This window comes from Olivibacter sp. SDN3 (assembly GCF_014334135.1).
Classification (GTDB): Bacteria; Bacteroidota; Bacteroidia; order Sphingobacteriales; family Sphingobacteriaceae; genus Olivibacter.
The window spans coordinates 2479877-2595219 of record NZ_CP060497.1 but is presented as its reverse complement, the minus strand read 5'-3'; the positions used below and the strand labels follow the sequence as shown (position 1 = coordinate 2595219).

The following is a 115343-nucleotide window of genomic DNA, read 5'->3' as shown; positions in this document are numbered from 1 at the left end:
AGGGCCATATCGAGTTTCAAGGTCAATTTATCGTTCACATCCACGTCCATGTTATTCCGTAAGATGTAGCGTTTAAAGCCAGTATTTTTAATAATTCCACCCTGATCGGCATAACTGAGTGAAGGCATAACCCGTATTTTCCCGGAATTAGCCGCTAAGGAAACGAAATGATTGTTTGTAAAACCCGAACCGTTGAGAATCGCTTTTTGCCAATCAAAGTTTTCCGGATCAGCGGCATATCTTTGCCTAAATTCCTCAATAGCTTCGTCGCTATACAATACATAGCCATTGTCGTTCATATTCGCCTCATTAAACACCCTCATAAAAGTCAGGCCATCAGTAACCTCCGGTATTCTGGTGGCCTCCTGCCATCCGCCGTACCCCCGGTAGTTGATCATGAACCGATCTTCGGTTGCCCGCTTTGTCGTAATCATAATCACGCCGTTTGCTGCTCTCGACCCATATATGGCCGCTGAGGCCGCATCTTTCAGCACAGAGACCGATTCAATGAGATTAATATCTACCAAGTCTATATTTCCCGGAATACCATCTATCAATACCAGTGGCGAGCTATCGGAGCCTCCAAAGGAATTTACGCCCCGAATACGTATCTGCCCACCATCAGCGCCCGGTGATCCCGACTGCGTCGTTACCGTCACTCCGGGCGCTATACCCTGCAAAGCCGCAGATGTGGATACAATCGGCCGGCGCTCCAACATTTCTTTGTCTATAGCAGAGACTGACCCCGTCAAATTGGCTAACTTCTGTTTGCCGTACCCTACTACTACCACTTCATTCAAAGCGTCTATATTATCTTTCAACGTGAAATCCAACACCACATTTGCGCCGGAAGCGACAGTCACATCCTTTTGCTGTTGTGCTTGATAAGCGATATAGCTAACATCAAAAGTATAACTCCCCGGAGGCAGAGTCAGTGAAAAGTACCCTTCACCGTCACTGCTAACGCTCCTGCCGAGTTCCTGTATACGGATGCTTGCGCCAGCTAGAGGCTCCCCCTGTTCGTCAAGTATCCTACCACTCACCTTACCTGACGGCTGTTTACGTTGCAGTACGATGGTTCCCCGTCCTGTTTCCCGGTAACCGATATCCGTACCAAGTAGTAACTTATCCAATATCTGAGCAAGCGGTTCCGACTGAAAGTGCTGCCGGCCGACGGGAATCTCCTCCAGTTTAAGTGTACTTTCGTCAAAAGCAAACTCCGCATCACTTTGTTCCTGCAATTGCTGGATAACGGTATATAAAGTACTCTCGGTGAACGAAATATTCAAAGGTTTACCGAGTATCTGTCCTTTGCTGGTTTCGGCGAGCAACAATTGCGAAAATGCCAGTAAAGTCGTATATATCAGTATGGTTGTGCGCATAAATTGTCTTATGAACAATGCGTTTTTATTCATATTTTTGCAGTCTTAGTTATTTAAAAAATGCTAAGCGGCCATGCGTTAGGGTCTCAAGCTATAGCATAGCCGACATCATTCAAACAGGTATCACTTTGATACCTGTTTCTTTGTTTTTATCTAAGGGTATATGGTTATTTCATTTCCTGTCCTCCTATATCTTGTGTTATGTATATCACAGATGATGTCCATCGTTTCTGCCAATGAACGGTCTGCATGTAAATGCACATTGTAGTGATAAGTTTCTGTTTGTGGATGGGTACTTTTCAGGCGTATGCCGTATAAGTTGTATAGCGCTACGGCCAGTTCCTGGAAGCTCGCTTTCTCCAAATTTACCGAGCCACGTATCCACGCATCGATAGCAGTTCCCTTCCGGTTATTTTTCGTTGCTTTCCCGTCGGCTGTCCGATAGGTCAGGCCTTCATCGGCCACTAGCTCACCCAATACGTGCGTCGTATCACTTACCCGCACTTTCCCTTGCTTTACGGCCACCCTAACATCTTCCAACGATTGGTATGACCGCACATTAAAGGCCGTTCCCAGCACTTCCACACTCAGTTTCTGCATCTGCACCACAAAAGGCCGGTGACTATCCTGCGCCACTTCGAAGTAGGCTTCCCCCTCATCCAAAAACACTTCCCGTATGTTCCGGCTTACATTTACCGGAATCCGGACAACCGAGTGCGCGTTCAGGTACAGTTTACTGCCATCGGGCAAGCTGACCTTCTTTATCTCCCGAAGACCTGTTTTCACTTCCCGAAAAACCACCTGCTCGGTAAGAGTGTCCAAGGCTTTCGGTTTGTATACCCGATATAGCGACAGCCATACCACACCGCTTACCAACCCTACCCAGAAAGCCGCAACCGCAAGCCATTTCCAAGACACCGTTACCCGTTTTTTATAAACGGTATTTTCAGACATAATTTCCTGTCGTATACGGCTATCCAGTTCATCCTTTATCGCCTGCGTTGCCTGATCGTCATCCATACCCGGTACGCCAATTGCCGATTCACCAAAGGAAGCATACCATCGCTCCAGTAGTGCCAATTCATCTGCAGACAGATCACCCCTGATATACCCGTCCATCAACTGCTTAAACTTATTTTTATCCATGCCTTCCATAGCTAGTCGCATGGTTTAGCCATGCGCTTTCATAAGTAGAGTAGCGTTGAAGGGCAGCTCATCCCCGAAAATTTGATTAAGAAATATTTAAGTTTAGGTTAACAAAAAGTAAAGCACCAAACAGATGGCTGAAAAGTCCTCTGGAAAGTCTTTGGATAAGGCCTTACGCAGCCTATGCATTCCTTTGGAAATATTGTTCCTGACTGTTTTTTCGGCGAGGTTCAGGTCACTCGCTATTTCGTCAACCGTATAATCCCGTATACGGAGCTTAAAAATTTCGCGCATGGTTTCCGGCATCCTTTCCAATTCGTCATCTAGCATTTTGCTCAAATCCTGTTCGGTCAGCACGTCCTTTATATGCGCCTCCACATCAACCATCCGTTGATAGAGATAAGCAAAGGCACGGTCTTTCACATCAAGCTTACGGAAATAGGCAATGAGTTGGTATTGTAGGGCAGCACGCAGATAGCCTTCAATGGATGTGTTAATCTGTATAGATGAGCGCTGTTGCCAACAATATACAAATACGTCCTGCACCATATCTTTAGCCAATTCCGAATCACGGAGGCGCCGATAAGCAATAACATATAGCTTTTTCCAATACGTATTGAAAATCGACGTATAATTAGCTGCTGAGAACTCCAACAGTTTTGCTTCTTGAATCGGTGGATTGACCATGTTTGCTAAATGCTATCCGTGCATTTGGAGAGCAAAACTATAAAATTAAAGGCCAACGTTTAGGAAGGTGGTATTAAGTTTATATTAAATTGGTGACCGAGCAGTCACCTTTTGAAATTTACCAACAGGAGGAAAGGACGTTTTATGACGAAAATCATATTATGTTATGTATCATATCACCTGCCGAACGAGATATCATCACTAACTTTACATAAACTAATAAAATCACATTATGGAAAGCATTTTAATAGCAACAGATTTCTCTAAATCGGCAAACAATGCCGCCGAGTATGCGGCACGATTAGGTGAGCAGTTAAGTGTAAAAAATTTAATACTGTATCATTCATACGAACCGGTTCCTCAATCGGTGAGAGTGCCCGAGAGTAATGTCTTATTAGAAGAGAGCATAAGGGAACGAAACCTGAAATCACTCGATGAACTGAAGCAGGAGCTGGCAGTTTTAACGAATGGTGAAACAAACATCATAACCGTGACCGACCACTTTGTGTTAAGCCACGGCATCAATAACCTTACAAAAAAGTATGATATAGGCCTTGTGGTCATCGGGTTATCAGACAAGAGCCTCTGGGAAAAGATATTGCTGGGAAGCAGTACAAAGGAGATCGTTAGCACCTGTCGACTGCCCTTACTTGTCGTACCCTCCAGTAGTAGGTATACGCCTATTGATAAAATTGTTATGGGCTGTGATCTAAAAAAAGTATCTACCACTGTTCCTGCAGAAAAAATAAGGGAGCTTGTGGCGCTTTTAAACGCGCATCTGTTAGCGGTACATGTCGACCACGATGAGGAGCAGTATTTTGATTCAGATATTATCAGACAGCAATACGCTTTTTACGACTTATTCGAAGATATTGAACCCTCCATCGCATACGTCGACGATCAAGACGTCAACAGAGGTATACTCACTTATGCCGAAGAGCAACAGGCACAAATGATTTTGGTAGTGGCTAAAACACGTTCTTTTTTTGAGCGGCTAACCAAAGAGAGCATATCGAAGAAGCTGGCCACGACGTCAAAGTTTCCTCTGCTTATTATCCATTAGCCAGTGATGAATTATCAGGCATATAACATAAACCAAAAATTTAACATTATGATCCGTACACCACAACTCTGGGCAAAGTTTTATGAAAATCTTGCATTCCTTTTTTATAGTATTTGTTATTGCGATGGCAAAATAGAAGAAAAAGAAAGCGTTGAAGTTCGCAGTCTATTACAAAAAGTGTGGCTGGAATTTGACCCTCCCATAGGAGCGTATGACCATGAGACTGCATACCGGGTTGGGGAAATTTTCGATTGGTTGTCGGAGATAAAACCAACCGCAGCATCAACTTTTAAGAGATTCAACGATTTCGTCAGGAATTATCCACGATTTATCGATCAGCGGCTGGCAGAAAACATTTTTCGTTCTGCCAATCAGATAGCCACGGCACATGCTGGCCGAAACAAAATGGAGCTCGGATACCTGTATTTACTACAGGAATTATTGGACAAGGCCAAGAAAATGAACCCTTGCCCGCCAAACTGATCAATTCCCACCGCCGTTATCCATTGCTATTACCAGAACAATAGCTGCATCAGAAAGGCATTCCATATCCAGATGAGGCATCTCCGTCAACGCTAAACCATCTCCTGCATATAACAAACGTTCTTCCACTTCACAAGCTCCCTCCAAAGCAAATACAAAACGTTATGCCATTGATCAGAAAGCTCCAAACAATCTTCACCTCATATTTACAGGGTAAAATAAAGCCGAAGGTACAATAGGAGGCACCTCCGGCTTCATTTCCGTTATTTACCCCAACTCATTAATAACCCGGATTTTGTTGCAGGTTATTGTTTCCAGAAATCGCTTGTGTAGGCACCGGGAAACGTTTTAAGTGATCCGATCCCGACGCTTGGTGATCCCACCACGCATCTGTTGTAAACTTATTCCAACGGATGAGGTCTGTACGCCTCCTGCCCTCTCCCAGAAACTCGGTGCTCCATTCATCCAGGAAGCGGTATTCATCCAAATTTCCTGCGGTTACCGGGTCAGCATCATTTCCTCCCTCAAAATTCCTTGCACGCACCGCATTGATCAGAGTTGCCGCTGTAGCTAAATCACCATCGCGCCATTTACATTCGGCCAACATGTAGTAAATTTCTGCCAACCGTATAGCTGGGTTATCTGCGCCCCAACGCAGCGTGTTTTCTGCCATGTTTGGAATAGGCACTTTCACCAAACGTACACCTGTATTTTCTTCGCCATCGGCCATGCGCGAAGGCAGTTGCTCAACCGAACTGTAGCGTTTGTCCGGTCCAACTTCCGAAAAACGCCCTACTTGGTCGCGAAATATCAGAGCTTGCCCATTATACTCTTCACCACCGTTGATCACAGCACCTTCCGGCGTACGGTGAGGGCCATTAATAAACATCCCTTCGTAGTTACCTGTTCCCAGGTATTGGTATGGATGCTTCCTTAGGTCCAGATCATGGAACTTCTCATAAGGTGATCCTAGGTGAAAATCATTGGCGTATAAGGTACTATCAGGTTTGCGGGAAGGCGTAAGGTGGGCACCATTATTTGCACCCATATCCACATCAAAATATTGCCGACTATTATAGTGGTAAAAATTAGCGTAAAACCAGTCGTATTGCAATTTATTAAATTCCGAAGGGATAGACCAGATGATCTCTGGCGAGCTGTCGTTATTAAAGTCATGCGGCCCAAACCAAGTGGCGTCCAGATCATAAGCACCGTATACCCCATCGATGATATCCTGCGAGAGCTGCATGCACTCATTATACATTGGCCTGCCAATATACGCTTCCGCGTTGAAATACAAACGGGCGAGCATGGCGGCGGCGGCGGCCTGCTTCAACTCGCCCTGTTCGCGCTCACCACCTTCTTTTTTAGGTAAAGCCGTTAAGGCATCCTGCAGTAAACGTTCAATATGATCAAACAGTTCCTGGTCTGTATTCCTTGGCAAAGATTCCTCTTCCAGTGAATCAAAAATCGGCATACCACCAAAGAAATCCAGCCCCCGTAAATAAAAGAAAGCAATCAGCGTATTTAACTGGCTCACATGAGCGGCCTGATCCTCTGGTGTCAGTGCAAAGGTTGTATAATCCAATTTTTCAAGGTCGCTTCGCGCGTCCAGAGCTAATGCAACCCCCATCAAAGTCCCTCGCCAAGAACCCCATATCCAGTTATCATCAGAGGTCCAACGGTGGTAATGAAAACGTTCATTCTCACCGCCGTTATACCAATGTCGCCCTTTGGTGGTAATTGCGAAGTTATCCGCCGTATATTCCTGCAAATTCCAGCGGTCTTCCCCTAAATACCATCGGGCATGGGTAAAAGGTCTATTCAAGGCCGCCAGCACATCCTTTTCACTCTGAAAGAAATTATCTGGCGTAACCTGACTATAAAATTCCTGTTCCAACTTTGTACAGCTAGCCATTGCTGTCAATGCTGCTGTCAATATGATAATACTATATCGTTTCATTGTTGTTTTCCCTTCGTTAACATTTATTTTTCAAAATCCTCCGTCATTAAAAGCTCGCCTGTACACCAAAGTTGAACATGCGTGTTCTCGGGTAAGCATCCCGCTGCTCAAAACCGGGATCCAAGCCATTGATATTCACCTCTGGATCGAGTCCACTGTACTTGGTAAAGACAAATAAGTCGCGGCCAGCAGCGTAAACGCGTAGGTTCTGTAACGGTTTGATCAGGTTTTTATTGAAGGTATAACCTATGCTGATCACGTCCACTTTCAGGAAATTACCTTTTTCCAGCCAATAATTACTCAGCTCCTTCTCTCCCCTAATGTTCTGATGCTCTTCATAAGCCCTACGCAACACATTCTGCCCTTGCACATTCGGTAGGCTATAATACATATTGATCATATTGAAAACATCATAACCGAGCCAACTACGCATATATATGCTAGCATCCCAATTTTTGTAAGACACTGTATGGTTCCAGGAAAGCTGAAGGCGCGGGATACCGTTACCCATAAAGCGCTTATCGGCAATGGTTTTATTTCTTTCGGTAACATCAAAAGCTTCTCCGTTTTGATCCCTCAACATCCATTGTCCATCTTCTGTAAATCCTGCAAACTCCCAAAGGAAAAAGCGACCGATATCCTGTCCCGGGAAGAGACGAACGGCATTACCCGGAGAACCCGGCGCTGGAAAATTCATTCTGTCAGAGAAAGTTTGGCTACCCCATAATGAACGCAAAGTACTTCTGTTATGCGAAGCCACCAGCGTAGTAGTATAGGTCCAATCGGAATTATTTACTACGTTATAGTTCAATTCCACTTCATATCCCTGATTCTCCATACTACCGATATTCATGGTTGTCCTATCGTGAATTGCCGGAGGTTGGGAGACACTAATGTCATAAATGAGGTCGTCAATCACGCGTTTATAATAATCCACCCGACCGCTCAACTTATTGTTCAGTATAGTGAAATCCATACCTAGGTTATATTCTTTTTTTACTTCCCAGCGAATGTTCTGGTTCTGGTTATGCATCACCCCAAAGGTACGGTTCCAATTACCACCAAAGAGCCACCATGTGTCGGCGCTATACATACGGGTGGATACATTCGCATTAAAACCTTCATTTCCGGTTTCACCGTAACCTGCACGGATTTTAATATCATCAATAAAATCAATATTCTGCATAAAAGCTTCTTCCGATAGGCGCCATCCGGCAGAAAGCCCAGGGAAGGTTCCCCATTTATTGCCAGGTGCAAATTTAGACGAGCCTTCGTGACGCAAGGTAGCTGTTAAGATGTAACGGTCTTTGAACGAATAGTTCACCCGTCCGAAAAAGGCGGCCAATTTCACCCATGGGTTTTTCCAGGAACCCATTCCGGCGCGGCCATCTACCAGCCAAGTACCCGAACCCAAGTCGTGTTCCTCGATACCATCCACGGGAAAATCTGAGTTATTGGCACTAAAACCTTGCCCATTAAAATCCTGGTAGCTGTATCCGGCTACCGCATTGATCTGGTGATCATCAAATTTCTTGCTGTAATTCAAGGTCCACTCAAATATACGATCGTCCCAGCGTTTATATTGTTGCTGTGCATAACCATCTATACCATCCAATCGCGATACCCGATGCTGTGCCGAACGGTAAAAGGTAGGATGTTCTGTATTGCTTTTAATACCCACCATCGCTGTAGTGAAAAAATCCTGGCTGAGATTCACCTTCAAAGTAGAGTTTGCCAATAGGTAACGGTACTGATTCTGTTTTTTACGTAGCATCACCTCCGCCAAGGGGTTCCAATAATCGTAGCCCCCGGTGGGTATATTGTAACCCGTTAAATCATCGGCATCATAAGGCGACATGGTCGGGTTCAATATTAACGCCATATTGAAAATACCGTTATTCTCATCCCTAAAGTCGTCAGGCGTACTATTCCCCGGGAAATCCGCGTTCACCTGATTGTAGCTCACATTCGTATTTAATTCCGCAACCCCATCAAAAAACTTAAAGTTGCTATTGACCCTACCTCCTACTTCGCCGCGTTCGGAACCGATAGCAATACCTTTGGCATCGCGCTTAAAGGCCGTCACATATACATTGGCATTTTCCGATCCACCGCTGATATTCAACACCTGACGATGACTGAAAGGGTTTTTGTTGGTTACTACGTCATACCAATCGGTACGTGCACCCAGATCTTCGCCTAAACCAAACTCTACAAACTCATCTCCGGATAACACTTCAGGCCTGCGGCGGACTGTTTCCAAAAAATATTCAGAAGTGAAGTTCACGGTAGCTTTACCAATCTGTGGGCGTTTAGTGGTAATCAAAATTACCCCGCCCGAGGCACGTGTACCATAAATTGCTGCTCCCGAAGCATCACGCAATACGTTGATGGACTCGATATCCTCGCGAGCCACCGAGTTAATATCTCCACCGGGCACGCCATCAATGACTACCAAAGGGCCTTGAGAAGCATTTACCGAGTTTACCCCCCTTAGTTGAAGCGACACATTGGCATTGGGATCTGTGCCGTTATTGGAAGAGATATTCAGTCCCGGCACTTTCCCCTGGATGGCAATCAATGGCGACACCGCGCCGGCAATCAAATCTTTTTGTTTTAAATTAGACACTGCGCTGGTCAGTTCCCTCCGGTCGAGCGAGCCGTAACCCACTACAACCACTTCTTCCAGGTTGTTGGCGTCTTCCTGCAAACGGATGTCCAATACCGATTCGTTTGCTACGGCAACGTCTTTGGTAATGTATCCGAGGTAAGAGATTTCCAACACCGCGTTTCCATCCGGAACGGTCAGTTCGAAGTTCCCATCAACATTTGTTGATGTTCCTCCGGGCCCATCTTTCACCTTAATACTCACCCCAATTAAGGGTTCCGTGCCATTGCTATTGGTAACCCTTCCTTTTACGACATGTTGCTGCCGCTCCGCTACATAGCTAGGTACTTCAGGCAGCGCCATTTTTTCGGGAAAAGGCGCTGCGTACAATTTGCCACCCAATAGGGCACACATCATCATGGACAGACCGGGCTTGGCCATCCACTTTCTCGCATGTTTCATAAATCAGCTTGTTAGTTTATATAGTTTGTTGTTCTTGAATTGGCGTGTATTAATTTTTATACATATAGTTTCGATTTTTTACAGTTAGTTTCGATTTCGGCTGCAATATTAGTCATTTTATTACTTTTACACTCAAAATTCAACGAAAATTAAAACAAGCTTAATAATGCGAGTTGGAAGAGTTGATAAAAAAAGGCCTACGGTATTATGTATACCGTAGGCCTTTTTTGAATGACTAATTATTAAATTTTACCTACCGTCCTAAACTTGTCATCAGCGCGAAAGAAATCTCGTTTAACAAACTCATGGCAGCTCAATTAATTTGATATTCCGGAAATGTATTTCTGCTCCTTCAGATTCTAAACAGAGGAAACCTTTTCTGGCGGTAGACTGGCTAATGCCGTTCACAAATTTACCATTCACTGAGAGTTTGATGGTACCGTCAACACATACCACCTCATAGGTATTCCATTCTCCTTTTCCTTTACACCTATTTTCAATCGATTTACTACGTTCTCCTCTAGGATTATCCGGAACGGTTGTTACGCCCCCAACACCAAAAAGTTCACCATGCACGTAAGCGATGGGTGGCTTTACGCCATTCTGTAGGTTCTGATTCACCCAATCCAACTCCAACATCTGCACTTCCACACCGCCGGGCAAACGGCTGTTTTCATCCGGCTCAGCGTCACTCCATACAAACACACCTGAATTTCCACCAGCTTCCATATGCCGCCACTCAACATGTAAAATAAAATTCTCATACCTTTTCTCCGATCGCATCACGCCGATGGGTTGCCCTGAGCAGATCAATAGCTCGTCTTCTACTTTCCATGTATCTGGATCGGTATTTACATTGACCCATTGAATGGCTTTCTCCTCACTACCTGTACGATTCGTAAGCTGACTGAGCGGCACTTCTTTTCCAAAGACTATCGGCTGTGATTGTGCGCTAAGAGCAATACTTTTAAACCCTAGTAATAATAACAGGGCAAGTTTTTTTATTGGTAACTTCATCTCAGCTTGCTTTGATTACACCATTTTAGTTTGCCCCGGGACGGCAATAGGCGGCCCTTCCCATTCATAATCCCAATCATAATCCTCCATTTTAGGTCCTAAGGTCTCTTCGGAGTTGAAGGCCTGCTCCCAGGTAATTGCCTGGCCGGTGTAACCCACCATACGTGCCCATACGGCAAGCATGGTGCTATTGGCCATCCATTCGCCATCATTAATCGGTTCTCCTTTACGGATGGCGGCAAACAGCTCATCATGTTGTGTTTGGTACATATTGTTCTTTTTACTCTTTTGAGCCGTATACCTCCATTCATTTTTACCGGTTATCCTTGGTGGAGTCCCTATATTTATGATGGCATTTCCATCCACGCCCAGTACATCTACGGTATTTCTGCTGGAAGTAGCTGCCTGCTGCCGGGTAAAATGAAACCCTTTCGCCCCGTCTTCATACTCAAATTCGACAGCAAAATGGTCGTAAATATTTCCATACTTCGGGTCAACACGAGCCTGACGCCCACCTGTCCCGGTAGCTTTTATAGGTAATCTGTCGCCCATGGCCCATGACATCATATCGATACTATGAACAGATTGTTCCACGATAAAATCACCCGATAACCAATTATAGTAATACCAGTTACGCATTTGCTCGGTCATTTTTGTCCAATCAGGTTGTGGTTCATGGTACCAGGCTTCACCACCATTTCTAAAAGTAGATACCGTCCTTATCTCGCCCAGATCACCATTTACTATTTTCTCAAAAACAGCCCTATTGGAGAAATCGTAACGGAAGCAGAAACCCGAAACCAGGGAGAGCTTCTTTTCCTTTGCCTGTTTTACGGCTTCCAGCACTTTCCGCACTCCCGGAGCATCTACAGCTACAGGTTTTTCACAAAAGACATGTACACCTGCATGAACTGCAGACATCAGATGTTCGGGCCGAAAAGCTGGCGGCGTAGCAAGCAACACCACATCTACCTTGGTATCCAGCACTTTCTGGTAAGCGTCAAAACCTATATACTTATCACTATCAGCCACTTTCACACGTTCTCCGTCAATCTCTACGAGTGCTTGATAAGCTTCTTCCAGGCGATCTTCAAAAACATCACCCAGGGCAGTAATCTCCACATCCGGATCAGCTTGCAGTGCTTGCGCGGCAGCACCCGTTCCCCTACCACCGCAGCCTATCAGGCCTACCCGCAGCGTCTGATTTTTTTTGGTCACTAAAAAAGGTGCAGCGAAGCTCGTATTATGAACGAAAGTACTCCCAATAACAGCAAGGCCCGATTGTTTTAAGAATGACCTTCTGCTACTTGTTTTTAGCTTGTTTTTCATTTCTGACATCATTTGCTTTATTGTTAATCAATTGGCTATAAACCTGGATTCCGCATTAGCTCATGAACTACGATGAAAGGCTCCTTCATATCCCTATCGTTTGAACCCCTAACACGGAAACCGGTTTAAACGCTATGATAACAATTTTTTTTCACAAACATAGCCAACATGGGGCATAGAATAGTATTTGTTTGATTTTTGTAGCAAAATGGCAGAATAAACTTAAAATGGGCTTTACAACATCATGCCGCCAGAAACCTCTATACGTTGCCCGTTGATCCAGCGAGCCTCTTCGGTACAGAGAAAGGCCACAACGCCACCAATATCATCCGGCAATCCCGCCCTCCCCAAAGCGGTCACACCGGCAACATGGTCATTGACGTCCTTGTTGTCGCGAACCTGGCCACCGCCAAAATCGGTTTCAATGGCTCCCGGCGCCACTACATTGGCTGCAATGCCGCGCGGCCCCAGCTCTTTAGCGAGGTACCGGGTAAGTACTTCAACGGCCCCTTTCATCGCACCATAACCCGCCGATCCTACAAAAGCAAATCGGGCCAGCCCCGAGGAAATATTGATGATACGGCCCCCATCATTTATAAAAGGCAAGGCCTTCTGGGTAAGGAAAAAGACCCCTTTGTAATGAATGTTGAACATCGCATCCACCTGTTCTTCGGTGGTATCGGCGAAGGGAGCATAAAGTGCCGTGCCGGCATTGTTGATGAGGAAGTCAATGTTCGGGCTGCCCGTTTTTTCTCTTAAATGTTCGCCTACCTGCTGAATAAACCCATCAAAAGATTTCACGTTACCCGTATCTAACTGAAAAGCAATTGCTTTCTGTCCAAGTGACTCGATTTCAGCCACTACCTTTTCGGCTTCCTGCCGGTTGGTATTATAGGTCAATACGATATCGATTCCTTTTTTGGCAAGGTTGACAACCATATTTCTACCCAAGCCCCGGCTTCCGCCTGTTACTAACGCAATTTTTTGTGTATCCATCTTTTTTATTTTTTTGATAAACAAAATTGGTGCGTTTTACGGTCCATCTGTTTGCATGCAGCAATCTGATGTTTGCAAAATTCAAATAATCGACCTAAGAGCGGAACAAAACAGGCGTAACTGAGCTCTGTCGCTTGAAGAAATTTGAAAAATGCGCCACTTCTTCGAATCCCAGGGCATAAGCAATTTCAGAAATGCTCCAATCGGTTTGTTTCAGCAGAATTTTTGCTTCCCGTGCAATGCGGGCACCGATGATATCGGTGGTGGTTTTCCCGGTGTTTTCCTTCAGTACTTTATTGAGGTGGTTTACGTGGATAGCCAGCCTATCGGCATAATCTTTTGCTTTCCGTAATAGGAGTTTCTGGCCGGTAGATTCAATCGGGAATTGCCGTTCCAGCAGTTCGATAAACAAGGCTGTAACACGCGTAGAAGCATTATGTGCCGTAGACAACGCCGTCACGGGCTGCAGCTTTTGCCCATAGTGGATGAGCTCCAAGGCATAATTGCGGAGCAGGTCGTATTTAAATGCATAATCTGAGCTGATTTCTTTTTTCATTTTCAGGAAGACCCCTGTCAGTTCCTGCGCTTGTTCATCGCTTATTTCAAAAACAGGATAACCGCCGGGTCTGAAAATCGGCAGTTCGTCCAGCACCAACCCACTTTTGTTTTTGACCAGAAACTCGTCGGTAAAGACACAGAAGTGGCCCGACTGATGTTGATCTTCCGGAATCCAGTGGTAAGGCACTTTAGGTGTAGCAAATAACAGTGCGTTTTTCTTTATTTCAATTACTTTATCAGCATATTCCGCTCTGTTTTTTCCACGTATCAAACTGATTTTATAATAAGCTCTCCGGTTATAGGGCATCACTTTCGTACGTTTGGCCTCTGCTATCGTACTGGCAATATCAAAAATATTGAAATGCCCGATTTCCTTTTGGATACCTGCCGGTAAGAGTTCGTTCATACGTTTGCCCGTAAATTCGATAGCTTCTTTATAAAACTCGTCTAAGGAGGTGGATTTGATGGTTTTCATAGGGCGGTACATGTTTGTAATATTCAAACTTAGCTAAAACGCCCTTTACATGCAAACGAACAAAATTATTGTAATTTTTATATATACAGTGCAAACTAAAGCAATTGATCATTGTTCAACTACTAATACAAATTAAAAACTAGTAATTAAAAAACACCTATGATAACAACAAAAAACACGATTTCAGTTTTGAATGACCTCATTGAAATCAACAACGATCGCGTGGCCGGTTTTGAAAAAGCAATTGCCGACATTAACGAAGAAAATATTGATCTGAAAACACTCTTTCAGGAGTATACGGCCCAAAGCCGAAAATTCAGTCAAGAACTTACGGCAATCGTTGGCAGCCATGCAGGCCAAGGCGAAGTAGAAACAGGTACTAGTGTAGCCGGAAACCTGCACCGCGCCTGGATCGATGTAAAAGCATTGTTTGGTGGTCGTGATCGAAAAAGTATCCTTGAAGAAGCTGAGCGAGGCGAAGATGCCATAAAGAAAGCTTACAGCGACGCAATAGGATCAGGTTCGCTGGTTGACGAGGCCTTACAATTAGTTACTGAACAATCACAGGAAATTAAAAGCGCACATGATAAGATCAGGGCATTGAGAGACAGCGTTTAACATTCCACCTAGCGGATTGGCTTTAAGCCCCGCTACTTACATAAGGCACCCTGAGTTAGGAACTCAGGGTGCCTTATGCTGTAATACGTTCCTTTTAAAAATTGGCTTACCGCTTATTTTAGCGTATCTAAATCTTTTCCCAACCATGTTTAGGCTCAGAAAAATACATTAATCAAGTAGCTTAAAAAGATTATTTTATTAAATACAGTAACAATGAATGTCAGTAAAACCAAGCTTTCGTTGCTTAAGGAATGGACATACCTTATCAGGCAGTGGCTAGCTGATCAATTAAAAAAAGCCAAGGCACTCACAGATGGATCGCTGCATGATTTTCGCACCAGCAGATACTGCTGGAACTATCGCCACAATACCTTGCGGTTCGACAGGCATTTACCCGATATCTTAGGTTTTTCGAAGCGCGATGCTCACGTCCTTTCCGAGCAGAAAAACGTATTAGGGATGATCAGTCGTGAAGATCTTCCCGTAATCATTAGAAAAGTACGCAAATGCGCGCAGGGTAAGACCCCTTTCTTCCATTGCAGAATTAACGCATTCGATAAAAATAAGCATACGCTTTGCATTACCGTGTATGGAAAAGCCAACTATAAAAACCACACCATCTGTGGGAGCATTCTTGTGTTAGATCCCGATTTTGTATATTAACGTTTTTCTATCAATTCCATCACAAAAAAAGCCTTCAACCGGGGAGATTGAAGGCTTTTAACTAACCAATTATAAACCTAAATTATGATGATACAAAGATAGTGTACAAAATACACAATTCAAAATATTTTTTCAAAGGATGATATTAACCTGACATTATATAGGCAATTCGATAAATGCTACAGAAAATGGGCAGATGGGCAGGATAAAATCCAATTGGGTGAAAAATATTATGGCATAACGGAAACCCTTTCCCCAAAACCTGCTATTACAAAAAAAGCCTTCAACCGGGGAGATTGAAGGCTTTACTAACCAATTATAAACCTAAATTATGATGATACAAAGATAGTGTACAAAATACACAATTCAAAATATTTTGTTCAAGGATGATATTTCTATGACAAAATAGAAAAAAATACAGCCTATTTAGCCTTTATCGTCCATTTATGTTAATCACCATTACGCCTAAAACCAATCGGCTCGCTATATTTCTTGTTTTTACTTTTAATGTAATTCGCAAAGCCCGTTTGCATTTCCTGTGCGTATTGAGGCGCACCTTCGCGCTGCCAGGGGAGGTCCCTTTCCGCCCAATTACACTTTTGCTGATACAGTTCCCACATTTGTTGGCGCAGGCGTGTAGTTTCCAAATCATTCGACCAATACGCGTTACCCAGACGGAAATTATCGAAAAAATCTTCAAAGCTATCGAATAGATGGTAAACCAAATCGGAAGCCTTCAAAATATTTGTCCAGGCCTCCTCTTCTTTGATATATCCGGCCATAAAAGCATCTCTGGACATCGGTATCACACGCCATAAATCGAAACCCCAGATCAGGGCCTTGGGTTTATCTCCCTGCTCATTAAAGCAGTCTGTCACGTAAGTCACCGGTTTATTGATTAAACCTGCGAGCCTACTGATAAAACTATCGTTCTGCTGCTTGATATCGTCCCTATCTGCTTCTGGCAATGAACGCGACAGGTAGTCGTCGATATTAACGCAATAATCCATATCTACCGCAAAAAGCTTGCTGTGCATCCCTTCAAAAAGTTGGCGCACGAGCTGACGGTACTGTTCGGTACTCACGATGCCCCAGTCGCGATCGAGTGATTTACGGTACGTTTCCCTGCCCTCTATCGCAAAACATTTCGGCTTAAATGTTTTACCTTTCATTCTTACCTCACAGGGATAATATTCAAGTGTTCTGATCCAGAAACCAAAATAATACATATCTACCAGTACCAAACGTAAAGCCCGCTGCTGCACCGCAGTGAGTGCCTTAACCTCGCCAATTACATAATAGCGCTCCTGTTCGCGCATGCCGCGCGAGCTCTCCCTCACCAGATTCACCAGGATAATACCCAGGCATAGCAAAATCCCCAGCAGCAAGCCGCCAGCCAACGATATGTCTACCCTTGCTTGACCTTTAAACATAAAGAAAAGCATAAAACCCATAAATAGCGCTGCAATACCTAAAAAGTACAGTGCGCTAGATCTACCGGAATCCATCCGATCGAGAATCTGCGCTATATTTTCTTTTTTAGCGGGGTTTTGCCGTCTATTTGGTAAATTCTGGAGTGATGGCCTATCTGTCATTGATCTGGAATTTTTATCGTTATTAAGCTTCTTATCTCGTACTGAACATGGAACAGTAAAGTATCCTCTAGCAATTCAAAGATAAATTTTATTCTCCTATTTTTACAAGTCGTCAAGGTACCGCATCAATATCATGGTTTTCAGGGGTTTTAACTTTCGCTACGCCGCTGTATCTTTGCTTATCATCATTTAAGCAACATATATGCGTTACTTATACCCAAGCCTATTCCTGTTATTGTCCGTTCTATTTTACGCCTGTGAAACCAAACCCGAGGCAAGCAGCCGTCTGATCCTGGAAACCGAACAGGCAACTATCGATACGCCAGCACTTATTGCCGAAGTACAGGGTATACTCTCCCTCACTTCCGATGCTTCTCTCCCGAACAGACGTTTTACCATAAGCAGCAGCAGAGATGAACAGCACATGGTGCTCAACATCCGACCCAAACTCAGCACTTCCCATGAGCAGGCCTTTGCCAGTATGCTGGATACGCTATTAAAACATCCGTCGAAGCTATCTTCCAATGATAGTCGGCTATATTTCAACGAAAGCTCGCCCGAGGTGATCGATTTACTACAACTGGACACCACCAAAAGTTACACGTTCAAAATCGACCATGCCTCGGCACAGTGGGCTTACGAAGAGGTAGAAAATTTTATGACCGGCCCCTTGGCGGGTTCAAGCATGGTTGCATACCTCGAATACCGCTTAAAGGCGCCTATACCCAGTGCCGCCTATAAGTTAGGTCTGGAAAACCAAGACGATATCGACCCTGAAAATAAAGCGGCAACACTCGTCTCTTCCATTTTTGATAACATGGGATCTTTTTCTCCTTCGTTTGTCATCCGCGGTAGTGATGAGCACCTGGAACAGGAATGGGATAGTCTCCGCAGTAACTACCGTGTACTTATAGCGCAAACCGATCTCCGTATACACTGGGCGCATATTGATATTCCCTATCGAAAATTTATCAAGAGCACCGATCAGGATACCATTATCCATACCAGTCTCGAAAAACTACATCAGGCCGATCCGCGCGTTTATCACCTGCTCCTTGCCCCACAGCTTTCGCAGGTACTCGTGTCACATCAATTTGAGGAATAAAAGCTTTACTTACTCAATAGGTAATTTATCGGGTATCCTAACCGGCTTTCCACTTATTTTATCTATAGGCATAGGGGCATCCCATTTCCGAAGCTTAGCACCCAAGAGCCCCACTAACTCCTTCCCCTTATGTGGATAATGCGCGAGGACGTTATGCTGCTCACCGATATCTTTCTGTAGGTCATAGAGTTCGAAACTTCCATTTCGCATGTCATAAATCAATTTCCATTGGCCTTTCCTGATGGCACTTTTATAGTTAATTCCCGGACCGTCGTCTGGAATCCATTTGTTCGGGGCATGCCAGACTAAACTGCGTGTCGTATCGATTACATCGTTATCCTGAAGCAAAGGAACAAAACTCTGCCCGTCCAGCTGCTGCACCAAGCGCTTCGGCACAACCTCAGCCATCTCCAATATGCTTGGAAAAAAATCTTCAATAACCACATATTGATCGCATGTTTGGCCCGCTTTGGCCACCCCATCCCACTTCACCAGCATTGGCTCACGGATACCTCCTTCATAGAGGGAGCCCTTTCCCGCTTTTAGGGGAAGATTTTGCGTATGCATCTGGCCGCCTCTGGGCGGTGTTAAGCTGAGCCCACCATTATCGCTCATAAAAATAATAACGGTCTCCTCAGCTACCTTTTGCTCCTGCAAATAATCCATCAGATCGCCCAGGCTTTTATCCATACCCTCCAGCAGCGAAGCATACATCGCCTCCCTGGTGTCTAAACCAGCATCCACGTATTTTTGAAAAAAACGTTTATCTGCCTGTAGGGGAACATGCACGGCATAATGAGCCATATTCAGGAAAAAAGGTTGTCCGGTCTTAATGGGCTGTTCCAGGGCCTTGATAGCTTCCAAGGTTAAGGCTTCCGTAAGAAAAGTATCCCTACCGTGATACTCTGCCAGATCAGGCACCGCCTGCAAAGTCGATCTGCCCGGTATATTGCCATAATTCTCCTGCCCCAGATAGCTCTGCGGATGTCCCGCCGAATGGCCGGAGATATTAACCATAAAACCCAGGTTATAAGGATTAGCTCCGGGCGTACCGGCCGAGCCCCAATGTGCCTTTCCCACATGAATGGTCAAATAGCCAGCCTCTTTAAGGAGCTGTGGAAAAGGTGTGGCATATACCGTTTGGGGGATATCCGGAACAGGGCTCAGGCCATTGTAATTCCAGTTTGCAGGTCCGAACTGCTCATCTGCATTATCCGTATTATGATCACCTTTGGGCGAAGTCCAATTGGTCACGCCATGGTGTGCGGCATTCATTCCGGTCAACATACTCACCCGGGTTGGCGTACAAACAGCATTGGCATAGGCATTGGTAAATTTAACACCCTCACGGGCCAGACGCTCCATGTTCGGCGTATGATACCGCTCATTTAAAGGAGTCTTTGTTGTCCAGAAGGGCTCTGAAGTATCCTGCCAGCCCATATCATCTACCAAAAACACGATGATATTAGGCCGTTTAGCTGGTGCTGCTGCCATCAGCTTGGTGCTACCTAAAAGCAAAAACAAAAGCGTTACGCATTTAAACATCTTCATCATTTGAGTTGATTACATTCCACCGAAAACAAAAGAGGTTACACCGCTTACATCGACAGCTTCCCTCCATAAAAACCGTTCTAAGGGTACTATTTTATTTCTTTGCCCGTTCTTCTGCCAGAATATCCGTAAGTTCCTTTACAATTTCCGGATGTTCTTCCGCTATATTATGTTTTTCACCCAAATCTTCAGATAACTTATACAGTTGAGCCTTCGGAGCATTACCGAGTTCAATATCCGTTAATTTGGCATATGCAGGCCCCTCACTTGGTTCAATGTACTTCCATTCGCCCTTGATCACCCCCAGAGACCCCGCATGCTCCACAAGGTATTCACGGCCATTAGATGCCTTTCCGAGAAAAGCGTCCCACATAGGTTGGCTGTCCATTGCCTCTCCCGGTTTTATCTCACCACCCAGTAGCTCATTTACAGAAGCCAGTACATCCATCTGACAGACCAGCGCTTCTGACACTGCGCCGCTATTCACGCCCGCCCCGGCCACGATAAAAGGAACCCGGGTTCCGGCTTCAAAAATGCTGTATTTACCTCCCCGGAGCGGGCCGGCCGGCGTATGCCCATTCAATTGCGTAACCGCTCCGTCTTCGTAACCATCATCTAAAACCGGCCCGTTATCACTGGTAAAGATGATGATGGTATTATCTGCAAGGCCCAGGCTTTCCACCTGATCCATTAGCTCGCCAACTGTCCAATCGAGTTGTAAGATCGCATCACCACGGTAACCAAGTCCGCTCTTACCTTTAAACCTGGTTGCCGGCATGCGCGGCACATGCGGCTCTGTAAGCGCAAAGTACAGGAAAAAAGGATTGTCCTTATTCTCCTTAATATATTGTTGGGCAACCGTCAGAAAAGTGGTAGACACCTCTTCATCCACCCAGCGCGTCTGGTATCCGCCACTCATATAACCTATACGGCCAATGCCGTTCACAATCGTTTGGTTATGCCCATGGTCTGGAGACGAGCGCATCTTCAATAATTCGGGATGATCCTTACCGGTAGGATCATTCCCCACCGGCTTTTGGTAATCCACCTCGATCGGGTCGTCTTTATCCAGCGCTACCACATCATGGTTTTCGAGAAACACCGTCGGCACGCGGTCGGCCGTTGCGGGAAAGATAAAAGCATAATCTAAGCCAACCTCATTTGGCCCCGGTTTTACCGCATTGTTCCAGTCCTTCTCTACCTGCGTGCCTAAACCCAGGTGCCACTTACCCACTATTGCCGTTTGATACCCTGCCTGCTTAAACACCTGCGGCAAGGTTATCTTATCGGTGGGCACAATCAAAGCAGCATCGCCCGGCAGCACTCCTGTTCCCTGTTTTCGCCAAGGGTAAGTACCCGTCATCAGGGCAAAACGCGAAGGCGTGCAGGTTGCTGAGCTCGTGTGCGCATTGGTAAAACGCGTACCGCGGGCCGCCAAGCGGTCTAAATTAGGTGTATGGATCCTGGTCGCACCGTAAGCACTTACATCGCCAAAACCCAGATCATCGGCATAGATAAAGATAATATTAGGTTGTTGTGAAGATTGTGCGCACAACGATCGGGGGAAAAAGAATAGCAGCGCAATACACGCCAGAGAAACACCTTCCTTTAATTTATTCCACATAGTCCTTTTATTTTTAAAAATATGAATTTTCATTCGAATACATTGTTCTTTCATGGCAATCAAGCTTACATGAGCTATCTTGTTAACGTAAATTCGGATTAATGTTCACTTAAGAACCCTTTATACTTCAAAAAATTTCGTCGGGTTTGGTAAGAACGGAGACATATACTATACAACCGGCTTATTTACGTCGATCTGTATTTCCATACCCAAAACATCCAATATCTTTTCCAAGATATTCAACGATGCCTTCCCCTGTCCTCTTTCCAGTTTATATAATGTATTAACACTTATTCCTGCGAGTTCGGCCAAATACGGCTGTGTCATACGGAGATACTTCCTTCTCTTCTTAATAGTTTTACCTAAAGCGTAAACTAACGTTATAATGTGATTTATGCTTTAGGTAAAACCTCGCAGAAAAATAATAAAAATCACATTATAGTATGATTTTTAGTTAAGCCTCGATTGTTCTAAAACATCAGGAAGGTACCCCACTAAACTGCTCCTTTTGCGTAAATAGGACTAAGGCCGTATTTCTTTTTAAAAGCGTTACTGAAATGCGCCAGAGACGAGTAGCCGGTTTCGTAAGCGATTTCAGTTAATGATTTGTTATGCTGCAACAGGTTCTTTTTGGCTATAGCCAAACGGAGATCATTTAAATAACCGAATACCGAGTTGGAAAACTCCGCTTTAAAACCTGCCTTCAGCTTAAAATCATTTATGCCCACCAAGCGCGCCAATTGCGTCAGTGAAGGCGGGTCCTGCATATTTTCCACCAAAATATCACGGGCAGCATATATCTTAGCGATATCATCAGGAGACAATTTAATTTGCTTCCCCTTTAAAAACCGCTTTTCATCCATCTGGGTGCACTGCAGCACGAGCAATTCCATGGCTTTTGCCTGCAGGTAAATATTCCTTAGTTCGCCGTGAAACGGGCAGTCGCTGATTTCCGCAAGTATCCGGTACATATCCATGGTTATCCTGCAATGCGCATTGTAGGCAATATTCCCAATATTTTTGGTCAGGATATTATCCATCATGTTATCCATAATAGGGCAACTATCATTGGCAATCTTTAAAAAATATGCCGGGTGAAAGATAACCATCGAAATATCCAGTCCTTTTTGTTTTTTAAAGACCGTCCTTTCGGTAGCGAAGGGATTAAACAATATCGCGTGGCGGTTTGATGAAAAAGTATGATTGGCGCTATCCGCATGAAACCTGCTTGAAACCTGACCGCTATGAATGAAAACCAAACCCGGCAAAGGTGCGGGTTCCGAAGTTTTCACATAGATATCTTCTTTTACATCAATATGATATCTACCAAAGCGAACCCCCGGTAGATCTATACTCCAGGAGTCTACCTCCCAAAAGTCATGAACAGCATGATCATAGATCTTGGTATTATCCATGGCAGCTTTTGCTTGATATTGATCTGTATTTTGCTCGGTGTAAACCGTATCACTGCTTCGGTTTTCTATTGTTAACTGCATAAGAAAGCTTGTCTTTATTGATAAGACAAGCAGTTCTCATTTTACCCCTACCAGATCACGACGTTAACTTGGCTCTACCCTGATTATTTTAGTTCACTACAGGCATACCCCATACCTTGCAACAGATCAATGATCTGTTGATGTTTGATATCATAAGATACAATCCTCAACACACGATCTACATCGTACAGATCGACATTCCACTGCACAATCTCCCTCTGGGAGCCCAAAGTTGCTCCTACTTTTTTTACATCATCCTTAGTATTAATGTTCGTTTTAAACACTAGAATATGATCAAAGTTGCTATCATCCATCTTGCATTCAAATTAATTGTTTTGCGCCCTAAAAATTCCATGCCATACCCAGATTAACGAAGTAATTTGAGGCTAAGCGATGACCGGGACTGTTCGTAAACATTTTTGACAACTTCTTTTCGCCGAAGCGATACTCGCGCAGCATCATCACACCGGCACCTGCAATAAGATCGACCTTATTTATCCGCCAGCGATTCTCGATCCCCAAGGGAAATTCCCAGGTTGTTAACATCCTTTTCATATCCCCCTGCACTTCTGTATCGTGCAATGCCAGTCTCGGTCTAAATAATAACGAAATTTCGTTTTGTTTATTCCAGGTATAAGCATAAGCTATTCGATAAGCTACCGCTGCTCCCGGATCTTTATCTGTAGGCATATCTACATTCAGCCTGAATTTGTTGCCGGTTTGCCATTGAACGATGATGGCCGGCCATAACATTGGAGTTCCGAAACTCGTATTGACAAAACCTCCGAAACCCAGGGAAAACTGCCGACTATACGTTTTGATGAAGGCTGCGCCACCGTTCAGGAATACGTCTTTGCTATTAACTTTTTCCATATCGGAATAGATCCCTGCCGATAATAAGGCCAACATACTCCAGCCATTATTTAAGCTGCGTACATGTTGCAGTGCAAAATCCAGGTTAACCAGTCGATCCGGCAATATGGGTTGACTATAGTGTTTGTGATCTAAATTTCTATAGTTGCCATTGAATGAGGCCGACCAGCTTCTGAAGGTTCTTGTTAGACTATCCGTCTTATTAGACAGGGAAAATGTAAGGCCCAGGCCAGACCTGCTTTCTGTCGTTTTTGCCAATGGACTCTCATTACCCGCCGGCCTGATATAACGCGATCCCGGGATATAGGTTGTGCTAACATTTACACCTGTTAATTTAACCTGTGCCAGCAAACTGCTGCATTGGCCACAAACGATGATCATTACAGCAAATAGTGCCTCTAGGTAATTTGTCTTTTTCCAATTCTTTTCCATCTTTTTTTTATGCAAAAATGCCGCATATCTTAAGGGGCGTATTGCATCAAAGGGATTATTTTTTGCTAAATCGGGATTATCTATGGCTTGGCAGCCTTCACTTAAAATGTCGTACCTTAACATAACATCAGTTCGGAAACACCCCCTACAATTGCCGGTTCCACACCGTAAGACTTGTTGAAATGGTCTGTAAATTTGTATTAGCAATTAAAATATTAACACAAAAAAACATCATGTCGTTCCAAGCTTATTTAGATAACATCGAAAAAAACACCGGAAAATCACCCGCAGATTTTGTAAAACTTGCGGAAGAGAAAGGTTTTGCCGAAAAAGGAAAGATTAAACCTACGGTAAAAGCTACCGAAATTACCAATTGGCTGAAAGAAACTTTTGCTTTAGGCCACGGCCATGCCATGGCGATGTACGCCTACATCAAGGGAAAGCGGGAGTAAAAAAGGACGTATAATAACCGAGAGAAAAATTTCATTCTTAAAAATATTTTATCATGAAGCGCATATTACTTGCATTTGTCTTACTCGCACAGCTGGCGCGCGTAACATCTTACGCACAGCAAGCCGGGGTTAAAACCGGTTACGCACCGGTAAACGGATTAAAATTATATTATGAAGTACATGGCGAGGGAGAGCCCTTGGTACTGGTACATGGCTCTTTCATGACCATTCCGTCAAACTGGGAACGGATTATTCCACTTTTCAAAAACAGAAAGCTCATCGTAGCCGAGATGCAGGGACATGGGCGCACGGCAGATATTTCGCGGGAACTGAGTTATGAAGGCATGGCAGATGATATCAGCGGATTATTGAAGGTATTGGAGATTGACAGTGCCGACGTGCTCGGTTACAGCATGGGTGGAGGCGTCGCCTTTCAAATGGGCATCCGTCATCCGCAACAAGTGAAGAAGTTGATCATTTTATCGGGCGTATATAAACACGATGGCTGGTGGCCCGAGGTGGAAGAATCGTTCGATACGATAAACGCCGAAATGTTTAAAGGCTCTCCAATAGAACAGGCGTACGATTCACTTTCACCCCATCCCGAAAAATTTGAGGAGTTTGTCAGCAAAACCATGAGCATTGATTTAAAACCATACGACTGGACGGAAGAGGTGCGTCAAATGAACATCCCCATCTTTATGTTACTGGGTGATTCCGACGGTATTCGCTACGACCATGCCGCTGAATTGATGCGCATGAAAGGCGGAGCCAAAATGGGCGATTTTGGGGAAATGTCTACTTCCCGAATGGCTATACTTCCGGCCACCACCCACATCGGCATCATGGATCGTGTGACCATATGGGTACCGCTGGTGGAAGAATTTCTGGAGGGAAAACCAGATCACGCACCTATGGAATGGTAAATTGCAATCCAATGTAAAATCACGCAACCATTCAGGTTGGCAGGCCATACAGGCAGCGGTGGCCAATCCGGTGGATACTGAGGGATGAGTGATAATATCCGGCAATTCAAGCAGCTTTCGTAAGACTGCCCCTGTTCATTTTAGCATAAGTTGCATAAGACACAATCAATACCGTTAAAACAACTATGGGCGCTACCGTATGAAATGTTGTGTCGCTCAAAACGATATGCGAAATAATCGCGGAAACGAAACTGATTGCCAAGCCGATATAAGCAGCTTCTTTCAACAAGCGAACAGGCAACCAAAGGGCAATAGCGGCAATACATTTCGCGATTGCCAATTCTATCCTGAAATAATCAGGAAACCCCAAATGCTGAAACGCTTCTTTCAATTCAGGCTTTGTCAAATAAGCATAGGTCGAAAATAACATCGCAAAAGAGATAAGTCCTGTTGTCAGGTAGTAAGTCATTTTTATTGCTTTCATTTTTATATTTTTTTGATCTAGCAAATTTACGTATATTAGCTAATAAAATATTAGTAGTAAACAAAAGGTTAGTACTAATATCCAGGTTACTACAAGCAAGTTATGGAGCATAAAAAAGTATATTCAGACGTGGAGTGCGCGCAACATTTATCGGCTGTAGAAGACGCGTTGTATGTAATTGGTGGTAAATGGAAATTACGGATTGTGATTGCGCTGGTGAGTGGGCACACCCGTTTTAATGAAATACAGCGTACTATTAAAGGCATTTCGGCACGGGTACTTTCAAACGAATTGAAACAGCTGGAAATAAACGATTTGGTAAAACGAGTTGTACACACAGATAAAACGCCCGTAGTGGTAGAATACATTCCTACGGCATATGCCGAAACACTTAAACATATTGTATCGACATTAGCCGATTGGGGACAAAAACATAGGAAGAAGATTACGGATCACGCATAATAAAAGGGGTTGTCCTTAATCTCCAACATTTCGCTTTACGGGCTAAGGATAGCGACGATTGGGAGAACGATAAGATATCGGAGAACGAGTTTAGGCGCCTGTCGGCTAAAAGGATCGATTCCGTAAATATGCAATATGTCAGGGATGATATTAAGCGATTTATAAAAGATCAAGGCGTTCTCGAAATCTGGAGTCCAAAATATTTCCATGAGCTTGTAGATCATTTGAAAGTCAAAGAAGCTTAGAAACTGAACTTTCATACTTATTTATATTGTATTTTTATCATAAGATAATCGACATGTAACCGATTATCCTATGATTATTACACATCTTTAAAAGTTGGTTTTTTACCTCTCGGTTGCGGGTTAACTTCCCTCATATTTTTTACCCATGATCTATTCCAGTATAAAAATGGTGGTTATCCATTTACCGATAATACCAAGGCAAGTTGATGATGTCTTACCTTGGTAAAAAACTATTTTTTGTCTTCCCGTGCCGCCGTGGATACGGCCGATGCCACCAGTCCCACCGCTACCATATAACCTGCGGCAGTTACCAACACCGCCGGAAGACTTACAGGCGCGCTTAACAAAGCTGTACCTACAGCTCCCACCGTTAAACCTATGCTACGCACCTTCTTAAAGAAGCCGGGCGTGGGTGCTTTCACCCTTTCTATAATTTCATTTTTCATCATTCTTTTTTTGTTAACCATTATTTCTGTTCGTCCACCCGCTTTTCGAGCAGGTCTATGCGTTGTCGCAGGAGATCATGATGCCCCTGCATGCGCGCCTTGATCCAAAGCAGCGAGCTTTTCAGCTCTTTCACCGTATGTTCCAAAGCCAACACATTGCGGTGCGCCTGCTTCAGGAAATAAGCAATTACCGACAATAATAAGGTGATGAGCATCCCCATCAGTGCAATTACCTCTACCATTTAGCCTACCCTCCTTTCTTCCATCCGGTTCAGGATTTCCAACTTTGCGTCGCCGCTCGCAATCGCTTCGGCCAATAACGGATATACCCTTTTATAGGCCGCGGCGCTGTGGAGCACCCGGTAATCGTGATCAATCAACTGGTAATAACTGCCCGTAAGCAGGCAACCGCGGGTATCGGTATGGTAATTCCCGATATGGAAAAATACCAAGCTAAAATCCGGGATAGCCCGTACCTCTATCATCCCCTGATGCCACTGTGGGTATCTGTTAGCATAGTTTGCGTTCATCCCCGCCGTAGCGTTGAAACCCAGCTCATACTTCCCTTCGGGGATAGCGGTTGCTCCCAGGATTTTCGTATCCCGTACTGTGTTTTCCAAGATGTAACATTGGAAACGCTCATTGATGTATAGCTCTCCGAGCGTAGTGTTTAGGCCGGAGGCTGTTCTTAATAATTTCATCTAATTGTTTTTTTTGTTTTAATTTTTTGTTGTTCTTTCCCTTGACGGAAAGAACCAAAGGTCAAGGCTGCATGGCCTTCGCTAAAGATTCAAGCCTCTCCCACAATCCTACACATTCTTGAATTTTTTTAACGCTCATACCATGAGGCCGGTTTAAAATGCTCCGAGGAAAAGGCTGTTCGAGAAGCGTTTTCTCTGCCTGTCGTGCGCGTAACAGTACACATGAACCGGCGCTTTCATCAACTGTGCGGGGAGTTGCATGCTAAGACTGCCATCCTGCCGCGAACATTCCTCATCATTGATACCGGCAATCCCCAATTCAGGGTTATAGGCACAGAGCACGATCGAATCATCACCAGAACTATAGAAAGCAGCAACATTGGTTTCAAAATGCAGCTGCAACTGATCATCTAAACGTGTAAGCTGTAGCCCTATCGGATTTTGCAGAATCCCTTTGGTAAGGCGTACCCGCGCCGGATCAACAGATAGGTCGGGATACTCCCCCTGAATGGCCGAGCGGATCAAGTCAGCCACCGCACGGTTAAAAGCGCTTCGCTTACTGTGCAGGCCATAACCCTGCGCAATAATTTTACGCAATGGCGAAAGATACCTCACCGCTAAGATCAAACGCATTCTTGTGGCTTCCCGCCCGTTCTGGCCTTTTTCCCGTGGCGGAAACCGTTCCGATATAATTAACATATTCTCCTGTTCTTTAAAGCAAGCGGCACCATGCATGGCGCCGCTTTGCCCGATTAATCAAAAGACACGTTCCCCAAATAAATACTCTTAGATACTTCCGTAGCTTTTCGCTCTGCCAGGAAAATCCACACATGAGCCTCACCGCTGCTCATATGATCTGGTATCTCGATACGTGCTTCCCCATCCCCACGTACAGGCAATTCATCTGTGGTCAAGAACTGTTCTGATGTCGGGTGGTAAAGCAGGATGTACACGACATCATCTGCATGCCCACTGATCTGGTTCACCTTGGTATTCCAGGTAACCAGCAGCTCACCGTCTTCGACGCTCATCGTTTCATTCCCGGCATTGAAGAGGCCACCGGTGCTCAATCGTACCTTCGCATAGTCGAGCGCAAAATCCGGGTACGTTCCTGTTACCGCATCCCTGATATTAGCCTGCAAAGCCATATTCATGGCCGTGTGGGTACTCGCTTTTTTCAGGCCATAGCCAATGCGCAGCAAAGCCTTGATCGGAAAAAGGAACTGGGTGATCAGCAAGAACTTAGCCTGTTGCATCAATTGCTCTTCCGTAGCCGGCTTGGTACGTTTTTTATAGAGCCCCTTGATGTAATCGATACTTTTCCAGCTGCTGCCGATCACACTTCCCGCTTTACCTTTGAAGCCTCCGTTGGCTCCGTTTCTGATTCTTCCCATTGTTGTTTTAATTTAAAATTTAACCATACAATCCGCAATCGTTTATACCGGTATCTCTTGCTTCATGAGGCAAACATAAGTGGCTGATTCATAGAAAACCAGCCTCAAAACCCAGTTGACGGGAAGATGAAGCGGGTCATCTGGAAAACTGACGTGTCGGTGAAGGACGAGGTAATATAGGTATATGGGTTTCTCTTAAATTCCGTAGTATCTTCCTACGGTTTTCGTTCGTTGGCCAGGTATTGACCAGATCCCAGCAGGTTTTTTACAGGTAAACCAAGTAAAAACCTGAACAAAACCTGTCGGAAATGTGGAGAACAGTCGAAGTTTGTCCGAATACATTATGAAGTTGATTGGTCTGTGTCTTAAATTTCAGCTATAAAACAAAGGAAAGCCCCGCAATGACTTTACTGCGAGGCTCCAATTTCTTCATTCAACTGTCCAATTATGTATTTACCAGTTACCTGGCCTTTATGGCAGGGCAAAGGCTACGTAGCTGTCGCCTTTGGACGTCCCCAATTTTGTGCCGCCACAGGCTATGACCACGTACTGTTTTCCGTTGACCTGATAGGTAGCCGGAGTGGCGAAGCCCGATGCCGGAAGTTCATGTTCCCATAACAGTTTGCCAGTGTCTTTTGAAAAGGCTCTGATCATTTTATCCTTTGTCGCGGCTATAAAAAGTAAGCCTCCGGCGGTTACCACCGGCCCGCCATAGTTTTCTGTTCCGGTAAGGGGAATACCCTTTGCCGTCAATTCCTTAAATTCTCCCAACGGTACCTGCCAGATATGTTTTCCGGTGTTTAGGTTGATGGCTGTGAGGGTTCCCCACGGAGGAGTGATCGCGGGGTATTGCTGTTCGTCCAAAAATTTATTATAGCCATTAAACGTGTATGGTTCATCCGCTACCAGTCCAACCTGCTCCGTCATCACTTCTTCTTTCTCCTCTCCGAACAGATAGTTCACAATCGACTGTCTCTCTCGCTCACTGATGTGGGTCAGTCCGGGCATCATCCCTCTTCCCAAAGCGATAACATCGCTGATGGAGTCTCTTGACATCCTTTCTTTCAGGTCGGTCAATGCCGGATAACCACTTTCCGGACTTCCCGACAAATCGGGTTTGTGGCAGGCTACACAATGGCTGCTGTACAGGTTCCTGCCCGATGAAATGACCTTATTGCTCTGGTCTTTATTATTGGTGGCACTGAGACTGAAAAGCCAGGCCATCTCATTTGAATTTACATACAGTATACCTTGTTTATCTACCGCTGCACCACCCCATTCCGCGCCTCCGTCCGCACCGGGAAATAGCAGGGTTGGTGTCAATCCGAGCGGTTGAAAAAGACCTTTGTTGGCCTGCCGGAAGATGTCGATGAGCGAATCTCTCTTATTGGAAAAAGTTGTAATATCTGCTTCGCTGAGGCTTTGCCGGGAAAAAGGAACGGGCAGTTGCGGAATAGGCTGTGTGGGCCAAAGCTCCTCGCCCGGCACACCTGTTACCGGAACAGGCACTTCATCAATCGGAAAGATCGCCTCACCGGTTTCCCTGTCAAAGACAAAGGTATGTCCACTTTTGGTTATTTGGGCCACCACATCCACCGTTCTGCCCTTTCGTTGTACCGTGGTCAGGTTTGGCGGAGCGGGAAAATCCCTATCCCATACATCATGGTGTACCGCCTGAAAATGCCAAATGTACTCCCCCGTTTTCGCATTCAATGCGAGCAATGAGTTGGCGAAAAGGTTCTCTCCTTTACGGTTACCCCCATAGAAATCAAAAGCTGCCGAACCCGTCGGAATAAAAACTATTCCCCGTTTTTGGTCGACAGCCATACCGGCCCAATTATTGGCTCCCCCAATCGCAGGGTCTTTATAGGCCTGTTCGGGCCAGGTTTCGTAGCCAAGTTCACCCGGATGGGGAATGGTTCTGAAGACCCATGCCAGCTTTCCCGTTACCACATTGAAGGCCTGAATATATCCCGGTGCTGCCGAGACACCCTCACCAACACGTATGGGCATCATGATAAGGTCTTGGTAGATTGTTCCTGGTGTGGTGGAGACCACGAATTTGTCTGCCGCGGATTCACTTAATCCGGTTCGTAAACTTATACGTCCGGATTCACCGAATGAAGTGATGCTTTTTCCGGTTTCGGCATCAATGGCATAAAGGTAAGATTGAGACGTAAAAAGCAATCGCTTGTCGTTCCCTTTCGCCCAATAGGCCATACCCCGATTGACATGAGACTGCCCCTCCGAAACTTCCCGAAAACGCCACAGCTCCTCTCCTGTGGCCGCATCAAGTGCAAACAGCTGATTGGATGCCGTCAGTGCATACAGTTTCCCATCAATGATGAGTGGATTGCATTGCATTTCCCCCGAGTCTCCGGTATGGTATACCCAAGCTTCGCGTAGCAAGTTGACATTGGCGGTATCAATCTGTTGGAGCGGCGAATAGTGGTTCCGGTCGTCACCCCCTAAATAAGAAGGCCACGCTCCCCCGTGGCGCTCTTCAGGTGTACATTGTTGCAGCCCGATCGAGAAGATCGGCAATAGGGCAAGACCATAAAAGAGGTATCGTATTATTTTGGTTTTCATTAGCTAAATTAAGCGATTTTCCCTGTTATTCCGTATTATTTTTTAGATAAAAGAAACTGCTGGAAAGCGAACAGGGAAAAGGGAGTACGTTTACCATACGCCTTAAAGCTAACAACTAGCCCTCACCTAGATTCCTACCAAAACCAACGCCGGCACCGATGTTCGGGCGAACTTGGTCAGGAGATGCCTGGTTCCCATCCCGGCTCATAACTCCGCTTCCATAACTCTTGAGCGGCTTCATTCTGCAGGATATGGCCGTTTGACGGATCAATGCTTAATTGCTGCCCGGTACGGAGCGCGATGTTCCCCAGCTGCACCAGGAGCGTACTCACATGGCCATCTTCCACATTAGCAGCCGGCGCGGTGCCCTTCGTTATCGCATCGAAGAAATTCTGCAGATGAATGGCATCCAAGGTTTGCGAGGGGCTTGTGCGGTTCAGGGTATCCAGCGCTACGTCGTTCTTCACCTCCTTCACCAGTTTGTTCTTCAGATCATATATCTTATACGCATTTCCTCCCTCAATCTGCAGGGTTCCCTCCTCACCGTAAAAGAGCACACCAACCGAGGCACCATCTACAAAGCGGCTATTACAGCTTCGGCCTTCCCAGGTAATCAAACCTTTATCGCCGTAATCCAGCTGAATGGACTGCGTATCCGGCGTTTCCCAGTCGTCCCGATACCGATACCTTCCACCTACCGATGATACCGTATTGGGGTAATCCAGCTTCATGCCCCATCGCGCCAGATCAACCGTATGTACGCCGTTGCCCATCGCCTCTCCGGTGCCCCAGTGCCAGAACCAGTGCCAATTGTAGTGCACCAGGTTATCCTGAAAGTCCCGACGGGGCGCGGGCCCTTGCCAGAGATCAAAATCAAGGCCTTTCGGCACCGCCGTTTTCTTACCGATACCGATGGAAGGCCGGTTATTGGCGTACCATGTCTTGGCAAAGTACACCCTGCCGATCACACCCTGATGCAGGGCATTGATCGCTTCCACCACATTGGGCCAGGTTCGGCGTTGGTTGCCCATTTGAATAACATTTCCATGCTTTTTAGCGGCCGCTACCACCAACTCCCCTTCCTGCGGGCTATGGCTCAGGGGTTTCTCCACGTAGACGTGCTTCCCGGCATTAGAGGCCAAGATCGTTGCCGGTGCATGCCAATGATCGGGCGCAGCAGTTACCAGCGCATCCACACCGTTATATTGCAGCACCTTGCGGAGGTCAGGTTCGGCTTTCGGGCGCCGCCCCTGCACCTCTTCCACTTTGCCGATGCAGCGTGCCGCCGCCTGCTCATCCACGTCGCAGATATAGGTAACCTCAAAATTATCCTGCGCAGCGAAATTACCCGCCAGCGCCAATCCCCGTGAATTTACGCCCATCACCACCACGTTCACCCGTTTATTCGCACCGGCAATACGCCTGTAGCTGGCCGCACTGAATCCCGGTAGCACGCCGCCCAAATATAGGGCCGCACCCGTCATCCCGGTCTTTTTTATAAAATTCCGTCTGTTTTCCGATTTATTCATCATCATCTCCATTTTTTTATCCTTCATCATTAGCTTCAGTCAGCGGATCGGGAATGCGGATCAGATCGGCGATTTCCGCGCCATCGTGCTGCATTCTGCCCAGGGTATACACCGCGCCATCGTCTCCAACGGCAATGGCATTCACATAGGAAGGCCAATCGCCATCCGCGTAGAAAACCGGCCCGTGATCCCGATAACTTCTCGAAGGGATATGATAAGTGATCAGGTGCAGGTATTCCTGTCCCTTCGAACCTCCCTTAGCAATTTCCGATAGTCCTTCCACCCGGTTGCCATTTTCAAAAACAGGGCTGCCGGTGAGGTAATAGATCGTCTCCCCGTCCGGCCCCAGCTGAAAGCCCAGATAGCCATAGCTAAACTGATCGAACATGCCACATTTCTGCGAAGCTTCGGAGCTGATCCGTTGCACCAGTTCAATGGCCGGGCGTTTTGGATCCAGGCGGAAGAGATATCCCGAGTTGCCGTGCACAGCATAGGCCACCTGCTCCGGTGCGTACCAAAAAATCTTGCGCCAATTGTACCCCATAGATCCCGGCCTGGTATAGTCATATTTACCGAAATAATCCAAGCGAAGATCGAGCGGCATCATCCGAAGCGATTTCGTCTGTGGGTCATAGCAAAAAACATCACCCTCAGCGGTACTGTAATAGGCCTTCCCCCCATCATCCACGAGAATGGAGCGGCATAAGACCCGAAAATCTTCCCCCGGTATACCCGCTTCCCCGCGTGCGGAGGTCGGCCCCATATTATGCATTTCGTTCCGGGCCAGGTCATAGTGCAGAAACAGACCGGTAGGCCAGGTGATCCCGAAGATCTGCCCGCGCTCTACGTCCATATGCATGGCCACGAAGCCCTCCCCATCGGGGGCTATCGCCAGCTCTTCAAAGGCGCCGCTTTTCAGGTCATAGCACAGGATGTGCCCGCCCGGATAAAGCGCAAAGCCATCCGGTGCCTGCGCCGGCAGCCGTTCCATGCCCTCCACCATCTCATAGTAGCCCACATGGGTAGAAAAGTACAGTTTCCCCTCATATTCATAAAAGCGGGTATGTGATTTACCCTGCGCAATGGCCTTTTGCTTCGCTTCGCCGCAGATTTCCGTCAGGTCTGCCAGTAAGGTCGTTTCATCGCTTGCGGGATCATAGACATAGAGTTTACCCCCCTCATCGATCAGTTCGGACGACAGGATATAATAGATCTTGCCGTCGCTGGCCTTCGATATCGCGTTATAGGTATCATGCGCATGCGGAAATCCGGAATAGTATTTTTTTGCTGTTAACATCTGTTATGAGGTGTTATTGTTCGTATTTAGTTTTTTTCGTTATTCTATCGTTTCTAAGGGTGGCTCGTTCCTTTCTGATCCCACATAACCTTTATTCTGGTTGATCCGCCCGAGCGTATTGGCCGTGATGATATTATCATCTATCGGCCATTGGAAATGAAAAGGTTCAATTCTGGGGCTTTGGCCCAGCACCGTTAAATCGTCAAAATGCGCATAGAAATTATTCAGGTTGCGCACCCGGTCGTAAAACCAGTTCTTTTCATGAATATTGCCCAAGCTATATCCCCGCTCGTTACGTGCCGCCAGGATGTAAGATACCCGGTTCAGCTCATTCTGCCGGGGTTCTTCCGCAAACAGCTCCCGTGCACGCTCATCGAACAGGAAATCAATCGTCACCTCCGCAGCCGTTATGGGATCCGCATTTGCCCTTGTCCGTACGGCATTGATATCATCCGCGGCAAGGTCGAGCTGCCCCAGCCAAAAATACGCTTCCGCACGGAGCAGGTAAGTTTCTGCCAAACGAAAAAGGTACCAATCGCCATTGCTGCCCAGGGGCTGCCCCATCTGATCCGGTTTATTCGGCACGAAGGTTTTGTAAAAGGGCATGGCAAAGATACGGGCCCAATATTCGGCGGGCTGGTCCAGGTTCTGCGGATCAAAGGGCTCACCATACTGGCTGGAGGCCGGGTTATTGTAGAACAGCTCATCGCGGTCCCACCAATTGATATCCGCCCGGCGGAGGTCGGGTGTATTTTTACTGTTGTAACCATGCTCCTCCCAAACGGTATAGTTGTGGTAGTCGCTCAGGGCCACATCGGGGTTCCCCCGTCCCAGCGAATCGTACATGGGGCCGGAATCGATCATGCCCAGATTGCCATCCTTATCTTTTGCCACCACATTGTTGAAATAGCCACAATGGTACACCCGCATGGTATATAAGCCATCCGAGCGTGCTTCGGGAGGCGCCTCCCAGCGATCTACGAAGGCCAGGATCGTTTCCGTATTCTGAGAGATATTTTTGTTCTCCGGCCGGTGCAGGTCCCACAGCACATTCTTGGCCGGATCATCCGCATCGATCCCGAAACGATTTTGCATCAGGGCATAACGCCCGTCGATCACTTCCGTAGCCTTAGCCACCGCTTTATCAAACGCCATATTCGCCAGATACACTTTCGTCAATAAATGATCTGCCGCACCTTTGGTAGGGACACCCGCTGCGGCAGAGACCGGCATCCATTGTGCGGCGAACTCCAGATCCGCCTGGATTTTGTTCAGTATTGCCCAGCGGCTATGCGTTTTGAAATCCACACGGGCGCCGCTTATCTCCTCATTAACGAAAGGTAGATCACCATAGTTTCCGATCAGCCGGTAGTACCAGTAGGCCCGATGCCAGAGTGCTTCCGCCAATATGGGGTTCCGATCGCTTTCGCTCTCCCATTCGATTTCATCGATACGACTGATGATGGTGTTCGCGTTGCGCACCATCTCAAAGATATCATTGATCTGGCTGACGAATTCCTGATAAGCATCACTGTTGGGCGTAAGCCGGGTAAAGTCCATCTGCAGCCAGGGCACACCCGCTTCAGACGACGCCCACTGATGGGCGAGGAAGTTCTTCTGCCCCGTTTGCTCACGGGAAAGATCCTTGCGCATGGTAATCAGCAGCGCCTGGTATCCCGAGGGATCGACAAATACATTTTCAGGGGTAAAAAAAGATAAAGGTTCCGGCTCCAGAAAGCGCTTTGAGCAAGCGCCGATCAGCACAAGCAATGTGCAGCAGAGCATGATATATGTTGTTTTATTGAAATTAGCCATAATACCTATTTTTTTGATTGTAAGATCATCAAAGCATAAAATTCAAACCCAGTGTATAAATTTTCGGCATGGGGTCACTTCCCGATTCCGGGTCCCATCCGGGCCATTCAGAAAAGGTCAACAGATTTCTCGCAGAGAAAAAAGCCCGTGCACTCTTGGTCTGCAATTTCTCCGTCAGCTCCGTCGGTAAGGTATAAGACAGCGTCACATCCTGTACCCTTAGGAAAGCCGTATTCCAGAAAGGCATCAGCCCCCCGCCAAAAACCGTCATGTTCTTGCTCAACCTCGGGTATTCGTTAGACCTGTTTTCCGGTGTCCAATAGTCAAAATTGGGCGTACTCCGTCTGTCGTAGGTCGAGAAATCAGCCACCAGCTGCGGGAACTCCCTTTTATGCCCCAGATCGGCGCGCAAGAAAATACTTGCACTGAAATCCTTGAGGAAAGAAAACTCATTCCGCAGGCCGATGAGGTATCTGGGCTGTTCGTAGCCGATAAACTGTTTATCCTGCAAAGCCTCATAGACCATGTTTCCGTCGAGGTCGACCGCTTTAAAGTCTCCCGGCCTCAGGCCATACCGGGCCGCCTCCTCGGCTTCCTCCATCTGCCATATCCCTTCCACCTGATAATCCCAGATAACATCCAGCGGCTGACCGATGAACCATTTGTTCGTATAATCCGGAATCTCACCGGTTAAGGTCTCCCCGGCTAAAGTGTACGTACCCGTTTCGCCAAACAAACTGGTAATTCTATTGCGGTTAAGCGAGAAGTTCACCGTTGAGCGCCAGGTAAAGTTGGGCCGCTGCATGTTCAGGCTGCTGAGCGTTACCTCAAAGCCTTTGTTGGCCAAAGCGCCGATGTTTGTGGTTACATTCTCAAAACCCGTTATGGTCGGCAGCGAGCGCTCCACCAGAAGCTTATTTGTTTTGGCATCGTAATATTCCAAGGTCATGTTCAGGCGGTTATTGAACAAGGTAATATCCGCACCAAAGTTCAATGACTCCGTTTCTTCCCAGGACAAGGCCGGATTGGCCAGGCTAGAGGTAAAAATACCCACAACCGGATTGGTACCATCATAATACTGTACCGATTCCATTTGCGCAAAGGAAGCATAAGGGCCTATCTCGCGGTTACCATTTCTACCCCAGGATACTCGGAGCTTCAATTGATCAACCGCCGGTACGTTAAAGAATTTCTCTTTGTGCAACTGCCAGGCCAGCGCCGCCGCCGGAAAGGTAGCATAGGGATTCTCCTGACCAAAGCCACTGAAACCATCACGGCGTACCGATGCCGTAAGCAGGTATTTATCCATTAGGGCATAGTTCACACGTGCCATCAGGCCATCCCCGGTATATTTGGTATCATTGGTATTCAGGAAAGGGTTATTGCCAAACTGGAGGCCGCCATAACCCAGGGTCGGGCTGGGCTGGAAAGACTGGTTGCCCATTTCCGAGCTCCACGACCGGAACTTTTCTGCATTATAGAGTAAGGTTACATCAAAATTATGGACACCGAAGGTCTGGTTCCACTTCAGGAGATTATCCACCATCCATTCAAAGGAGCTGACATCGTCACGTGTGGCATAACCATTGCTGTAGGTTTCCCGTCCGGTAATCGTTTCTGTAGACCAAAAATTATAGTCTTTCTGCGCTCTGGTGCGCGGCTGGAAAGAAAGGCGATAGGTAATCCCGAAGGGAAGTTTCAGCTCCCCGTAAATCGAGGCAAACAAACTCTGTATATTATTTCGCCGATCCTGGCCCAGGGCATTGATCAGCGGGTTCTGCGTGATGTAACCGTGCGGATAGAAATTGATGGTGCCATCATCCTCGTATACCGAAGCAAAAGGGCTAACCATGCCCATATTGCCCAAGTTAGCCGGAACGCCCCCCTGATCACGATAGGAATACTGCAGGTTCAGGCCCACGTTCAGCCATTCTGCCACTTTGTTGTCCAGATTAATGCGCGAGCGCACCGTATTGAATTTATCGCCAACGATGATGCCCTCATTGTCCAGGTAACCGACCGACCAGAAGTACTTCATATTTTCCGACCCACCGCTAATGCTCAGGTCGTATTCCTGCCGCCTGCCCTTTTGCATTACCTCATCCAGCCAGTCCACCGTATTCCCGGTGTTAAAGCTTTCCACCTCCGCCGGAAAGAAATTCAGGCGGCTCAGCCATTCCCGGGTATCATCCGGGTTAGGGTTGGCGCTGGCATTACGCCATTGATCGAGGCTAACGTTCGGGCTTAAGGCACTCGGATTATCGTAGTAAAAATCCGGCATGGCATTACCCAGAGTGCGGAGGTGATCCCTTCGGTAATTGATATAATTCTGCGGATCACGTGCACCGAACTCGGTGGATGTAGCCTCTGCCAATCCCTGTTTAGTGGCAAAGTTAATGGTAGGTTTACCCGTAATACCTTTCTTGGTGGTTACCAACATCACACCATTGGCCGCTCTTGCGCCATATACGGCTGCGGAGCTGGCATCTTTCAGGATATCCACCGATTCGATGTCATTCGGGTTGATATCCGAAATATCGCCATTATAAATCACGCCATCCAGCACGATCATCGGCGATGTCGACGCATTGATGGAGTTTACCCCCCGGATTTCCATAGAGGTGCCGCCACTGGCCGAGGTAGCCTGATTCGCCTGAAAGCCGGCCACCGTACCCGCCAGCATATCGGTCAATTGCGTTGAGCTCTGATCCTGAAAATCAGCAGCATTCACCCGGCTCACCGCGCCGGTAAGGTCACTTTTTTTTGCCGTACCATAACCCACCACAATCACCTCATCCAGCCCGGCCACATCATCTTCCATCACAATACGCCAATCCGTTCTTGCCGAAGCGGCAACTTCCTGTTGCTTATAACCCACGCTTTTAAACACCAGCAAGGCATCTTCAGGAACCTTTTCGATCACAAAGAAACCTTCCAGATCGGTAGCTACCACTGTTTTGGTTCCCCGCACGGATATGGTGACGCCCGGTACGGGTTCATCGTTGCTGTCCAGCACCTGCCCTTTGATGGGCTGCTGGGCACGAAGTACAACCGGCATCGCCGCCGCAACAGTCACAGGCAAGAGAACTTTCCACAACATCATCATAAAAAGTCTTTTTTTCATACTTTTGAAGAGATTTAAGTTAAACTGACCGGCACACATCCGCCAAAATGAACGCCGGTTAAAACTTTACAATTAGGAAGAGGGGTAATGCGTTTGGCCCCTCTTTTTTTTGGGAAGGAGTTGATTCTTTATTCCATAAGCAGTTGTTTTAAATGATATAAGCTGATCACTAAAGGCAGAGGCCGTTACTGCAAATCACTGTAAAGCGCCTTACAGGCGTCGATAATCCGCTGTTCAATGCCCTGTTGCCATTTCGCATGGTGCCCGTAAACCATCTGTGAGCTTTCCCCTTCATACCCGCCCTCTTTTAAGATCCTTTCGGAAGGGATGTAGCCCATCACATCGTTGCTGTAACCGAACACGATGGTCTGGTTACCAAATGCCTCTTTCAGGTCCAGGGCATATTGCACCGTGAGCTCGCCACCCAGCGCAAACAGCAGCTGCTTGCCCAGTTGTACGCACTGGATGGGATAGGGATAATCCCGCTCCGGCCGATCGCCCTTTTGCAGGCGTTCCAACAGGCGGGCCGCCCACCGTTGCGTATAATCCGGTACGTCCCCTTTTTCTAAAAGAGCTGTTAGATCCGCTTCTGCAGGTATGGTATCCAGCGGAAGCGGTATTTCCCGGAAGGCCATGTTCAGCTGTGGTTCCAGGGGCTGGAAGGCATCATCGATCATCAGCTGCTCCACCGCCGCGGCCAAAACCTTGCCATATTGCTTTGCATGGCCCAGCGTCTGCCGTGGCAAAGGGTTCTGATCTGCCCCTGCGCCCTGAAAAAACATGGCCTGGCAACCCGCGTACCGTTCTTCCAATTCCAGTTGCGCGAAACCCACATAGTCTCCACTCCAGTCGTAACCACTCAGTACCGTCGCGTGGCAGGCATAGCTAAACAAGAGTGCCATGAGCTCTCCATCAGTGCCGGTCACCTTGATCACAGGCACGGAGAAATCATTAGGCCCCTTTAGCTCGTGCAACTGCCGGAGCTCACCTTCTTTGTTGTTCCGGCGGTTCACCTGAAACTGGGCAAAACCCGATCCTACGGAGAGCTTCGCGCTCACCTTATCTGCCAGGGCCTCCTGCGCCAGATCGGTCAATACCTCGACCAGCCATGCGGAGTAGGCCACAATTTTCGCTTTCTCCGCTTCATTCGCCGGATAAACATCCCGTAGGGCACCCTCCAGAACCGGAGCCGAATGCGTGTGGGAGCTGTTCAACAAAATCTGCTCCCGCGACAATTTCAGGCGCTGCGTCAAGGCCTCACATAAGCGGTCTTCAACTATTTTCGGGATGCCCAGCAAATCGGTGCTGATGCATAACAGCGTCTTTCCACCGGCATCCTCCAGCGCAATAGCTTTGGCCCATAGATCATGTATTTTCCCTTTCGATGGCTGATCACGGAAGGCGTAACCACCCATCCACATCGGTTCTTTGGGGGTAATAACGGTCTTTGCCAATCCCACCTTCCAGCTCGCTTCCTCCGCCATCGACGGCAAAGCAAAGCAACAGCACAGCAAGGTTAATACCACCAGCATCCGATTTTTTCCTATCATCCCAGCTTCCATGGCCTCAGGTTTTTTTAATCGTATCCGCATGGTTATAGATCCGTTTGACCGCCTCGGCGATGCGTTCCATATCCGCTCTTGTTCCCAATAGCATGTTCTGTGTGAACCATACCGCCTGCCCGTTGCACAGTTTCCCGTCGTTCACACAGCGGTTCCGTTCCACAAAGGCATCAAAGTCCAACTGCTCCGCCGGGTAAGCCTCTTGATAGCGCTTTTGCGCAAAGGCATCCCTGAGGTAAGGCTTATCGGTCAGGGTAGCATAACCACTGCTACAGGGAACCCCTTCCGCATTGAGCGCCTTGATGAACTGCTCCCGCGATAAGCCCTTAAAATCCTCCTGTTCCAAGCGGAAGGGAAAGAGGTGGAAGGCCGCCCGCGTCACCTTATCGTATAAGCGGTAGGGCGCAATGCCTGGTATTGCAGCCAGCATGCCCTGCAGATAGCTGGCATTTTCGTTGCGCAGCGTTGTTTCGGCATCTACCCGTTTGAGCATGGCCAAGCCAATTGCCGCCTGGTATTCCGTAAAACGCACCTTCGTGCCCACGATAACACTTCCGGAAGCCACCGACCCTACGGCACTGCCATAAGGCAGACCCAGGTTATGGTAAGAATAACATTTATCGATAAAGGCATCATCATTGGATGTGATGGCGCCACCTTCGCCGATGGCCATATTCTTGGAATTCTGGAAGCTGAAACATCCCGCATGGCCAATGGAGCCCACCGGTTTGCCGTCGTACTCCGCCAGGTGCGCCTGGCAGGCATCCTCAATCAGCACGAGCTGATGTTTCTCGGCGATGGCCATGATACGATCCATATCCACCGGGAGACCCGCGATATGCACCGGGATAATCGCTTTGGTACGCGGCGTAATTTTCTCTTCGATACGTGCGGGGTCCATCAGGAAGGTATCCAGCTCCACGTCAACAAAAACCGGCATGGCCCCTTGGGCCAGCACCGCCATAATCGTTGCAATAAAGGTATAGGGCGGCACAATCACCTCATCCCCTGCCCCCACCCCGAAGTTGGCCAGCGCCGTGATCAGCGCATTCGTGCCGTTCACCACCGTCAGGCAGCGTTTCGTGCCGATGGTTTCCGCCCAGCGGTTCTCAAAATCCGTAGTCACGTCTGCCCTTGACCAGATACCGCTGCGCAGCACCTCCAATACCTGCCCTTCATCCTCGGCAGACACCCATTTTGGCCAGGTTGGCCATTTGGCGTCATCCATCAGGGGCGTTCCGCCCAGACATGCCGGTTTGCCGGCGCCAGTGCCGGCAGGGAAGTCAAAAGACCAGGACATAGCCGCAGCGGTTCCCAGCAATGCACTCTCCCGAATAAATTTACGTCTGTTCCTATTCATCATATTAAGCCTTTTATAGTTTCACCACTGCGCCCTGCTGCTGCTTACTTTGGTCGGCAGCATCCATAAAGGCGTAGATTGCCAAGGTTTCCTTTTCATCCACGGGCGATTTTCCCGATTCGAAGAACTGGACAATCTCGGTGATCAGCGCATCATAGCCATTATAGGGGCCAAGGGTCAGATCACCCTCTTCGCCATAGGCCGTACCGCCGTAAGTATGTTTACCCGTTCTGGTACCCCGGAAGCTTCCCAAGCGCCCATCGCTCCAGCGCCCCACAATGACGTCGGTGCCCTCGCTATGCACGCGCGAGACCTCCACGCAATCCGGTCCCATCAAGGCAATCAACATCTCCACGCCATGTATACCGTACCAGAACAGATCCGGATGGGTGGGCTCCAGTGTTGCCGGGCTATAGGTATCTGCACCCAGTATTTTACCAATCTTTCCGCCTATGGCCTCTTGCACCGTTCCCATGTAACGCAGGGAAGAAGCCGAAAACAAGGGCACCCCCGCATCGCGCGCTGCGGCATAGATGGTCTTTACATCTGCAAAGGAAGCCGCAACCGGCTTATCAATGAAGAGCGGTTTACCGGCCTTGATCACCTGCATGGCCTGTTCCAGGTGCACGGTACCGTCGTTCGTTTCCAGCATCACGTAATCCACTTCCCCGAGTAAAGCCTCAATAGACTCCACGATTTTTACCCCGAGGCCCTTCACCTCTTCCGTATAACCCGGAATGCGCTTGGCGCTGCTCTCGATGGTTTTGCTGCCATAGGGATAGGCCGCTGTGATGCGGTAGCCCAGCAAATTCGGGTTAGGCGATTCGCCATTCAACGCTTTGGTAAAGGCGATGCTGTGTGAAGTATCCAGCCCGATAATGCCCACGCGTTTTTCCTGTCTAAAATTTTTCGGTACGGCCAACAGATCAGCCTGCCAGCCAGCTACGGTAGCCAGCATCAGTGAGGTGTTTTTGATGAATCTCCTTCTTTCCATAAGGTTTTTATTAGTAGGTATGATAAGGGGTACAGACCCTTTTTTATAAAAAAAATTAAAAGCAGTTATCTATTTTGCAGTCAATATTTCCTCGAATTCTGGTATAGTGTTTATGATCGGTAACGTAACCGCTAAGTAAAGTATTTTTCCATAGAGATGCAAACGTTTTGTTGTTTTTTATTAAAAACGCTGTTTTAGTTTGTTATACTAAACAAAAACAAGTAATTTTTATAGAAATCATAATTTTCATTGTCCGGCAGGATTATTTGCTGCTTTACAAAAGTAACAACTTAACAGGTAGCGTTTTGAGGGGGTAGTTCCGGTAAAAAAGGCAAGATAAGGCAGCGGTGTCGACTCTCGCCGCCCTATCTGCACCAAACAAAACACAGAACAAGAAATTATCCTTGAACAAGTCGGATAATATGAGATCGTAAGATACAAAAAAAGAACAAAAAACGTAAATTATTCACGCTTTTTTCAGAATTTCCTTACGCCTCAGGCAATTTATTTTCCCCAGTGCTCTTACTTAGCCTATACTACCCGAAGCTTTTGAGGCCGAAGATCCCTGTTATGATTGTTTTTCACTCGACCGTTTACAACATGCCGGTCAATCTGTTTTTCCCCAGTACTGCATGCGGAGACGTTCCACATCCTGATCCCGGAAGAATTTCTTGCCCCTTTCCAGCTTTGCCACTTTGATCATCCCCTTGCGCTGGCAGCGCAATAAGGTACTTTCGCTGATCCCTACGCGGTCTATGGCATACACCGCATCACGGTAGATGGTTTCTTCCGCTTCTTTTTGGAGAATGAAAAGTAATATTTTATCTTGTTTTTGCTGTAAGTCTACAATAGATCGATAAATATTACTTAACAGTTTACTTTCGCTGCAGTTACAATCATGCACAACAGATGATAGCCGGGTATTTTTCTTGAAGTTAGGTTTCATGGAGACAGGCTTTACCGATGCGCTTTTTAGCAATACACCTTCTCCATTTCTGCTCCTATATATTCCACAACTTTTTTTAGTTTATGTGTATCGCCATCACCAAAACCCAATAGTAATGCGCTGGTTTTTATAGGATATGAAAGCTGTTCGACTGCAGGCTCAAGCAGGAGATCCAACTTCTTTAGACGTTGCAAGGGCACATAAAAGTGATAGCCACGTTTAGCGTGCAACCAGAAACATAGGCCACTTGCCGGAATCCGTATCATTGCCCATTGATCTAATACCGCTCTGCAGATATCCACGGCCTTATCCATCCGCACTTTCATCCCTTTTGTTATCGGTGCGGAAGCTGACGAAAAGATATTTGCCTCCAGCAACATCGCAGCCAGTACTTCATACAGTACACCATAGTTTACCTCAAGCGCCTTATCTTCACGAAATCGTGCCAGAAAAGCTGCCGGCCCCATTACCACGCGCAGCTCATTGTACATCGCCAGCAATTTGCTATACGTACGTATACTGATTACGTTTGCTATAGGTTCGGTTGCTACGTCATGGAAGGTGGGCTGCATCTTGAATACAATTTCATGATCTTCAAATTCTTCTACAATATTGATATCCAAGGCATCGGCAGTGATAAGCAACTGGCGCATAGCCAGGGCTATCGCACCAACATCATTATCAGGATAATCCAACTGTAAATTGATATATAAGAAAGCAATACGTCTGCGCTTATCAAGGGCTAACGTATTCAGTTCTAACAAGGTATCGGCCGATAGGCCAGTTTCCGTCCTGTCCATTTCCCACACTTCTAATCCAAGTTCTTCAAATATGCGTCTATAACTATAAACGAGCGGTTTCCCCACAATAACAATATCTTTGGGATTTGCCAGGTTCTGCGTAATCAACCGTATGGTTTGAAATTTTCCTCCGAGCAAAATGAGGTTATCTTCCGTGTATCTTTTTCCTTCCCGCATGCTAACGTTCTCGCGTACAATATCACTGAGTTCCGCCGCATTTCTTATCCACTTTTTCCAGCTCGGAAAAGAAAGTTCAATAAGCCCTTGCGTTAAGTTACTCATCCTTTTGGTGCAGTGCTCCAGAAAGAAATACGGATTGAGCTCGGCTGTTCCTACCTGTAGATAGGCACTGCTATATGACGCAGGATCGGGCTGGTTGGTCGATAGGTTTTTGAAACTATCCGTATAAATTGCAGAACTATCCAGCAGCGCCGAGGCGTGCACAAAAGTTCCTCTTCGCCCCCGGGTAAACAGTATGTTTTGTTCCACCAATGTAGCAATGGCCCGATCTATTGTCTTCGGGTTTACCCGATAACGTTTTGACAGTGTTATCCGACTGGGTATCTGTTCCCGTCTTTTAAAATTTCCTTTTTCAATTTCCCTTCTAATGCTCTCTACAATTTCCTTCTTTTTTGTTTGCTGTAAATTTCTGTTCATGTATTGTTTGGTGTTTGGTTAGCAAAAAATAAAAAGTGGGCAAACATCCCCTAAGAGGTGTTTACCTAATATGTTTTTCGATAGCTAGTAGATATGATTATTACCTTAGAGCACCCCCATAAATTGCAGGTAGGGCGTCATCAGCTTTTGATCAAAAGTTGGAGGCTTTAAATTGGCATCGCGTAAAAAACGTTGCGTATTACTCCGATCGTAGTAATAAGTATTTTCGTAGGCTTCCACCAAAGACTTACCTTCGTGTACATCTTCCGTAAAGAGGCTCAACAAGGGATAAATGGGTAATTGGTGGTCGTATTTCCACTGGTTCAGCCACTGATGGTACTCCATCCCCTTTAAATCCAGCCCATAATATTCATTGATTTTGGCACAGAAATCAGTGAGTGATACATCGTTCTCCGGTAAAGGCGAGAGGTGAAAGTTCTCGCCAATTGCCTCTTCCTTTTTACCGATATGTACAATAGCCTTGCACATGTAATCAACTGTTGTAAGTTCATCTTTCAGACCCATTACCAGCGGAAAAGACTTCAGTTGTACACAGCTGCGTATCAGCACCCCCCACCATTGGTTCATCACTGTGGCGCCAGAGCTTCCGTGACACACGGCGAACCCCAGCCGGAAGTTAATAATGGGCAGACCTTTGTCCCTAGCCTGCTCAGCAATTTTTTCCATCACCCATTTACTTTTGATATAACCCAGATCGCGACTTACCGCCTGTAGATTCTGCTCAATGGAATCGTCTTCATACATCCAGGTCTTGCCCGTGAAGGGACGCCCCTGGAGTTGCTACCTTTAAAGCGAGACAGATTTAGACAGTAATTTTAAATTTGTAGAAATGCATAGAAAATTTGATGATTCGTTTAAGATAATGGCGGTCGATTTGAGCGTTGTTAAGGGATCTGTAGCCGATGTAGCTAAGGAATTAGACATAGACCCCAGTTTACTGAGTAAATGGCGTAGAAATCCACGTTATAATGGGAATAAGGTTTTACCTGACAATCCCAAGATCAGTCCGGAGGAGCAGGAGTTAAGGATTTTACGCAAGAAATTAAGAGATACAGAATTAGAACGCGATATCTTAAAAAAGGCCATAGCCATCTTCTCCAGGGGAGACGGTCCATATACCGGTTCATAAAGGAGAACCGAGAAGTATATTCCGTAGAGAAGATGTGCGAAGTATTGAACGTTAGCAGCAGTTGTTTTTACCGTTGGCTGGTTTGGCCCGAATCCCCCAGGGAACAACGCAGTAAAGCACTTGTGGATAAAATACAGCAGGTACACAGTGACAGTAAGTATATCTATGGCAGCCCACGGATAACCGCAGAGCTGCACAAAAAAGGTGAAATGGTATCAAGAAGCTACGTAGCAAGATTGATGAAGAAACATGGGATACGAAGTAAGGTTAAGAAAAAATATAGGGTGACCACAGATTCGAGCCATAGTTATAGGATAGCTGAAAATCTCCTCCAAAGAGATTTTTCAGCGGATTCCCTATCGCAAAAATGGGTTAGCGACATTACTTACATCCATACCGGCAAAGGGTGGCTTTATCTAACAACGGTTATCGATCTGGCGGACAGAAAAGTCATTGGATGGTCTTTAAGCACCGATATGACGACTAAAAACACTTCTGTACAAGCCATCAAAATGGCTATTAGAAACCGAGGTATCAAAGATGGTCTTATCTTCCATTCGGATAGAGGGATCCAATATGCCTGCGATGAATTCAGGAGGGTAATTGTAAAAAACAAGATACTTCAAAGCATGAGTAGGAAGGCCAATTGCTGGGACAATGCAGTAGCTGAGAGCTTTTTCAAGACACTAAAGGCTGAAATGATCTACCATAGAAAATTCATCGATCAGCAATCGGCTAAATTGGAGATCTTTGGATATATTGAAGGTTTTTATAATACCAAAAGAACACATTCTGCCCTGGGATATAAAACCCCTAAGCAGATCGAAGAGATGCTATTGGAAAAAGAGAAAATGGCAGCATAAAAAAGTCTCCTATTTTAAGTTGCAATTCCACCCCAAGAGAAAACACCCATTGAAGAAAGTAGCACCAGGTGTTTCACTTTTCGTGCAACCGACAAATGCAGGATATGGTGCAGACCATCAATGTTAGGCTTCTTGATTATGGGGTAAGGCTGCACATAACTTACCGAGCTGCCCGAGTGGTAGATCACCTCAACGATGTCTGCCAGTTGGCCATAAACGTGCTCATCCATTCCCAGATTTGGTAAGGAAAGATCGCCAACCTGTGGTATTACCCGATCGTTATAACCTTCCTGCCAAGACAGTTTAAATTTCAGGAAAGTATCTTGTATACGTTTGCGCGCCTCCGCAGTATTCGCCGCTCGTACCAGGCAGTAGATATCCGCTCCGGTATTTTGCAACAGTTCTTCCAACAGATGCGAGCCCACAAATCCCGTAACTCCAGTAAGCAAAATGTGGCCAGGATCGGCCAATACCGCTCCATCTGGTACATCACCCACTACGAAATCCGCAGGCAGTGCAGCATCCCTGAGCAACTCCTCTACCGTCTGTTCAGTTTTTATTTTCTGCGATAACTCCACCTCTTTCCATCGTTTTTCCACCTCAGCAACAAAGCTGTTGACGGTAGTATAGGTATAGAGCTCAGGCAAGCTGATGCGATTACGTACCGTTTCGGGCAATAACACATGAAGTTGCGCCAGCAATAGAGAATGCCCGCCCAGATCGAAAAAGTCATCATCATCTGCCACATCTTCCACGTCCAACAGGTCCTGCCAGATTCCCTTTACCAGATCAGTAAGATTACCTTCCTTCCTTTTAGCCGCATCCGTTTTCTTTAAGAAAGCTTTCGGCAGTTCCAACTGCGTCTTATCTACTTTACCTGCATGATTCAGGGGCAATTCATCCAGCACTACCATTTTATCGGGCACCATATAGGCTGGCATAACCTGCATGAGCTTAGCCCGCACATCGGGAAAACTGCCAATGCCCTTATTTTTCTCCGTGGCTACCGGCTGCACAAATGCGGCCAGCGCAGGCACACCATTTTCCGGACGAAATACCGTTACTGCTGCCCGGGCAATCTGTGGCAATTTTGCCAAATGGTGTTCAATCTCGGCCAACTCCATGCGGTAACCCCTGATCTTTACCTGATCATCCTTTCTGCCCATAAACTCCATGTTGCCATCAGGCCGCAGCCGTGCGCGATCGCCAGTGCGGTACAAACGATTATGTAACTCAGCTGTTTCCAGCTCCTTTGGCATCGGTAAAAAAGCCTTGGCATTCTCTTCCGGCCTACGTTTGTACCCAAGAGCCACTTGCAAACCGCTAATATAAAGTTCACCTACCGCTCCCTTCGGTACGGGGCGTAACGCGTCATCGAGCAGCCAAAGTTTTACTCCCGGTAGCGGGACACCGATAATCCGCGGATCCGTTTCCGTTTTAAAATGATAGTTGCTTACCGCTACGGTTGCCTCTGTAGGCCCATAGCTATTGATCAATCTTACCCGTTGGTACCACGCTTTAACCGTTTGCTCGGTACAGGCCTCTCCACCAATAGCTATCGTATGTAATTTGCCAATAGGCCGGTTTACCGGTAAAGTAGCCAATACAGCAGGTGGTAACAAAGGTACAGTATCAATGCCCTCGTTTACAATAAAATCCAAGAGTGTATCGCCCACCAATTTGTTGTTAGCATATAAGTGCACGGTTGCTCCCACCAAAAGCGGCACCCAACTATCGATAACGGCAGCATCAAAGCTGGGTGAGGCAAATTGTAAGGTATGGTTTACGGAAGTAAGCCCTAAGATATTTGCCTGTGCCTGTATAAAACGATAGAGGGAGCTATGGCTAACCATTACACCCTTGGGCAGACCACTACTACCGGATGTATAAATGATATAAGCCAAGCTATCCGGCAACAGTTTACGCTTCGTAGGATTTTCCTTGGGCAGTGATGCCAACTGTATATTTGCCAAGGGTTTATCAACGGCCACGGTTACCCGGGCAAAACCGTGTACCTTATACCAAAAATGCTGTTCGGTAAGTGTCAGATCGGCTTCGGCATCCTCTACCATCATTTTGATACGGCCTTCAGGTAGCTCCCCATCTATAGGCAAGTAAGCCGCGCCCGTTTTCAGCACTGCGAAGAAGGCAACCAAGCGTTGCACCGACTGCCGTAGGCATATTGCCACAATAGATTTTTGCGTAAGGCCAATACCCCTTAGGTAATAAGCCAGCTGATTGGCCTGCTCGTTAAGCATGCCATAGGTTAATTTTCCATCAGACCCGATCAACGCTACCTTATCTGCATGTTCCTCACAAACTGCTTCCAGCGCGCATACCATATTTTCATGATGCAATGGGTGATAACCAGGTGTTAATTTTGTGCTAGGTAATTGTGTTTCCATACGAATATTGGTTTAAGGTTTACAAGCTTGTAAATAAAAAATCAAACAATAAAGTTTTTTACACGAAAGCCCTCTTAGCAGGGACAGAAAGTTGTTTTCAGTAATAATTTGAGGGAAATTATAGAATTAAAGTGCGAAAAAAAAGGTAAAAGTTGCTAACCCATATAAAAAGTAGGGTCTAACCCCATACCCTAACCCCATATAAAACCAGATGTTAACCCTGTATTTATATGACAGTTAAGTATGATTTTCGTACATAAAACAAGTAATCTCAAAAAAATCGATCAAAAGCCTTATATGTATGAAAAAAACGGTCAACATCCTTTTTCACATATCGCAAGCGAAACTGAGCCATTTACGCCCGAATGAAGCCACCTATCGCTTGGTAGGCAGCACAGTTGACCATTGGATGGGTGCCGGTTTTACGGTGCTGGAACAGTGGTATGATCATACCGATCTATTGCTGTGCGTAGCCGAAGTAAATAATGCGCAAGCACTGCAAATCCCAATAAGGTGCCAACCGAAAGATCTTTTCTGGCTCTATATGCTGCGCGGCAAGTATGGGTTATATGGCGCTAGGCAATCGAAAAAAAAGCTCTTCCACATTTCGGAAGGAAGCTATCTCTTAGCCTATATGCCCAAGGGTGATTACGTGTGCCATTTCCCACCGGGCGAACATGTACTATTCTATTTTGTGTTTAAACCGAGCTTTCTTTTCAGAGAGCAGGACGATATACTTGGCCAGGTCCAAACGCCCTTTATTCAGCTACAGAAACAGCTCAATCAATATAGTGGTAGCACCCTACTTCCTATCGGGGAGGAAAGTGCCATGCAGATCCGTCATTTTCTACGCAGTACCCATACCAGTTATCTTAAGCGGCACAAGGCGATATTAAACCTGAGCATCGACTTATTGTTAAATAGCATCACCGCCCTGCGGCAACGGGAAAAACAAGAAAAAAGCCGCAAGCAAATGATTGAATCGATAAGTGCATATGCAGAAACAGCCGTTGCTGCCGGTGATATCCTCGATCTACACCATATTGCCAAGAATTACCCTCTCGCTGAGCGAAGCTTACGGCGTTTATTCAAAGTAATAACCGGGCAAAGCTTTTGGCAGTATGTTATCGACCGAAAAATGTTACTCGCACCAAAACTGCTCACAGATGCAGGTTACTCTTCCTTACAGACAGCCAACCATTTCAACCTGAGCCACGCCCGTTTTTGCAAGCTTTTCAAGGCCAGGCATAGACTTACACCCGGCGAATACATTAAAAAGTATCGATGCAAATAGCCTTTTTGGCCAAAATTGCCTATACAGCTTGGCCAAAAAGAGATAGCCTAAGCGGCTTTTAGCGTTTACTTTTGCTTTTATGGAAACGAGGAGTAGCGGAGCCGAAAGCTAGGCGATAGTTCCATGGCAGCCGGCTGTCGATCGTAAAAAGCTTGATTGGTAAGGATCGGCAGCCCGCTTTTGAAAAAGGAAGGTAAATGATGAAGAGTATGCAGCATAGGATTAAAAAATGGAAGCAGCAAATCAAAATTAACTGGTGCAATATGGCGCTATGGCCTGTATGTGTTTTACTGGCTTTGATGTGGGCAACAGCAGGTTTCGGGAAGCTGCGGGATCTTGAAGATTTTCGTTTCGAGCTCGGGAAGTCACCATTACTGGAAGGATTTGAAGGGATTGTCAGTTGGGCTGTTCCTTGGGGAGAGCTGCTATTAGCGGTGGTATTGATTTTTCCGACCTCGCGGCTATTTGGTCTATATTCCTCTGTCTTTTTGCTCTCCCTTTTCATTGCTTATATCATCGCACTGCTTTGGTTCAGCTATTATGATGCGCCCTGTGCCTGTAGCGGATTTGCCGAAGGACTTTCATGGGAAGGCCATATCATTTTCAACAGCGTTTGCTTAGTTATGGCTATCGCAGGTGTATTTATAAAGAGCATACCGGTGCGAGCCACCAGTACCGTTCCAGATATTGTACAATCGGGTATGGTTGCCCCGTAAAAGTGACCGTCATTTTTTTCATAAGGTTATGAAAAAAGTATACATCACAATTCTAACGTTGGTCGTTCTAGGAACTGGCTACGTTGGAGCCAAAGCTTTCGATAAGAAAGTGGAGGTACGTCAAGAAACCAGATGGTTTGAAAGTGCAGATGGCTCTGATCAAAATTACAACAGCGAGCCATTGCCTACTTCTTTTGAACCCGCAGACTGCACACCTGCAGAGTCTACATGTGCTGCTCGTTTTGAAGTTAACGATGATAATGAAGCGATTGGCACGCCTATTCAGATACAACCAGGAGTATTATTGTAATATTCCTAGGTTCACTGATTATCTGACTTAAAAATTATCCGGATAAGAACAGACATTGTCGGTATCCTAATCAACTGGCAATGTCTTTTAATTCCCTTTACGATGTCGTCTAAACTACTATTATCGGTAACCTTAAATATCGTACTGCTCATTGCTGCAGCAACATTTGTTGTAATGGCGCTCTATTTCCATTCAAGGAAGATCAATCCACAAGAAGACTTTTCCAGATCATACAACGCAATTAAAGAGCTTTCGACACTCAACATCGAGGCCGATGTGCCAGTAAAATCGTTTACCGGATTTACCGTCGATTCTATTTATCTACAAACTGAAAACACCATGTTGATGGTTCGGATGACGCACCAACTATCACATCAAGATATATCCGAAGTACCTATGCCCATTACGATCGAGAACGATCAGCTCTTCAGCAGTCATTTCGAACACCCCTATCTCTATCGTTTTTTTGGGAACCACTCCCTTATATTGCGCACCAATATCACCAATAGCATAAGCCAGTATTACCGTACACCAAGCGTATACATCAAGCAAGCCATTTTAGACAGCAACCACTTTCATATTATGGGATTTTCCCGTTACTCGCCACACCCCTTAGTTTTGCAGGTAATTACTGATAATACAGATAGTATTTTCACGAAAGAGCTGCCGCTATCGGATCCTCTTCCGAACGCGTACCTTTTTGGAAATGAAGGGATGCTCCATCCGTACAAAAATTCAGGAATTACGTTGCATGTTCCGTTTTTCCAAACGCATCTTTCGAAATTAGATCCGATGAGTAATAGTCGCCATACTTTCCCCAGTATCGTACCGACCTCCTACGCACAATCCATAAAAGGCCAGTTCAAGCGCTCCGGTCACTATACTAGCAGCTCTCCAAAACGTGCCATCCAGCTCCTCAGCTACCTTGCCAATGGCGTGCTTTACGTCCAAAGCAATGTACCTAGCTCGCAAGATACTTATACGCTGTTCAAAAACCACCTCATTATAGACGCTTATGACGTGGCAAAAGAAACCTATCTTACTTCATACCGTATTCCAAAACAGACTACAGGATCTATCCCATTTATCGTGTATAACCAAACGATTTATATCCTACAGAATCAACAGGTAACTGCTTATGAGCTATTGCCCTGAAAAGCTGCTGTACTTATCGGGCGTTCTGCGGCATACCAGTGAGCTCCACCACATATTCAGGTATCGGAAAAACATACCTCGGGCTGTTGGGAGACAGTGTGTAGGTTTGATTGTTCAAACTACGTGTAAGGGTGATCTGAAGATCAGGTTCCAGATTAAGTCGCTTTAGATCTGACCAGCGTATGCCCCGAAACACTAATTGCTTTCTCCTTTTGGAATTGCAACTTAAAATAGGAGACTTTTTTATGCTGCCATTTTCTCTTTTTCCAATAGCATCTCTTCGATCTGCTTAGGGGTTTTATATCCCAGGGCAGAATGTGTTCTTTTGGTATTATAAAAACCTTCAATATATCCAAAGATCTCCAATTTAGCCGATTGCTGATCGATGAATTTTCTATGGTAGATCATTTCAGCCTTTAGTGTCTTGAAAAAGCTCTCAGCTACTGCATTGTCCCAGCAATTGGCCTTCCTACTCATGCTTTGAAGTATCTTGTTTTTTACAATTACCCTCCTGAATTCATCGCAGGCATATTGGATCCCTCTATCCGAATGGAAGATAAGACCATCTTTGATACCTCGGTTTCTAATAGCCATTTTGATGGCTTGTACAGAAGTGTTTTTAGTCGTCATATCGGTGCTTAAAGACCATCCAATGACTTTTCTGTCCGCCAGATCGATAACCGTTGTTAGATAAAGCCACCCTTTGCCGGTATGGATGTAAGTAATGTCGCTAACCCATTTTTGCGATAGGGAATCCGCTGAAAAATCTCTTTGGAGGAGATTTTCAGCTATCCTATAACTATGGCTCGAATCTGTGGTCACCCTATATTTTTTCTTAACCTTACTTCGTATCCCATGTTTCTTCATCAATCTTGCTACGTAGCTTCTTGATACCATTTCACCTTTTTTGTGCAGCTCTGCGGTTATCCGTGGGCTGCCATAGATATACTTACTGTCACTGTGTACCTGCTGTATTTTATCCACAAGTGCTTTACTGCGTTGTTCCCTGGGGGATTCGGGCCAAACCAGCCAACGGTAAAAACAACTGCTGCTAACGTTCAATACTTCGCACATCTTCTCTACGGAATATACTTCTCGGTTCTCCTTTATGAACCGGTATATGGACCGTCTCCCCTGGAGAAGATGGCTATGGCCTTTTTTAAGATATCGCGTTCTAATTCTGTATCTCTTAATTTCTTGCGTAAAATCCTTAACTCCTGCTCCTCCGGACTGATCTTGGGATTGTCAGGTAAAACCTTATTCCCATTATAACGTGGATTTCTACGCCATTTACTCAGTAAACTGGGGTCTATGTCTAATTCCTTAGCTACATCGGCTACAGATCCCTTAACAACGCTCAAATCGACCGCCATTATCTTAAACGAATCATCAAATTTTCTATGCATTTCTACAAATTTAAAATTACTGTCTAAATCTGTCTCGCTTTAAAGGTAGCAACTCCATTTCTAACAAAACAGCAGAAAGGGCGTCATGTGCATTGGAAACACTTAAAGGCACAAACGACCCTGTTCTATATCGAGTTTCCAATAATGCATTTAGCGTTAGCATCGCTTCATCTGTCCTTCCCAAACGCGCATCACTTTCAGCCTTCATCAGATACGTTTCATCCCAGGCAAGGCCTCCGAAAGGGATGCGAGTACCCGTATAATTACCCTTGAAAGATACCGAACCATCGGGATTTTCGACAAAGTAGAGCGATCTGCGTAGGTCGTTCTGTGCATAACTGCGATAGAGGTCTGCATCGATTTTACAGCGAGGAGCAATAAAACTGATATCCAGCGGAATGTTCCGGTGAAAAAGCACTTCATCGTTAAACTGCGGAAATGGAAAGTCATCACTAATGTCTAGTTCGTTCAGGTCCAGTAAGCTATGATTTTCTTCCAAGGCGCGTGCTGCATAAATATTCGTTTGCTCAAAATCACCCTTTGCAAGAAACACTTTTGCAAGCAACGTAGCTACTGCTGCTCTATTAGGTTGCGTCCGAAAAGGCTGAGCCGAGGGTACCAGCTCAAGGGCGCTCTTTAGATCGTTTGCTACCTGCTGGTAGCAATCACTAAGCGTAGCTCTTACCGAGGGGTCATTAATATCCGCCGTGAGCCGCAGGGGGATTCCCAATTGCTCCTCAGCTTCGCCTCCATAAGCCGGGGCAAAATACTGCAATAAATTGTAGAAGGCATAAGAACGTTGGAACAAAGCTGTCCCATGAACGTTATCATACTCTACCTGGTTAGATATATTTCTATTTATATCAGCCAATCCATCAAGCACCACATTGGCATAAAATACCTGTTCGTAAGAATCGTCCCATTCGGTCACCAATTGAGAACCCTCGTTTATATCGGCGTTCCATATATACATATTACGACTTCTGGCACTTGTCATCGCCTGCCAGTCTTCAAAGGTAACTTCATAATCTCCTGCAGAGATTTCCAGCCCAGTTAAGGGATTGCTGAATGCATTGTCTAGCAAGGCTTTAAAGTCAGTTAAGGTAGCCGGCACCACCAAACTCTGATCAGGTTTACGTTCCAACATTTCCTTTGTGCAACCGGTTAGTAGTATTATTGATAAAAATAACAGCTGTGTGTAGTTTGTTTTCATGTTTATATATATTAAAATGAAGCCCTAAAGCCCAATGCAATACTTCGTGGATTTCTCATCAGCGGAAAATCAGGATCAATCCTTCTCTTATTAGCCGTATAGAGCAGACCCAGGTTATTGGCATATAGATAGATTTCAAGATTGGCGAAGGGATTGCTTCGCCAGCTTTGTTTATCCAACTGGTAATTCAGCGTGACATCCTGCAAGCGCAACAGATCTCCTCTTTCTGCCAGCACTTCAGAAAAAGTGTAGAATTGATCACGCGATTGGTTAGCCGGGTAATGCATAGCGGGCACGTGTGTAAACTGCTCATCACCGGGCTGCCGCCATCGTTGGGCAAAATCGCTGTGCCCATTCCACTGGCTGTAGAGATTCGTATAATTTATAGAGGGAGCCCTAAACCAATGCCCTAATTTATAGACCAGATTGAAGGAAAAGGACAGATTGTGATAGGAAATAGTATTCCGTAAGCTACCGAATACGGGTGGGCGGGCATAACCGTGGAAGACCAAGTCTTCAACCGATGATGCTGAAGCTATAGCGCTGTAATTATCGGTCCATGTACCATCAGGCAGGTAGCCCATCGGCGCACCGATTTCCGGGTTGAGGCCGCCCCATTTGAAACTATGTATCCCATAAACCGGACGCCCCTCAATGGGGTTTACACTAAGCCGCTCAACACTGGCATCTCCCAGATAGTTAAACACACTCCCTAGCGCTTCGCCATATTGGCTCACTACATCTACCGCCCTGCTCAGCAATAGGGAGCTTACCCAACTAAAGGCACCCCGGCCCATATTCCTACTATTCAGCGTCACGTCCCATCCACTCCCTCGAATATGGGCTACGTTGCCTTTAAACTCCTTTATGCCGGTCGTGGCATCAATGGGTGCAAAGCCCATGAGATCCAGTCCCCTTTTATTAAAATATTCAATGCTACCGGAGAGCAAGCTATTTTTCAAACGAAAATCCAGCCCGATATTGGCTACCCCTACGCGCTCCCAGCGCAGGTCGGGGTTTGGAGGGTTAGAAATGAGGGCGAAAGGCAATCCCGTAAGCGAGGCATTGTTAAGATAGCGAGCGGTGGTGAATGCGGTGACCGAACGGTCAATATTTCCATTGAAACCATAGGTGGCCCTCAGTTTAAGGTATGGTAGCCACTCCATCGCTAAAAAAGTCTCTTCACTAGCTGTCCAGCTTCCGCCTACCGACCACAGAGGCACGCTCCGCTGGTTTGCCCTTACCCCAAACAAGTTACTCTGGTCGATACGACCGCTGGCCGTTAGTGTATACCGATCCAGATAAGTAAAAGCAGCATTGCCATAATAAGATACCGCCGCATCGTATAGGCCTGTCACTCCTCCGCTCCACGGGATACGCTGCTGTGAGCCAGACGGGTACTGCCTGTAAAAACCCTGGTAGTCGGTTTGGGTATCAATAGTGAGAATGTCATCGTTAAATCCATAAAAACGATTGTTATACCCATCCGTAGATACCTCCCGTACTTCTGCCCCCATAATAGCGCTGACGTGATATTTATCCCAGGTCTTATCCACATTGACCTGTCCACGCACAGCGTGGGCAACAATCTCCGTTAACGAATGATTCAGGATATGGCCCTCCGGGACGGGTGAGGAGAACGTACCGTCCGGTTCAAACTGCGTGAACCTATTCTGCAGATCACGCATCATGAAAGAAGATTCCCGCTGAATATTATTCGAGATATTAGACATGCGCTGATATTGGTATTTCACTTCAGTAACCAGCCAATCCGAAACTGTATAGGCCGCATCTGCCGTTAAGCGCAAATCGGCAATCCTGGTATTAAAATCCCGATCGTATATATTATTGAGCGGAACAAACTCCCAATTCTTCAGCCCCATCTCGTAGGCATCCCGCACAAATGAAGATCTGTACTCGTGCACAATGGGCAACGGATTGCCACCATCGTCGGCCAACCGCGCATAAGGATAAATACTACGCGAACCGCCACTATTTACATCAGTGTAGCCCCTGTTATTTAAACGGTTAGACGAACCCGCATAATTAATGCTGGAACGGAGTTCCAGATTCTTAACCGGCTTTAACGCGACCTCAGAACGAATGGTAAATCGTTGGTAGTCGTTATTGATGCGATCTGCCAGATTTTTGTCCAGGCCAGATGAGATGAGGTAACGCATTTTCTCCGAGCCGCCGTTTACCGAGATAGCATATTGCTGGTTAACACTTTCCCGGTACATATAGCGGCCAAAATCATCCCTTACATCATACTGTTTGAGTCTATCGATCTGCCGATTCATCTCTTCATTACTCATCTCTCCATCGCGACCGCTAATTAACAGCTCCACTACGGGGGTGAGAGGCGGTCGGTTTGCAGCGTTTTCTGCAGCGCTGTAGTAGCCTAATTCAAAGAGCTCTTTCTCCAGTTCGATATAATCGCTGGAACTTACCCACGGTAAATCCTTAAAATATGGCTTCTCCGCAACGGTTACGTTGCTATTGAAATCAATCTTCAAGGGCTGGCTGTAGGCAGACTTTTTCGTGTTGATCACGATAACTCCGTTCCCTGCCCGGGTTCCCCAGATGGAGGCTGCCGCCGCATCTTTTAGCACCGTAATACTCTCGATATCGTTCGGGTTTATGCTAGCCAGGTCACCCTCGAAAGGAAAGTTATCTACTACGATGAGCGGCCTGTCGTTGCCCATGATAGTACTACGCCCACGGATATCAAAATTATCTTCACTGCCACGGCGATCTACCAGTAGCCCGGAAGTCACATCTTCCAGCCTATCGAGTACGTTAGTGCTTACCCTACGGTTCAGCAGCTTGTTATCGATCTGTTCAAAAGATCCGGTGGTACGCTCGTGCGGCAGCGATTGGTAGCCGGTAGATACTTCCACTTCCTCCAGCTGATCTTGACTCGCTTCTAACACTATACGCCATATCTTATCATTGGCTTCGCTAACCCTTAAGGTCTGTGGGCGATAGCCAGTATAAGTAATTTCCAACTGCACGGGCAATGCAACGCGTTTAAAAACAAATGCGCCATTTTCATCGGACTTTACGGTAAACGTTGTATTACTTATTCGTACGGATGCGCCCGCCAAAACGTTGCCACCACTAGCCTCAATCGTGCCGCGTATGGTGACACCGTTATCTTGTGCCCATGCTGTGCAGGCCAGTATGCTTAGCCATAACAGGCTGATAAAATATTTAATTATTCGATACATTATGAGGTTTGGGTTAATGGTTATTCCGGTTTTTCATTCTGTTGTTTGTCCCTCAACACGATCATCTCTACATTGCGCTCTTCTTCCACCAGTTCGAGGTGATAAGCTTTAAGCGCTTTATTGAGTTCCGAAGGGTTGGTCATACGTGCATTTATATCCAAATCTACTTTACCGCTATAGCCCGTTTCATCCAGAAAGGGCATGCCGATATTCTGCAGGTAGTAGATATCCAGCAGGCCTGTGAAGTTCTTCCATAACATGTTACGGATGTTTAGGGAGAACAGGTCTCTTTTCATCTGCGCTTTGCCTCCTTTGGTTTTCAGCATATCTTCTTCAGATGTGCGTCGTAACACCAAGCAGGTTGTTAGTGTTTTTTCGATGTTGCAGCGGTATCCAAGAAAACGATCCAGATCCTGCCGCATAAAACGGAAAAGCTGCACAGAATCTTCGGGTGGCACGACCAGTTCGTAGCTGTGACCGTATTTGTTTAGCCATTCCGTATAAGCGACACCTGCCAAATCGGTAGTCACGCGGTCCTTATCTGCCAGCTCGAGCCGGATGCGGTTTGGGTTGAGAAATTCAGTTCTAAACTCGCCGTAGGCCACGCGGTACAGCCAGAGAGGCGAGGCATTCAGCGCGGTAATTCTTTTCTTATCCTGCGAGATGGCCAATGAAGGGTTGATGCCCGTTAGGTAACCTGTAAAAACGGAGTGGTATGATAGGTCTCCGGGATCGACCTGATTGATGCCCATCATCATGGGTACATTAGGATCATAATGCGAAAGCTCTTCGTGCTTTACGGCTAAGGGAACAATATTTCGCTCCAAAAACTCGGTTATACTCCTCTTAGTAATGGCCTCCCCTTCTGTGATAGCACTAACGGTTCTTTCAGGGCCTATCCATACATAGTGCGGAATGACATGATGCCTAAAATAACCGTGGAGGACGTCATCACCGATAACGGAAAAAGCTTTTCGGCCAGTTTCTCTATGCATGCGGGCAAAAAATGCAGCCACCGTTTCCCGCTTTTCCTTCGTAACCGGTATTATAGCCAGATCATCTACAAAAACTTCGCGCAGCGAGTCCATTTTTGGAAAGGCAGCCACACAAGGGCTGCACCAAGTTGCCCAGAAGTCCAGGATGATGAGTTTGCCTTTATAGTCATTGAGGGTTATGGTAGTGCTTCCCTCCTGCCCTGCTTGTACCATTTGTAACGGCAGGTTCCATAAGGCTTCGGGAATGGTATCGCCTATCTGTAAAGGTTTGATGGAGTCTGTGGTTAATGCCACGCCTGCGGCAGCAGGAAAATTCTCCCGCTGCCCGGCGTGAGCCAAACAAACACAGAACAAGAACGTAATCAAAACATGAGAGCTGAAAGATAGAATTTTCTTTTCCCAGTTGCAGCTGTTTGACGTGAATGGTATGAAATATAGCGTGAATGGTATATTTTCTGTCATATTTGGTAATCTCGGAACCTTCTCTAGCCAAGAGAACGGCAAGCTATCTGAAGATTCAGCCATTCCCGAAATTTTAAGCCTGCTCTTACTATTTAACTTAAATACAGGCCGAAGCATGGCCTTTACGATGATATCGTTCATTTTTTTGAATAGGTTGTTAAAGGAATTTTTTAATTGTTAAAATCTAAATGCTTTAACAAAATCTATTCGGGGGCCGATATTAAGGTCTTAAAAAGTTGTTTTTTGGAGAATAAAAATTGAAAGAAAATAAGATAGGAAATTGGTTTTCTTCTTAGAGAAAAGTGATTGGTTTTTTGGTTTAGGTTGTCTTGGTTTTTCATAAAACAAGGTTTTGAACACATATGTATCAAAACCTCGCATGTCATAAATGACCGTCTCCTTACGGAGCCAGGCCACTTTTTGACTCATCAAACGACAGACCGCGTAGGATCGGCGCTCATAGTAGCGAGCTACTGGTATTGCCACTACTCAAAAGAGCAGTACTGGGAAGCTAAGTCGCAAGTGGCCTGGTACCCCATAATCAGTGTCACGGGGGTATCACCAGACGCCCACTTACCCTCTTGCTTCCATTAGAATTTCCTACGTTCGTTTGTTAGCGAGGCTCTTGAAGTGAGCATCATAAATTTGCTTTTTTTATGATGCTACAAATCTATTCTTTTATTTTTCCATATTGTAATTTCTACTTTTTGATATTTCAAATATACTTATACAGTCGTTTATTTCAAAATAAAAATTAAAAAACGACTGTATTTTCAATGAAATTGCCTTTACCTTTCTGCTCAGTTACTTTTATGATTCAAACGAATCGAATTTTGAAAGTTGAAGCACCAAAGAACTCATTAGGCCCTTATTTAACAAGAAAATTAAGAGATAAAGGCCAAGATAGTACTAACATCTCGGCATTGACCGGAATCCACGTCGAGACTCTCCGGAAAATGCGCAATGGAACCACTAAATCAATACCTGCAATAGAATCCTGGAAAATTGCACTTTTTGTTGGAGACCCAATCGACGTATACTTAAGGGAGGTATATCCAAATTTAAACCTTCAATATACAGACAAACCACTTTCCAAGAGCATCAAGGGAGACACTTCCGATACGGGCATATTAATTTTTTCACTCGAAGACTTTAACCTTGATATACTAGCCTACCGAACCGGAATAAAACGGGATCGATTATATCGCTTAACCAAATTAGGTTTTGAAAAAATTGAAACCTACGAACTTGCACTCATTGAAATGGCAGCCGATAAGGAACCGGGTGAATTGTTTAATGAGTTGTTTAAAGACGTGGAGTTGAAGGCAGAGTAGTTAGAGATCAAAGTTGCTAGCCGTCTTATAGAATTACGGTTGACAAATTATGGAAAATGATTTAGACGAGGGATCGGATCCAATCCGCATCTATGAAAGACGTTTGCGGGTTTGCGGAAGTTAGTTAGCATCTATTTTTAAGATAAGCGAAATAATTACACTAGCGTCTTCGGGCAGGCACATAAAATTATGGACTATACATTTCATATACCAATACATCTCAACGGAAATTCCGATGGATTTGATTTTTTATCTCGCCTAGCAAACGAAACAAGTGAATGCTTTATTGACAATATTACTATAGACTTTTATCATTGTTTATTTATACAAGGAAATCTTTGTGCTGTTTTAGGAGCATTAATCAGAGACCTCCATTTTAATGGAAATACCGTCACCATTATAAATGTCAGGGATAAAATACTGGGATTGTTAAAAAGAAATGACTTTTTGTATCATTATCAATTCGCTATACAAGAATCTGATGACAGAAACACATGTATACCCTACAAAATATTTGGTCGAGATGATGAAAAGGCTGCCACAGATTTTTTTTACAAGCAACTTTTTAATAAACCACGAATGCCCATGATGTCTGATAAGGCAAAGAAAAAAGTCATAAGCAATATTTTTGAGATTTGTGTAAATGCTGTAACTCATAGTGGTTGTGAAATTGTCCACTGCTGTGGTCAAATATACCGCGGTACTTTGAGTAAAGCGATTGTTTCATTTGTAGACACAGGTAGAACAATCAAACAGAATGTAAATGATTATCTAAAGAAGAGCTTATCTGGCGGAGAGTGTATAATGTGGGCGCTAGAAGAAGGCAATACTACAAAAGAAGGCAATACTCCAGGTGGTTTAGGTCTAAACGAGGTTTATCAGCTCATTGCAATGAACAACGGTAAACTTCAAATAGTTTCGTCTGATGGGTTTGTCGAAATATTAGGAGGTGATAAAAAAATCTCTTATATTGCTAACTCTTTTCCTGGAACGATCGTAAATATGGAGATTAAGCTAAATGACAACAATTTCTATGTTTTACACTCCGAACAAAATGACGATGATCTTGTTTTCTAAACAATAGACAAAAGATGGAATTAAAAGTTGTTGACGTTATAAAATCTGATGTGGCACTTTCTCCAGAGCCAGCCCATCTGTTATACCAAGAAATAAGGAACATTGTTAGAAATAAGAATGTTGCTATTATTGATTTCAGTAAGGTCCAAATACTTTCTACAGCATTTTTAAATTCTGCAATAGGTCGACTTTATTCTGACTTTAGCTCAGAAGAGTTGAATGAATATTTGAAAATTGTAAATCTTGCTGATGACGATAAAAACCTACTAAGAAAGGTTATTAAACGGGCAAAGGAGTATTTTGCCGATAAGGACTCTTTTGATAAAAAAATTGGAGATAGATACGATCAATAATGGCCGAAATTATTCCATTTAAGGATTTTAGTCCTAAATCTAGTCATACGTATTTGTTAGACAACAGTATTCTTCTATTTGCCTATGCTCCTATCGGTAATTATGGAGCGAACGTTCAATTGAATATTACTACTTTTTTAACAAAAGCCAAATCTGTATCTGCAGGTCTTGCGACAACGTCACTAGTATTGTCTGAGTTCTATAATGTTGTATTTAAAGATTATTTTCAAGAGTGGAAGGAAAAGCCTGAAAATGCAGAAAAGCAAAAAGACTTAAACAAAACACAGGTCTTGAAAAAACTTTATCGGCCTTCACCAGAATTTAATGATGACGTCACCTCGATTAAGGCCTCTATTAATCAAATAATGAAGCTTGCTGATAAATATAGTGATGATTTTAATAGCATAGACATCAACAGCATTTTGAATGGGTGCAACCATCTAGATTACAATGATTCATATTTCGTAGAGCTTGCTAACAGAAAGCAGTGGATAATTTGCACTCGGGATAAAGATATAGTAAATTCTCCAAAACGGAAGTATCCAGTAGTATCTTTTCTATAAGATTCACACGGTATTCAAAACGCATTAACCCTATGCAATAAAGTGTATGTTTTTTTTTGTTTTTCTATTATGTAAGCTTCCCCGAAAAAAAGACTGTTAGAGAATAGAAAATGGATACTTGACAAACTTTGTCCAAGAACTAATTAACGAAATTAATAATGGGGCTATTTCAATTATTGGCATTGGTCAAATGAAAAATTCTACCGTTGAAAATACACCTGTACAACATTTCATAAAAAACGAAATTTCTACGGAGAGTTTGTAAACGACTAGAAGTATGACTAAACAGTAAAATATAGAATTAAATTTTTTATATCACATGCTGTAGCCAATAAATGTATGTGAACAGACATCATTTCTCGCCACTTATTCACTGCGATTCTAATAATAAAATCAGCAGCCCCATATAAGACAGACGACCTATTGGATTGTTCCTCAATTTTAACTATTTGTCTTTAACTACCGTGTTAATAAACTGATATCCAAAAGATGTTGGTCTGATAAATCGGCGATCTACCTCAAATATTTTTCCCTCCGCTTCAATTTTTTCTTTTTCCTCCAAGATATATTCACATGTTTCTAACTCGCTATATTTCTGATCATCAAGACTTAAATTATTAGGACTCTCCAAAATTCCGATCCTGATCAAGTTAGAGAAATAAACTGGAAGATTACAAGGGTACAAAAGTTCTAGCTCAAATTCGTCAATAACATGTGTGTGCATCTTAATTGTAACAACAAAACTTCTTTGTATCTTATCGTCTACTTGCTTGACATCTATAAATGGCAAAGATTCTACCCTCAAAAACACTGTAAGTAATTTTGCTTCATCCGGTGTTAAATTTTTGATGATATCGACAAACCCTGGATGCACATTTTCGATAGTATCCATATCCATTGAATTAGCTAACAGGTTTGCATAGAGATTTCTTAATTCTTCCACCTCACCAGTGTATCTCATAGCTTCTAAAGAAGGTACTGCAACAAAAGGCGGTGGTGTTTGAAGTTTCGCTTCAGATACTTTATTAAGTTTTTCAGAAATAGTATTATCTAAATTTTCTACTATTTTATCGAATCCCCAAACGAGTCCATTAAGTGGCGATAACAAAATTCGTGTTATTCCACCACCTGTTTTTCCAACTTCAGAAAGAATTGGTTTCGCAACGTCGGCATAGATATCTTTTGATAGACCCACTACTTCTTCTGCAATCTTTTTTTCTACTTCCATAGCCTAAGATATTATAAGTTAGAGTATTTGTAATTCTTTAACAAATCAAATACCGTTTTCCTGCGTCAATGCTTTTACATCTTTCTTCGGGCGAATTTTATTTTACAATTGAGTTTATTCTATTTTAAACTTTGTAGAAGCGACCATTTCATCAAAATGTATCTGCGATGCTTTTTATCTGATATCTGATTTTCGGTTTTGATTTTAATATTTAGCTTAGCCCATCTAAAGTAAGAAAGAGAATGATATGATGCAAATATCGTAAAGATTTTGGAATAATTTCCGTTTTACCTTACTTGTGTATAAAACGGAGGTCATTGGATCGGCATGTCGAGCATTTGCTCGCATATCGAATAATGCACACAAAAATATTATCAGTTTCAGCGACCGTTCTCCTCATATAGAACAACAAATTAGTGTAACATATACAGCACAAGGTTCACGTTACATTACCGTTCCGTGTTAAGAAATCCTACGATGCTAGATTCTATTTTATAGAGATAGGTAGTTCCAATAAAATATTTTTAGTCATATGTCCCCAATCAGTTAAAGAACGTCGACTTACCTTAATAATATTAGGATCCTCTCTCCATGCTGATTTTCTGTCATTTTCGGTAGGTAGTTTTAGAGAGATTGAGATAAGGCCGAGAGACTCAAAGGCATAAAATGTATTTCGACCAAAATTCAAAAATGTCTCTTCTGTGAATTGTTGTAAATCGTCAACCGTCAAACTATCTAAGAAATGGCTAAATCGCTTATAAAAATCAAATGGAATTTCTTCTCTTGCGAGATACTGCACTGCAATTCCTAAATATTTAGCCTTATATTCATCATTAAATCGATCCAAGGCGATGAGAGAAAATTTGCCAAATTTATTCCGATATTTCTCATCATTCTGAATTTTGGAGATCATTTTGACTCTACTATCGTTCGGTATCTTGCCCACATTTTGTAAGAAGGCAACGACCTTTTCCAAAAAAATGGCATCTCTAATAGCAATTGTCGTTTTCAGACCTTTTGTAAGATAAGAAAATATAGGTAAAGCGTCACCAAGATCAAGCAGTTTTTCTAGCGCAGAATCTGATAAATCTCCAATGATTTCCAATAAGTTTTCTTTTGCAACTGAAGATTCTAAAGACTCTCCAGCAAGCGTTAAACTGCTTTTCATAATAAAAATTGTTAATTTAAGTTGGATACAGCGACCTTGTATTCGCTTGTTCAATCAATATTTTACTGATACCACATAAACCAATTGCGGTCTTTTCAATCCATCAACCTCCTCGAAGTTTAATGCTACAAGACCAAAATCAGTCATTATGCTAAAACTTACTTCTTTTCCATTTTTAATATCTTGCGTAATATTTTCCAGATCGAAATCACACTTCCGATCAAAAAAGCTAACAACTAAACGAACGATAGACTCTATTTCAGTATAATAGTAAAATTTCGAAAAATTCCTTTTTCGCTTTTTAAATGTAATAAGTAAAGCATTTTTATCGGGATATTCCTCCCATGATACGTAATTAAAAAAGTCGAAATAGAATGCTGGCAACCTATATGAGACGTGTCTGCTTCCATTCTCACTCAATTCAGGATACTCTTTAAAATCCATTCCTCGTTTGATAAGTTCGAAAGCGGCATTTAAAAAGCCAATATTTTCAACCGAAAAATCTACCATTACTTCACCCACTTTTTGCACCATTTCGCTAGGGTGGAGTACCACAGTCTTAACATCAAACAGCTTGTATAACACCTTCGCTTTCTTAGCAAGGTTTTCATCACCTACAATAAAGTAATCACAGTGTCCGGCATAGTATGCGTGATGAGCGTCAGTATAGATGTTCATTGCCGTATCAGTTGTCTTCGGTAACTTGTCCGATTTATAACCCATCATATCCAGCATACTATAACAACCGGAAAAATAGGTCATGTCATCTGGATTTTCATTTCTCAGTTCAAAGATGTAATCCATAAAACCTAAGAAATCCTTATCCAGGCCAATATTTCTAAGAAACTTATTAATGTTATCAATTACATCCTCTACGTTCCAGTTTCCGGAGTTTCTGTCCAAATGAAATCCTTCTCCAGATATAGTTTTGCGTAGATTTTTGTAATAAATCCTATCTTCCAGCATTCGACCCAACAAAAACCCGCTCTCTTTAAATACGTCCCATTGAGTAGCGCCTTCTTTCAAACCAGGGAAGAAAAGCTTCATTGTATCTTTATTCTTGTCTGTTATCTCTATGAGAGAAGGAATTGCGTCAAATATTTTTTTAACGTGCGTCCCTATATCCTCTACACCCATTTCCCTACCCATTTCATCAAAAAGATTAAAGTTTGCTTCCATATCAAAAAGCGAGGCATTATCCAAACCATCATCGTAATCTTTGTAATACATTCCCGGTGTGCCAAACTTTGGCGTAACCATCCCATTTTCGTAACACAACAAATGTTTGCCAGCGAGCGAAGTCAGTGTATTTAAATCTACCTGAAAATAAGGATTATCTTGTTTATTACTCTTCATGAGATCTGAAAAGTGCGCCTGGCTATAAGGAAAGATAAATCTATGCTTGTTGAGTTCTATAAAATCTTTTATTCCGAAAAAATCAGGTTTTTTCAGGTTACTAACTACGTTCCAATCAAGATATATACGTATCATTAAAATTAGTGTTTCGGGAAATGAACTAAGGATCAATGATCTAATGACCAACCGTATTGATAGTAGTGGTAATAATTATGTTCATTTTGGTTTAGATCTTTATTATTTGTTAGCTGCCAGTTACAAGCCCCCTTCATAAGGCGCTATCTCTTATTTGCTGTTTTGATTTTATTTTGGTGAATTGTTCCAGTTTAGTTCCACTAATTTATAAATTAAAAGGTATTTCACAAAATATGTGAAAATTTGAGAAATACACCACTACAAACTTAAGAGGTTCTATCTTTTGGTTTTTACGGTTTTCCGTAACCGGATTACGGAAAACGGTATTATATCAGACATTAATTAACTTATTTTTGCGAATGTTTACGGTTCCCCTTTTTAAGGCACTAAAATTGTTATACATTTGTAAACAGCATCTAAACTTCAAACAATGAGCCAGCAAGACTATATAAAAGACATAGCGCGTTTCGGGTTGGAGAACGATCGTGAAAAGCTATTGGCTACGCTGAACGAGTTTATAGATCACGCTAAAAGTACCAAGAAGATTAATTTTGCCCTGCAACTGCAATCTATCTTGAAAGACGCAGTACGCAAGCAGGAAACTGGAGGTATGTTAAAGGTGGGTTCTCCATCACACTATCAACAGCTAAATGACAGGGAAACGGATGAGCTGATCTTGGAAAAGCTCACGTCTGACTATTCGTTGGAAAATTTGGTGAGCCCTCTCGAAGTGAAGGACAAGCTGGTTAACTTCTTAGATGAGCACAGCCATGCTGAACTATTAAACAAGCACAATTTACCCTTATCAAATAAGCTTTTACTGCATGGCCCTTCGGGCTGCGGCAAGACGTTGGCTTCATACGTGATAGCAGGCGAGTTGAAAAAGCTCATGATTGTAGTGAACTTAGGTGCTATCGTCTCAGCCAAATTAGGCGAAACGAGTAAGAACCTGGCCAAATTGTTCAGAAGGGCTACGCAGGAAGATTGCATTATCTTTATTGATGAGTTTGATTCATTAGGTAAGGTACGCGATTATAGCCAGGACCATGGTGAAATGAAGCGTGTAGTAAATACAATTTTGCAGTTGTTTGACTACCTGCCGCAAAGCAGCATGGTGATTGCCGCTACCAATCAGAAGAATATGCTGGACGAAGCGCTGCTCCGTCGCTTTGATGTATCCATAGCTTTTGAGTTACCCACTAAAGAAGAGATTCAGCAATTGATTGACCTCACGTTGAAGAAAGGTGAATTCTCTTTCGATAAAAAGACTGCAACGAATAGCATCATAAAAGAGGCGGAAGGCCTTTCCTACTACAGTATCCAAAAGACACTTGTAACCGCGATGAAGCGCAGCCTGTTTGGAACTAAAAATACAAGAGCCTTAAAGCCTAAAATAGATACTGCTATCTGGAAGCAACTGGTAGCGGAAGAAAAGGAAGCATTGGCTATTGGATAAGAAATGATTTTTATCTCTGCAACTTAGTTATAGCTCAATATCTAAATCTTGATCTAGTTGCGTAATATTGTTTGGAACTGCTTCAAGGATATTAACAGCCTGTATCTCATCGTACAATCGAACCCCATCAATTTTTGACTTATCTTCTATAGACAGAGCAAGTGAAAAAGGGTGCTCTTTGGTAATCCTAGCCCATTCCTGTAAGTCTAGATCCAAATTGTCTTTGACGGCACAGCGCATAACAATTGCTATTTGATTACCTATCTTTCCAATTTCGGATTTAGATATTTGAATAGAAAGCTGCTGTCTATTAGATAACGGTTTATTTACTAAAGGAAAGAAATCTTCTGACCAAGGCCCTAAAGAGTTTTTGATACCTAACGCTTTGTTTTTTACCTTCATTTTAAGATTTAATAATCTTTTATTGTCTTCATCAGAAATATCTCTCTGAGCTTTCAGATCTTCTAGATTCCTAATTTCATCCGTCCAGTGATTGTCCTTATAATATTCATGGTTTCTGTCTGCCAAAATATCAGCTAAATTATCCAACGAGTGTTTCACTACACTATTAGCAAAGTTAAACGAAATATGCAATGGATTATAATCCACATGATTACCCCAAGCGGGATTGAACTTATAGCATAACGTTGCTTGAATAGCAAGTCTTTTATTTCCCTTACCTTCTAATAAATATTCAGGCACATGCAAAAGAATTACTTTATGATGATCTGTTCGGATAGTTTCTTCTACAATGAGCGAAACTTTATTAGCTGTTGAATAAAGCAATCGTTCTTTGTTTGGTTTACCGTGGCCAACCAGATTGCGATGAATAGTTTCTTCCGAAAGAACTTGCCTTGTAATTTTGGTTTTATTCGTCGCTGACAATTTATCAAAAGGCACTCCATATGCTTCAATCGCTAAGCTATTTTTTCTTTCGATAACCATCTCTTCTAAATAACTAGTAGGATAAGTATCAGTAGAATTAATCAGCAAGGCCTTGATAGATTGTAGTGAGAGGTCGGGATATATATTTAGCACTTGTGCAGCTAGATTCGCTGCCAAAGGTGCTGAAAGACTTGTTCCAGAATCAAAGGTATAATAATCATTTCCCCCATCACCAAAACCTGGAACCTGCATGGCAGCATCATTTTGTAAAAGATCTCCCCCTGGCATTACGATATCAGGTTTAAAAAAATTCTTATTTCCGTGATTAGAACTTAATACAGCACCATTAATTTTTTGTTTAAAGTCATAATGATTTTTCCGAGAATAGTATGCTGGCAAATTCTTATCCAAACTTAGATCAACAGCTGTATCTGGTCTATAATTATCTGCCAGAGCACCGATCGTAACATGATTCATACTCTCCGCAGGAATACAAATATTGGTATATATGCACGAATGGATATCTGATTCTATATTAGGATTGTAAAAATGATTTGGGTAATTATGTAGATCATGCGGATTTTCTTGCATCGCCACGAGATCATCATAATTCATATTGCCCGCAGCGATAAATATAAGGATGTCTAACTCATAGGCCAATTTATCAAGTAAATACGAAAAAAATGAAGGGCTTTCGTTATATGATTTACTCTGCGCACAAATGGATAAATTAAAGAGGCGTACACCATCTCTTATGTGTGCTTCCTGAATAGCTTCTACTACTTTAATTACGTCAATATAACCATCAATGCTTTCCAATATCTTGATAGAATATATTTTAGCATCTGCGTCCAATTCCTCTTCACCGGTAAAAAACCGATCACCAACTGCTGCTAAACTGGCTACGACAGTGCCATGTCTATGAGCAGCCCATAAGGGATCATTTGTACGTGTAATATCTATGCCGGCCATTACAATCTCACGCAAAGGTTCAATTGGTCTTATACCATTGTCGATAACACCGATGACCGTATGATTATCGTCTCGGTTCCGTATTGTAAAATCCCATGTCACCTTTGTGATATTAAATTGATCTGGCTTGACAATGAGGCTACGCAAGGTATGTGCCTGTGCAAGAATATCAAAATTCCTTGCCATTTCATCTACAATATTTCTATTAGCACCTTTCAGTTGAAGCATCTTACCATAAGGGTCAAACGAAAAATCATCAATATCACCTACAAGCGCTAACGCTTCTAAATAATTCTTCAAAGCCCTGTGTTGAGTTTCGTAAACTTCATCAATCTGAGGGGTTGTATTAATCAGCTCAAAAACTAAATCACCAGAACGTTGGTTTCGTATATCCGATGCCGTATGATATTTGACATCAAATAGTGTGGTCATAATTGCGTATGTCTTGCCTTTTGGAGAAATACGATCACTACTCTCGATATAATGGTGCAATAATGCGTCGAAGTGCCTAAACCGTTGTTCGTCAACTATTGCAAACAAAACGGTACGATTGAAATCTTTTTGGATCACTGGTGATAGACCAAATTCATTTAAAAACCGTGTCCGAGTCTTATAACTTAATCCATCACTAAATGGTATCAAAAACCTGATTTCTATAATTTCAATATGCTCTGGAACTAAACGCTTATCCCGTAGTCTATTCGCTTTATCTAGAAGGAGTTGATTAAACGAAGTACTCAATCGTTGTTTATGTGGTCTGTATGCCGCTGGGTCTTTATCTATAGTATCGTTTTTTTCCATGCCCCTTGATTTATCAAACTTATATGCATGACCCGAAGGATTTTTGAGATAGAGATGAGGTAATTGTTGGTTCATTGATTGGTATAGTTTTTATAGCAATAGCTTAAGGTTAGGTTTTTCTATTTCCTTATGCCCAGCTGCACTGGTATGAGCGTTAGCCGTCAATCACAATCCCTTATTTACTGCTTTGATTTTAGTTTGGTTAATATTTCAGTTTAGTGCTACTAATTTATAAATTAAATGGCATTTCACAAAATATGTGAAATTTTGAAATATATTCCCAAGCTTCCTTATTACTTTATTCTGAAAATCCCGAGGAAAGTGCCTCTTTCCCCAATTTTGGCGGTTGCGAAAGTGTGGAATATCGAGCTATTTCATAATAGTTTTTTTCTCAAACTCATCGCCTCCCAAACGTTGTTGTAAGCCAATTTCGAACGAAGCGAATTCCGGTTTTCCGTAATAAATTAAACAGCCAAGTATTTAGTTTTGCTAGTGTGAGGAAAACCTCCGTTATTTTTCAAAATACCATTCTGATTAATATGCATTTTTATAAATTTAAAACAAACACCGCCCCCAGTTTAGAAAGCTACCCCATTAGAGCTAGTCAGTTGACTCAGGGTCAGAGGCTTTACTCAATTGCTTTTCTTATTAAAAACGTATATTCAAACAAATCATTTCGACTATGAAAAACGTAATACGCCTCATAACAATAATTGTAATGGGATTGACACTAATTGCGTGTGAAAATGTAAACAATAAAAAAACTTCCGAAAAGCCTATTGCCGAAGACGTTTCGAAAGAAACGATTGAACCTGACGATGCAGTCGAATACAAAATAGTCAAAATGGAAGATCAAAGCAGTAAAGCACTAGGGAAAAAACCATTATCTCAATATCAGACATCCGAACTGGAGAAACTACCAATTAAGAAAAAACATTTGTACAGGGTAGTTTTGAAAGATATTAAAGAAAATCAGGTAAAGCCTACTGTGGAGTTAATTATAAAGGAACTCACATCCGTTGACAAAGATATTGACGAAATTACACTTTGGCTGTATAGTGATAACGAGTTATCAAACAGCACATACGATATAGGGGCTGCTACTTGGGCACCCTATGGGAAATTGGGAAATGTTGACGCAAACATTGCAAAAAACAACTCCCGAGAAAATTACGAAATCAGCTATCAAATTACTCGTAATCTTAATGAATATCTTGCTTTAAGATCAGAAACAGAGGATAAATTCGGCTTTAGTGTTGAAGTGAGGAAACAGATTTTTAAAGACCTTGTAAAAGCACAGGATAAAGCTGGTGAGTATGAGCACAAAGAGCAACAAAAAGTGCTTAATAAGTATGGAAATATAAATGATGCTAATCGTGAGAAGATAAAGGCTGAGTATGCTAAGATTTATGATAAGTCCGCAGAAAAAATGAGTGAATATGAAGCAGCCGTGGCAAAGCAATATAACATCAGCGTTGAACAGCTGAGTGAAATTAGTTCTGAGGCTCAGGAAAAGTTCTGGCCATTGGATTAAATCTATTCGAGCTTTTGAGGTAGGTTGCAGCCTTCTCCACGTCAACAGGAAAAATTCGAGGTGAAGCGATTATTACAACAGGATATTCCGATCAGGGAAATAGCCAGAAGGTTTAAAATGAGCCGTATAACGGTCAGAAAATATAAACTCTGCGAGGAACTTCCGCGAAAAACGTACATCTCGCCCACAGGGCTGGAGGAACATCTTGGTTATATAAAGAAAAGGAAAGAAGAAAACCCGGACATCCAGATAAGGCAGTTACATACTGAACTTAAAGGCCGCGGATATCAGGGTGCATATTCTACTTTATCCGATGGGCTGGCCAGGCATAGTCTGGCATTGGGTAAGAAAAAGGGAATAAAAACAGTGTTGCCCTCGGATCTCAGCCTCTGGAGACCATCGAGAAGCTCCATGCTTTTTTCAATGATCCCCAAAAGCTTTCCAAGGATGAATCGGACATATTAAACCAGCTCTGCAGAGCCTCAGTTGTAATGAAGCGATCTTTATCTTTTATAAGAGAGTTCCGTCAGATGATGTTAAGATCAATGCAGCGCTGGTCTACAGAAGTGGATCGAGAGAGTGAACGATTCCTCGATTCCTGAATTATGTGGATTTGCAAAAGGGCTTAGGCAGGATCTCGCTGAAATCAAAAACGCCTTCGATCTACCGTGGAGCAACGGGCCGGTTGAAGAAAACGTAAACAAGCTGAAGACATTGAAAAGACAGATGTATGGTCGTTGTTCGCTCCGCCTACTGGAGAAAAGGCTGGTACTGCCACCTTCGTAACCACCAAAAGTGGGAAGAACCAACATCAACGGAATATTCAGTTAATACCAAATATTCAACTTTACTGTTGATTGAAAACTATTAAAGACCAAGATTCACGTCCACCTGGGCGCACGCGTCTGCAAAACTTCTTTTATCCAAAATAGGAATATCCCCAGGGGGAACGTACCAATAGCCATTCTCTCTCCTAGCCATTCGGAATGTGAGATCGGTATCTCCTTGTTGACCGTTGAATAAAAATAATCTTTCACCAACTATATCATACTCAGTTTCTGTAACTTCTCCAAAAATACTCGTTTCATTATAGTATACGGTTATATCCATCATAATTTTTAGTTTAATAATTAGTAATATCGAAAATCTAATTTGTTTTTTCAAAAAAAACTCCAAAGGCACTTATTTGAGAAAAAAACAACGCGATTAATACTATTTTTTGCAACTTTCATTCTAATTTTGGTATTAATTACTTATTGAAATCAGCAGGTTCTTTGATGCTGTGGTCTTCGTTTTCAGTCTTACCTACCCAATACATCAGTGAGCTTTTGTAAGAGAGCTGTATGTTTTTCAGGTTTTTTTTCCTTTAGATCTAACAATAGCTGAACCTTTCTTTTTATCGATGGAAATCCACCAAATGGATACCGATCCCAGATTGGAGATGTATCCTTGAACGCTAAAAGGAAATCCCTATCGCTGTCATCAAATACAGCGGCTATTTCTTTCACAAGCTGCACCTTTACCAATTCATATTCCTCATAGCTGAACTCTTCTTCTGTCATCCCCAGAAACTGCTTTTCTAATGCTGATCTTTGATCGATGAAATTGGGAGCAAGCAATTCCGATATCGGCCTTTTTGCCCCCAGCAGACAGAATATAAATCCCGTCTTGATCTCTTCGGTAAACCCCTCGTTGGCCAGCAGATACTTGACGTCAAAAAGGTCTCTAGGATGCTGACGGTCTAATGCGGCACAGATCTTTCCACCATATAACTGACCCAAGGGAACAACGGCAATCTCGCAAAAGGCATTGTACTCTTCCTGGGCTTTTTCACAAAGTACCCTAATCTCTGGTGGAGCATAGGATCCCCGACCCATTTTGCTCACCTCTAGCTTGATGCTTGCCGATGCTGTAGCGATGTCCAGTTTAGAGGCTTCTTCCCTTAAGGTAGCCTTGGTTCCTGGCATATTTTTTTCGATATCTACACCAATCCTTTTCAACGCCGCGTTGATATTCCCAAGCGAGGTATCCCAATCCTCTATAGGGAGATAGGTAAGATCAATATCCACCGACAGTCGCGGCATATTCCTGATGAACAGGTTGATTGCAGTTCCCCCATGTAGTGCAAAGCACTGTTCATTTGATACCAGCGGAAGCACATCCAATAACAGCTTGACCTGACCTTTATATATTTTCTCCATTTTCCATTAGTTCTTTTGGTACCGTGATATCGTATTTTTGTACATACGCTCCCTTTTTTACCAAACTCCTGGTTCCCGAACCAAGGTCGATTACCTCTAAGTTTAGATACTTTAGCCATGCATGTCCAGCTTTTTCGGCCATAAAAAGGAACAGGCGCTTCACCTTTACCGAACTGCAGTTTTCCAGTAGCGACTGTACAAGTTTTGGTCTAAGTCCGCTCATGCCTTCCAGCAATTCATAACATTCAACAAGATCGTGGCCGTCTGAAACATATAAACATTCCAGTAGCGCCCGTGCAAGTCCCGATATCTTTATCGTGAAATTTCCTTTGGAAAATTCCTCCACCCCCATATCCCTCGGCAAAAAGCCTGATGCGCGGTAATCGATCTTTACTCCCCAATCAAACTCGCTGAACCACTTTGGAAGCTGCTCATCCTGTGTTCCGAATAACATCAATTCGCTGATACCCATCTGTAGGTAGTGCGACCTTCCCAAAAGGGCGATTGCAGACTTTCCCCCGATGTGTACAGATAGCCCTAGCTGGCTTTGCAGCGTATAGACTCCGCCTTCTACCGACACTTGATCGCCAATACGTTTGGCGGCTCCACTACCTACCGACTCCAACCATCCGTTTTCTCGATAACGTTGCTGCAGTGCGTAACTATATCCGTTACGTATGAGCCATACACTGGTGAAGATAGTCCCATAAGGTTGTGAATGCAGAAGCGTATTTATTTTTGACGTATTTTTCATACTCATGGTATCAAAAATACAAAAAATATAAAGAAACTACAATCATTACTTTAAAAACCCATAAATAACTATACTTTAAGTATACTAAAAAACGCAATTTTAAAACTGCAAATCCATAGGGGAAATCATAAAAAACGGGTGGTATTCACCTATTCTTGACCAAGAAAATACAGAAGATCACTTGTCGGCTTCCCCAAGTTAAGACTGCCTAATTTTACAAAATTCTCTTCTTGTGACCTCCCCCCATTTTCAGGACATCTCAAAAGTAGAAAATTGGGCTGACTAAGTCTAAATATGTTAAAGATCTAAAGAGTCTATTTTAATACTTCAACAGCATCCCCTTAACTGTTACAGTACTTTGTGCTGTCACGAGACACGCGATCGAATGTCATTCTTAAAAAGTAAAAGGGAAGTATAATTCAAATAATCGGAGGTAAAATATGTTTACTAAAAATCCAGTACTGATTCTATTTCCTCAGTGTAAACTCGCCACGGCATTTCTACATAAGGATCTTCTATATGATACCCGTCAGCAGCATGGAGTAATTTTGCCTGATTAAAGCTTTCTTTCGCTTCCTTCGATTTTCCTAACTTTAAATACGCAGTACCTTTATAATAATATGCATCGATCAAGTTGGATGATAACTTGAGCTGCTTGTCAAAGTCTGAAATCGCGCCAATATAGTCTTCCAATGCCATTTTGATATTCCCCCTATAGAAAAAATCAAACATTCCAACCCATTCTTCCCCATTATCCCTTATAGCTGTATTGATGCTGGAATCTATATAAGCTAACGCGCCTGTCATATCTCCCAAACCTGCAGCACATAACGCCATCCATGAATACATGTCATTATCTGCTATAATTCTTTTCCGTACCGGATTTAACGAATCCAATCTTAAGAAATCGTCTAACGCACCTCTGTAATCATGCAAAAATTTTACTTTGCACCAGGCTTGTATTCCCAAGTACTGCTCAGGCTCCAATTCAACCGCTCTGCCCAGATACTTTAACCAGCTTGAGTAATCTCCTCTTTTCAGATAGGGAACACTAATTTCGTGATGAGCATCTGCATAGGACGGGCAAAGATTAATGCTACTATCTAATAATTTCTGCGATAAATAACTACCCTGTCTCCCATGGTGCGCGTACAGCTCTTCAGCTAAATTACAATTATTCTCTTGCTCATCTAGCGTAGTAGTCCTGTCAGACAAACAAGCTAACAATGATAAACTAAGGCATAATATCGCTAACTTTTGTTCCATTAATAACAAATGTAATGTACTGATAATAGTCGGTCTTAGTCCCGTTTATAGATGCTACTTTCCAATTACTTAAACTGTTTGTAAAGCACAATAACTTATCAATGAAAAACCGGTCAAAATTCCTTTGCCTATATTCCTTGTCTAACATCAATATTCTGAACCTACCTGCCTTACCCTCACAGTTAACGATAAATCGAATGGTGACAAAACCATCTATGGAACTGTAAACATCAACACCTACTTTTTCTTTGAATTCAGCAAGTATCTTTTTTCTTCCTCCAATGTACCCCCCCTTTACCTGATAATATTGTGGAATAAATCCCTTATTATAAATTTTATACACCGGATCATCTACAAAAGGCAAATAATAAATATCGCCCACATCAGCTTCTGTATACGGTTCCAATGACTGAATCTGCTGTGCATGGGCATTCAAGATCGAGACAAACAGCACTGAAAAGATAGCAGGCAAGTATAATTCTTTCATTAGATATTCGGTCAATCAATTTATCTTGTTATGTTCTTCTAAAATTGTTACACACGATTGCCAACAAATACTTTAGCAATCAATATGATCAGGTTATCGCCGCTTGATTCAACACTTTCACAATGCCTTCGTTCGCTATGATCCAAGCGCCTATTCTAGCTGTTGTCACACCTTTCTTCAGCTGATAGTTAAAGATAGGACGGTCATGCCGGAATGTTGTTTCGAAACATTGGTAGTTTATCGCTAAGGTTTTTGACAAATCCTGGGCAACTTCGACAAGGTGGCTCGAAACGATAAAAAAGCTGGTTGGGATTTTAGAAAAAGCTTCTATCACCAGAAGTGAAGATTCATAGGCATCTTTAACGTTCGTACCACGGAAGAGTTCATCGAAGATAATTAACAACTTTCTGTGCGTAGTGATCTGCTGAGCAACATATTTTAGCCGCAATACCTCATTATAAAAATGGCTGCTTCCAGATTTTAGATCGTCGCCAAGATTGATGGTTGTCAACAAACCGTTGAACATTCCCGTTACCATCTTTTTCGCTGGAACAGGGAAACCCACATGTGCCAGATATACGGCAATTGCAACAGATTTCATCAGGGTTGATTTGCCAGACATATTAACCCCCGTGAGAAAGCACAGGTGTTGGCTCCCGCCCAAAGAAAAATTGTTGGGAACTGCCTCGTTCAAAAAAGGATGAAAAACACCTTCCAACTCTAATTTCTGATCAGAACATGTTGTATACTCAGGGAAACATAAATTAAGCTTTTGTGCTGTGAGCGCGACCGAAAAAAAAGCGTCCAGGTCGTAAACTAGGCTCAGTATTTTACGAATTTTTTGAATATAGGTTTTCCTGATCAGAAAGTCGCACCGTTCAAGCCTCAGACCTTTTTGCTTAAACTGCCCGGCCTGAACGCATTTATGAATCACGGGATCTTTAAAAATATATTCGATATCTTCATAAAGCTCGTCAATAAATTCGTGCTGATGCTCTTTCTTGATCTTTAAACAAAAGTTCTTCAAAAAGACCAACGTGGTGAGAATTTCTGATATACCCCTTTGCTTATTATATCGCTCCTGCTGCTTAGCATATTGATATTTAACAACTTTTTTTACCGCGTAAAAGAAAGAATACCTCTTCGGACGGTCATGGCTACTGAGATAAAACTCAATAAAATCAATGGGTTCTTTTTCAAAACACAGGTTACCGATAGCATCCGTAAAAAACCGGATCCCATCGCTTCTTCTCTGCAAAATGCTTAAATCTGTGGTCGGATGTCTGAACCACGCCTTTAAACGCTGTTTACCACCGGTAGTAGTGGTATGATCAAAACATGCGTATATAGTAAACTCTTGCGCACTTTCAGCATAAAGCTGAAGGTCGACATTTGTTTGATCATCTATTAAAAAATCGCCCACTTGATTGATGTTTGCTTAAAAAAATCTATCATTGCCCTGAAGGGCTGAGACATAAAAAAGATACAGCGAAATAAGACTCTCTTATTGAAGTAATATTTCAAACTAAAGCATTTTTAACTATTTACACAAATTAAATCACTGTATCGGGTTAAATTTCAGGCATTTGGTAGTAAAATCACCCATCATCACCTACACAAAGGTACACACAATTTCTCTACTCACTTAAAACAAGGTTTCTAACATAGGTTGATTAAACGGCGTGTGCATTCATCACGCTATATGTGGCACTATACAAGTATCGGTTATACCAATTAAAACAGGCATAAATAATTATCCACATTGGTGGATTATTCCATATTAACATGTTAAAAACCATTTCTCATTTTTATACAAATTTTCTCTTCATTTAAGATCAATTCATCACACCCAAAATTAGCGGGTTTTTGACTGCTTTCTTAGGGGAAACCGTAATGTGATGGTTTGCAGGATCTGCCTGTTAGCCCCTGCTATGAGGCCTGCAGAAAATTCTCAAACACCGGGCTTTTAGTCGCTGGATCAGCATTGTACACCAAACATTTTGAAAAATCAATCTAGTTTGCTATTTTCAAAGACCCCATAAATGGAAAACAAAATATAGATATAATGTATGGAAGCGCATATAAATAAACTCAACAGGTTAATTGAAGATTATTTCGATTTAATAGAACATATGCGATTGCAGCAGCTAGAAAATGATGATTTGGAAGCGCAGTTTTCGCAGTATGTGGGTGCATTGACCTATTGTGGCGATTCTCTCGAGGTGGAATTATCCTTTGACCAGATCGGATCATTTATGACATTATCCGAAGATTTTCGTCTGGCTAAATCTGATCTTAAAACGGAAGAAAAAGAGAATATTAAATATCTGGAATCGGCGATTATTGACATACTTTCCAAAACAGCATCAAAGAAAATTAGACTGCAGACAAATCATGGGCATGTAAGCCTGTATGTCAATGCTAAAAACAAACTTTATATCCGCAAGGAAGAAAATGTTTGACAAAGAATGGTAGGCTCTAGTTGCAAAGCATGAATTCAAGAGTTTTACTAACTTCATTTTCAGATCATCCAGTGCGAATGGCTTTTTAATAAGGAAAAGCCTAAGGGTTTTTTCAGGACGAGACAATTGCCAGTAATTACGGTTTAAATGATGCCATTTCAGATTGATATTGACCATTGCCATTACGGTTCGTTCTGTGCCACTTTAAGAGATCAGGGATTACCTTGCCGCATCATATAAATACAGCGACATGGCCAACAAACTCGATCCGATGGACTTAAAACAGATAATCACCCTACATCTCGACGGAACCAGCAACCGCAGGATAGGCTCCCTTCTGGGCATCTCCCGGAACACGGTCAACACCTATATGCAGTTGTTTGAAGCGAGTGAATATTCGCTTGAAGAGCTCCTGCGCTTTGATACGCCAGCCTTAGCCGAGCTGTTTACCTCCCATACAACCGTTGACACCCAGCGGCATAATGAGCTCATGCTGTATTTCGAAGGGGTCAACAAGGCCCGGAGCCATCCTTCAAAAGAGCATGCAAGGAGAACGAACCTTTATTCAAACTTATTGAGAGTAAACATTTTTATTATGGTATTCCATCCATATAGAAGGATCTGCGATATCCGTCCATCCAAACTTCCGATATAATTCGTGCGCATCTCGGGTAAGTAAAATCCATCTTCTCAATCCTTGTAAATGAGAATAGCTCATGATCGTTTCCATCAACCATTTAGAAAGCCCGAGCTCCCTGTAATCTTCTAAAATATAAACATCACCTAAATAAGCAATGGTCGAAAAGTCGGAAATAACTCTCGCAAAGCCAATTTGCTTTTTGTTCTTGTATATACCAAAGCAGAGAGAATTTTTTATAGCCGCTTGTACCTTTTCCTTAGGAATATTCAGGCTCCAATATGCTTTTGACAAAAAAGCGTGAATCGAATTCATATCCAATTTTGCTTTATCTGTAGAAATGCAAAATTCATTTTTGTATATATTTATTTCTGTCATACCTTAAATTTTTTCCGGTCACCATAAGCTATTTAGCCGTTTTTCTCGTGCTTATTGATACCTTATTCCATGCGTTTATCGTAATAATGGTCATTATGATTTGCGAAATGTAACTGTCACTAAAAAGCATTTCAGCCTTTTTATAAGTCGAATCTGAAAGATCTTTTCGGTGAATTTGTAGCCTTACCATAGCTCCATAATATCTCGATCCTCTCATACTGTAGCCTTACCAAATTTAGGACAGCGTAAAATTCAGAAAAAAATAATTAATTAACCCGATTCGGCGAAGAATTTTAATTCTTTGCTGAATCGGGGCTTAAAATCCCGCGGTGATTTGTTGCCCATTGAACTATGGGGATGGTTATTGTTGTAATCCTCGGTCCATTCCCATACCTTTTCTCTCATCTGGTATATATCGTTAAAATAATAGGCATCAAGTATATCCTCTCTGAAAAAACGGTTGAAGCGCTCCACATATCCGTTCTGCATCGGCTTTCCAGGCTGGGTATACCTGATCTCTATGTGGTGCCTTCACCAGTTCATAAAAAGCTTCGAAAGGAATTCCGGTCCATTATCGCATCTGATATATTTCGGTATACCGATCTCGGCCTTTAAGTTCTCCATGGTTTCAATAACAGCGCGTGCCGGAAAAGACAACCCAATATCGGAAGCCAGCGCCTCCCGGTTGCAGTCATCGATCACGTTGAATACCCGTACCGTTCTGCCGTCGGTAAGCGAATCGCTCATGAAATTCATGCTCCGGCATTCATTCAGTTCCAAGGGGACCTCCAAGGGACATTTCTCCCTTCCGGGCAGGCGCTTCCTGTGTTTTCTTCTCAACTTGAGCTTCATTTGACGGTATACACGCAAAACCCGCTTCCTGTTCCATTTCAAGCCCTCACAGCGGATCCTGTAGTAATATTCATCGAAACCCCGGGTAGAATACTCGATGGCAAGCCGGGAAAGTTTTCCGATCACCTCGCTATCATCCCGCTTACTCTTGTAATACCACATGGATCTGGTAAGTCCTGCAACTGCACACGCTCGCCTTATCCCGACTTTATACGCATTCATCAGGTACGTGGCGCACTGCCGTTTGCCGGAGGGCTTTAAAACTTTTATTCATTAGCATTGATTTCGTAAGGCATTCATGAGCTCGCTACGCTCGGTTTTGAAAGTAAGTCCTTCAGCATTTTATTGTCCAGGCTCACATCCGCATACATCTGCTTTAGACGCTGGTTTTCCTGTTCAAGTTCCTTCAGGCGTTTCAGTTCCCTGCTCTCCATGCCACCGTATTTTTTTCGCCAGTAATAAAACGTGCTCTTGTCTATGCCCAGTTCCCGGGATATATCCCCGACACTTCGGCCTCCTTCGTTCTCCTTTAGTGCCTTGACGATCTGGCTCTCGCTGAATGTGTGTTTTCTCATGATAACAGTTAAGTTCTAAAATAACATTTTTTGGATAAATAACGGTCCTATTTTCGGGGAAGGCTACAATGCTATTGGAAGTCCACTAACTCCAGGCTTGTATACCGAAGAACAAATTGAAGCGTGGAAAAAAATAACTCAAGCTGTACATGATAAAGGCGGGATAATTTTTGCGCAACTTTGGCATGCAGGAAGGGTTGGGCACTCGATAGATAGAAAAGGCAATTTGCCCGTATCTGCTTCATCAGTTGCAATTCAAGGCAAACAACATTTCACTTCACAAGGCACGAAAGATTATGAAGCACCAAGAACTTTAACAATAGAAGAAATCAAGCAAACTATAAGAGACTATCGGCAAGCGGCCCTAAATGCCATAGAAGCAGGATTTGACGGTGTTGAATTACACGCTGGGAATGGTTATTTACCGGAGCAGTTTTTAGCTGAAAGTGCAAATCAAAGAAAAGATCAATATGGCGGAAGTATTGAAAATAAAAGTAAGTTTATACTTGAAATAATGGAAGAACTCATTGAAGCCGTTGGTGGTGAACGTGTCGGGATAAAAATTTCGCCTTTGCATTCTTATGCTGATATCGTTCACGAGAACCCAACTGAAACTTATACATATTTGATAAGTGAATTGAATAAATTAACCTTTGCCTTTGTAGAGTTAATGAGAGGAAATAACCCCGCTTTTCCAAGACCATCACATTATCCTGACACAGACGAAATCACCTTATTGGGAAGTTTAGTTAAGACTACGCTTATTGCCAATTCAGGTTACACAAGAGAAACAGGAGAAGCGGAATTGGAAAAGGGTATTGCTAAATTAATCTCTTATGGAACTTTATTTTTAGCTAATCCTGATTTACCAAAACGTTTCGAGTTAAATTCTGAATTCAATACAGTAGATAAAGAAACAATGTACGGCGGAAGAGAAAAAGGTTATACAGATTATCCATTCTTGTGAAAATAAAACGGCGTATGCATTTATCACGCTGTATGTAGCACTATATACCAGGTTTGCGTATCCGGAAGCATTCAAGGAGAAATTGGTTGAGCTGGTTGTTTACGGGGTGCTGTCGGGCCGTGACCAGAAATGACCGTTACGAGCCGGAGATCAACCGTTGCATGGAAGACTTCGCCAATCATTACGGCACCGTGGTCGTTCCGGCCAGACTGCGCAAAAGAAAGTTCTTTGATCTGGCCTCGCTGAACGAGGCGATCGGCGAATGTATTGCAAAGCACAACCAGACACGTATGCAGCAAAAGCCATACTGTCGGGAAGAGCGATTCTTAAGTTCCGAAAAATCTACATTGGGTGAACTCCCCAGAGAACGCCTCGAGCTAAAGTACTACGCCGAACTAAAAGTTGGGGATAACGGCTTGATTTAAAATATTATCATAGTAAAGGGCAATCCAAATCGGGTTGCCCTTTTTATTCATTTCTTTAATATCCTGTTGGTTATCGTATTTGCTAATGGTAACAGTAATAAAACACACAAGTAGGCTACTGGAATAGAAAAAAACCATGATTTAAAAAATTCACACATTCTATTTTCAATTGAAATGCCTTTTGATAAGAAAGAGAAAACCGATATAACAAATGTTGTGGGTAATACAACAAAAAGCGTACTAATGAATTTATAATACTTATGATGACTCTTCATTGTTAAAATTTACCGTTATCATTCTTCCGTTTTTTAGGCTCAGGTATTGCTTCGATAACATCCCAATGTTCAACTATTTTATCTTGTTCTATTCGATACAGATCATAGAAGGCTACATGTTCTCCCCAGAATGATCCTTCGCTTAATACCAAAACAAAATTACCTTCTCCAAGCACCTTATGGATTTTATCATAGGTTTGAGGTTTTCCCTCCATTCGCCATTGTTCTAACACCTTTCGGAACTCTTGGACACCATCGCCCATGTGCGGATTATGTTGAATCAATTCATCCCCTCTAAAATAATCCGGTAAAAGATTAGTTTGGTTCTCAATCAATACGTTTTGAACAAAACTTTTAGCAAGACGCTTGTTGTCATCCGTTTTATGATGATCCATTGCTTTGGTTTTTCCATCAGTCATCGTTCTTCCACTTTTGTTCAACTTTCTGGTATTACTCTGTAGATTGTCCCAATGTTCTACACTCACCCCATTTTCAAAACGGTGAATATCAAAAGCAACTGTAGGTTCAAAAAGAAAATAATCAACATGAACGAACCCAATATCACCATCTTGAAATTTACGAACTACATTTGTGTAAACTTTATCCATAGGCATTTGCTCATGTAATGCCAAAATTGCCTGAAGGCCTGTCGCTACACTTGGATTATGTTGCTTATAGGCTTCTGGATGGATTAATCCTATTTCTTCCAACGTTTCGGTTTCGATACTATTTTGTATAGCTTCAGCTTTGTCACGATTTGTTAATTCCATGTCTTTAATCATTTAAATTTATTACGAAGCAAAAGTATATACATCGGAAACGGAATAAAATATAGGTCAAAATATTGGTATAGTGATAATATTGCCCCTATACCCATTATATCTAAATATAACATAAATTTGCACTATACAATGAAGATTAATTAACGATGTACGAAAAAAAAATACCAAAGGATTTCAGCTGTGGAATGAGTATAACCCTTGAGATTATCGGGGGAAAGTGGAAACCCTGTTTAATTAACTCAATTCATAGCGGGATACACAGACCAAGTGAGTTAGCCAGGCAACACCCCGATGCAAGTAAACGCGTTTTGAATTTGCAGTTAAAAGAATTGGAAGAACATGGTGCTGTTAGAAAAGTCATCTATCCCGTACTCCCACCAAAAGTTGAATACTTTTTGACCGAAATGGGTGAATCACTTTTACCTATTGTTACACTAATGGAAAATTGGGGTAGTGATTTTATGAGTGAATTTTATAAGAGACAGCAGAATAAAGCTGTTATATAAGTGTTTAGCATTTTTAGTAATACTTTATTTTGTGATTTTGATGAGTGAGTAGTAAAGAACTCAAAAAGATAAAATATGGAGAGCTACAATAATTTCCTCAAACTTATCTAGATCGCTATTCTTCAATAAACTAGATAAAATACTGACACCGTTTAATCATCCCATTCTGCTATCCTCAATTCAACGAACTTTTAAATTCCAGTGGCGTCATCTCCGTTTTCTTCCTGAAGAGTTTATTGAACGATTGGGGATATTCAAAACCCAGTTTATAGGCGACTTCAGCAACAGAAAATTCTCCCGAAAGAAGGTATTCCTTGGCCTTTTCAATTACTTTTTCGTGTATGTGCTGCTGAGCGTTTAAACCGGTTAACAAACGGAGCAAATCGCTTAGATAATGGGTGGAAAGGTGAAGTTCGCCGGCGATAAATTCTACGGTAGGCAGGCCCTTTTGAAGTGGTTCTTCCCGGTCGAAATAATCGTTCAACAAGGTTTCGAGATTACTGAGAATATCGTGGTTTTTCGTTTTACGTGTTATGAACTGCCTTTCATAAAATCGATTGCTGTAGAGCAAAAGTTCTTCAATCTTTGATAAAATAATGGATTGCGTATGGCGGTCGATATGCTCGTATTCCGCTTCAATTTTCTTGAAAATTTCGAGTATGCCTTGTTCTTCTTTCTCAGAAAGATGCAAAGCTTCGTTAACCGAATAAGAGAAAAATCCATATTTGCGGATTTCCTGCGCAAGCGGATGACCGGCCAAAAAATCGGGATGCAACAGGAGCATCCACCCCTCGCCACATTCCTTTACAAACTTTCTGGTTGCCTCCATATCGAAAGACTGGATCTGCTTTGGCGAAAAATAATTCATCACACCTTTATCAAAATCATAGCTTTGGCGTCCGTACTTCACTTTTGCATGGATGTTTTTTTTGATAGATATGCTGTAAAAATCTACCGTAAACTGCTCCCATATGTTGTTTTCCTGCAATTTCATTTCCGTTACATCTAGGATACTGATCAGCGGGTGTAACGGATCTTTGAGCCCTAGCAAGCGATGAAATTCGGATATAGATCGGATGATATACATAATTTACAAAATGCTAATTTACAAAAATGGCAAAACCCAGGCAGGATGTTGCCACTATCTTATTATTATCCTAAAAATACTTCGCCAACTTCTTTATGGTTAGCTTCGCGGCCAAGCGCTAGGCTTCGATTGAACAATGCCTTTGCATCTTCTCCGGCAACATAGCGCAATTGGTATTTGCCATCTGTTGCTGCTTCATAAACCACATCGGCAATTTGTTCGGGTGTCGAAGCAGTTTTCATCATTTCCTCAAAGCTGCCCCATAGTTTTTCTTCGACTGGGGCATAAGCTGGGTTCGAGTTCATATCGATTGATCTGCCAGCAAAATCGGTGTAGATACCGCCTGGTGCCACGGTTTTTATGCCAATGTTGAAGGGAGCCAGTTCAAAAGCCATACTTTCTGTCCAGCCTTCCAATGCCCATTTTGTAGCGTGATACGATGAGCCTAAAGGAAAGCCGATCAACCCTCCGATAGAGGTTGTAGTAATAAACAACCCATTTTTACGCTCCCTGAAATAAGGGATGAAGGCTTTGGTTACCCGGATAACGCCCAGTAGGTTGGTATCTATCTGGCGAATAAGTTTTTCATCGGTGATGCTTTCAAGTGAACCCATCAGACCATAACCTGCATTGTTGAAAACCACATTCACTTGGTGTGATTGGGTCACTTCGCCGACCACTTCGTTAATCTGCTGCGCATTGGTAACATCAAGTTTCAGTACAGTAACGTTTTCCAACTGGTTCAGTTCTGTTTCGTTTTCAGGATTACGCATTGTTGCAATCACCTTCCAGCCCGTGCTTTGAAATAATTTGGCAGTAGCTTTTCCCAGTCCGGTAGAAGCCCCGGTAATAAATATTGTCTTTTGCATATTTAATCTATTAAAAATTGATACTGCAAATTTCGGCCAAGCCTATTCTGATTGTGTTTCCAAAATGGACGATGTTGTGTTCAAAATACGGAAGTTATTAAGAGAAACTGAAGATAAATTCATCTCAGATAGAAAAGTATCGCAAACTTTAAAGGTCGACAAAAAACGGCCGTGGTTTTGCCAGCACCGTATAAAAGGTCAAAATGTTTACAAAAATTTCTGTAATTTTATCTCAGCACAGGATTTTGGTATTTGTTAATTAACTATTGCCAATCATTTTGCAAGCAGAAACCATACCCTTTGCGCCATTTTGTATACTTTTCTTATCCCGAACTCACGTTAATAAAAATTTGAATGAGGTTAAAAACTATTGATGCGTTATCATTGACACCGACGGAAATGCAAGGTTATTTGCACCATGCCATCGCACCCCGGCCGATATGTTTTGCGTCCACTATTGATAAAAACGGCGAGGTTAATTTAAGTCCGTTCAGTTTTTTTAATGTGTTTAGTATCAATCCACCGATATGCGTTTTTTCGCCGACAACCAGGGAACGGGATAACACCACTAAGCATACGCTCGAAAACGTGTTGGAAGTACCTGAATGCGTGATTAATATGGTGAACTATGATATGGTTCAACAGACCTATTTAACTAGTATAGATTATCCAAGAGGAGTAAATGAGTTTTCCAAAGCAGGGTTTACTCAGCTGGCTTCTGAGACTGTAAAGCCACCCAGGGTAGCGGAATCGCCCGTTCAATTGGAATGTGTAGTGAATGATGTGATATCGTTAGGGAAAAACGGAGGAGCAGGTAATTTGGTTATTGCGGAGATGAAACGGATTCATATCGATGAAGATATTTTAGATGCCAATGGCAAAATAGACGCTCATAAAATAGATCTGGTGGCTCGTTTGGGCGGTGATTGGTATTGTAGGGTAACCAGCGATAATTTATTTAAAATTGCCAAACCAATAGATAATGCTGGAATAGGTATCGGCGTAGATGCTTTTCCTAAAGAGGTTAAAAACTCCAACGTATTAACCGGCAATAATTTGGGGTTGTTGGGGCTTGTTAAAACGCTACCATCCGACGAGGAGGTGGAAGCCTTTAGCAAAACCGATGAAATGAAAGAACTGCTTGATGCTACCCTCGACAGCCACACCCGCACCATACACCTGCATTTAAAAGCCAAGTATTTGTTAGATAACGGCCGTGTAATGGATGCCTGGAAAGTGTTGTTGATGTAGCTTATAAAAAGCGATTGCTGTATAAAACACAACCTGGTTCAAGGTTATGCTATCAATGAAAAACGACTGGCACAAAAGCAGCAAGAAGTACAGACGTTAAAAGACGGAATTCGCATTTTGGGCCGTGCCATCGAAGACAAGATAGGGGAAACTGATTTTGAATGGTTGCATCAATTTGCTAAAGGACTGGAATTATTAGATGATTATGACCATGAACAGCTAGACGCCAAAGGTGTGACCAAACGTCCTGCCATTTATCCTGAAAAAGTGGATTATCAACAGGTGATTGATGCTATGAAAGCTGATTTCGATTCAGCGGTATTCGGAAAGGAGAAAGATGGAAGCTTCCAAAGTGCCGTAGGACAGATATCTAAAGGAATATATGAATATTTCAACAAAGCGATTGTTAAATCGCTAGCAAAATAAGAACCTACATGATGATAAAGCTATTCAAATCAGCATTGATATTAATATTTCTTCTGCAAAGCACTATTGTTTTCTGCCAACCTGAAATTAGCAGTTCAAAAGAAGCTGATCTGGATTCCCTGATTAGCGCTAGATTGCCCTCAATTGCACCTGGCGCAGTTGTTCTCATTGCAGAAAAGGGTAAGATTGTTTATCGTAAGGCTTTTGGTTTATCTGACATGGAATCAGGTGGCACCATGAAGCCCGAATATATCTTCAGAATCGGATCCATCTCCAAGCAATTTACCGCAGTGGGTGTTTTACAATTATTGGAGGATAGAAAAATCGGACTGGAAGACCATATTAAAAAGTTCTTGCCCGATTATCCCAGTCCAGGAAGTGATATCACGATCAGGCAGCTGCTGAATCACACATCCGGTATCCGTAATTATCTTGAACTGGATGCCGGTGAGAGCGTTGATGTCACACGTCTACAACCGGAACAGGTAGTCAATATATTCAAGAAAGAACCATTGAAGTTTGCCCCCGGAACGGCATTCGACTACAGCAATTCCAACTATTTCTTACTGGCCTATCTAATTGAAAAAATCACCGATGTCCCTTATAGAGCATACCTGGAAAAAAACATCGTGGAAAGAGCGAAGCTATCTTCAACCTTCTATGCGAATGCCAAGACTGATTCACTCAAATTTAAATCTGCCAAAGCGTATTCAAAGTTTGATAAAGGATACGAACTGGCAGAACTGGAACCCACAAATTTACTGTACGGTGCGGGGGACATAGTATCCAATGCTGATGATCTTTTGAAATGGCACAGAGCACTGTATTCGGGCAGGCTTATTAAAAAGTCGACTTTAAAGATGGCTACCGAGCCATCAACACTCACAAACGGAGAACGGATCGACTATGGTTACGGTTTTTACATAAAGGATCTGGCGGGCGAATCAACGGTTGAGCATAGCGGTTCGACAGATGGTTATCAAAGTGATATGGTGTACCTACCGGAGCGGGACCTGCTTTTTATAACACTTTTTAATTGCTATGAAGCGGATATGGACTGGCAGATTCTAACCAATGACCTGGCCAAATTATATCTGGAAAAAAATGAAACCGAAGTAGCGTTGAATGAAAATCAATTGGAAAAATATGCCGGCTTGTACGAGGTCATTTTCAAAGGGGTTAGCCATAAAATGAAGATCACCTTGGATAACAAACAATTGTATGTTGAAGCCTTGAACCCTGAAGCCCGTTTACCCAAAGTTAAATTGCATGCCAATGATGTCAATAAATTTTACATAAAGGAAGCGCCCTTAAGATTTGAATTCACCCAGACAAGTGATAATGATACATTGATGATGACAACATATAACAGCAAAGGAAAGGATGCTGATTGGGTGAAGATTGAAGAATAGACTAGATTTTTAGGAACAAATAATTTTGTGCCAAAAAACGATGGTAAATAATTGGTACTGAAAAATGCTATCAACCATTCGGAATTAGCTGTTGAAAAAATTCTGTCACCTTCGTTTCTGACCCTTTTGATTTTCAATCTAGGCGAAGGCAACCTCGAGGTACAGTCCGGACATCAATCCCAGAAGATAAAAAATGGTATTACGATCAGAGCCAGTTAATACACGAATTCAATCATTACCTGCACTGTAACCGGGCAAGTACATATCATTCCAGAAAGACATCTGCATCATCAAAACCAAATAGCGCTTCGTTTTCCTACAATTTTTCCAATAATATTCTCGCGAGATTTGTCTTATAATCTTAAAATAAAATATGATGAAAAGTTCAGAGAAAACAGAAATCCTGATCACCGGGGCAACCGGAACCATCGGTTCTGAAATCTGCAGACAATTGTCGAAGAAAGGAATCCCTTTCAGGGCAATGTCACGTAAGCGGGAAACAATGAAAGAAATTGAAAAGTTGCAGGGGGCAGAAATAGTCCTTGCGGATTTTAATGACAGTGCAAGTCTTGAAAAAGCTCTGGAAGGAATTAAACATGCCTTTTTACTGACCGATTCCTCGGAACACACAGAACAGCTTCAACTTAATTTTGTAACCATGGCAAAAAAAGCGGGATTGGAGCACCTTGTCAAGCTTTCCCAACTGCATGCCGCCAAAGATTCACCGGTACGGTTTCTGCGCTATCACGCCCAGGTGGAAGAGGCCATTGAAAACTCGGGAATGGTCTATACCTTTTTACGTCCGAATCTATTCATGCAGGGATTGCTGGGCTTTAAAACACCTATTGCGCAACAAGGAAAGTTTTTTGCAACGATCGGCGATGCACGCATAAGCCTGATCGACATCAGGGATATCGCCGCTGTGGCAGTGGAAACCCTGCAGGGCAATGCTCATTACAACAAAATCTATAACCTTACCGGACCCGCGGCCATGACCCATCCTGAAATAGCAGACAGTTTTTCCATGGCCCTTGGCAACACTATCGATTACATACAGATTTCCGATGAAGAAATGCTGAAAACACTCTCAGCGGTAGGATTTCCGCATTGGCAGGCACAGGGACTCGTGGAGGACTATGCACATTATGCCCGGGGAGAAGCCGAAGATATAACAAATGACGTGCAACATGTAACCGGTAAGAAGGCCCGTAGTTTTAAGGACTTTTTAGCGGATTATCAGGATTATTTCCGACGCGACCATTAGGAAAACAGCATCGAGAACAAATGTTTCCTCCGTTTTTGCTGCAACAAAGTCAAAGCGAGATGGTTTTTTAAGGTAAACTATTGTTTTGGCTGTATGTTGTAATCGTAATACCTTATTTCAAGTAAGCATGTATCATCAAATATTAAGAATTAACTTTATATTTTTAGTGTCAATGCCCATGTTGACCTTGGCACAGCAAAAGACACAGCTCATCGGTAGTGTTCCGTTTGCAGAGGACGGTACAAAAATAATGATTCAACAGGTTGTTCCGGATAGGCTAAAAAGTACATTAACTAAAGACAGTACAGTTATTAAGGACAACCAGTTTAGATTTGATATACCGGCTTCAGGGCCGGAGCCTTTGTCAAATTAAAAGGTCAAGGATTTACTATTTTGGGTGTTTCATTAGATAGCGAGCGGGAAAGTTGGGTGAATGCCATCAAAAAAGATAAACTCACGTGGTTCAATGTTTCCGATTTAAGAGGCTGGGATAATCCGGTTAGGTACGATTATTATATATCCAGTATTCCTGCAAGTTATTTAATTGATCCGGAGGGGAAAATAATCGCAAAAAATATCCCTGCGGATGAACTGACCAATACCATCGAACGGTATATAGAGAAAAATCAATAGTGTTACCAAGCGTTAGTTGGCACCCGGATCCCACCGCTGAACTGAATGGTGATAAAGTAAGAATCGGGTATTTCGCATAGGATAACTCTATTGCCATCCGCTTAAAACGCTCATCAAATAATCTTGGTGTTTTTCCCAGAATATCCAACTGACGTTTCGTGTGGCAGTTAAAGATTAATTTTATACTTTTAGCGGCATCAAATGTAAAAGAAACAGCTATGGAGAGCGAAATTTTAAAGTTAGAAGCACAACTTATTGCAGCCATCTTAAACAGCGATTTAAAGGTACTGGATCAGTTGCTTCACGATGAGCTGATATTTGTTAATCACCTGGGAATGGTGCTTTCCAAAAAGGAGGATCTGGCCCCTCATATCAGCGGGGATTTAAAAATCACCGAACTGGTTGCCTCAGACCAGCAGTTGCACATATTCGGAGATACCTGCGCGGTCGTGGTCGCCAAGGAGATCAGGGGCATTTATCTGAACCAGCCATTTGAAAGCCGTGTCAAATTTACCAGAGTCTGGAAATTATTTAACGGGGACTGGAAAGTAATTACTGCAAGCAGCGTGCCTTGCTGAGCACATAAATGACTTTTACCTCGGGTTACAATACTTGCTGAAAAATGATATAAACAATGGTAGGAACAAGCATGGCGAACTCTTTTAATATATACAATCTTTGGAACTGCAAAATTTCGCTTCGTTACCTATCTGTTACAGTTTTTAATATGGGTTTATTACTGGTGTCTGTAAAATTAGTAAATAATGACATGCTAATCTTAGTATTTGCTGCCGTGCAAATTTAGTAAATGCTGTTCGATTTTGTATTTTCCAATTGTTCATAGTAATATTTCTTGTTCGCTGTTCGCGATTTGCAAACAAGAAACAAGTTTATTATCTTTGCTATATGAAGAGCCACAATGGAATGCGCCCCTTAGACATAGTGGTAATGATGAAAATCATAGCACTAAATGATGAAACTTGGCAATATCGAGATTTATCATCAACTTTATTTATTAGTATTTCAGAGATCTCTGCATCTCTTAACAGAAGTATGGTTGCGGGATTAGTGGATAAGGAAAAGAAAAAAGTGAGGAGAAATGCACTGATGGAGTTTGTACAATATGGATTGCATTATGTATTCCCACAGGTTCCAGGTTCCATCGTCAATGGAATTGAGACAGCACACTCACATCCATTTTATAAAAAGCACTTTTCGAGCGATATGCCCTACGTTTGGCCTACAGTGGATGGAAATATACGAGGCCAATCTATTGAACCTTTGCATAACGGAGTTGTAAAGGCTTCCCAACAGGATGCGGTCTTATATAAATTGCTGGCGAGCATTGATATTTTACGGGTTGGAAAAGTTCGGGAGAAAAATTTGGCCTTAGAACAACTTAAAAAGCATTTATTATGAGCCATAGAGAGAATTTATTGCGAATAAAAGCTGTATACAACGCACTTGAAGAATTGGCAGAAGAAGTAGTTTTCGTCGGTGGAGCCACCGTATCGTTGTATACAGATAGAATAGCCGAAGAAGTTCGTCCAACTGACGATATAGATATATTGGTTGAACTAATAAGCTATCAAGGTTATGCGGATATCGAAGAAAAGCTAAGGCAAAAAGGATTCGTGAACGATTGGGAGTCCGGTGTTATCTGTCGTTATAAAGTGCAGGGCATAGTCGTCGACGTAATGCCAACCTCAGACCAAATTCTCGGATTCTCCAATAAATGGTATATACCCGGCTTCTCCAATGCTATTGCCTACACATTGGATGAAGAATACATTATCAAAATATTTGCGCCTTCGTATTTTCTCGCCACTAAGCTTGAGGCCTTTAAAAACAGGGGACATCGCGATGGCCGTACGAGTACCGATTTCGAAGATATTGTTTATTTTTTGAATAACAGATCAAGCATCTGGGAAGAACTCAGGAACGCAGAAACAGAATTAAAAGGCTATATAGCAAATTCATTTCGAGACTTATTAAACAACAAATATATTGATGAATGGATTAGTGTGCACCTTGAATACTCAGAGCAGGAACGACAATACTTTATACTGGACTCCATAAGAGACTTTGTTGCAGAAAAAGGCCTGTAATAAGCTCATTTATGAGTAACATTCTAAAAAATAGTATTTTAAATGAAAATTGCAGTTTTATAAAGACTTTCACTCTCGTCTTTAAATCGTGTTTTATTTATTAATAAATCCGAAAATTTCTCGTATAAATTTTTGGTGTCCTCATTAAATTCACCCATTTCAAACTCTTCGGATATAGCTTTATTTAATAACAATCAGCATTCATATTGAAAACTTTAATGAGCGATGGAATCAATTGTTCAATTTCTGCAAACGTTCTTTTGCTGAAGGGATGACGTCATCTTCTTCTTCATAATTTTTAATTACACTTTCCAACGTACTCTTCGCCTGGAGCTTATCGCCTTTGCCCGCATAGGCATCCGCAAGCAGGATGAAGCTCTTGGCCACCCAATAGTCATATGACCCCATGTTGTTGATCACATCAAAGGCCGTTTCCTGGGCTTTGTCATATTCCTTGTCTTCATACTGCAGCTGCCCGATGCGGTACCGTGCCTCTGCGCCGACTGCCGTTTTGCTCTTCTGCGCCGCCAGATTCAGTTCCTCCATGGCGGGCTCCACTTGCTCCTCCCGCAGCATGGCCCGCGCACCGTATAAGTGTGCCTTGGCAAGCTCTTCTTCTGATGACCGATCGTAATTCTTAATCAATTTCGCATACTTGGCCACCTGCTCCATGTCGCCGATTTCGAAATAACAGATCATCAGGTTGGTTACTGCGTAGCCATAGTTTTTTCTGTATTCAGCAGTGAGCTCCAGTTTTTTGAGGTGCACGATGGCCTCGTTGTATTCCTCCAGGCGCAGGTATAACGCGGCCACAGTGAGCAGGGTATTCTCCGTATACTTGCTCGTCCAGTCGTTCAGAATAATGTTCAGGTCGTGCAACGCTTCTTTCGGGTGGTCGGTATGGTACAAACTCACCCCGCGGATATAGCGGGCATGTTTTTCCTGTATGGGTCTCGGAAATTTATCAAAATACGCATTGATCGCCTCCACAGCCGATTCGTATTCCTCCCTGTTAAACAAGGAACTGGCTGCCTGGAAAGCCAGGTTATCCTGCTCCGCGGCAGTCAGATCACCGATATCGGCACTGGTTGCGTAATGGATATAACTTGAAGCATCTCCCTGATCTAGGTAGATGTTTTCAATGGAACGCAGCGCCTGCCTTGCCTCTTCGGTTTTTGCATATTTCTCCACCACCCTCTGGAAGGTAGCCTTCGCCGCTTCGGTGTTATCATTATTGTACTGGACAAGGCCGATGGTCATTAATGCTCTGGGGACATAGCTGCTGCGGGGGTATTGTTCGATCATCTGCTGCAGCCCTTCGATGGCGGCATCGTAATCTCCGGCAGTGAAATATGTGTATGGGACTTCGAAAGCCACGTCATCCGCATAGTTCGAAGCCGGAAATTGTTCAATAACAGACTGCAGGGTGCTGATCTTGGTTTCATTGTCGCCCTGCAACCCCTGAATAACACCGCGCTGGAACAACGCATAGTCCTGATTGGGAGCTTTACTGTTGATCAGCTGGTCGTAGTATTCGTTGGCTCGGTCGTAATTGCGTATGGACAAATACGAATCGCCCAAACGTGCGATCACGTCATGACGTACACTTTCATCCAGCGAGCTTCCCGCGGTGGCCAAAAAGCGTTCAAAATAATTGGCAGCAATGCTAAAGTTGTTGTTGCGGAACGCCGCATAGGCCAGGGCATAGTTTGCATACCTGTATACCTTGGTGTTTCGCGCAGCGGGCAAGCGGAGGAACTGAGAAAAGTTTTCCACTGCCTCCCCGTACTTGCGCACTTCATACATTGCCTCCGCTTTCCAATACTTTGCCAACGCTGCCATTTCCGCATTGATCGGGAATTTTTCCGATCGCATGAACATGGATATGCTGTTTTCGAAAGCGCGCTCATTATAAAACTCCAATCCACGGTAATACGTTACCTTTTGGTAGGTTGCATCGGCTTCCCGCTCCCTATTGCTGAACGATTCCAACATGGATACCCCTGCATGGAAATTGCTCGTGCCCGACAAGACCGCGGCCAATAGCATTTCCGGATTCTCTGTTTTTTCGGCATCCGGTTTACGATCCGCAAATTTCTGAGCGATATATTCCTGGACGACCTCCCGGGCAGCTTGGACGGAGTCCAGTTCATATAAGATTTTACCATAGTTAAACAGCCCATCCGATTTCGATGCCTGATCGAACTCCAGTTTGGACGCTTTGGCAAACGCATCCCGTGCACGTTGCTTATCGCCGGTTTCCACGGCAATATAGCCCAAAGCAATTAACGAGCCCTGATAAAAGGCATCCGGATCCGTCACCTTCTCCAGAATAGAGGTCGCTCTTTCGTATTCGCCTGCGAGGTAGGCCACGAAGCCGATCCGGAAGTTATCGATATTGTTGCGTGAAGCGTCGGGATACCGCTCATGCAATTTACCGTAGGAAGTTTGTTTGAATCTGTTCTGTGCAAAATACGTGGCCGCGGCGATCTGGCGCAGCTCGACCGCGAGCGCTTCCCGATCGATGTCCATATCCGGGCTCCGGCGGATCTTTACGGCATCGGCCAGCATCGGCCGGTAATCACGTATGACATCGATAGACTCCATAAGCCCAGATTGCCCTTCGTCCCGTTTCTCACTGGGCTGTTGCTTCTCTTCCTGCTGTTCTTCCTCCTCTTGCGCATATCCTGCGATCAGCAAGACGGAAAAGGCCACGGTAAGCAGGTATTTCAGGTAATTATAGCCGATCCTTTCTTTTAATATCATTGTCTGTGTGTATTTCTGAGCGCTTCCAAACGTTCCTTCGCCGGGGTAATAAAAAACAAAATTACATTTTTCATCTGTTTAATTTTTTTTCATTGGCGATGAAGCTGTCATGATCCAATCATCCCGCTGTGTGATTTTTGCAGATCATGACGGTTCATAATCGATTCAAATTTACATATTTAAAATCTTTTTCACAGAATTGCACAAGGAACTAACCAAATGCAATTCGAATCAGCGGATTGAGCAGTGATCTCCATTGTTTCTTTTTTTGGTGATAGGCGTGGAACCGACCTTGTATTTCTTGAATAGCGTATTGCTCCATTTCTGAGACTAATTAAGATTGGAATTTTCCACGACCGCTGATAAATTACCAAATTTGCATATATTTGAGAGTAATGGTTAATGGCGTAGTAAACAAGCTCTGTGGATGCGATGGATACAAGATATAAAGAGTATAAAGTGAAAAAAAAGTACGATGTCAGAATGGATACAACATATACCTTTCACCAAACACTTTAATGAAGAAACCATTTCATTGGGAAACAATGTAATTCAAAACACGATTCATTCCAAAGGAAGTTTTTTACTCAAAAACGGACAGATTTGCGGCAAATTATATTTTATGGTACGCGGACTGGTATATGCGCACACTGAACAAGAACAGATCTTATGGTATGAGCGTGAAGGCAGTAGCTTTACCGATTTGGAAAGTTTTTATGACCAAAAACCCAGTAACCACTATTTTAAAGTAGCTGAGAACAATACTCACTTGATTTCCATCAATTTCAACGATTTGCAACACCTGTTTAGCGAATCCCATCAATGGGCTTTATGGGGTGTAAGGTTTTACCAACACGAATTGCAACGCATTGCGAGTTATTATGAAGCGCTGCGCACCAAAGATGCAAGTGAGCGTTATTTTAAACTGATCGCCGCCTATCCTGATATTTTGCAGCGCGTGCCCCTAAGCCATATTGCTTCTTATTTGGGTATTAGCCAAGTAAGCCTAAGCCGTATTCGAGCGGGTGTGCAAAAGCAGTAGTTGACTGACCCGCCTTTTTAACATATGTAAAAAACAGCCATTCAATTATTGCATACCTTTGCACTATTAACATAGCGCAAACAATGGAAACATTAAATAGGAAAATAAAAACACCTTTATTTCTTCAGGAATTGCACGGAAAAGAAGCAACGGTAGCCGACTTGATTTTTACGTATCTCACAGCTTTGGTGGCTACTGGATTAATAATTTACTCAGCGTGTGATATAAATATGAGTGTCTTTAAATTTATGATATTGGGTCTGCTAGCCTTTGATTTATCGGGTGGAGTCATTGCCAATTTTACACAGGGGACAACCGATTATTATGCAGAAAGCCGTAAGAGACGGTACGTTTTCATTGGTTTACATTTCATACAGCCTATAGTGATGGCATGGATTTTTCCGAAAGACTTGGCATCTATTTATTTAACGGCCTCATATACCATTCTCGCAACGATAGTAACCAGCAGCTTGAAAGAGGAAGGGAAACAACGTGTTTTGGCAGGTTTTTTTGCAACGATGGGCTTATCCATTGTATTTTTCATGTCACCTGAGTCCAAAGTCGTTCATTTTATGTTGGTATTATTTATCGTGAAATTGATTTTGGCATTTTCTGTAAAATGGCATAACACTGCGGGATGGAGATTTCGGTGACAGCTCCCATGTCATTTCTGTGAGTAATCAGGCGGACAGGCGTCAAAGAAAATTAAACTGCAGACAAATCATGGACATGTAAGCCTGTATGTCAATGCTAAAAACAAACTGTATATCCGCAAGGAAGCAAATGTTTGATAAGGTACAGCGTCTTTTTAAGCTCGAAAACATGCACAACTTATGTATTCAGATTCCGTTTGCTAGAATCTGAAAGAATTACCTAACGTATTTCATTTTCCCACATTCTTTGTTATATACAAAAAAGTATATAAACATGGTCGTTCCTGCCAAAGTGTTTAGGTTTGCACCGAACAAAAACAGTAAAAAAAATGGAAAATTTGAAACGTCAAAGAGACTGGATGCCAATCCCGACTTTATCTTGTATTGCCATTGAAGAGACCTTGTCATTTTGGGAAATGTTAGGGTATAAAATTACTTACAAAATGACTCATCCTTATCAATACGGTGTCGTGGAACGAAATGGTTATGAGCTACATTTTGCCCGTGTAAAGGGAATGGATGTTACGAATAATGACGATGGCTGCCTTGTTATGGTGTCCGATGCAAGAAAAACTTACAAGGAATTCGCTCAAAAGTTAAAGGAGAACCTGGGAAGAGTTCCGCATTCGGGAATACCGAGGATTTCGAGAATGAAGCCGGAAGCTACACGTTTTACATTAATGGATGTTTCGGGAAACTGTGTCATCTTTATTTTAGATGATGAGAAAGACAATGAAGTATATGAGAAGGCAGATGATATTAACCAGACTCCTTTACAGAAATCCATTGCTACTGGAATAAGGTTCCGAGACTTTAAAGAAGATGAAAAAGCGGCAGCCGAAACGTTAGATATTGCTTTGCAAAAGGTCGAAAACGAAACGTTACGGGACATTGCCGAAGCTCTGTTGATACGGATGGATTTAGCTAACGTCCTGAATGATTTTCCCCGTGAGGAAGAATGTAGAATACACTTAAGTCAAGTGGACTTGCCAGATGAAGAGAAAGAACAGTTAGCAAAAAAACACGGTGTTAAACGCTGACCTTTCAACATGTTGAACAGTAACTTAAGCATACCCCACAGTAGCCGTTGCGGATTAACTCAACCCGAAAATATGAGATGGAGCGTATCGTCCTTATGCGGTTTAAAAAGCTCATGTTATGACCTGCCTAAGACCTAGTCAGCCCAGCTTTTTTCTTACTTTTGGTCCAAATAAAGAATACTTATGCGAAAAGCCCTGTTTGTCAATCGTTGGAGTCGCCTGCTGATAGGATTTATTCTTGTACCTGCCCTGCTGTTTCTTACGCTCACAGGTATAATTTATTGGAAACAGGACGACATTGTACAGCGTGTTCTGGTTGAAGTTAATACGCAATTCGCGGGTGAAATTCAAATAGGTGGAAGTCATGTGTCCCCCTTTGCGGATTTTCCGCACATAACGATCGACCTGGAAAATCTCCGTATAAACGAAAGTAAAAGTCAGCAGGATCAGACCGCTATTCTTAGCGTGGAGGACGCTTACATAGGCTTTAACCTGTGGTCGGTGCTTCGAGGACAATACCAAGTAAATAGGTTATACATTAACAAGGGAGACCTGAATTTAATACAGCATAAAGATGGAAACTTTAATTTGGTGAATGCTTTAACCCCTCTGAACGGAGACCCTACTAGTGAGGAGTCTGCTGACCTCAATTTAAAACTCGATAATGTTCGCCTGAAGGACATTGATTTACATAAAATCAATGAAGATACGCAACTTGAAATTGAGTTGTTTGTGAAGAACGCGATCGCTAAATTCAGTACGAAGGACGAACATATGCTTGCGCAAATTGATAGTCGCTTTGACCTCAATGTCATACTGGATGGCGACACGAGTTTCATCCGGCACAAACACATGGAATTGCAGACAAAGGTTGATTATCAGGGCAAGACGCAATGGCTTGAAATTTCCCCTTCGGTGGTTAAGTTAGAAGAGGCCGTTTTTAATTTAGAGGGAACTTTTGATCTAAAGGGAGAAATGCCGGTCGACCTTAAAGTAAAAGGTGCTAAACCAAATTTCGATCTTTTCATTGCCTTCGCTCCGGAGGAACTGATTCCGACACTCAAAAGCTATGGTAATAAAGGACAGGTATTCTTTGGTGCAACGATAAATGGACCTACCGCCAACGGTAAGATGCCTCACATTGAAGCGGAGTTTGGCTGCAAACAAGGGAGTATCACCAATACCGCTAATCAGGAAAAAATTGAAGGGATGGCCTTTAATGGATCATTCACTAACGGTGAGGCAAATAATGCTTCCACAATGGAATTTCAACTGGCGAACTTCTCGGCCAAACCGGGTGCAGGGATTTTTAGTGGCAACTTGAGGGTGTTTAACTTTGATTCGCCCGAGATTGATCTCAAGCTCAACTCGGAGTTCAATCTGGATTTTCTTTCCGGCTTTTTCAATATAAAAAACCTGGAGGATATGGATGGCTATGTGTCGCTGACAATGAATTTCAAGGATATTATAGACTTCACACACCCTGAACGCAGTATCGAAAAACTAAATGAATCCTATTATACTGAACTCTTAATAAAGGACCTTCAATTTCGGTCGACCAATTTTCACCTACCTGTTCAAGATGTTAATGTCAAAGCGAAAATGGAGGGTCACGAAGCTGTTATCGAGCATTTTACGGCTAGAGTAGGGAATTCAGACATTTCGATAAAAGGGAATATAAGTGATCTGCCGGCCATTATGCATCACAGCAATACGGAAGTACAAACGAATCTGCTTATCGAATCTAACCTACTGGATTTGGGCGAACTTAGTTTTCACGACTCCACAAAAACGAGTGCTGTAGCTGAAGAAATTAGCAATCTTCGTCTTGACCTATCCTTTTTAGCTGAAGGAAGAGCTTTTACAGAGTCGCCCAACCTTCCTCTCGGTCAATTTTTGATACGTGATTTTGATGCACAACTTAAGCATTATCCACACCGTTTGCATGATCTGCGCGCAGCGTTTCATATCGGCGACACCGACATTCGGATCGCAGACTTTCACGGTGAAATAGATGGTAGCGACTTTCGTTTAAGCGGTAAAGCCAGTAACTATGATATTTGGCTGAAGCCGGAATTGCTGGGTGACGCAAAGCTGACGTTTAACTTCAGCTCAGACCATTTTCGCTTGGAAGACCTTTTCTCTTATAAAGGTGAAAACTACGTTCCGGCAGATTACAGGCAGGAAGATTTTCGACAGGTGCGACTAATGGGACATATTGATCTACATTTCAACAATCAAGGTCTTTATTCTACCGATATGTATCTTGATGAGCTTAGCGGTAATATGAAAATACACCAAGCACGTTTTGAGGGTTTTAGGGGCCGGATACACTATGAAAATCAGCAACTCAGCGTAGAAGAGCTGAGCGGACAGATTGGTAAAAGTGACTTAGCGGTTAACTTGAATTATTATTTGGGTAGGGATCAGGCGCTTAGAAAAAAGGAAAATACTTTCCATATCCAATCTAAAAGGCTGGATCTGGATGAACTTATGGCTTATGAACTGCCCTCAGGAAATGGAGCAGTTGAAGCCAAGGATCATGATGATGTTTTCAATATTTTCGATTTACCCTTTACAGAGATGCAGATCTACGCAGATATTGAGCAATTAAATTATCATCGATATCTGTTAAAAAAACTTCACGCCGCCATGCGGATTAAAGAAAATCACTTTATCCATTTTGATGAGTGTCAGTTCTTGGCGGCAGGAGGAGGCATATCTTTCAAAGGATTCCTTGACGGTTCCGATGCAAAAAATATTTATTTCAAACCAGATATGACCGTCGAACAAATAGACCTTGATCAGTTGCTGTTTAAATTTGAAAATTTCGGGCAAGATCATCTGGTATCGGAAAATTTACACGGTAAACTTTCGGGCAGTCTAACAGGAAATATACGTATGCACACAGACCTGACACCAATTATTGATCAGTCGCAGTTACATATGAACATTCAGGTTATCCAGGGGCGATTGGAAAACTATGCACCACTTCAAGCCCTTTCCAGCTATTTTAAAAATCGGAACCTCAACAAAGTACAATTTGATACGCTGACTAATGCGCTGGATATAAAGAACGGGGTCCTCGATATCCCATGGATGTCTGTCAATTCCAGCTTGGGCTTTATTGAACTGTCCGGACAGCAAGACCTTGATATGAATATGCAATACTATTTCAAGGTACCACTCAAATTGGTTTCGCAGGCTGTGTTTCAAAAACTTTTCAAACGCAAGCAAGAGGAGGTGGATTTAGATCAGGAGGATGAAATACAAACCCCAGACCCTGATAAGAAGATTCGCTATGTGCATGTAAAAGTTGAGGGCAATGCCGATGACTATTCCGTAAGTCTAGGTAAAAAGAGTAAGTAAATACGCTGGTTGCCTGTTCTTTCATCATGGTTCTTGGTTTTTACCAAAACTGTAAGGTTATAGACGTATGAGACCGTGTGAGGTGTTTTCAGGGCCAAACAACAGAGCGAATACTAGTCTTTCCTAACAATCAACCTGGAATTGTACCAGTCCCGTACCTTGATATGCATCTTATTATCCGGATCTTCCATCCAATAGGTATCGTCCACTAAAAACTTATAGGTATACTCACCCGGTGCCAAATGTTTCTTAAGGATCCACCCGTTCTCCTGTTTGATAAAGTACTCAGCCGATTCTTCCTCATCGGTAAAAGAGCCTATTAATGCTATTCTCCCCGCACCCGGCATACCGTTGACGCGAAACGTTACTTCTCCCCCCTCAGTTCCGAAAAGCCCCACGTAAATATTGCGGGGATTGATTTTTGCAGCTTCACGATACAGGCTATCGGCTTTCTCAAAAGAATGATTTAATAGGTAAGCGTTTGCCAGGGAAGATTTTGCCCGATCCGAGTCCGGGAAATTCTTCAGATTGAGATGAAAGATACTTATCGCGTCTGAAAGTTTTCCACTATCTATCAGGCGGTATCCAAGCAGATCCAACTCCTTTTCTGAAAAATTAAAGGATATACTATCGTTCTGCTTGAGGTGCTTATAATACCCTATAGCTTCTTCCTTGTTGTGCGAGAGCATGTAGGCGCTCATGGTGTCAGCTATACTCTTGGAAAATAGAGAAGCGATAGGAACATCTCTACTGCCTTTTGACAGGTAATCCTCCAACTTGATCTTTACCTGTTTTGAAAAGTCATGCTGTTGGAAAAGGTGGATAACACCTTGCTTCAGATCACAGATCTGGGAATATAACGTAGCATTGTCCGACGATCTTTGTGCCGTTTGGCATAAAGTTTCTTTCATCAGATCCACAGTAGGTGCCTGGTGGTTCAGCAGCTGATAGGCAGTTTGCTGTCTCCAGCAGTTGAACGTCGAAGGTTGTTCCGCTTTCAACGCATAATTGGTAAGTGCAAAAACCGGGGCTTCGCTGCGGATGATGTAATTGGCATGAATAATGGCATAATCACCACTTTTATCGGCTATCATTATCTGTGCTTTCTCCTGCCAGGTTAAGTTATATTGCTGTATAAACGCAATGGCTTCACTGACAGTGCGGCACTTTGAAAGTACGGGTTCGACCAGATAGGCTTCAAAGTCCGGCTTCGCCGGGTCTCTGCTGATAGGAATTGGTTCTGGTAAAGCCGCTGCATCAAAAAACAGCCCATGCTCGTTCATCCCGCCTTCGGGATACTGCTCTTCAAAACCCCAGAAAACGTATCCGAACTTCCCTCCTGCCTTTGCCCTTGACCATAAATAGGTTGGCGTGCCGGGTCTATAGTCCTCATTGTTTCCCACAAGTACAGCATTTTTATCACAGGAAATAAATATGGTGCATGCCTTGGCCTTATACTGATTGACCAGTAACAGCAGGGAGCAAAATAAACTGATTTTTAAGCATCTAATCATATCCAGGCTTTTGATTTACTTTGTAATTCTTCAATAGTAGTTCCTATATGCGCAATAATCCAACCGTTTTAGAAAACGCGGTATATTTCGTATGAGCGATAATATGATAGGAACCCATTGTTCACTAGCGAACGGTGGGTGTTCGCATGCGGACACCATGATACAGCAGAATGCCCGTATATAGCGATTCTTTTAACTGTTTGCCTAGTCTACCTCTTTAGCAACGCTTCGATGTCAGCTCCTGACGTAAAGTGTTATGTACTTTTGTAAGAATAAATTAACTTTAAGGTTTAATCAGAAATCCTAAAAATAGAAGCGTTAATGGATAGTGACATAATAATCAGAGGGTATGAAAACAAGGATTGGGAAAATGTTTGTGATATTTTTACAAAAGCAAAGCCCGAGGAATTTCGAGGCGTTATCGCTGGAGAAAACATTTTGCCTTTGCAAAAGGACGCTGAAATCTTAAAATTGTTTCAAAATAGTGATATATATGTCGCTGAAATGTATAACAATGTTATAGCCTTCGCAGGTTACAGTAAATATTTAATTTCGTTTTTATTCGTTAATCCGGAATATTGCAGGCGAGGCGTAGCAACGAAATTACTGCAACACATTCTTCCAATGATAGGAAACCAAGCATGGTTGCTCGTATTAAAGACAAATCTCGCTGCAATAAGCTTATATAATAGGTTCGGATTTGATACTGCCGAAGAATTTAACGGTAGCTATAATGACATTGAAGTTGTTGTATTAAGGCTGGCCTTATCCCCTCAATTGAAGCCTTGGTTATTAAAATAGTAGATTTTACGCTATACACTTTCGGATTCACATGGTTGAGCTTATATTCGAGCTGGGTGCGGACGAGCGGCCTTTATATGATTGTGACAATCAATGAGAGGTCTTGTGTATAATTTTTAATCAGAAAAACATCAACAACTTTGTAGACACCCGTTACTGTGAATTTGAAATCTATTATTGGTATACTACGCCGTATATCTTTACTGATATAGTCAATATATCCTGTTACTGTGGTTGAAATAAATGGGAGAAATACTACACAAGTATATATAAAAAGCATATAATTATTGGATGGCAGAAAACACAATTAACCTGGATAGAGACTATGTTAATTATGGCAAAACATGGACATGCGACCCGCTGGAGTAGCACTTGGCCAATTTGCGTTTTACATTTTAATTAGCGATTATTGTTAACACCATCTGTTGACCTTGTATGATTATATTAAGAATTTCCTTTAACCCTGTATTGATACTGTTAATAACCATAGCTATTAATGCCGTCTGCAATCATTGTCTTGTTGCCCGAGAGCAAAACGTTGATGATAAAAATCCATTTCAGATAGATTTAAATACCCCCAGTACCATTCTCAACGGCAAGCTTATCAATGTGCCCGGTGCAATCGCAGAAGGACTGGATAAGATTCACGTAGACATACAATCGCTTGATATTGAAAACCAGTATACCAGATCCTATAAGATAAAGCCTGACAGCACCTTTGAAATTACCCTGGATTATTGCATGCCTTTTCAGCAGTTTGTATTAGAAATTGGCGATTATCACCATAGGATAACGGTGCACGATTCAGTAGAAGCTCTTTTTGACTTTAAAACGGCTGAACAGACTGGTTATTTCGACATCACCTTTTCCGGGAAAACAGCGGAATGGAGCCGTTATCTGGACAATCTGGACAAGAGCTTAAGAACGCACCAAATTAAGCAATCATTTGACGTTTATGAGATGGTCGATAGCATTTCCTTTCATCGGGAATTGGCAGAATGGAAAACACTGCGAGCAAATTTTATAAAGAAATATCTGGAAAAACACCCTCCGTCAGCGGAAATCAGCCAGTGGATACTAACTACTGAAAAAGCAAAATATTTAGCCTATTTCCCGGAATATTATCGGCGTACTGAGAAAACAATATCTGATGAACTGTTTCGGGAAATAAAAGAATTTAGCACTACATTGAGCTTTTTAAATTACGATACGAATAATTTGCTATCTCACCTAAGTAACTATATGAGAGAGCTGTGGGCCCCAGACATGAGTGACTTTTCTGTCGAACAATTTATTGATAAAATCCTAACCACTGATTCGCTAGCTAATAATGAGATAGAACAGCTGAAACTAACCAAGTTGCAGTATCTGCAGTACCATAGTGATGAATCACTTCAATCGGATACTGTTTTTGTAGCTGAGCTAACCAGCAATATGAATATGCTTAACGAGCGATATGGGGATCTCCTCGACGCCCAGGTTCGCCTTTGGATGAAAGCCAATAAAAGAACTCGGCAGTATTTTATTTTAGATAGCTTTCCCGGCGAGATAGGAGAAATGCTGCTGGCAAAAAGTGGACCGCGAAAAGATCAAGTTAGTGTGGAAGATTTTGATCGGATTTATCGGGAGATTTCAGCCTATATAAACGCCCCTACCATTTCCTACTTTGTAGATAGCTATGTGAATAAAGTAATGCGGATGGCCACATTAGACACCAATAAAAAGGTGGAGAAGCTACCAGATGCTTATGCAAACCTTGATGATCTGTTTACAAAAGTAGAATTTGATTCCTATGCCACGCTGTATCACAACGATACACTAAGCGGAAATGAGGTATTTGATCTGTTGATAAAACAGCATGAAGGGCAATTGATGCTGATTGATTTTTGGGCTACTTGGTGCGCGCCCTGCTTCGAGGATTTCGCAAAAGCAAAATTGATAAAAGAGCAAATTGACCGTTCTCAATTACTGTTTATATACTTTTGCGGGGATTCGGATCAAGAGCAGTGGATTAAACGCATAAGGGAAAAACGCGTGGAAGGCTTGCACATTCTGTTGACGGATAAACAGCACCAGGATTTATCTGAGCGTTTTCAGCTTAATGGTTACCCAAGCTATCTGTTCATAGACCAATTTGGAAAAGTGGAATTCAATGCGAGAAATCTATTGGATAATCCGTCAGAAACCATAGACCGTATTCAGGATATGTTAAACGGGAGCTAATGTTGGGTAAACCGATCACTCGATGTGCGCACGGAACAAAACGCGCTTATCGCGAAGTTGATAGGTGTATTGGAAAGGGATCAGCAGGTGGAGTGGGTTGGCAATGGTATTTCATAGGACATTCATCTCATAAGAGATGTATCCAGCTAAACAAATCAGCGCGGTTTGGGTTATTATTAGGATGCCCAAATCGTTGATAAGGGTTCCAACAGGTTGGTATTGTATCATGGGAAAAAGTAAGCATGTCGATGACAGTAAAAGGCCATTAACCGATGAACAATATCGTACGTTATTCGCACGTATCGATCAGGGTTTTGCACTGATAGAAAAAATCCCAACGCCATTAGGTGCTCAAAGTAATTATCGTTACCTGGCTGTCAATGCGGCTTTTGAAAAGCACACCGGTTTAAGAGACGCGGAAGGAAAAACGATTTTAGAGCTGGTGCCGGAAGTGGAGGAAAGGATTCTAAATTATTATGATAGTGTGGTGACTGGAGGACGGCAAATAGCTTTTGAAGATCACATTAAATCAATGGACATATGGATGGCGGCGGATGTTTTCCCGACGGAGGTTTCTGAGCGTATTATTGTTCTTTTCACCAATATTACAGAGCGTAAACGTGCGGAGCATATATTGCGTGAGAATGAACAGCGTAAGGATTTCTTTCTGCGGCTAACAGATGCATTACGGCCAATTGAAGATCCGACAACTATCCAGGAACTCGTAACTATGCAGGCGATGGATTTTTTCCAGGCAGATAGGTGCTATTATTGTGAGATCGAAAATGGTAATGCGATTATTCGGCGAGATGCCTTCGTTCAATATCTACCAAGTGTAGCTGGTATCTACCCGTTATACGCGATGCCTCTTTTTGATACGGTGATACGCGCAGGACGCCCCCTCATCGTTAACGATATTGAAAAAGCAGCTATCATAGATGAGAATTTATATGCGTTATGCTTACAGTTACAAGTCATTTCGTTTATAGACGTACCGGTTATCAAAAATGGGAATGCAGTGGGTCTGCTCTGTGTGGTACAGCGTAAACCCAGGGAATGGACACATTTTGAAATATCTATTGCCGAGGAATTGGCAGAACGTGCCTGGGCCGCCGTAACAAGAGCAAAATCTGAAGAATGGCCTCCAAATTCCCTACCGTAAAAATAGTTATACTGACTATGCACAATAAGGAAATGTTTATTAGGGAGGCTTTCGAAGCCGGCGCCCATGGTTATATTCTGAAAGATGGTGATTTTGAAAAAATGATCAGGACTGTACGCCAAGTCGCTGAGGGTAATACTTCCCGTGGCATCAAACCGTAAGGTAAGCAATAGGTTGGGGTGGCTCGGGCTCCGGAGTATCTTCGCATACGGTATGACAAGTTGGGTTTGCCCGCTGCCAAGGTGCTGAGTAGTCATAATCTGTCAATAGGACTAAATATTTCTGTGTAAGAAAGGAGGCCATTCGTGTAAAAAGTTGATTCTTTAAAAAATCTTCTGTTATTTTCGGCGGCAAGCCCGGGTTATTCATCTTTAAATTCAAACAACATTTATTAAACTATTATTATGAAAAATTTTACCATCAAATTAGTTGTAGCTACATTATTTTTATTTGCCAGCATTACACGAAATGGTTTTGCTCAAGATGGCGGTAGTTTCTATTTAGGATATGGCGTGGCGACTGCCAATTCAATAGAAGACGTCATTGCAGATATTATCGTAACAACCGCTACCGGAGGCTCCTATAATGTGGCCGATTCTAGATATACAGGCGCAATTTTCGGAGGATATCGAGCTTACATAACTGAAAGGCTGGAGTTTGGCGGAACCTTTGTTTATGAAAATTCCAGCAAAGATCTGTTGTCGGGATCCACTAAGGCGGGCGATATATCGACCAATACGTATGCGGTATTAGCTGAACTTAAATATAATTACATTAATCATAGACATTTCAGATTGCATTCGGGTATTGGTGCCGGTGTGGCGCACGCCCGGAGTTCCACCAAAGACGATGTCATCATTGAAAAGGATAAAGCCACCGATTTTGCATATCAGGTAGATGCCATAGGCATTAGTTATGGAAATCCGTTCAGTATCTCCCTAAACGTTGGTTACGGCTATAAAGGCATTGCTAATCTCGTGCTGGCATATAAGCTTTAAGTCGTTATTGATCGTTACTGTATAAGCGGGATGAGTAGCCTGCACATTCCATCGATGTCGATGTAAATTGATCAATTCCATGTTTGGCCTTATTTTTCACATAATTGTTTATCCGGTATTATTAATCGCCAGTTTAGGTATCGGCAAGAAAGCAGCTGATTATGTTTTTCCGACAAGGCCTAAATGGACGCCACTTGGGGTTGAAAATGGCCTTGTGGGATTCTACTCATTATTGATTTCATTCTCCCTGATACAGGCTGGAAACAACGCCAAAGAACGTACCGGATATATCCATGATACCGCGGACAAATTAGCCTTAATATTACGGAAAAGTAAGTTATACGATCACGAATTACAAGTGGAACTTTACGACTACATGTCCTGTATTTTTGATATGCAGCTAAACACTGTACAGCGATCAAAAGCCGAAGTGAGGGAAACCGTAAGGGAAATAGAAACATTAGACCACAGCTTTGATCGCTTCTTAGTAGACTATATAGCAAGGCATCCGGAAAAAAAACAAAATGTTTCCGAATTGATAAATGCACTCGAAGACATGGAACACCTCTATTACAGGTTACTCTATTCATATCATCGAAGCACTCCTACTCTAATTCTTTTTATTTTAATACTATTTTCTCTACTTATTGGCTTTTTATTGGGCTTCCTGCGTGGAATGCTACATACCAAAATGCATATTTCGGCAATTATTTTTTCGGTGATGAGCTATATTATTCTATATACAATACAAGATCTTGACAACCCGTCAGCGGGGATTATCAAACCAGACTTTACCGATATAGAAAACATCAGGGAATTGTACGACAATTATTTTTTATCATTAAAGCATCCTACAAAATGAGCATGTAACTAACATTCGATCAACCGCTACAAGCACGTTTATTATATTATATTACATATGCTTTACCTAATCGTTATTTATCACAGAAGCACTGACACCTTCAGGTTTCATACTAAATTATATACACTATTAGGGTGTCTTGATATCTGATTATGGTCGTATAAACGGACGACAGCTATTCTTGCACGCTTTTGCCGATCAATTTGTACATGGCTTCGGCATACCTTTTTCCCAGCAATCTTGCCGACGGCGTATCAAAATGTGTTCGATCTCCCACATCCTTTAATCCTTCGGCGCTTACCACAGCCGAATGAGGTATATAAGTAGGACTTTGGTTAAGGACATCGTTAATTGGCCGTTGCGATTTAAAATAACCTATTTCACCCACCACAAATGGGAAATCTCCATTGAGGTCTCGACGGAAATTATGGACAAGCTTAACCAATTTATTCGGATATTCGGCTGCTCGTTCCTTCGAGTTGTTGGCTTCTCCCTGATGCCATAGAATCCCTTTCAAAACCCCCTTTCGCATCGCAACATTTGCGCGTCTGATAGCATCGTCATAGGGAAATGCTTTCGTCACCGGATCCTGCTCGCCGGCAAACCACCGATCAATGGAGGTGCCCCCTACCGCACACGGGATAAGTCCGATACGAATGCCGGAATCTGATTCCTTGGCTAACATCTCACGGGCAAAGCTGATGCCGGGGCCAACACCTGCAGCTGACTTATCAAAATGGATGGGATCCATCGCATGCACCCACATTCCATTGCTGTCCAACGTTAAAATGGCCGAGTCTATGATTTTGCTGGCCGAATCCAGTTTTCCCCTTCCCGCCATATTCGATTGGCCCACCAATAAATACACATGGAAGTTGGTATCGATTGCTGATGGTTCAGTGAGCTTTGTCAGCCTTTGCTTGATTTTTTCCAACCCGAATTTGTTATCATTGCTATACCATTCATCAAAAATATCATGTTCTGCCCGCCGCAACCATTCTTCGGCTGCCCTGAGCTCCTGTAAGCTCTCCTGAAGGAAACCCAATTGCGCATTTTCTTGCTCATGTGATTGATAGGCCTTGGTCAACTGATGCAACATGCGATTAAGGTGGAGCATAAAGTGTGCCTGTCCGCGCAAATTGTCATCAAAAAAACGTTTGCCCTCAGTTAATTGACTATGAATACGATCGGCCGCTGCTGTCACTTTTTCCAGCTTGATGATACTAGCAGCCGTGCCCTCTAAAAGGGCATTTAACTGATCAGCGGAACGGACACGAAAATAACCCGCGCTACCTTTGTCAGGATCGTCCAGAGCGTGGTTGTCCAGCGGATTGCTTGGATAGCTGTCTTTTTCCATATAACCCATCAAGGTCTCAGCGGCTCGCGCATAGCGCATGTCTTGAAAGAGATATTGCCGTTCGAAACCAGGAATATCGCTTTCCTTTTGTTGCCAGTAGCTATTGAAGAATTCCGGGTATAGCTTTGCGATGCCGGGGCCGTGTTCTTGACCAAAGTATTTATTGCAGAATTGGGTATAAAAGGACGGGCAATCAAACCGGTCAAAATCCCACATCATTTTCGCATTGGCAGATAATTCCAAAACATGTTCCCGGATGTTCCCGGCATTGACCACCGAGAAAACGAGATTCCCTCCACTCAAACTGTCAACCATACGGAAATTCTGCTCCATCTTACGTGGGCCTTCTGCCTGCGCCAGATGGGAACCGGAGGAGGTGAATTGGAAATTCAGGTAATAACCGGTTGGCTCGCCCGAAAAAGAATGCCCCATGATATCCGGCGCCGGGAAATGATCGCGCCGGGCGGCAACGAAGTTGCGTATGAGAGACGGCTCGTTCGGCAATTTAAAATGCCCATTGGCTACCAGAGTTGACATTTCATTGTAGAGTGTCAACCGCATTAAAGGATGGGGATCCCCGGTTGCTTCTTTGACGATTCCAATCTGTGACCTGACCATAGCCGCTATCACATCGGCACGATCTTGAGGATCCTTCGGCGAATCGGGGAAAAATTCCCAGAAAGGGATATCGCGGTTGCCACGGAAACCGACCAGCCAAATCATATCTAGTTTATGACGGACGGCTAGCTCCGCATGGTACCGCCACCATTCTTCAAGGGCCTCGACATTGGCGATCTCCAAGGCCGGTGGCTGTTGCTGCCGCACATTTTTCCAATAGGCATCCCAATGGTTGTAACTGGAACCAAAAATACGCATGTGGTGCCCCGTGACGAGCAATCCGCGTTCTTGTGCCATGGCAGCTTCCCGACCCAAAGGATAAGGGGGACTGAAACTACGGGCGTCTGTGATACCTCCCTCCAAGGTGTTGACTTTGAGCCTGAGCATCGTCTCATAAAGCGCTTCATAATTTTCCTCCGAATTTCTTTGCCATGGGTCAAGCAGGTCCCGGTCATTAGGAAACCACGCCCGGTATTTGATTCTTGGGGATGGAATAGCTTGGTGGAACTGTCCGGGGATGCTTATCTGTTTTTTTGGAACTGGTTTTTCCGATGTCCAACGCCATAACGGTTTGATGCCCAAACACGATTCGCTAAAGGTGTAAATGGCGTAAACGGTACCGCGCGTATCAGCGCCATTGAGCACGATATAATGACCGTCAGTATACACTTGGTGTGCTTCCCATCCGGTAGCGCCTGATAGACGGCCCCGGTGCCGATCTCCTGTGGCAACGACAATAGCTGCACCATCCTTCGGGAGCGTGTCTATCAAGGCAGATGAACGCCCAAAAACGCCTTCCAGATCCCTTAGTAGATCTTGGACAGCTCGCCGAACGGGCGCTGGCTCTTCAGGATGGACGTAGACGGGCACCCCACCTCGGATAAGGAGCGCATCATTTGTGGCATAAGTTGAAAGGGGACAACCACATGCCAACACAAATAGGAAGGTCACTAAAGCTAAAAGGTGTTGGAATTGTTTTTCTTGGATTTTCAATTGCATGGTCAACTGTAATAAAATATGGAACATATGTTATCAATAGCCAGGGTTTTGGTCTGCTGCGTTTATTTGATCATTAACGTCTATTTCACGCTGCGGAATGGGATATAAGAGATTTTCTGGCCCTGGATTTTTACCCGCTGCCTGCATAATAGGAATCAGCGTTTCCGTACGGATTAAATCGAAGAATCGTTTGGACTCGAAACAAAATTCCCAGCTTCGCTCTTGCAGGATGGCATCCCTGAATTGTTGTTGGCTCAGATGCTCGAGCACATCTAGTCCTGCTCTTCTTCTAATTTCATTCATTGCCCGATACGCCCTATCATTCGGCCCTTCGAGCTCGTTCAGTGCTTCC

Annotated in this window: 106 protein-coding genes and 2 pseudogenes (2 of these 108 running past the window's edge); 46 read left to right on the top strand and 62 right to left on the bottom strand. The window is 43.3% G+C overall.

Features of this window, described 5'->3' with window-relative positions:
• From H8S90_RS10755 to H8S90_RS10745, 3 genes are all read right to left on the bottom strand, one after another.
• Window positions 1-1415, bottom strand: the 5' portion of a protein-coding gene (locus H8S90_RS10755; protein ID WP_187342532.1) for a SusC/RagA family TonB-linked outer membrane protein. The gene continues 1942 nt to the left of window position 1, outside the view; 1415 of the gene's 3357 nt are visible here — the first part of the coding sequence; it begins with the start codon at window positions 1413-1415; its stop codon lies beyond the left edge, outside the window.
• A gap of 120 nt (window positions 1416-1535) precedes the next feature.
• Window positions 1536-2549 carry a FecR family protein gene (locus H8S90_RS10750; RefSeq protein ID WP_187342531.1) on the bottom strand — a complete coding sequence of 338 codons (1014 nt, stop codon included), beginning with the start codon at window positions 2547-2549 and terminating at the stop codon, window positions 1536-1538.
• Between the two features lie 81 nt (window positions 2550-2630).
• The gene (locus H8S90_RS10745) at window positions 2631-3215 is read right to left on the bottom strand and encodes an RNA polymerase sigma factor (protein ID WP_187342530.1); all 585 of its coding nucleotides are present in this window, start codon (window positions 3213-3215) and stop codon (window positions 2631-2633) included.
• 232 nt (window positions 3216-3447) lie between these two features.
• Here H8S90_RS10745 and H8S90_RS10740 point away from each other — a divergent pair, with 232 nt between their 5' ends.
• Together H8S90_RS10740 and H8S90_RS10735 are read left to right on the top strand one after the other, a co-directional pair.
• A complete protein-coding gene (locus H8S90_RS10740; RefSeq protein WP_187342529.1) occupies window positions 3448-4278 on the top strand; it encodes a universal stress protein in 831 nt (276 codons plus the stop codon).
• 48 nt (window positions 4279-4326) lie between these two features.
• Window positions 4327-4761 (top strand): TerB family tellurite resistance protein, encoded by a 435-nt coding sequence (locus tag H8S90_RS10735; RefSeq protein WP_187342528.1) that lies wholly within the window; start codon window positions 4327-4329, stop codon window positions 4759-4761.
• Here H8S90_RS10735 and H8S90_RS10730 read toward each other — a convergent pair whose 3' ends face one another.
• From H8S90_RS10730 to H8S90_RS10700, 7 genes are all read right to left on the bottom strand, one after another.
• The gene (locus H8S90_RS10730; RefSeq protein WP_187342527.1) at window positions 4762-4908 is read right to left on the bottom strand and encodes a hypothetical protein; all 147 of its coding nucleotides are present in this window, start codon (window positions 4906-4908) and stop codon (window positions 4762-4764) included. It abuts the gene before it with no gap.
• 133 nt (window positions 4909-5041) lie between these two features.
• Entirely contained in the window at window positions 5042-6724 is a 1683-nt protein-coding gene (locus tag H8S90_RS10725; protein ID WP_187342526.1) for a RagB/SusD family nutrient uptake outer membrane protein, read from the bottom strand.
• Between the two features lie 46 nt (window positions 6725-6770).
• Window positions 6771-9794: a SusC/RagA family TonB-linked outer membrane protein gene (locus tag H8S90_RS10720; RefSeq protein WP_187342525.1), complete on the bottom strand. Its 3024-nt coding sequence runs from the start codon at window positions 9792-9794 to the stop codon at window positions 6771-6773.
• Window positions 9795-10097: 303 nt separating this feature from the next.
• Window positions 10098-10811, bottom strand: coding sequence for a DUF1080 domain-containing protein (locus H8S90_RS10715; RefSeq protein ID WP_187342524.1), 714 nt, complete (start codon window positions 10809-10811; stop codon window positions 10098-10100).
• 15 nt (window positions 10812-10826) lie between these two features.
• Window positions 10827-12152 carry a Gfo/Idh/MocA family protein gene (locus H8S90_RS10710; RefSeq protein ID WP_255501907.1) on the bottom strand — a complete coding sequence of 442 codons (1326 nt, stop codon included), beginning with the start codon at window positions 12150-12152 and terminating at the stop codon, window positions 10827-10829.
• 222 nt (window positions 12153-12374) lie between these two features.
• Complete coding sequence (locus H8S90_RS10705) at window positions 12375-13136, bottom strand: SDR family NAD(P)-dependent oxidoreductase (RefSeq protein ID WP_187342523.1); 762 nt, start codon at window positions 13134-13136, stop codon at window positions 12375-12377.
• Window positions 13137-13230: 94 nt separating this feature from the next.
• A complete protein-coding gene (locus tag H8S90_RS10700) occupies window positions 13231-14169 on the bottom strand; it encodes an AraC family transcriptional regulator (RefSeq protein ID WP_187342522.1) in 939 nt (312 codons plus the stop codon).
• A gap of 159 nt (window positions 14170-14328) precedes the next feature.
• On the opposite strand from H8S90_RS10700, the gene H8S90_RS10695 reads away from it, so the two are divergent.
• Together H8S90_RS10695 and H8S90_RS10690 are read left to right on the top strand one after the other, a co-directional pair.
• A complete protein-coding gene (locus tag H8S90_RS10695; protein WP_187342521.1) occupies window positions 14329-14787 on the top strand; it encodes a PA2169 family four-helix-bundle protein in 459 nt (152 codons plus the stop codon).
• 213 nt (window positions 14788-15000) lie between these two features.
• On the top strand, window positions 15001-15450 hold the full coding sequence (locus tag H8S90_RS10690; RefSeq protein WP_187342520.1) for a hypothetical protein: 450 nt from the start codon (window positions 15001-15003) through the stop codon (window positions 15448-15450).
• Between the two features lie 578 nt (window positions 15451-16028).
• On the opposite strand, the pseudogene H8S90_RS26445 reads toward H8S90_RS10690, so the two are convergent.
• Window positions 16029-16622, bottom strand: a pseudogene (locus tag H8S90_RS26445) (DUF1266 domain-containing protein); the annotation flags it as partial.
• Between the two features lie 625 nt (window positions 16623-17247).
• Here H8S90_RS26445 and H8S90_RS10680 point away from each other — a divergent pair.
• Window positions 17248-18150, top strand: a complete 903-nt coding sequence (locus H8S90_RS10680; RefSeq protein ID WP_187342518.1) for a hypothetical protein — start codon at window positions 17248-17250, stop codon at window positions 18148-18150.
• Window positions 18151-18159: 9 nt separating this feature from the next.
• Here the strand turns inward: H8S90_RS10680 and H8S90_RS10675 are convergent, their stop codons facing one another.
• The 6 genes from H8S90_RS10675 to H8S90_RS10650 form a co-directional block, all read right to left on the bottom strand.
• A complete protein-coding gene (locus tag H8S90_RS10675) occupies window positions 18160-19644 on the bottom strand; it encodes a sulfatase (protein ID WP_255501906.1) in 1485 nt (494 codons plus the stop codon).
• A gap of 151 nt (window positions 19645-19795) precedes the next feature.
• On the bottom strand, window positions 19796-21325 hold the full coding sequence (locus H8S90_RS10670) for an arylsulfatase (protein WP_187342516.1): 1530 nt from the start codon (window positions 21323-21325) through the stop codon (window positions 19796-19798).
• Window positions 21326-21493: 168 nt separating this feature from the next.
• Entirely contained in the window at window positions 21494-21709 is a 216-nt protein-coding gene (locus H8S90_RS10665; protein ID WP_255501946.1) for a helix-turn-helix domain-containing protein, read from the bottom strand.
• A 110-nt stretch (window positions 21710-21819) separates the two neighbouring features.
• Window positions 21820-22821, bottom strand: coding sequence for a helix-turn-helix transcriptional regulator (locus tag H8S90_RS10660; RefSeq protein ID WP_187342514.1), 1002 nt, complete (start codon window positions 22819-22821; stop codon window positions 21820-21822).
• 83 nt (window positions 22822-22904) lie between these two features.
• The gene (locus H8S90_RS10655; RefSeq protein ID WP_187342513.1) at window positions 22905-23135 is read right to left on the bottom strand and encodes a hypothetical protein; all 231 of its coding nucleotides are present in this window, start codon (window positions 23133-23135) and stop codon (window positions 22905-22907) included.
• Between the two features lie 28 nt (window positions 23136-23163).
• The gene (locus H8S90_RS10650; RefSeq protein WP_187342512.1) at window positions 23164-24126 is read right to left on the bottom strand and encodes a DUF6268 family outer membrane beta-barrel protein; all 963 of its coding nucleotides are present in this window, start codon (window positions 24124-24126) and stop codon (window positions 23164-23166) included.
• 182 nt (window positions 24127-24308) lie between these two features.
• On the opposite strand from H8S90_RS10650, the gene H8S90_RS10645 reads away from it, so the two are divergent.
• On the top strand, window positions 24309-24578 hold the full coding sequence (locus tag H8S90_RS10645; RefSeq protein WP_255501905.1) for a DUF4287 domain-containing protein: 270 nt from the start codon (window positions 24309-24311) through the stop codon (window positions 24576-24578).
• Between the two features lie 53 nt (window positions 24579-24631).
• Window positions 24632-25504 carry an alpha/beta fold hydrolase gene (locus H8S90_RS10640; protein WP_187342510.1) on the top strand — a complete coding sequence of 291 codons (873 nt, stop codon included), beginning with the start codon at window positions 24632-24634 and terminating at the stop codon, window positions 25502-25504.
• 106 nt (window positions 25505-25610) lie between these two features.
• On the opposite strand, the gene H8S90_RS10635 is transcribed toward H8S90_RS10640, so the two are convergent.
• A complete protein-coding gene (locus tag H8S90_RS10635; protein ID WP_187342509.1) occupies window positions 25611-25988 on the bottom strand; it encodes a DoxX family protein in 378 nt (125 codons plus the stop codon).
• Window positions 25989-26090: 102 nt separating this feature from the next.
• Here H8S90_RS10635 and H8S90_RS10630 point away from each other — a divergent pair, with 102 nt between their 5' ends.
• Window positions 26091-26450, top strand: coding sequence for a helix-turn-helix domain-containing protein (locus H8S90_RS10630; protein WP_187342508.1), 360 nt, complete (start codon window positions 26091-26093; stop codon window positions 26448-26450).
• A gap of 475 nt (window positions 26451-26925) precedes the next feature.
• Here the strand turns inward: H8S90_RS10630 and H8S90_RS10625 are convergent, their stop codons facing one another.
• The 16 genes from H8S90_RS10625 to H8S90_RS10550 form a co-directional block, all read right to left on the bottom strand.
• Window positions 26926-27144, bottom strand: a complete 219-nt coding sequence (locus H8S90_RS10625) for a hypothetical protein (RefSeq protein ID WP_187342507.1) — start codon at window positions 27142-27144, stop codon at window positions 26926-26928.
• 17 nt (window positions 27145-27161) lie between these two features.
• Window positions 27162-27383: a hypothetical protein gene (locus H8S90_RS10620; RefSeq protein ID WP_187342506.1), complete on the bottom strand. Its 222-nt coding sequence runs from the start codon at window positions 27381-27383 to the stop codon at window positions 27162-27164.
• On the bottom strand, window positions 27384-27842 hold the full coding sequence (locus H8S90_RS10615; protein WP_187342505.1) for a DUF5675 family protein: 459 nt from the start codon (window positions 27840-27842) through the stop codon (window positions 27384-27386).
• A gap of 153 nt (window positions 27843-27995) precedes the next feature.
• On the bottom strand, window positions 27996-28541 hold the full coding sequence (locus tag H8S90_RS10610) for a DUF6266 family protein (protein WP_187342504.1): 546 nt from the start codon (window positions 28539-28541) through the stop codon (window positions 27996-27998).
• Between the two features lie 53 nt (window positions 28542-28594).
• Window positions 28595-29236: a DUF6266 family protein gene (locus tag H8S90_RS10605; protein ID WP_187342503.1), complete on the bottom strand. Its 642-nt coding sequence runs from the start codon at window positions 29234-29236 to the stop codon at window positions 28595-28597.
• A gap of 471 nt (window positions 29237-29707) precedes the next feature.
• Window positions 29708-31825 (bottom strand): PQQ-binding-like beta-propeller repeat protein, encoded by a 2118-nt coding sequence (locus H8S90_RS10600; RefSeq protein WP_187342502.1) that lies wholly within the window; start codon window positions 31823-31825, stop codon window positions 29708-29710.
• A gap of 176 nt (window positions 31826-32001) precedes the next feature.
• Entirely contained in the window at window positions 32002-33384 is a 1383-nt protein-coding gene (locus tag H8S90_RS10595; protein ID WP_255501904.1) for a Gfo/Idh/MocA family protein, read from the bottom strand.
• Complete coding sequence (locus tag H8S90_RS10590; protein WP_187342501.1) at window positions 33371-34651, bottom strand: hypothetical protein; 1281 nt, start codon at window positions 34649-34651, stop codon at window positions 33371-33373. Before H8S90_RS10590 ends, H8S90_RS10595 begins: the two co-directional genes overlap by 14 nt.
• 39 nt (window positions 34652-34690) lie before the next feature.
• Window positions 34691-36466 (bottom strand): RagB/SusD family nutrient uptake outer membrane protein, encoded by a 1776-nt coding sequence (locus tag H8S90_RS10585; protein ID WP_222852285.1) that lies wholly within the window; start codon window positions 36464-36466, stop codon window positions 34691-34693.
• 28 nt (window positions 36467-36494) lie between these two features.
• Complete coding sequence (locus H8S90_RS10580; RefSeq protein WP_255501945.1) at window positions 36495-39524, bottom strand: TonB-dependent receptor; 3030 nt, start codon at window positions 39522-39524, stop codon at window positions 36495-36497.
• A gap of 251 nt (window positions 39525-39775) precedes the next feature.
• Window positions 39776-41152 carry a neutral/alkaline non-lysosomal ceramidase N-terminal domain-containing protein gene (locus H8S90_RS10575; protein ID WP_222852284.1) on the bottom strand — a complete coding sequence of 459 codons (1377 nt, stop codon included), beginning with the start codon at window positions 41150-41152 and terminating at the stop codon, window positions 39776-39778.
• A 4-nt stretch (window positions 41153-41156) separates the two neighbouring features.
• Window positions 41157-42515, bottom strand: coding sequence for a DegT/DnrJ/EryC1/StrS aminotransferase family protein (locus tag H8S90_RS10570; RefSeq protein WP_187342499.1), 1359 nt, complete (start codon window positions 42513-42515; stop codon window positions 41157-41159).
• A 10-nt stretch (window positions 42516-42525) separates the two neighbouring features.
• Complete coding sequence (locus H8S90_RS10565) at window positions 42526-43506, bottom strand: Gfo/Idh/MocA family protein (RefSeq protein ID WP_187342498.1); 981 nt, start codon at window positions 43504-43506, stop codon at window positions 42526-42528.
• Window positions 43507-44113: 607 nt separating this feature from the next.
• The gene (locus H8S90_RS10560; RefSeq protein ID WP_187342497.1) at window positions 44114-44452 is read right to left on the bottom strand and encodes a hypothetical protein; all 339 of its coding nucleotides are present in this window, start codon (window positions 44450-44452) and stop codon (window positions 44114-44116) included.
• A gap of 26 nt (window positions 44453-44478) precedes the next feature.
• The gene (locus H8S90_RS10555) at window positions 44479-45909 is read right to left on the bottom strand and encodes a GntR family transcriptional regulator (RefSeq protein WP_187342496.1); all 1431 of its coding nucleotides are present in this window, start codon (window positions 45907-45909) and stop codon (window positions 44479-44481) included.
• Window positions 45910-46014: 105 nt separating this feature from the next.
• Window positions 46015-46674 (bottom strand): SDR family oxidoreductase, encoded by a 660-nt coding sequence (locus tag H8S90_RS10550; protein WP_255501900.1) that lies wholly within the window; start codon window positions 46672-46674, stop codon window positions 46015-46017.
• 85 nt (window positions 46675-46759) lie between these two features.
• Between H8S90_RS10550 and H8S90_RS10545 the strand changes: the two genes are divergently transcribed.
• Window positions 46760-47059, top strand: coding sequence for a transposase (locus tag H8S90_RS10545; RefSeq protein WP_187339052.1), 300 nt, complete (start codon window positions 46760-46762; stop codon window positions 47057-47059).
• Window positions 46972-47922 (top strand): IS3 family transposase, encoded by a 951-nt coding sequence (locus H8S90_RS10540; protein ID WP_187342851.1) that lies wholly within the window; start codon window positions 46972-46974, stop codon window positions 47920-47922. The genes H8S90_RS10545 and H8S90_RS10540 overlap by 88 nt, the downstream gene beginning before the upstream one ends.
• Before the next feature lie 14 nt (window positions 47923-47936).
• On the opposite strand, the gene H8S90_RS10535 is transcribed toward H8S90_RS10540, so the two are convergent.
• Complete coding sequence (locus H8S90_RS10535; RefSeq protein ID WP_255501899.1) at window positions 47937-50327, bottom strand: amino acid adenylation domain-containing protein; 2391 nt, start codon at window positions 50325-50327, stop codon at window positions 47937-47939.
• Between the two features lie 301 nt (window positions 50328-50628).
• Between H8S90_RS10535 and H8S90_RS10530 the strand changes: the two genes are divergently transcribed.
• The 4 genes from H8S90_RS10530 to H8S90_RS10515 all read left to right on the top strand — a co-directional run bounded on the left by H8S90_RS10530 (window position 50629) and on the right by H8S90_RS10515 (window position 53802).
• Complete coding sequence (locus H8S90_RS10530) at window positions 50629-51621, top strand: helix-turn-helix domain-containing protein (protein ID WP_187342495.1); 993 nt, start codon at window positions 50629-50631, stop codon at window positions 51619-51621.
• A 197-nt stretch (window positions 51622-51818) separates the two neighbouring features.
• Complete coding sequence (locus H8S90_RS10525) at window positions 51819-52337, top strand: MauE/DoxX family redox-associated membrane protein (protein ID WP_187342494.1); 519 nt, start codon at window positions 51819-51821, stop codon at window positions 52335-52337.
• 28 nt (window positions 52338-52365) lie between these two features.
• Window positions 52366-52647, top strand: coding sequence for a hypothetical protein (locus H8S90_RS10520; RefSeq protein WP_187342493.1), 282 nt, complete (start codon window positions 52366-52368; stop codon window positions 52645-52647).
• 102 nt (window positions 52648-52749) lie between these two features.
• Window positions 52750-53802, top strand: coding sequence for a hypothetical protein (locus H8S90_RS10515; protein WP_187342492.1), 1053 nt, complete (start codon window positions 52750-52752; stop codon window positions 53800-53802).
• 243 nt (window positions 53803-54045) lie between these two features.
• On the opposite strand, the gene H8S90_RS10510 is transcribed toward H8S90_RS10515, so the two are convergent.
• Genes H8S90_RS10510 through H8S90_RS10490 form a run of 5 tightly spaced genes read right to left on the bottom strand, consistent with a single transcriptional unit; the run spans window position 54046 to window position 61249 of the window.
• Window positions 54046-54981, bottom strand: coding sequence for an IS3 family transposase (locus tag H8S90_RS10510; RefSeq protein ID WP_255501942.1), 936 nt, complete (start codon window positions 54979-54981; stop codon window positions 54046-54048).
• Complete coding sequence (locus tag H8S90_RS10505; protein ID WP_187339052.1) at window positions 54909-55208, bottom strand: transposase; 300 nt, start codon at window positions 55206-55208, stop codon at window positions 54909-54911. Before H8S90_RS10505 ends, H8S90_RS10510 begins: the two co-directional genes overlap by 73 nt.
• A gap of 16 nt (window positions 55209-55224) precedes the next feature.
• Window positions 55225-56421, bottom strand: a complete 1197-nt coding sequence (locus H8S90_RS10500) for a RagB/SusD family nutrient uptake outer membrane protein (protein ID WP_187342491.1) — start codon at window positions 56419-56421, stop codon at window positions 55225-55227.
• Window positions 56422-56432: 11 nt separating this feature from the next.
• Window positions 56433-59651 carry a SusC/RagA family TonB-linked outer membrane protein gene (locus tag H8S90_RS10495; protein ID WP_187342490.1) on the bottom strand — a complete coding sequence of 1073 codons (3219 nt, stop codon included), beginning with the start codon at window positions 59649-59651 and terminating at the stop codon, window positions 56433-56435.
• Between the two features lie 20 nt (window positions 59652-59671).
• Entirely contained in the window at window positions 59672-61249 is a 1578-nt protein-coding gene (locus H8S90_RS10490; RefSeq protein ID WP_187342489.1) for a TlpA disulfide reductase family protein, read from the bottom strand.
• 692 nt (window positions 61250-61941) lie between these two features.
• Here H8S90_RS10490 and H8S90_RS10485 point away from each other — a divergent pair.
• From H8S90_RS10485 to H8S90_RS10470, 4 genes are all read left to right on the top strand, one after another.
• Window positions 61942-62442 carry a hypothetical protein gene (locus H8S90_RS10485; protein ID WP_187342488.1) on the top strand — a complete coding sequence of 167 codons (501 nt, stop codon included), beginning with the start codon at window positions 61942-61944 and terminating at the stop codon, window positions 62440-62442.
• A 189-nt stretch (window positions 62443-62631) separates the two neighbouring features.
• Complete coding sequence (locus tag H8S90_RS10480) at window positions 62632-63519, top strand: HAMP domain-containing histidine kinase (protein WP_187342487.1); 888 nt, start codon at window positions 62632-62634, stop codon at window positions 63517-63519.
• Between the two features lie 14 nt (window positions 63520-63533).
• Entirely contained in the window at window positions 63534-63872 is a 339-nt protein-coding gene (locus tag H8S90_RS10475; protein ID WP_187342486.1) for an STAS-like domain-containing protein, read from the top strand.
• Window positions 63872-64435, top strand: coding sequence for a hypothetical protein (locus tag H8S90_RS10470; protein WP_187342485.1), 564 nt, complete (start codon window positions 63872-63874; stop codon window positions 64433-64435). Before H8S90_RS10475 ends, H8S90_RS10470 begins: the two co-directional genes overlap by 1 nt.
• Before the next feature lie 445 nt (window positions 64436-64880).
• On the opposite strand, the gene H8S90_RS10465 is transcribed toward H8S90_RS10470, so the two are convergent.
• The 3 genes from H8S90_RS10465 to H8S90_RS10455 all read right to left on the bottom strand — a co-directional run bounded on the left by H8S90_RS10465 (window position 64881) and on the right by H8S90_RS10455 (window position 68322).
• A complete protein-coding gene (locus H8S90_RS10465; protein WP_187342484.1) occupies window positions 64881-65663 on the bottom strand; it encodes a DUF4393 domain-containing protein in 783 nt (260 codons plus the stop codon).
• Between the two features lie 487 nt (window positions 65664-66150).
• Window positions 66151-66831 carry a hypothetical protein gene (locus tag H8S90_RS10460; RefSeq protein ID WP_187342483.1) on the bottom strand — a complete coding sequence of 227 codons (681 nt, stop codon included), beginning with the start codon at window positions 66829-66831 and terminating at the stop codon, window positions 66151-66153.
• A 54-nt stretch (window positions 66832-66885) separates the two neighbouring features.
• The gene (locus H8S90_RS10455) at window positions 66886-68322 is read right to left on the bottom strand and encodes a hypothetical protein (RefSeq protein ID WP_187342482.1); all 1437 of its coding nucleotides are present in this window, start codon (window positions 68320-68322) and stop codon (window positions 66886-66888) included.
• Window positions 68323-68752: 430 nt separating this feature from the next.
• On the opposite strand from H8S90_RS10455, the gene H8S90_RS10450 reads away from it, so the two are divergent.
• Complete coding sequence (locus tag H8S90_RS10450) at window positions 68753-69778, top strand: AAA family ATPase (RefSeq protein ID WP_187342481.1); 1026 nt, start codon at window positions 68753-68755, stop codon at window positions 69776-69778.
• Window positions 69779-69805: 27 nt separating this feature from the next.
• Here the strand turns inward: H8S90_RS10450 and H8S90_RS10445 are convergent, their stop codons facing one another.
• The gene (locus H8S90_RS10445; RefSeq protein ID WP_187342480.1) at window positions 69806-72511 is read right to left on the bottom strand and encodes a S8 family peptidase; all 2706 of its coding nucleotides are present in this window, start codon (window positions 72509-72511) and stop codon (window positions 69806-69808) included.
• 607 nt (window positions 72512-73118) lie between these two features.
• On the opposite strand from H8S90_RS10445, the gene H8S90_RS10440 reads away from it, so the two are divergent.
• The 3 genes and pseudogenes from H8S90_RS10440 to H8S90_RS10430 all read left to right on the top strand — a co-directional run.
• Complete coding sequence (locus H8S90_RS10440) at window positions 73119-73970, top strand: hypothetical protein (RefSeq protein ID WP_187342479.1); 852 nt, start codon at window positions 73119-73121, stop codon at window positions 73968-73970.
• 60 nt (window positions 73971-74030) lie between these two features.
• Entirely contained in the window at window positions 74031-74435 is a 405-nt protein-coding gene (locus H8S90_RS10435) for a hypothetical protein (protein ID WP_187342478.1), read from the top strand.
• Window positions 74436-74525: 90 nt separating this feature from the next.
• A pseudogene (locus tag H8S90_RS10430) lies at window positions 74526-74756 on the top strand (transposase); the annotation flags it as partial.
• Between the two features lie 81 nt (window positions 74757-74837).
• Here H8S90_RS10430 and H8S90_RS10425 read toward each other — a convergent pair.
• The 6 genes from H8S90_RS10425 to H8S90_RS10400 form a co-directional block, all read right to left on the bottom strand.
• Window positions 74838-75083 (bottom strand): hypothetical protein, encoded by a 246-nt coding sequence (locus H8S90_RS10425; RefSeq protein WP_187342476.1) that lies wholly within the window; start codon window positions 75081-75083, stop codon window positions 74838-74840.
• A 188-nt stretch (window positions 75084-75271) separates the two neighbouring features.
• Window positions 75272-76171, bottom strand: a complete 900-nt coding sequence (locus H8S90_RS10420) for a nucleotidyl transferase AbiEii/AbiGii toxin family protein (protein WP_187342475.1) — start codon at window positions 76169-76171, stop codon at window positions 75272-75274.
• Window positions 76155-76925 (bottom strand): type IV toxin-antitoxin system AbiEi family antitoxin, encoded by a 771-nt coding sequence (locus tag H8S90_RS10415; protein WP_255501898.1) that lies wholly within the window; start codon window positions 76923-76925, stop codon window positions 76155-76157. Before H8S90_RS10415 ends, H8S90_RS10420 begins: the two co-directional genes overlap by 17 nt.
• Before the next feature lie 447 nt (window positions 76926-77372).
• Complete coding sequence (locus tag H8S90_RS10410) at window positions 77373-78191, bottom strand: tetratricopeptide repeat protein (RefSeq protein WP_187342473.1); 819 nt, start codon at window positions 78189-78191, stop codon at window positions 77373-77375.
• Window positions 78160-78678, bottom strand: a complete 519-nt coding sequence (locus tag H8S90_RS10405; protein WP_187342472.1) for a hypothetical protein — start codon at window positions 78676-78678, stop codon at window positions 78160-78162. Before H8S90_RS10405 ends, H8S90_RS10410 begins: the two co-directional genes overlap by 32 nt.
• 88 nt (window positions 78679-78766) lie before the next feature.
• Window positions 78767-80101: a hypothetical protein gene (locus tag H8S90_RS10400; RefSeq protein ID WP_187342471.1), complete on the bottom strand. Its 1335-nt coding sequence runs from the start codon at window positions 80099-80101 to the stop codon at window positions 78767-78769.
• 646 nt (window positions 80102-80747) lie between these two features.
• Here H8S90_RS10400 and H8S90_RS10395 point away from each other — a divergent pair.
• The gene (locus H8S90_RS10395; RefSeq protein WP_187342470.1) at window positions 80748-81140 is read left to right on the top strand and encodes a hypothetical protein; all 393 of its coding nucleotides are present in this window, start codon (window positions 80748-80750) and stop codon (window positions 81138-81140) included.
• A gap of 250 nt (window positions 81141-81390) precedes the next feature.
• Window positions 81391-81795 carry a hypothetical protein gene (locus H8S90_RS10390; protein WP_255501897.1) on the top strand — a complete coding sequence of 135 codons (405 nt, stop codon included), beginning with the start codon at window positions 81391-81393 and terminating at the stop codon, window positions 81793-81795.
• On the opposite strand, the gene H8S90_RS10385 is transcribed toward H8S90_RS10390, so the two are convergent.
• The 4 genes from H8S90_RS10385 to H8S90_RS10370 form a co-directional block, all read right to left on the bottom strand.
• Complete coding sequence (locus tag H8S90_RS10385; RefSeq protein WP_255501896.1) at window positions 81712-82092, bottom strand: GNAT family N-acetyltransferase; 381 nt, start codon at window positions 82090-82092, stop codon at window positions 81712-81714. The two genes, H8S90_RS10390 and H8S90_RS10385, sit on opposite strands and share 84 nt — an antisense overlap.
• A 333-nt stretch (window positions 82093-82425) precedes the next feature.
• Window positions 82426-82671 carry a transposase gene (locus H8S90_RS10380; protein WP_255501944.1) on the bottom strand — a complete coding sequence of 82 codons (246 nt, stop codon included), beginning with the start codon at window positions 82669-82671 and terminating at the stop codon, window positions 82426-82428.
• A gap of 15 nt (window positions 82672-82686) precedes the next feature.
• Window positions 82687-83169: a DDE-type integrase/transposase/recombinase gene (locus tag H8S90_RS10375; protein ID WP_187342467.1), complete on the bottom strand. Its 483-nt coding sequence runs from the start codon at window positions 83167-83169 to the stop codon at window positions 82687-82689.
• Window positions 83170-83303: 134 nt separating this feature from the next.
• Window positions 83304-83582, bottom strand: coding sequence for a transposase (locus tag H8S90_RS10370; RefSeq protein ID WP_187342466.1), 279 nt, complete (start codon window positions 83580-83582; stop codon window positions 83304-83306).
• 25 nt (window positions 83583-83607) lie between these two features.
• Here H8S90_RS10370 and H8S90_RS10365 point away from each other — a divergent pair, with 25 nt between their 5' ends.
• Both H8S90_RS10365 and H8S90_RS10360 read left to right on the top strand, forming a co-directional pair.
• Window positions 83608-84549 carry an alkene reductase gene (locus H8S90_RS10365; RefSeq protein WP_187342992.1) on the top strand — a complete coding sequence of 314 codons (942 nt, stop codon included), beginning with the start codon at window positions 83608-83610 and terminating at the stop codon, window positions 84547-84549.
• A gap of 161 nt (window positions 84550-84710) precedes the next feature.
• Window positions 84711-84974, top strand: coding sequence for a hypothetical protein (locus H8S90_RS10360; protein ID WP_187342465.1), 264 nt, complete (start codon window positions 84711-84713; stop codon window positions 84972-84974).
• Between the two features lie 47 nt (window positions 84975-85021).
• Here the strand turns inward: H8S90_RS10360 and H8S90_RS26440 are convergent, their stop codons facing one another.
• Window positions 85022-85249, bottom strand: a complete 228-nt coding sequence (locus H8S90_RS26440) for a DUF2798 domain-containing protein (RefSeq protein ID WP_187342464.1) — start codon at window positions 85247-85249, stop codon at window positions 85022-85024.
• A gap of 2 nt (window positions 85250-85251) precedes the next feature.
• The gene (locus H8S90_RS10350; RefSeq protein ID WP_187342463.1) at window positions 85252-86019 is read right to left on the bottom strand and encodes a hypothetical protein; all 768 of its coding nucleotides are present in this window, start codon (window positions 86017-86019) and stop codon (window positions 85252-85254) included.
• Window positions 86020-86216: 197 nt separating this feature from the next.
• On the opposite strand from H8S90_RS10350, the gene H8S90_RS10345 reads away from it, so the two are divergent.
• Window positions 86217-86537: a helix-turn-helix domain-containing protein gene (locus tag H8S90_RS10345; protein ID WP_255501895.1), complete on the top strand. Its 321-nt coding sequence runs from the start codon at window positions 86217-86219 to the stop codon at window positions 86535-86537.
• Between the two features lie 175 nt (window positions 86538-86712).
• Here the strand turns inward: H8S90_RS10345 and H8S90_RS10340 are convergent, their stop codons facing one another.
• On the bottom strand, window positions 86713-87624 hold the full coding sequence (locus tag H8S90_RS10340) for an AraC family transcriptional regulator (RefSeq protein ID WP_187342461.1): 912 nt from the start codon (window positions 87622-87624) through the stop codon (window positions 86713-86715).
• A 65-nt stretch (window positions 87625-87689) separates the two neighbouring features.
• Window positions 87690-88493: an SDR family oxidoreductase gene (locus tag H8S90_RS10335; RefSeq protein ID WP_187342460.1), complete on the bottom strand. Its 804-nt coding sequence runs from the start codon at window positions 88491-88493 to the stop codon at window positions 87690-87692.
• A gap of 354 nt (window positions 88494-88847) precedes the next feature.
• On the opposite strand from H8S90_RS10335, the gene H8S90_RS10330 reads away from it, so the two are divergent.
• The 9 genes from H8S90_RS10330 to H8S90_RS10290 all read left to right on the top strand — a co-directional run bounded on the left by H8S90_RS10330 (window position 88848) and on the right by H8S90_RS10290 (window position 95587).
• A complete protein-coding gene (locus H8S90_RS10330) occupies window positions 88848-89744 on the top strand; it encodes a flavin reductase family protein (RefSeq protein WP_187342459.1) in 897 nt (298 codons plus the stop codon).
• A gap of 117 nt (window positions 89745-89861) precedes the next feature.
• Window positions 89862-90170, top strand: coding sequence for a hypothetical protein (locus H8S90_RS10325; RefSeq protein ID WP_222852283.1), 309 nt, complete (start codon window positions 89862-89864; stop codon window positions 90168-90170).
• A gap of 8 nt (window positions 90171-90178) precedes the next feature.
• Window positions 90179-91582, top strand: coding sequence for a serine hydrolase (locus tag H8S90_RS10320; protein WP_187342458.1), 1404 nt, complete (start codon window positions 90179-90181; stop codon window positions 91580-91582).
• 373 nt (window positions 91583-91955) lie between these two features.
• The gene (locus H8S90_RS10315; RefSeq protein WP_255501894.1) at window positions 91956-92846 is read left to right on the top strand and encodes an SDR family oxidoreductase; all 891 of its coding nucleotides are present in this window, start codon (window positions 91956-91958) and stop codon (window positions 92844-92846) included.
• Window positions 92847-92973: 127 nt separating this feature from the next.
• Entirely contained in the window at window positions 92974-93219 is a 246-nt protein-coding gene (locus tag H8S90_RS10310) for a hypothetical protein (RefSeq protein WP_187342457.1), read from the top strand.
• Between the two features lie 20 nt (window positions 93220-93239).
• Window positions 93240-93479, top strand: a complete 240-nt coding sequence (locus H8S90_RS10305) for a thioredoxin-like domain-containing protein (RefSeq protein ID WP_187342456.1) — start codon at window positions 93240-93242, stop codon at window positions 93477-93479.
• A gap of 218 nt (window positions 93480-93697) precedes the next feature.
• Complete coding sequence (locus tag H8S90_RS10300) at window positions 93698-94057, top strand: nuclear transport factor 2 family protein (protein WP_222852282.1); 360 nt, start codon at window positions 93698-93700, stop codon at window positions 94055-94057.
• A gap of 370 nt (window positions 94058-94427) precedes the next feature.
• The gene (locus H8S90_RS10295) at window positions 94428-94898 is read left to right on the top strand and encodes a hypothetical protein (protein ID WP_255501893.1); all 471 of its coding nucleotides are present in this window, start codon (window positions 94428-94430) and stop codon (window positions 94896-94898) included.
• Complete coding sequence (locus tag H8S90_RS10290) at window positions 94895-95587, top strand: hypothetical protein (RefSeq protein WP_187342454.1); 693 nt, start codon at window positions 94895-94897, stop codon at window positions 95585-95587. Before H8S90_RS10295 ends, H8S90_RS10290 begins: the two co-directional genes overlap by 4 nt.
• Window positions 95588-95818: 231 nt before the next feature.
• Here the strand turns inward: H8S90_RS10290 and H8S90_RS10285 are convergent, their stop codons facing one another.
• Window positions 95819-98353, bottom strand: coding sequence for a tetratricopeptide repeat protein (locus tag H8S90_RS10285; RefSeq protein WP_187342453.1), 2535 nt, complete (start codon window positions 98351-98353; stop codon window positions 95819-95821).
• Between the two features lie 475 nt (window positions 98354-98828).
• Between H8S90_RS10285 and H8S90_RS10280 the strand changes: the two genes are divergently transcribed.
• The 4 genes from H8S90_RS10280 (at window position 98829) to H8S90_RS10265 (ending at window position 104457) form a co-directional block, all read left to right on the top strand.
• Window positions 98829-99395, top strand: a complete 567-nt coding sequence (locus H8S90_RS10280) for a Crp/Fnr family transcriptional regulator (RefSeq protein ID WP_187342452.1) — start codon at window positions 98829-98831, stop codon at window positions 99393-99395.
• Between the two features lie 83 nt (window positions 99396-99478).
• Window positions 99479-100048 (top strand): hypothetical protein, encoded by a 570-nt coding sequence (locus H8S90_RS10275; protein WP_187342451.1) that lies wholly within the window; start codon window positions 99479-99481, stop codon window positions 100046-100048.
• 329 nt (window positions 100049-100377) lie between these two features.
• Window positions 100378-101088, top strand: coding sequence for a hypothetical protein (locus H8S90_RS10270; RefSeq protein ID WP_187342450.1), 711 nt, complete (start codon window positions 100378-100380; stop codon window positions 101086-101088).
• Between the two features lie 183 nt (window positions 101089-101271).
• A complete protein-coding gene (locus tag H8S90_RS10265) occupies window positions 101272-104457 on the top strand; it encodes an AsmA-like C-terminal region-containing protein (RefSeq protein ID WP_187342449.1) in 3186 nt (1061 codons plus the stop codon).
• Between the two features lie 113 nt (window positions 104458-104570).
• Here the strand turns inward: H8S90_RS10265 and H8S90_RS10260 are convergent, their stop codons facing one another.
• Complete coding sequence (locus tag H8S90_RS10260; RefSeq protein WP_187342448.1) at window positions 104571-105971, bottom strand: acyl-CoA--6-aminopenicillanic acid acyl-transferase; 1401 nt, start codon at window positions 105969-105971, stop codon at window positions 104571-104573.
• 321 nt (window positions 105972-106292) lie between these two features.
• On the opposite strand from H8S90_RS10260, the gene H8S90_RS10255 reads away from it, so the two are divergent.
• The 6 genes from H8S90_RS10255 (at window position 106293) to H8S90_RS10230 (ending at window position 112017) form a co-directional block, all read left to right on the top strand.
• Window positions 106293-106772 (top strand): GNAT family N-acetyltransferase, encoded by a 480-nt coding sequence (locus H8S90_RS10255; RefSeq protein WP_187342447.1) that lies wholly within the window; start codon window positions 106293-106295, stop codon window positions 106770-106772.
• A gap of 435 nt (window positions 106773-107207) precedes the next feature.
• Entirely contained in the window at window positions 107208-108995 is a 1788-nt protein-coding gene (locus tag H8S90_RS10250) for a thioredoxin-like domain-containing protein (RefSeq protein ID WP_187342446.1), read from the top strand.
• 226 nt (window positions 108996-109221) lie between these two features.
• On the top strand, window positions 109222-110157 hold the full coding sequence (locus H8S90_RS10245) for a GAF domain-containing protein (RefSeq protein ID WP_187342445.1): 936 nt from the start codon (window positions 109222-109224) through the stop codon (window positions 110155-110157).
• 17 nt (window positions 110158-110174) lie between these two features.
• Window positions 110175-110318 carry a hypothetical protein gene (locus H8S90_RS10240; protein WP_222852280.1) on the top strand — a complete coding sequence of 48 codons (144 nt, stop codon included), beginning with the start codon at window positions 110175-110177 and terminating at the stop codon, window positions 110316-110318.
• Window positions 110319-110561: 243 nt separating this feature from the next.
• The gene (locus H8S90_RS10235; RefSeq protein WP_187342443.1) at window positions 110562-111155 is read left to right on the top strand and encodes an outer membrane beta-barrel protein; all 594 of its coding nucleotides are present in this window, start codon (window positions 110562-110564) and stop codon (window positions 111153-111155) included.
• A 79-nt stretch (window positions 111156-111234) separates the two neighbouring features.
• A complete protein-coding gene (locus tag H8S90_RS10230; RefSeq protein ID WP_187342442.1) occupies window positions 111235-112017 on the top strand; it encodes a hypothetical protein in 783 nt (260 codons plus the stop codon).
• Between the two features lie 175 nt (window positions 112018-112192).
• Here H8S90_RS10230 and H8S90_RS10225 read toward each other — a convergent pair whose 3' ends face one another.
• Together H8S90_RS10225 and H8S90_RS10220 are read right to left on the bottom strand one after the other, a co-directional pair.
• Window positions 112193-114943, bottom strand: a complete 2751-nt coding sequence (locus H8S90_RS10225; protein WP_187342441.1) for a sialate O-acetylesterase — start codon at window positions 114941-114943, stop codon at window positions 112193-112195.
• An 81-nt stretch (window positions 114944-115024) separates the two neighbouring features.
• Window positions 115025-115343 carry the final stretch of a RagB/SusD family nutrient uptake outer membrane protein gene (locus tag H8S90_RS10220; RefSeq protein WP_187342440.1) on the bottom strand. The gene runs 1136 nt beyond the window's last position, so 319 of the gene's 1455 nt are visible here — the last part of the coding sequence; its start codon lies off the right edge, out of view; its stop codon occupies window positions 115025-115027.

Bases quoted from the DNA above. Each gene is read 5' to 3' on its own strand.
- H8S90_RS10750 (WP_187342531.1), bottom strand. From the start codon at position 2,549: ATGCGACTAGCTATGGAAGGCATGGATAAAAATAAGTTTAAGCAGTTG.
- H8S90_RS10745 (WP_187342530.1), bottom strand. From the start codon at position 3,215: ATGGTCAATCCACCGATTCAAGAAGCAAAACTGTTGGAGTTCTCAGCA.
- H8S90_RS10740 (WP_187342529.1), top strand. From the start codon at position 3,448: ATGGAAAGCATTTTAATAGCAACAGATTTCTCTAAATCGGCAAACAAT.
- H8S90_RS10735 (WP_187342528.1), top strand. From the start codon at position 4,327: ATGATCCGTACACCACAACTCTGGGCAAAGTTTTATGAAAATCTTGCA.
- H8S90_RS10725 (WP_187342526.1), bottom strand. From the start codon at position 6,724: ATGAAACGATATAGTATTATCATATTGACAGCAGCATTGACAGCAATG.
- H8S90_RS10720 (WP_187342525.1), bottom strand. From the start codon at position 9,794: ATGAAACATGCGAGAAAGTGGATGGCCAAGCCCGGTCTGTCCATGATG.
- H8S90_RS10715 (WP_187342524.1), bottom strand. From the start codon at position 10,811: ATGAAGTTACCAATAAAAAAACTTGCCCTGTTATTATTACTAGGGTTT.
- H8S90_RS10710 (WP_255501907.1), bottom strand. From the start codon at position 12,152: ATGATGTCAGAAATGAAAAACAAGCTAAAAACAAGTAGCAGAAGGTCA.
- H8S90_RS10705 (WP_187342523.1), bottom strand. From the start codon at position 13,136: ATGGATACACAAAAAATTGCGTTAGTAACAGGCGGAAGCCGGGGCTTG.
- H8S90_RS10700 (WP_187342522.1), bottom strand. From the start codon at position 14,169: ATGAAAACCATCAAATCCACCTCCTTAGACGAGTTTTATAAAGAAGCT.
- H8S90_RS10695 (WP_187342521.1), top strand. From the start codon at position 14,329: ATGATAACAACAAAAAACACGATTTCAGTTTTGAATGACCTCATTGAA.
- H8S90_RS10690 (WP_187342520.1), top strand. From the start codon at position 15,001: ATGAATGTCAGTAAAACCAAGCTTTCGTTGCTTAAGGAATGGACATAC.
- H8S90_RS10680 (WP_187342518.1), top strand. From the start codon at position 17,248: ATGCGTTACTTATACCCAAGCCTATTCCTGTTATTGTCCGTTCTATTT.
- H8S90_RS10675 (WP_255501906.1), bottom strand. From the start codon at position 19,644: ATGGCAGCAGCACCAGCTAAACGGCCTAATATCATCGTGTTTTTGGTA.
- H8S90_RS10670 (WP_187342516.1), bottom strand. From the start codon at position 21,325: ATGTGGAATAAATTAAAGGAAGGTGTTTCTCTGGCGTGTATTGCGCTG.
- H8S90_RS10660 (WP_187342514.1), bottom strand. From the start codon at position 22,821: ATGCAGTTAACAATAGAAAACCGAAGCAGTGATACGGTTTACACCGAG.
- H8S90_RS10655 (WP_187342513.1), bottom strand. From the start codon at position 23,135: ATGGATGATAGCAACTTTGATCATATTCTAGTGTTTAAAACGAACATT.
- H8S90_RS10650 (WP_187342512.1), bottom strand. From the start codon at position 24,126: ATGGAAAAGAATTGGAAAAAGACAAATTACCTAGAGGCACTATTTGCT.
- H8S90_RS10645 (WP_255501905.1), top strand. From the start codon at position 24,309: ATGGTCTGTAAATTTGTATTAGCAATTAAAATATTAACACAAAAAAAC.
- H8S90_RS10640 (WP_187342510.1), top strand. From the start codon at position 24,632: ATGAAGCGCATATTACTTGCATTTGTCTTACTCGCACAGCTGGCGCGC.
- H8S90_RS10635 (WP_187342509.1), bottom strand. From the start codon at position 25,988: ATGAAAGCAATAAAAATGACTTACTACCTGACAACAGGACTTATCTCT.
- H8S90_RS10630 (WP_187342508.1), top strand. From the start codon at position 26,091: ATGGAGCATAAAAAAGTATATTCAGACGTGGAGTGCGCGCAACATTTA.
- H8S90_RS10625 (WP_187342507.1), bottom strand. From the start codon at position 27,144: ATGATGAAAAATGAAATTATAGAAAGGGTGAAAGCACCCACGCCCGGC.
- H8S90_RS10620 (WP_187342506.1), bottom strand. From the start codon at position 27,383: ATGGTAGAGGTAATTGCACTGATGGGGATGCTCATCACCTTATTATTG.
- H8S90_RS10615 (WP_187342505.1), bottom strand. From the start codon at position 27,842: ATGAAATTATTAAGAACAGCCTCCGGCCTAAACACTACGCTCGGAGAG.
- H8S90_RS10610 (WP_187342504.1), bottom strand. From the start codon at position 28,541: ATGTTAATTATATCGGAACGGTTTCCGCCACGGGAAAAAGGCCAGAAC.
- H8S90_RS10605 (WP_187342503.1), bottom strand. From the start codon at position 29,236: ATGGGAAGAATCAGAAACGGAGCCAACGGAGGCTTCAAAGGTAAAGCG.
- H8S90_RS10600 (WP_187342502.1), bottom strand. From the start codon at position 31,825: ATGAAAACCAAAATAATACGATACCTCTTTTATGGTCTTGCCCTATTG.
- H8S90_RS10595 (WP_255501904.1), bottom strand. From the start codon at position 33,384: ATGATGAAGGATAAAAAAATGGAGATGATGATGAATAAATCGGAAAAC.
- H8S90_RS10590 (WP_187342501.1), bottom strand. From the start codon at position 34,651: ATGTTAACAGCAAAAAAATACTATTCCGGATTTCCGCATGCGCATGAT.
- H8S90_RS10585 (WP_222852285.1), bottom strand. From the start codon at position 36,466: ATGGCTAATTTCAATAAAACAACATATATCATGCTCTGCTGCACATTG.
- H8S90_RS10580 (WP_255501945.1), bottom strand. From the start codon at position 39,524: ATGCCGGTTGTACTTCGTGCCCAGCAGCCCATCAAAGGGCAGGTGCTG.
- H8S90_RS10575 (WP_222852284.1), bottom strand. From the start codon at position 41,152: ATGGAAGCTGGGATGATAGGAAAAAATCGGATGCTGGTGGTATTAACC.
- H8S90_RS10570 (WP_187342499.1), bottom strand. From the start codon at position 42,515: ATGATGAATAGGAACAGACGTAAATTTATTCGGGAGAGTGCATTGCTG.
- H8S90_RS10565 (WP_187342498.1), bottom strand. From the start codon at position 43,506: ATGGAAAGAAGGAGATTCATCAAAAACACCTCACTGATGCTGGCTACC.
- H8S90_RS10560 (WP_187342497.1), bottom strand. From the start codon at position 44,452: ATGAAACCTAACTTCAAGAAAAATACCCGGCTATCATCTGTTGTGCAT.
- H8S90_RS10555 (WP_187342496.1), bottom strand. From the start codon at position 45,909: ATGAACAGAAATTTACAGCAAACAAAAAAGAAGGAAATTGTAGAGAGC.
- H8S90_RS10550 (WP_255501900.1), bottom strand. From the start codon at position 46,674: ATGTATGAAGACGATTCCATTGAGCAGAATCTACAGGCGGTAAGTCGC.
- H8S90_RS10545 (WP_187339052.1), top strand. From the start codon at position 46,760: ATGCATAGAAAATTTGATGATTCGTTTAAGATAATGGCGGTCGATTTG.
- H8S90_RS10535 (WP_255501899.1), bottom strand. From the start codon at position 50,327: ATGGAAACACAATTACCTAGCACAAAATTAACACCTGGTTATCACCCA.
- H8S90_RS10530 (WP_187342495.1), top strand. From the start codon at position 50,629: ATGAAAAAAACGGTCAACATCCTTTTTCACATATCGCAAGCGAAACTG.
- H8S90_RS10525 (WP_187342494.1), top strand. From the start codon at position 51,819: ATGATGAAGAGTATGCAGCATAGGATTAAAAAATGGAAGCAGCAAATC.
- H8S90_RS10520 (WP_187342493.1), top strand. From the start codon at position 52,366: ATGAAAAAAGTATACATCACAATTCTAACGTTGGTCGTTCTAGGAACT.
- H8S90_RS10515 (WP_187342492.1), top strand. From the start codon at position 52,750: ATGTCGTCTAAACTACTATTATCGGTAACCTTAAATATCGTACTGCTC.
- H8S90_RS10505 (WP_187339052.1), bottom strand. From the start codon at position 55,208: ATGCATAGAAAATTTGATGATTCGTTTAAGATAATGGCGGTCGATTTG.
- H8S90_RS10500 (WP_187342491.1), bottom strand. From the start codon at position 56,421: ATGAAAACAAACTACACACAGCTGTTATTTTTATCAATAATACTACTA.
- H8S90_RS10495 (WP_187342490.1), bottom strand. From the start codon at position 59,651: ATGTATCGAATAATTAAATATTTTATCAGCCTGTTATGGCTAAGCATA.
- H8S90_RS10490 (WP_187342489.1), bottom strand. From the start codon at position 61,249: ATGAACGATATCATCGTAAAGGCCATGCTTCGGCCTGTATTTAAGTTA.
- H8S90_RS10480 (WP_187342487.1), top strand. From the start codon at position 62,632: ATGGACTATACATTTCATATACCAATACATCTCAACGGAAATTCCGAT.
- H8S90_RS10475 (WP_187342486.1), top strand. From the start codon at position 63,534: ATGGAATTAAAAGTTGTTGACGTTATAAAATCTGATGTGGCACTTTCT.
- H8S90_RS10470 (WP_187342485.1), top strand. From the start codon at position 63,872: ATGGCCGAAATTATTCCATTTAAGGATTTTAGTCCTAAATCTAGTCAT.
- H8S90_RS10465 (WP_187342484.1), bottom strand. From the start codon at position 65,663: ATGGAAGTAGAAAAAAAGATTGCAGAAGAAGTAGTGGGTCTATCAAAA.
- H8S90_RS10460 (WP_187342483.1), bottom strand. From the start codon at position 66,831: ATGAAAAGCAGTTTAACGCTTGCTGGAGAGTCTTTAGAATCTTCAGTT.
- H8S90_RS10455 (WP_187342482.1), bottom strand. From the start codon at position 68,322: ATGATACGTATATATCTTGATTGGAACGTAGTTAGTAACCTGAAAAAA.
- H8S90_RS10450 (WP_187342481.1), top strand. From the start codon at position 68,753: ATGAGCCAGCAAGACTATATAAAAGACATAGCGCGTTTCGGGTTGGAG.
- H8S90_RS10445 (WP_187342480.1), bottom strand. From the start codon at position 72,511: ATGAACCAACAATTACCTCATCTCTATCTCAAAAATCCTTCGGGTCAT.
- H8S90_RS10440 (WP_187342479.1), top strand. From the start codon at position 73,119: ATGAAAAACGTAATACGCCTCATAACAATAATTGTAATGGGATTGACA.
- H8S90_RS10425 (WP_187342476.1), bottom strand. From the start codon at position 75,083: ATGATGGATATAACCGTATACTATAATGAAACGAGTATTTTTGGAGAA.
- H8S90_RS10420 (WP_187342475.1), bottom strand. From the start codon at position 76,171: ATGGAGAAAATATATAAAGGTCAGGTCAAGCTGTTATTGGATGTGCTT.
- H8S90_RS10415 (WP_255501898.1), bottom strand. From the start codon at position 76,925: ATGAAAAATACGTCAAAAATAAATACGCTTCTGCATTCACAACCTTAT.
- H8S90_RS10410 (WP_187342473.1), bottom strand. From the start codon at position 78,191: ATGGAACAAAAGTTAGCGATATTATGCCTTAGTTTATCATTGTTAGCT.
- H8S90_RS10405 (WP_187342472.1), bottom strand. From the start codon at position 78,678: ATGAAAGAATTATACTTGCCTGCTATCTTTTCAGTGCTGTTTGTCTCG.
- H8S90_RS10395 (WP_187342470.1), top strand. From the start codon at position 80,748: ATGGAAGCGCATATAAATAAACTCAACAGGTTAATTGAAGATTATTTC.
- H8S90_RS10390 (WP_255501897.1), top strand. From the start codon at position 81,391: ATGGCCAACAAACTCGATCCGATGGACTTAAAACAGATAATCACCCTA.
- H8S90_RS10385 (WP_255501896.1), bottom strand. From the start codon at position 82,092: ATGAATTCGATTCACGCTTTTTTGTCAAAAGCATATTGGAGCCTGAAT.
- H8S90_RS10375 (WP_187342467.1), bottom strand. From the start codon at position 83,169: ATGTGGTATTACAAGAGTAAGCGGGATGATAGCGAGGTGATCGGAAAA.
- H8S90_RS10370 (WP_187342466.1), bottom strand. From the start codon at position 83,582: ATGAGAAAACACACATTCAGCGAGAGCCAGATCGTCAAGGCACTAAAG.
- H8S90_RS10360 (WP_187342465.1), top strand. From the start codon at position 84,711: ATGGAAGACTTCGCCAATCATTACGGCACCGTGGTCGTTCCGGCCAGA.
- H8S90_RS26440 (WP_187342464.1), bottom strand. From the start codon at position 85,249: ATGAAGAGTCATCATAAGTATTATAAATTCATTAGTACGCTTTTTGTT.
- H8S90_RS10350 (WP_187342463.1), bottom strand. From the start codon at position 86,019: ATGGAATTAACAAATCGTGACAAAGCTGAAGCTATACAAAATAGTATC.
- H8S90_RS10345 (WP_255501895.1), top strand. From the start codon at position 86,217: ATGAGTATAACCCTTGAGATTATCGGGGGAAAGTGGAAACCCTGTTTA.
- H8S90_RS10340 (WP_187342461.1), bottom strand. From the start codon at position 87,624: ATGTATATCATCCGATCTATATCCGAATTTCATCGCTTGCTAGGGCTC.
- H8S90_RS10335 (WP_187342460.1), bottom strand. From the start codon at position 88,493: ATGCAAAAGACAATATTTATTACCGGGGCTTCTACCGGACTGGGAAAA.
- H8S90_RS10330 (WP_187342459.1), top strand. From the start codon at position 88,848: ATGAGGTTAAAAACTATTGATGCGTTATCATTGACACCGACGGAAATG.
- H8S90_RS10320 (WP_187342458.1), top strand. From the start codon at position 90,179: ATGATGATAAAGCTATTCAAATCAGCATTGATATTAATATTTCTTCTG.
- H8S90_RS10315 (WP_255501894.1), top strand. From the start codon at position 91,956: ATGATGAAAAGTTCAGAGAAAACAGAAATCCTGATCACCGGGGCAACC.
- H8S90_RS10310 (WP_187342457.1), top strand. From the start codon at position 92,974: ATGTATCATCAAATATTAAGAATTAACTTTATATTTTTAGTGTCAATG.
- H8S90_RS10300 (WP_222852282.1), top strand. From the start codon at position 93,698: ATGGAGAGCGAAATTTTAAAGTTAGAAGCACAACTTATTGCAGCCATC.
- H8S90_RS10295 (WP_255501893.1), top strand. From the start codon at position 94,428: ATGATGAAAATCATAGCACTAAATGATGAAACTTGGCAATATCGAGAT.
- H8S90_RS10290 (WP_187342454.1), top strand. From the start codon at position 94,895: ATGAGCCATAGAGAGAATTTATTGCGAATAAAAGCTGTATACAACGCA.
- H8S90_RS10285 (WP_187342453.1), bottom strand. From the start codon at position 98,353: ATGATATTAAAAGAAAGGATCGGCTATAATTACCTGAAATACCTGCTT.
- H8S90_RS10280 (WP_187342452.1), top strand. From the start codon at position 98,829: ATGTCAGAATGGATACAACATATACCTTTCACCAAACACTTTAATGAA.
- H8S90_RS10275 (WP_187342451.1), top strand. From the start codon at position 99,479: ATGGAAACATTAAATAGGAAAATAAAAACACCTTTATTTCTTCAGGAA.
- H8S90_RS10270 (WP_187342450.1), top strand. From the start codon at position 100,378: ATGGAAAATTTGAAACGTCAAAGAGACTGGATGCCAATCCCGACTTTA.
- H8S90_RS10265 (WP_187342449.1), top strand. From the start codon at position 101,272: ATGCGAAAAGCCCTGTTTGTCAATCGTTGGAGTCGCCTGCTGATAGGA.
- H8S90_RS10260 (WP_187342448.1), bottom strand. From the start codon at position 105,971: ATGATTAGATGCTTAAAAATCAGTTTATTTTGCTCCCTGCTGTTACTG.
- H8S90_RS10255 (WP_187342447.1), top strand. From the start codon at position 106,293: ATGGATAGTGACATAATAATCAGAGGGTATGAAAACAAGGATTGGGAA.
- H8S90_RS10250 (WP_187342446.1), top strand. From the start codon at position 107,208: ATGATTATATTAAGAATTTCCTTTAACCCTGTATTGATACTGTTAATA.
- H8S90_RS10245 (WP_187342445.1), top strand. From the start codon at position 109,222: ATGGGAAAAAGTAAGCATGTCGATGACAGTAAAAGGCCATTAACCGAT.
- H8S90_RS10240 (WP_222852280.1), top strand. From the start codon at position 110,175: ATGCACAATAAGGAAATGTTTATTAGGGAGGCTTTCGAAGCCGGCGCC.
- H8S90_RS10235 (WP_187342443.1), top strand. From the start codon at position 110,562: ATGAAAAATTTTACCATCAAATTAGTTGTAGCTACATTATTTTTATTT.
- H8S90_RS10230 (WP_187342442.1), top strand. From the start codon at position 111,235: ATGTTTGGCCTTATTTTTCACATAATTGTTTATCCGGTATTATTAATC.